Consider the following 111,695-nt stretch of genomic DNA (forward strand, 5'->3'; position numbering starts at 1 on the left):
TGTTTCCCGGGTGTCAGACACCCGCTGCACTTGCGCGCGCAGGCGCCCGCCGCGCGCCACCCATCACCGCCTTCCCCTCAAACGCGGGGCGGGCCATTAGTACTCTCCCCACGGCATTCGCGAAAGCGCAAACAGTTTCAACGCCCAAACCCGCGTATGCCATTTACGGCCGCCCGGGCGGCCGTAAATGGCGGGCCACGCAAGACCCGCCACTGATCACAGGCCTAGCAGCGCAACAAGCCAAGACACCGGCAGCCCGTCGGCGCGGGCGCCAGGGGGGCGAGCAACCTCGATGCGCCCGAGGGAATCCGAAGGGAAGGCCGCAGGCCTGGACGAGGATGACGAGGGGGGAGTCCGGCGCCCGCGCGCCGGACCGCAATCGTGGGCGCGAGCGGCCCTGGCGCCTGCGACGATGGGCGACCTACGGTGGCAGACAACGTGGCATCCACAACATTCAGCGACCTACGGTGGCAGACAACGTGGCACCCACAACGTTCAGCGACCTACGGTAGCAGACAACATGGCATCCACAACGTCGTTCAGCGACCGACAAAGCAGCAGACAGCATGGCCCCCATAACAACCGCTGCCCTGCAAACCACCCCGAACAACCAAGCCCGCAGAAGAAAACCGATTACCCTTCGCTTCCCGCCGCCGGACTGATCTCCCCCACATACCGGCAATCCAGCTCCAGGGACAACTCATCTATCCCCAGAATATCCAGTTCGACCGCGGTCCCGCGTTCCAGCTCCGGCATTCCGCCGACTCGCGTCACCAGCGGGGCGTTGGCGAACCGGACCAGGTCCTCGCGAAGTACGTGCGCGACCGTGCGGGTCATGTTGTGCTGCTTCAGCCAGCGCAGGCACCAGTAGCGCTCCATCGCGCTCTGGAATTCCGCCCAGGCGGCGTATTGCGCGTCGAAGGCGCCGATGATGGCGAACAGGTCGGCGTCGCGCGGCTTGAAGGGGGCCACCAGGCGCGCCGAGACGCCGTGCTCGACCGCGGCGATCAGTTGCCACTGGTTCACCAGGTCCACGTAGCGGCGCAGCGGCGAGGTGCTCCAAGCGTATTGCGGCACGCCGATGGCTTCGTGGGGCAGCGCCTGTGTGCTCATGCGCACCCGGCCTGCCTGTTGCGAGCGGTAGATGCCCGGCACGCCGTGCTGGTGCAGCAGGCCGCCCCACAGGTTGTTCGCCAGGATCATGTATTCGGCCACCATGCGATCCAGCGGCGCGTTGCGCTGGCGCGGCACCAGGCGCACCGGCGTATCGGGATCGTCGGGATTTCCGTCCAGGTAGAAGCTGTACTCCACGCGGGAATTGTTCTCGGGCTTGCCGCGTACGTTCTCGCGCTGGGCGGACAGGGCCTGCGCCAGCTTCCAGAGCGGGCGCAGCCAGTGGCCGTAGGGCAGCTCGGCCGAGGGATCGGAAAGGCTGGCTTCGGTGACCTGGGCGTCCAGCATGTTGTGGCGCAGGTTCTCGCGCACCACGATGCGCTCCAGGCGCGTCTCCGATTCGATGACCTCCCCGGTTTCCGGGTCTGCCACGACGTACAGCGACAGCACCGGCACCTCGCGGCCTGCGTCCAGCGAGAACGCCTGGATGACGTTGTCCGGCTGCATCGGGATCTTGTCGCCCGGCATGTAGACGGTGGACAGGCGCGCGCGCGCCAGCTTGTCGAATTCGCTGTCGCGCGTCACGGTCAGGCCAGGAGCCGCCACGTGCACGCCGACGCGCAAGCGGCCATCCGGCAGGGAAGTGACGGACAGCGCATCGTCGATTTCGGTGGTGGTGACGTCATCCACCGAATAGATTTCGGCGTCCGACAGGGGCAGCTCACGATCGATCGGAGGCAGTTCCAGGTCGGGGAAAGCCAGCCCGCGCGGGAAGTTCGTCGCCAGGAAACGGCGCTTGTGCAGCGCCAGTGCGTGCGGCCAGGCGCCCAGGTCCAGCAGCAGGCGGTCGGGGCTCTTGCCCAGCTTGGCGCAGGCGGCGTCCAGGGCTTTCCATTGCTGCGAATTCTTGTCGGGGCGGATCAGGAGTGACTCGGCGGCCTGGGCGATGGGCTCGGGCAAGCGGCCGGCGGCCATTTCGTCCACCCATTCCTGCTGCTGCTCGGCCTGGCGCTGCTTTTTCTCCAGCGCGGCCAGGGCGGCGGCCAGGATGTCGGGCGGCGCCGGGCGGTAGCGGCCCTTGCCGCGGCGGTGGAAGTACGCAGGCGCGCCGTGCAGGCGCATCAGCAGGGCGGCCTGTTCCACGGGGGTGGGGGCATGGCCGAAATAATCGGCGGCCAGGTCCGGGGCGTCGAATTCCTCCTGCGGCGCGCACTCCCACAGGAATTGCAGGTCCAGCGCCTCGGCCGCTTCGGCCGCCTGGCTCATGAGCGCGGCCGGCTCGGGCGCAGCGAAGGTGAACAGCGTGTTGGCTCGCTTGATCTTGCTGCGCTTGCCGGATTCCGACTCCACTTGCAGGCTGGCGTCGGTCTCCGACAGGATATTGCCGGCCTTGAAGCTGCCGTCGTCTTCGTAAAACACATACATGGTGGGAATCGTCCTGGGCGGCGCGCACGGGCCGCCTTGCGCAGCTATATAGATAGAGTGTTGATGTCTGAAACTGATTATTGGGGGCGAACCTGCTTGTCGCCAAGGGTGAATTCAAGCACTTCGGGCATCCACTGAGCGAAGTCGGACAGGCCGTGGTCGCTGCCTTGCACGATGCGTTGGCGGCACCCCGCGTACCGGTCGCGCATTTCACGCCAATCCAGCACCTCGTCGCCGGTTGCCGCCACCAGGAAGTACCGGTCGGGCAGGGTAACGCGGGGCACGTGGATGGCGGCCAGTTCGTCCACATATCCAGGAAGGAAGGCGAACGGCGCGTCGGAATGATACATGCGGTGCTCGCCGACCTGGGTGGCGAGGTCGCGGGCGGCCTCCACGGCGGGGTTCAGCAGTACGGCCTTGCAGCCCAGCTGTTCGGCAAGCCAGGTGGCATAGAAGCCGCCCAGGGAAGAACCGATCACCGTCAATTCCCTGGGGGAGGCCGCGCGGTCAAGCTGGCGCCGGGCGATGCCCATCGCCAGTTCGACCGCGGCCCGAGGGCTGGCGGGAAGTTGGGGGCAGGCCCAGTCCGCGGACAAGCCACGCGCGGCCATTGCGTCGGCCATCATCCGGGCCTTGAGCGAGGTCGGCGAGGAGCGGAAACCGTGCAGATAGAGGATCATGTCTCGCCTTTGCCTTGGTGTCCTGAAGATCAGGCGCGCGCCTGCAGGGCGTCCAGCAGCTTGCCGTGCACGCCGCCGAAGCCGCCGTTGCTCATCACCAGCACCTGGTCCCCCGGGCGGGCGGCGCGGGCCACCGCAGCCACGAGCGCCCCGAGGTCATCGTAGCTCGACGCCCGGTCTCCCAGGGGCGCCAGCACGTCCGCCGGATTCCAGCCCAGGGCGTGCTTGCCGGAATGGGCGCCAAAGCAGAACACCAGGTCGGCGTCGGCCAGGGCCTCGGGGAGGCGGGCCGCCATGGTGCCCAGCTTCATGGTGTTCGAGCGCGGCTCCAGCACGGCCAGGATGCGCGCAGAGCCGACCTGGCGGCGCAGCCCCTCCACGGTGGTGGCGATCGCGGTGGGATGGTGCGCGAAATCATCGTAGACCTTGATGCCGTTGACCGTGCCGCGCAGTTCCATGCGGCGCTTCACGCCCGCGAAGCGGCTCAGCGCCTCGATGCCCTGGGCCGCAGGCACGCCAGCGTGCTCGGCGGCGGCCAGCGCGGCCAGCGCGTTCATCCGGTTGTGCTCGCCGCCCAGGGGCCAGCGCACGGTGCCGACGGCGGAGCCGCCGCGCAGCACGCCGAAGGCGCCGTCCGCGTCGGGCGGCGTTGCCTGCCAGGCGCCATCGGCGCCGAACGTGACGGTTTCGGACCAGCAACCGCGCGCAATTACACGGTCCAGCGCGGCGCAGCGCGTGGGCCGCACAATGCGGCCGGAGCCGGGAATCGTGCGCACCAGGTGATGGAATTGGGTTTCGATCGACGCCAGATCCGGAAAGATATCGGCATGATCGTATTCAAGATTGTTCAGGATGGCCGTGCGCGGGCGGTAATGGACGAACTTGGACCGCTTGTCGAAGAAGGCTGTGTCGTACTCGTCCGCCTCGATCACGAAGGGGCGGCGGGCCGGGTCGTAGCGGGCCGAGACGTGCAGGTCCTGCGCCACGCCGCCGATCAGGAAGTTGGGCGCCAGGCCGGAGGCCTCCAGTACCCAGGCCAGCATGGAGCTGGTGGTGGTCTTGCCGTGAGTGCCTGCCACCGCCAGCACGTGCTGGCCCGGCAGGATGTTGTCGCCCAGCCATTGCGGGCCTGACACGTAGCGCGCGCCTGATTCCAGGATGGCTTCCATCAGCGGGTTGCCGCGGCTGACGACGTTGCCGATCACATAGAGATCCGGCTTCAGCGCCAATTGCTCCGCGCCGAAGCCTTCGATCAGTTCGATTCCCTGTTCGGACAGTTGCGTGCTCATGGGCGGGTACACGCCCGCATCGCAACCAGTGACCTTGTGGCCGGCCGCGCGCGCGATCAGCGCCAGGCCGCCCATGAACGTACCGCAGATGCCAAGAATGTGCAGGTGCATTGAAAACTCTCCTGTCCTGCATTGTATATATAGCGGCCGGACGGCTTTGCCGTTCATCAAGGGAGAGCGTTTTCGGCCTGAGGCCGCCAACGACAAAAAAATGCCCCCACGCCGCGCAGGCTTCGCCCGCTTGCTGCCCCCCAGGGGGGCGATTTTGTCTTGGGGCGGCCCAACGACAAAAAACAGCCGCAGCGGTTATGATCGCGCCATGAATCGACGCCTACTTCTCTCCGCCGGCGTGGCCATAGCCGCCACGGTTGCGGGCGGCTATACCCTGATGGGCCGCAAGTCTCCGGGGCCCCAGGCTCCTGCCGATGCCGGCGATCCGGTGGCGGCGCTGATGCAGTTGCAACTGCCCGACCTGAACGGGGCGTCCCATTCGCTGTCCGGCTGGAAAGGCCAGCCCATCGTGGTCAATTTCTGGGCAACCTGGTGCGCGCCCTGCGTCCGCGAGATGCCCGAACTCGATGCTTTGCAGAAAAAATACCCGAATGTCCGCTTTGTCGGCATCGGCGTCGATTCGGCGGCCAACATGCAAAAATTTGTCGAAAAAGTGCAGGTTTCCTACCCGCTCTGGGTGATCGGCGCTGGGGCGATCGATACGTTGCGCAAGCTGGGAAATCCCAGCGGAGGCCTGCCGTTTACTATTGTTTTCAATGCAGATGGCGGTATTAACCGGAAGATATTGGGTGAAATCCAGCCGGATGACCTAGAGCGCACCCTATCTGGTTTAAAGGCGTAAGTCTGTTGGACAAATAGTAGGAATTGGCGTAAAAAGCTGGTTTATCGGCTGTTTTGCCAACAATTGGCAAACCACTCATTGGCAAGCGCATGGCGCAAAACATACTGGTATTGCATGGCCCGAACCTAAACCTGCTCGGCACCCGGGAACCTCATATCTACGGCAGCCTCACGCTGCAACAGATCAATGAGCGTCTTGAGTTGCTCGCAGGCGAACTGGGCGCCACGCTGACAGCGTGGCAAGGCAATCACGAAGGCGCGCTGGTTGACCGCATTCAGGCGGCCCGGCAAGACGGCACAGACTTCATCATCATCAACGCGGCGGCATATACGCACACCAGCGTCGCGATTCGCGATGCGCTGGCCGGGGTCGCGATCCCATTTATTGAAGTACATTTGTCCAATCTGTATAAGCGAGAGCCCTTCAGGCATCACTCTTATCTGTCCGACTTGGCGGTAGGCCTTATCAGCGGCCTTGGCGCGGACGGCTACGAGGCGGCTCTGCGCTACGCAGTGCGGCACTGATCTCGCACCAACTCACAGCATCTACATCTTTACGGCGCGAACCCGACGCTGGGACGTCGCCGATACTATCTCGGGAAGCAGCTTCTATGGATCTTCGAAAACTCAAAACCCTGATCGACCTGGTGGCTGAATCGGGCATCGCCGAGCTGGAAATCACCGAAGGCGAAGGCAAGGTGAGGATCGTCAAGTTCTCGCAAACCTTGCAGCCGGTCGCCTACCATCAGCCGGAAGCCGGCGTGCCCGCCGCGCCCGTGGCCCAGCCCGCCGCGGCGCCCGCTGCGCCCGCCGCGGAAGCCGCGCCGGTGATCCAGGGCCACGTCGTCAAGGCCCCCATGGTCGGCACGTTCTACCGCTCGCCGAATCCGGGCGCGGCGCCGTTCGTCGACGTGGGCGCCACCGTCAAGGAAGGCGATCCGCTCTGCATCATTGAAGCCATGAAGCTGCTCAATGAAATCGAGGCCGACAAGTCCGGCGTCATCAAAGAAATCCTGGTCGAAAACGGCGAGCCCGTCGAGTACGGTCAACCCCTGTTCGTCATTGGCTGATAGCTGAAAATGTTCGAAAAAATCCTGATCGCCAATCGGGGCGAAATCGCCCTGCGCATTCAGCGCGCTTGCCGCGAGCTGGGCATCAAGACCGTGGTCGTGCACTCCGAGGCTGACCGCGAAGCCAAGTACGTGCGCCTTGCCGATGAATCCGTGTGCATCGGGCCCGCGCCGTCGCGTGAAAGCTACCTGAACATGCCGGCCATCATTTCGGCGGCCGAAGTCACGGATTCCGAGGCCATCCACCCGGGCTACGGGTTCCTGTCCGAGAATGCCGACTTCGCCGATCGCGTCGAGAAAAGCGGTTTCGTGTTCATCGGCCCGCGTCCCGACACCATCCGCCTGATGGGCGACAAGGTCAGCGCCAAGCGCGCCATGATCGAAGCCGGCGTGCCGGTGGTGCCAGGATCGGAAGGCGCCTTGCCCGACGATCCTCAGGAAATCATCCGTGTTGCGCGCGAGGTCGGCTACCCGGTCATCATCAAGGCCGCGGGCGGCGGCGGCGGCCGCGGCATGCGCGTGGTCTACACCGAGGCCGCGTTGCTGAACGCCGTCACCATGACGCGTTCGGAAGCGGGCGCCGCGTTCAACAACCCGGAAGTCTATATGGAGAAGTTCCTCGAGAACCCGCGCCATATCGAAATCCAGGTCCTGGCCGATGGCGGCCGCAACGCCGTCTGGCTGGGCGAACGCGACTGCTCCATGCAGCGCCGCCACCAGAAGGTCATCGAGGAAGCTCCCGCGCCCGGGATCGCGCGCCGCCTGATCGAGCGCATCGGCGACCGCTGCGCCGACGCGTGCCGCAAGATGGGCTACCGCGGCGCCGGCACGTTCGAATTCCTGTATGAGAACGGGGAGTTCTATTTCATTGAAATGAACACCCGCATCCAGGTCGAGCATCCGGTCACCGAGCTGATCACGGGCATCGACCTGGTCCAGCAGCAGATCCTGATCGCCGCCGGCGAGAAATTCGCGCTGCGCCAGCGCGACATCTCGTTCAAGGGCCACGCCATCGAATGCCGGATCAACGCCGAAGATCCGTTCCGCTTCGTGCCCAGCCCCGGCCGCATCACCAACTGGCATACGCCGGGAGGTCCGGGCGTGCGCATCGATTCGCACGCGTTCAACGGTTATTTCGTGCCGCCGAACTATGATTCGATGATCGCCAAGGTCATTACCTATGGCGATACGCGCGACCAGGCGCTGGCCCGCATGCGCATCGCGCTGTCGGAAATGGTGGTGGAAGGCATTTCCACCAACATCCCGCTGCATCGCGAGCTGCTGCAGGATTCCCGCTTCATCGAAGGCGGCACCAGCATTCACTATCTGGAAAACAAGTTGGCGCAGCGTCCCTGACCAACGAACTGGGGCCTCGCGGCCCCTTTTTGCTCCAAGGAAAAAGCCCCCTGGGGGCTTTTTTCAAAGCGATACGGCCGACGGGCCGCGGCACATGCCGCGGCCCGTCGGCCAGATGGAAGAAACAATCATGCGTGAACTCGTGCTCCATTGCCTGGAGGCCCAGGCCGAGGCCCTGTCGGATGCGCTGCTCGAAGCGGGCGTGCTGTCCGTGTCCGTCGAAGACGCCGATCTGGGCACCGATGACGAACGCCCCTTGTTCGGCGAACCGGGCACCGAGCCCGACGTGCAGGCCTGGGACCGCAATCGCGTGGTCGCCCTGCTGCCCGACGGCGCCGACCCGGCCCAGATCATGGAAGAGGCGGCCGAGGCAGGCGGGCTCGATCCCGCGCTGTTCGCGGACTGGAGCCTGCGCGACGTGCCCGACGCCGACTGGGTGCGCCTGACGCAATCGCAGTTCGGCCCCATCCATATCGCCGAGCGCCTCTGGATCGTGCCCAGCTGGCACCGCGACAACCCCGACGTGCCCGGCTTCGAGCCGGAGGCCGCCGTGCAGGAAGGGGCGATCCATATCGAACTCGACCCCGGCCTCGCGTTCGGCACGGGCAGCCACCCCACGACCCACCTGTGCCTGGCCTGGCTCGAAGCCGAGCTGCCGCAGGGCGCTACGCTGCTGGACTACGGCTGCGGTTCGGGCATACTCGCCATCGCCGCGCGCAAGCTGGGCGCGGGCCCGACCCTGGCGGTGGACATCGACGCCCAGGCCGTCCAGAGCACGGCCTTCAATGCCGAAGTCAACCGCGTCGAACTCCAGGCCATGCTGCCCGATGCGCTGCCGGAAGGCACGTTCGGCGTGGTGGTGGCCAATATCTTGTCCAATCCGCTGAAGGTGCTGGCTCCCATGCTGGCCGGGCGTGTCGCCGACGGCGGCCATCTGGTCTTGTCGGGCGTGCTGGAACGCCAGGCCGAGGAAGTGGCCGCCGCCTACGCGCCGTGGATATCCATGTCCGTCTGGCGCGCCCGCGACGGCTGGGTCTGCCTGCACGGGCAGAAAGCCTGAGCGCCCGCGCCTCACGATCGCGCCATGGCCCTGACCACCCGTTGTCCGCAGTGCGGCACGTCTTTCAAGGTAGTGCCTGACCAGCTCCGGGTTCGCAACGGCCTGGTGCGCTGCGGCGCCTGCTCGACCGTTTTCGATGGCCGGGCCTGCCTGTTGCCCGAACCCGGCGCGACCGCAGCCCGCCCGTCGGCGGCGCCCGCAGTGCCTGCCGCGCCGGCCGCAGCTGCGGCGCCCGCGCCGGCACCCGCCGCGCAATCGCTTCCCCCCTGGGAAGACGAACCGGAGGCGCCAGCCGCCATCCCCGCCGCGCACCCGTCCGCGTATTCGCCCGCCGTGCTGCGCGGGCGCGAGGACATCCGCCGGCGAGCCGAGCCTGACGCCGGCCAGCCGCAGGACGAGGACGACGACTACAGCCCCGATGAGGAAGAGGCCATCAGGGCGGAACCTCCCCGCTGGGCCGAACCTGCGGAGCCGTCGCTGGGCCCACAGGCCGATCGCCATGCCGGAGACTACCGGCACGTGGATGTGCGCGATGACGCCCGCGACGACGAGTACGACGACGAATACGCGCCGGAGCTCGAAGATCCGCGCGAGCCGGTGCTGGGCGATACGCGCACGCGCTATTCCAGCGCCACCGACGTGGGCCGCGCGCCGCCCGAATTCCTGGACCAGGACCGCCAGGAGCGGCGCAGCCTGATACGCAAGCTGTGGAGCGGCGCCTGCCTGCTTGGCCTGATCGCCCTGGGCCTGCAGCTGCTCTATGTGTACCGCACCGATATCGCCAATTCCGTGCCGGCCCTGCGGCCGGTGCTGGAGACGGTGTGCCGGCCCCTGGACTGCGCCGTAGGATATGCGCGCCGGCTGGAGCGCATCGCGATTTCCTCCTCGTCGTTGCAGCCGCCCGCCGGCGCGGCGGCGATAGACGACGGGCGCAGCCGGCTCGTGCTGAGCCTGGTGCTGCGCAACCGCTACGACAAGCCGCAGCACTGGCCGGCGCTGGTGCTGGACCTGACCGACCTTTCGGATACGGTGGTCGTGCGCCGGGTGCTGATGCCCGAAACCTACCTGACCCCCGAACAGTTGCGCGGCCCCTTCGCGCCAGCCGGAGAACTGAAAATATCCGTGCCCATTGAAGTGACCGGCGTACAGGTCAATGGCTACCAAATCGACAAATTCTTTCCTTAAAGGATGACAAGCATGGCGACCCCCGTCCTGGTTTGCGGTTCGATGGCGTTCGACACCATCGCGGTGTTCGAAGGCCGTTTCAAGGAGCACATCCTGGCCGACCGCATCCAATCCCTGAGCGTGTCGTTCCTGGTGCCCAGCATGCGCAAGGAATACGGCGGCTGCTCCGGCAACATCGCCTACAACATGAACCTGCTGGGCGGCAAACCCGTGCCGGTGGCCACCGTGGGCGAGGACGCGGGCGAATACCTGGCCCGCCTGTCGGGCATGGGGATCGACGTCAGCCGCGTGAAGGTCATCCCCGATACCTTCACCGCCCAGTGCTTCATCACGACAGACCTGGACGACAACCAGATCACGGCCTTCCACCCGGGAGCCATGTCGTTCTCCGCCGACAACGATCTGAGCGACGCCGAAGCCGCGTGGGCGATCATCGCGCCCGACGCGAAAGAAGGCATGTTTGCGCATGCCGAGCGCCTGCACAAGCGCGGCATTCCGTTCATTTTCGACCTGGGCCAGGCCATGCCGCTGTTCGACGGCGCCGACCTGGAACGCATGCTCAAGCTCGCCCAGGCGCTGACGGTGAATGACTACGAGGCCGGCGTGGTGGAACAGCGCACGGGCCGCAGCGTGGCCGATATCGCCAGCACGCTGCAAGCCGTCGTGGTGACGCGCGGCGCCGAAGGCGCCACGCTGCTGACCGGCGGCAAATCCATCCAGATCGAACCGGTGCGCGCAGCCCAGGTGGTGGATCCGACGGGCTGCGGCGATGCGCAGCGCGGCGGCCTGCTCTACGGCCTCACCAGCGGCTGGAGCTGGGAAGACAGTTGCCGGCTGGGCAACGTGATGGGCGCCATCAAGATCGCTTCGCGCGGGCCGCAGAACCACGCGCCGTCGCGCGCCGAAATCGACGCCGTGCTGCACGCCACGTACGGCATCCATCTTCCGGCCTGAGTGTCTCGCGCTCCGCCGGGAACCTGGCGGGGCCTGCTTGGTCGAATCAGCCGCCAGGGCGGCCGGCGGCGGCATCCCCGCCGCCGCGCCTGCTCCGCAGTTTGCAGCTTCTGGCCGTGAGTTTCAGTATGTTGCAGCCGCGCTGGCCGTCCCCGCCGGCCGGAGTATGATCAAGAAGTCGTCGGCATTGCCGATCGAGGAGTCCAAATGAACCAAAGCAAATCTCTTTCCCTGGTGACGCCGCGCGCCGGCCGGTGGTTGGCCATCGCAGCCGTCGTGACGTCGATGGCTGTGCTGGGAGGTTGCGCCAACCGCAGCGCCTCCAGCGGCGTGTATAGCTATGACCAGGCGCAGCGCGAGCAGATCGTGCGCACGGGAACGGTAACGGGCGTGCGCCCCATCGTGATCCAGAACGACAAATCCAGCGGCGTCGGCATGGTGGCCGGCGGCGCGCTGGGCGGCGTGGCGGGCAACGCCATCGGGGGCGGCACGGGCCGCACCATCGCCACGGTCGGCGGCGTCATCCTGGGCGCCCTGGCCGGCAACGCGGTCGAGAACCGGGTCGGCAAGAATTCCGGCTACGAAATCACCGTGCGCCTCGACAACGGCGAAACCCGCGTCATTGCGCAGGAAGCGGACGTGCCCATCAGCGTGGGCCAGCGTGTCCAGGTGATCAGCGGCTCGGGTCCTACCCGCGTCACGCCGATGTAAGCGCCGCCGTTCCCGGGAAAGCATGGTTTCCTGGAATGGCCGGTATCGAAATGCCCGCGCAAGCGGGCATTTTTTTGTCGCCGGAGCCTTCGCGTTGCGGAAGGCTGGGGCCCGAACCGCCGGCAGGCGCAAAATATGTCGCTCCGTCGCAACGCGGCACCCCGGGACTTACCCGCAGGCGTTACGTTTTCCAGCCTTTTCTCGCCATTTCCTCCAAAAGTTTCATGGCGATTCGACGGGCGAAGTGACATGATTGCGCCTGCGAGCGACGCCGCGCCGTGAATATCGTGTAACCAAGTGCATCCGGGCGTCGTTCTGGCTGGCTGTAATTTCAGTTCGGTTTCAGCATTTTCTCAGTATCCTCGACGTCCTGAATCCCGGGGCAGGGGAAGTTTTGCCGACAAGGCGACGTAACGCTGCACCAGGGCCTGTGCAAGGCTCGATTTAGTATGAACAGGCCCTAGCTATGCATTCCGAGCAAGAACTCCACACCAAGATCGGCGAGATCGTCGAGTCGATCGTCATGAAGAAAGTCACCCCCGATACGCAGTTGATCGCCACCGGCCTGGTCGATTCCCTGGCCGCCGTGGACATCACGCTCGCCGTCGAGTCGGAGTACGGTTGCAGCATCCCGGCTCCCGAGATCGCGGAGCATCTACAGTCGGTCCGCACGCTTGCCGGCTATGTCGCTGCCCATATTTCGTAATTCGCAGCTGTTGTCTCACGTCGCGGCCGCCGCGACGGCGGTGGCACTGGCGATCGGCGCCTATTGCGGCGCCGACGATCTGCTCAGCCGCATCGTGAATCCCATGCCGGCGACCCAGGCCGCCGCCGCGGCCGGCAAGAGCAACTACCTGCCCAATCTGGGGCCGGACTGGGGCACGCAGCACGTCAACCTGAACCGCCTGGGCAATGCCCTGAGCGATGGCACGCTGGTCGTGCTCGGCTCGTCCGAGCTTTCCAGCCACGACCTGCGGTTCGTCCCGTACCGCTTCTTCCCTGAAGAACTGAAGGTGCCGACGCTGGCCTATGGCCACGCGATGTTCCAGTCCTATGGCATCGTCAGCGTGCTGGAATCGGTGGCGGATTCGTTGACGCCCAACACCCGGCTGGTGATCATGGTGTCGCCTGCCTGGTTTGCCTCGGGCGGCCAATTGCCGCGCAGCGCGTTCGCCGAGCATGTCACCGGTCCGGTCTGGGATCGTCTGTGGGACCAGCCCAGCACGCGCGAGCAGATGCAGACCTGGATTACCGACAACGCCAATTGGGGCCTGCTGTGGCTCATCGCCAATGGCCAGGTCGCCGAGCTCAAGGACAAGCTGTCGCTCTGGTGGCAGGCGCGCAAGGAGCCGGCGCCCGACCGCCCGCGCAGCAAGCTGTCGGTGCCCGCGCACCGCTACGTATCCTGGCCGTCGGCGGCTCGCCTCGACCAGGGGCAGTGGGGCCGCTTGACGCATCAGGCGCGCGAGGTCGAACGCGACCTGGGCGGCCACAACCCTTACGACGTGCGCGACGATTACTACAAACAGTTCCTGGCGCCCCTGTATTCGCCGGCGCGCAACGAGTTTGCCGACGTCGATCCGATCACCCGCGCGGAGCTGGGCGACCTGTCGCGCGTGATGGCCCTGCTGCAGAAGCGCAAGGTTCGCGCCTACTTCGTCATCCAGCCGTTCAATCCCAAGCTGATCCTCGACGTCGAGCGTTTCGATCCGGTGGTGGCCGCGATTACGGGCATGTGCGAGCGCTACCGGATGGGCTGCCTGGACCTCTACAGCATCCCGTTCGAACCCGGCATGCTGCGCGACGACATGCACCTGGCCGAACTCGGCTGGGCGCTGGCCGACCAAGGCATTGCGGAGTACTTTTCCCGATGAGCAAATTCCTAGCCTGGGCCCGGCCGAAGGCCGGCGGCTCCGCCGACGAGCAGGAGCCCCGCAAGGGCTCCGCCTGGGGACGGCGCTTCTTCTGGCACCTGTGCCTGTACTTCGGGGTGATCCTGGTCTTCGTGCTGCAAGCGCAGCCGACCACGGGCAGCGGCGGACCGATCAAGGTCGAATTCCAATACCAACAGTTCTGACCCCAGCATGGAATTGTTCGCAAGCTTGAGCTTTTTCGGGGGCGCCCTGTTCGGCGGCCTGGGCCTGTTGGCGTACCGCTCTTTCGGCATGCCGCTGCACATCGGGTACCGGCACGTCATCGGCGTGATCTGCCTGGGCGTCTGGATGGCGGTCTTCTGGGCCCGTCCCTACCAGCCGATCGCGCTGATCGCCATATCGGGCAGCGCCCTGTGGGCCGTGCGGCGCAACTACATCCCCACCTGGCTGGCCGTGGTCATCACCATGACGCCGCTGCTGCTGGTGAAGACCGGCGTATCGCACCTGGGGGCGATGCTGGGCCTGTCGTTCGCCACTTTCCGCGCGATCGACGTGCTGCTGTTCGCGCAGCGCAACGAACGCGTCTCCCCGCTGGACTACTTCATCTATCTCTTCTTTCCGCTGACGCTGCTGGCGGGCCCCATGTACCGCTGGCGCAATTTCCAGGCGGACCTGAAGCGCGGCTACGAGGGCGTGAACCTGAACACCTGGCTCAGCGGCCTCGAGCTCATCATGCTGGGCGTCATCCAGAAGTTCGGCCTGGCCGAACTGATCTGGCGCTACGGCCTGGCGACGCTGGATGCGCACGACTATTCGTTCACCGGCGTGGCGCTCAACGCCTCGCTCTACAGCGCCTATCTGTTCTTCGATTTCGCCGGCTATTCCACGATGGCGATCGGCATCGGCATGCTGTTCGGCTTTAACCTGCCGATCAATTTCCGCAATCCGCTGGCGACGCTGAACCCGCAGGACTTCTGGCGCCGCTGGCACATCAGCCTGTCGGAATGGCTGCGCGACGTGGTCTTCATGCCCATCTACAAGGCGCTGAGCAAGACCGCGTACTTTTCACGCCATCGCCTGGCCGCGCAGAACATCGGTATCTTCGCGACGCTGCTGGCCATGGGCGTGTGGAACGGGCTCTCGACGCACTACATCGTCAGCGGCCTGATGTTCGGCGCCTACTCGGTGGGCCATAACCTGCTGATCAACGCCGCGCGCACACGCCCGGCCCTGCAGGTCGCGCTGGCGCGGCCCGCCATGCGCTTTCTCGGGCGCGTATTCACCCTGATCCTGGCCGCGCTGGCGCTCTACGTGTTCAGCGGCCGCAGCCCTATTTGACGCCGGGAGTTTCGGCATGCGTTTCGACCTGAAGTCTTTCCGGTTCACGGATTCCGAGCGTGCTCCCGACGCGCTTGCCATCGCCGCCGCCGATCGCAGCCTGACGTGGTCGCAATTGCGCGACGAGGCGCACGCCTGGGCCGAAGAGGCCCGCCGGCATGGCGTCGCGCCGGACGTACCCGTAGCCGTGTACGGCCACAAGGAGGCGTCGTTCTTCGTTGCCATGGTCGGGGCTTTGTTGATCGGCGCGCCGTTCGTTCCGGTCGACACCATCTATCCCGCGGAACGCCTGCGTCGCATTGTCGAGATCGTGCGGGCCGCCGCCGTCTACGACGCGGCGACGGGCACGTTCACGGCGGGCGAGGGCGCCAGGCTGGCAGAGCGCGGCCTGGCCTACGTCATGTTCACCTCGGGCAGCACCGGCGATCCGAAAGGCGTGCAAATCGGCCGCGAAAGCGTCGGCCTGCTCGGCGACTGGATGCTGGGCAGCTTCGGCCTGGGCGACGCGCCCGTGTTCATGAACCAAGCGCCGTTCAGTTTCGACCTCTCCATGTACGAAGTGTTCGCCACCCTGGCCTCGGGCGGAAGCTGCGTGCTGAACGCGCGCGAACAGATCGCGGCCGCGGGCGCCTGGATCCCCCGCCTGGCCCGGCATGGCGTGACCGTATGGGTGTCCACGCCGTCGTTCGCCCACCAGCAGCTGGCCAATCGCGATTTCTCGCCGGCCGCGCTGCCCACGCTGCGCACTTTCCTGTTCTGCGGGGAACCCCTGCCGGCCGCGCTGGCCAAGAAGCTGCGCCAGCGGTTTCCGGACGCGGTCATCCTGAACACCTATGGTCCGACGGAAGCCACGGTGGCCACCACATGGATCGAAGTGACCGACGCCGTGCTGGCCGCGCACGACCCGCTGCCGGTCGGCCACGCCAAGCCGGACAGCGTGCTGGTGGTGGACGAAGGCGGAGAGATCTGTATCGTGGGCGACCACGTCATGCGCGGCTATCTGAACCGGGCCGACCTGAACGAAGCCAAGCTCTACACCTATGTGGACGGGCGCCGGGCGTTCCGCACCGGCGACCTGGGGCAGATGGGAGAAGGGGGGCTGTTGTTCTGCCGCGGCCGGATGGACGACCAGATCAAACTGAACGGCTATCGCATCGAGCTGGCCGAGATCGACGAAGCGCTGCATGGCCTGCCGGGAGTGGAGGGCGGCGCCTGCGCCGTGCTGCGCCGGCCCGACGGCACGGCGGTGCGGCTGGTCGGTTTCGTGGCCGGCGTGGCTGCGCCGGACCAGCCGGCGAGCATATTGGCGCCGGAGGCGCTCGACGGCTGGAAGGAGACGCTGGCCCGGCGGCTGCCGCCTTACATGGTGCCGTCGGAACTGGTGGCCTGCCCGGCGCTGCCCATGTCGAACAACCACAAGATCGACCGCAAGAAGCTGATCGAAATCTACACCGCCATCCCGGTGTAGGGGTGCGAGGCGCGGACCCCGCGCCTCAGACGCCCATCATGCCGTAGCTCAGGCGGGCCAGGACCATCAGCACGATCTGCGCCACGATCAGCAGCACCAGCGGCGAGAAGTCGATCGAGGTGCGGGGCAGGATGCGGCGGATCGGGTTGAGCATCGGATCGGTCAGCGCCTGCAGCAGCGGCATCATTGGCGCCATCGGGTTGACCCAGGACAGCACGGCCTGGATCAGCGTCAGCCAGACCACCAGATTCAACGCCCATTTGGCGGCCATGATCAGGGCCGAGCCCATGGCCGCGGGCAGCAGTTCGGCGGGAATGAGCGCGCCGATCGCCACCAGCCAGATCAGCACCAGATAGATCAGCGCGGACAGCCAGGCGGCGACCAGGCTGGTCCAGTCGATCTTGTTGCCTGCGGGAATGATCTTGCGCAGAGGGTTCACCAGCCAGTTGGTGGCCTGGTAGACCGCGCGGGCGAGAGGATTGAAAGGGTGCAGCCGTATCGCGTGCATCCAGGCGCGGGCAATCAGCGCCGCTCCGAACAGCGTGAACACGATTTCGAGAAGGAAGCGGAAGATTTCACCGAGCATGGACACGATCACCCTGAAAAAGAGGAGTCAATTGTCGCACGCTCAAGCGTGAAAAACGCACCTTGGCAGGGCGGCCATCCGCCCTAGGTCGTAGTCCGGGACGAGAGCGCTTGGGGGCGGCGACCCGGCCGCGCGGCGGGCGCGCTTTCCGCGGGCGCAAAAAAGCCGCCTGGCCTGGGCCAGGCGGCTCTCGCGAAGCTAAGGCTTCGAACCGTCCTGATTAGGGACGGCCACCGGTCGGGAACGGCCACGACGCGGCGGGGTTCAGCGCGGTCTTCGCGCCCGGGGCGGCTGCCGTGGACGGCGGCGTTACGGGCTTCTTCGGAGCGGCTTTCTTCGCGGCAGGCTTCTTTGCAGCGGCCGGCTTCTTGGCAGCAGCAGGCTTGGCAGCGGGGGCCTTCTTGGCGGCGGGAGCCTTCTTGGCAACGGCCTTCTTGGCAGCAGGCGCCTTCTTGGCAACCGCCTTCTTGGCGACAGCCTTCTTGGCGACAGCCTTCTTGGCGACAGCCTTCTTGGCTACCGCTTTCTTGGCGACGGCTTTCTTGGCAACCGCTTTCTTGGCGACGGCCTTTTTGGCAACCGCCTTCTTGGCGACGGCCTTCTTGGCTACCGCTTTCTTGGCGACGGCCTTCTTGGCGACGGCTTTCTTGGCCACGGCCTTCTTGGCTACGACCTTCTTGGCCACGGCCTTTTTGGCGACTGCCTTCTTGGCGACTGCCTTCTTCGCTACCGCCTTCTTGGCGACGGCTTTCTTGACGGCCGGTTTCTTGGCGGCAACCTTCTTCACTGCCGGCTTCTTGGCGGCGACTTTCTTGACGGCTACCTTCTTGACTGCAGCTTTCTTGGCCGGTGCGGCCTTCTTCGCTACTGCCTTCTTGGCGGCGGGCTTTTTCACCGCTTTCTTTACGGCTTTCTTGGCTGTTGCCATGGTCATGCTCCTTAGGTTCAGGGGTCCCAGAACTTAAACCCGTGCCCCGATCCGCCAACAAGGCGCATCGTGCCCGGGCTATTCATCGGCGCATGCCGCTGTCCTGTGCGAGCAACAGCTACTACGGTTTGCGCTAATGAATTCGGCACAGCCATTTGATATGGCCCCCGCTCCTTTGGCGCGAGCCATTTCAAATGGCGCCGGTCGGCGCCTGATCACAGGCTGCCGACCGCTTGTTCTACGTGTCCGAATTTGCCTCCACGCCGCATCTTCGGCTAGCTGCCCCCGAGGGGGGGCGTTTTGCCTTGAGGCGGCCCGGCGGCAAGACACCCTGACCGAGGAGACCGCCATCAAGCCTGTCGCGAACGCGACGCCCCTTTCCGAAGGGCGTGCCCGCGCCGGGCTCGATGGCGAACTGCATTACTCCCAGCTCAGCGTGCCACCGGTTTGGTATTCGATCACGCGAGTTTCAAAAAAGTTGCGTTCCTTTTTAAGGTCGATCATTTCCGCCATCCACGGGAAGGGATTCTCTTCCTGCGGGAACAGCGGCTCGATACCGATTTGCTGGCAACGGCGGTTCGCGATGAAGCGCAGGTAGGACTTGAACATGGGAGCGTTCAGGCCCAACACGCCGCGCGGCATCGTGTCTTCGGCGTAAGCGTATTCGAGTTCGACCGCTTTGCGGAAGAGTTCTCGGATTTCTTCGCGGAATTCCGGCGTCCACAGATGCGGATTTTCCAGCTTGACGGTGTTGATCAGGTCGATGCCGAAGTTGCAGTGCATGGATTCATCGCGAAGGATGTACATGTACTGCTCGGCGGCGCCGGTCATCTTGTTCTGGCGGCCCAGCGCCAGGATCTGCGTGAAGCCAACGTAGAAGAACAGGCCTTCCATCAGGCAAGCAAAGACGATCAGCGACTTCAGCAGCGTCTGGTCGGCTTCGGGGGTGCCCGTCTTGAAGTTGGGGTCCGCGATCGCGTCGATGAACGGGATCAGGAACTCGTCCTTGGCGCGGATGGACGGGACTTCGTTATAGGCGTTGAAGATCTCCGCCTCGTCCAGGTCCAGGCTTTCGACGATGTACTGATAGGCGTGCGTATGGATCGCTTCCTCGAACGCCTGGCGCAGCAGGAACTGGCGGCACTCGGGCGCCGTGATGTGGCGGTAGGTGCCCAGCACGATGTTGTTCGCGGCCAGCGAGTCGGCCGTGACGAAGAAGCCCAGGTTGCGCTTGACGATGCGGCGCTCGTCCTCGGTGAGCCCGTTCGGGTTCTTCCAGAGGGCGATGTCGCGCGACATGTTGATCTCTTGCGGCATCCAGTGGTTGGCGCAAGTGGCGAGGTACTTCTCCCATGCCCACTTGTACTTGAAGGGCACGAGCTGATTGACGTCGGTCTCGCCGTTGATGATGCGCTTGTCGGCGACCTTCACGCGTTGCGAGGTGGCGGAACCGCTGACGGCCAGGCCGGCCGCGTGTTCAGGCGCGGCGGGCGTGGGCATGGCGGTGTCGCCGAACACGCCGGTGGCTGCCCGGACTGCGGGCGCAGCCTGCCCGCCCGCCGCGGAAGCGGGCGATTGTGCAGGTTGCGTTGCGGTGGTGTCGTCTTCCCAATTAATCATGATTCATTCTCCGGAGGCGGTTATTGGCAGGCTTCGCACTCTTCGAAGCCGGGATCGCCCGGCCGCATGGTGCAAACCGCCCCGAGAACTTCGGGTTCCGGCAAAACAGGTGCAGCGGCCACAGCCGGAGCCGTGGATTGGCCTCCCGCGCTGACGGCGTTCAGTTCGCCGCCGCGTCCCGTGGACTTCTCGGCGCTGGTGGCGCCAAGGGTGCGCAGGTAGTAGGTCGTCTTCAGGCCACGCTTCCAGGCAAGCTTGTAGGTGTCGTCCAGCTTCTTGCCCGAGGCGCCAGCCATGTAGATGTTCAGCGATTGGGCTTGATCGATCCACTTCTGGCGGCGCGACGCGCATTCAACCAGCCAGCTCGGTTCGACTTCGAACGCGGTGGCGTAGAGTTCGCGGAGTTCGGAAGGTACGCGATCGATGCGGGACAGGCTGCCGTCGAAGTACTTGAGGTCGGCGACCATGACTTCGTCCCAGAGACCGAGTTTCTTCAGGTCACGCACGAGGTAATCGTTAACGACCGTGAACTCGCCGGAGAGATTCGATTTGACGTACAAGTTCTGGAAAGTGGGTTCGATGCACGCAGATACACCAATGATATTGGAAATAGTCGCGGTTGGGGCGATTGCGATGCAATTGGAGTTGCGCATGCCGTGTTCTTTGATGCGCGCGCGCAACGTATCCCAATCGAGCGTGCTCGACTCATCGACCTCGACGTGGCCGCCGCGCTCGTCGCGCAGCATCTTCAGCGTGTCTTGCGGCAGGATGCCACGCGACCACAGCGAGCCTTCATACGATTGATAGCGGCCGCGCTCTTCGGCGAGCAGGCTCGAGGCCCAGTATGCGTGATAGCACACGGCTTCCATCGAACGATCGGCGAATTCAACGGCGGCTTGCGAAGCGTAAGGCACGCGCATCATCTGCAGGCAGTCCTGGAAGCCCATGATGCCCATGCCCACCGGACGATGGCGCGCGTTCGAATTGCGAGCCTTGTCGACGGCGTAGTAGTTGATGTCGATCACGTTGTCGAGCATGCGCATGGCGATGCGCACCGTGCGCTTGATCTTGTCGTGGTCGAGCTCGAAACCGCCGCCGGCGGCCGGCTTCATGTGCGCGACCAGGTTCACGGAACCCAGGTTGCACACCGCGATTTCCGACTCGTTCGTGTTCAGCGTGATCTCGGTGCACAGGTTCGAGCTGTGGACGACGCCAACGTGCTGCTGCGGCGAACGGATGTTGCACGGATCCTTGAAGGTGATCCACGGGTGGCCGGTTTCGAACAGCATCGACAGCATCTTGCGCCACAGCGAGAGGGCCGGCATCTTCTTGAAGAGCTTCAGTTCGCCGCTGGCGACGCGGGCTTCGTAGCCCACATAGGCCTTCTCGAATTCCTGGCCCACCTTGTCGTGCAGGTCGGGGCAGTCCGACGGCGAGAACAGGGTCCACTCGCCGTTTTCCATAACGCGCTTCATGAACAGGTCGGGAATCCAGTTCGCCGTGTTCATGTCGTGGGTGCGGCGGCGTTCGTCGCCGGTGTTCTTGCGCAGTTCCAGGAATTCTTCGATGTCCAGGTGCCACGTTTCCAGGTACGTGCAGACGGCGCCCTTGCGCTTGCCGCCCTGGTTCACCGCGACGGCGGTGTCGTTGACGACCTTCAGGAACGGCACGACGCCCTGGCTTTCGCCGTTGGTGCCCTTGATGTGGCTGCGCAGCGCGCGAACCGGGGTCCAGTCGTTGCCCAGGCCGCCGGCGTACTTGGCCAGCAGCGCGTTTTCCTTGATGGCGTCGTAGATGCCTTCCAGGTCGTCCGAGACGGTGGTCAGGTAGCACGACGACAACTGCGAGTGGAGGGTGCCGGAGTTGAACAGCGTCGGCGTCGAGCTCATGAAGTCGAACGAGGACAGGATCTCGTAGAACTCGATGGCGCGGGCTTCGCGGTCGGTTTCGCGCAGCGCCAGGCCCATGGCCACGCGCATGAAGAACACCTGGGGCAGCTCGATGCGGGTGCCGCGGATGTGCAGGAAGTAGCGGTCGTACAGGGTCTGCAGGCCGAGGTAGCCGAATTGCAGGTCGCGCTTGGCGTTCAGGGCGTGGCCCAGCTTGGTCAGGTCATAGTTGGCCAGTTCGGGCGACAGCAGGCCGCCTTCGATGCCGCGGGCGATGAACGTGGGGAAGTATTCGGCGTAGCGGGCGCTCATGCCGTCTTGCGAGACTTCCTCGCCCAGCACTTCCTTGCGGATCGTGTGCAGCAGCAGGCGCGCGGTGACCTGGCTGTAGGCCGGGTCCTTCTCGACCAGCGCGCGCGCCGACAGGATGGCCGACTTGAACACTTCGTCGACGGGGATGCCGTCGTACAGGTTCTTGACGGTTTCCTTCAGGATCGCTTCCGTGTCGATGAATTCGGCCAGGCCTTCGCCGGCGGCTTCGATGGTGGCGCGCAGTTCGGCCAGGTTCAGCGGACGGCGCACGCCGGCGTCGGTCACGTTCAGCACGTGTTCCTGCGGAGCTTCGGCGGCCTTTTCCTGGCCTTCGGCCGCGGCGGCCGCGGCGCGTTCCTGGGTGCGCTTTTCACGGTACAGGACGTAGGAGCGGGCGACGTCGTGCTGGCCCGAGCGCATCAGGGCCAGTTCGACCTGGTCCTGGACGTCTTCAATATGGAAGGTGCCGCCGCCGGGGCGGTTGCGCACCCGCGCATTGACGACCTGGGAGGTCAGCGTTTCCACCAGCTCACGCACGCGCGCGGACGCGGCGCCCTGGCCGCCGTTCACGGCCAGGAAGGCCTTGGTCATGGCGATGGCGATCTTGTTGGGTTCGAACCCGACCACCGAGCCATTGCGGCGAATGATGTTGTAGCTGGCCCATTGCCCGCTGTTGTCGGCGGGAGAATCGGTTTGCGAGGGCGGCACGGCCGAAGGCCGGGTCACAGAGGCGATCGTAGTCTGCATGGAAGCTCCTGTGCGAAAAGCGCGTAGATAACGACATGACGGGGGCATGTCCGGTACAAAATCGGGTCTTTTGAGGGGAATCGCGACGCCTGGGCGGGCTAGTCCAAAAGGCGTGGCCGACGAGAATCGGCGCTTAGCGACCACAACATATAGTGTAGCATCCCTCGATGGACACTAATTCTAGTGATCGGCTAAGACAGGGACAAGAAGAAGATGTGACGAAGCTCACAAAAGTTTGTTACTAAATGCACTAGGCGCGCCCAGCAAGGCGCGCCCAGTATGTTGCCGCTCGGAGCGAATGTTTATGCGGTTTTCCGCAGGGGCATGTCGCGCGGGGCAGGCGCCGTATAGCTTTGCATCAACCGGCCCAATTCCGTCCGGTACTTCTCGACGTTCGCCGCCTTCACGTGGCCGAAGCCGCGGATGGTTTCTGCAAGGGCCGCGATTGTAGCCGCTTGGGAAATATTGTCCCGGTTCAACCCTGCGAGCAACTGGTCTATGGTCTGGCGGTACTCGCGGACCAGCGCCCGTTCCATCTTGCGTTCGGCGGTGTGGCCGAAGGGATCGAACCACGTGCCCCGCAGGCCCTTCAGGCGAGCAAGCGCTTTCAGCGCCGTCATCGTGCGCGGGCCCAGCGTCATCTTGCGCGGCACGCCGGTGCGGGGATCCTTGCGGGCGAAGATCGGCGGGGCCATGTGGAAGCGCAGGCTGTACTCGCCTTCGAACTGGCCTTTCAACTGCGCCTGGAAGGACTCGCCGGTGTAGAGCCGGGCCACTTCGTACTCGTCCTTGTAGGCCATGAGCTTGAACAGGCCGCGCGCCACCGCCATCGCCAGGCGCGGTGTCCTGGCGTCCGGCGCCAGCTCGCGTTCGCGCGCCGCGACGGCCTCGACGGCGTCCTGGAACTGGCGGGCGTAGTTGGCGTCCTGGTAGGCCGTCAGATCCTCGATGCGCCTCGCCACGGCGCGCTCGAAGGTCTCGGGCACATGCAGTTGCACCACCTGGGCGGCGGGCCGTAGCGCGGCCCCTAGCGCGTCGGGCTGGTGGGCGGCCAGGCGGCCGCTGTCGAAGGCGGCGCGGTTGGCCGCCACCGCCACGCCGTTGAGCTCGATGGCGCGGTAGATGGCGGCCTGCGACAGCGGCACGCCGCCGCGCTGCCATGCGTGGCCCAGCATGAACATATTGGACAGGATGCTGTCGCCGAACAGCGCCAGCGCGGCGGCGTGCGCATCGAGCTCGGCCGTATTGGCCTCGCCCGCCGCGTGGCGGATCTTGGCCAGCAGCGCCTCGGGACGCATGGCGGCATCGGGGTTGCGGGTGAACTCGGACACGGGCGCCACATAGGTGTTCACGGTGACCCGGGTGTGGCCATGGCGCAGGGCGCCCAGGGAATCCGGCGCCACGGACGCCACGGGATCGCACAGGATCGCCGCATCGGCCTGCTGCCAGTCCAGGCGCACGGGGCCATCCGGCGCGCCGGGAGGCGCCAGCCGGATATGGCTGACCACGGTGCCGCCTTTCTGAGCCAGGCCGGTCAGGTCCAGCACGGCGGCGGACAGGCCTTCCAGGTGCGCCGCCATCGACACGATGGCGCCGATGGTGATGACGCCGGTGCCGCCCATGCCCGCGACCAGCAGGCGGTACGGCCGTTCCAGCGCGGGCACGGCCGGCTGGGGCAATTGCGCGATCAGCTGCTGCAGGCGTTCCTGGTCCGCCTTGGGCGCGGCGCTTTTCCTGGGCTTGCCGCCCATGACCGAGACGAAGCTGGGGCAGAAGCCCTCCACGCACGAATAGTCCTTGTTGCAACTGGACTGGTCGATGGCGCGCTTGCGGCCGTACGGGGTTTCCAGCGGCACCACCGACAGGCAGTTCGATTGCACGCCGCAATCGCCGCAGCCTTCGCACACCGCGCTATTGATCAGCATGCGGCGCGCCGGGTCGGGGAACTGGTTCTTCTTCCGGCGGCGGCGCTTTTCGGCGGCGCAGGTCTGGTCGTGGATAAGCACGGTCACGCCGGGGATTTCACGCAGTTCGCGCTGCAGGGCGTCCAGTTCGCGGCGGTGGTGCACCTGGATGCCCGGGCCCAGGTCCACGCCCTGGTATTTCTCGGGTTCGTCGCTGGTAACGACGATGCGGGCCACGTTTTCGCCGCGCAGTTGCTGGCATATCTGCGGCACGGAGATCGGGCCGTCGACGGGCTGGCCGCCGGTCATGGCCACGGCATCGTTGAAGAGGATCTTGTAGGTGATGTTGGCGCGCGCCGCCACGGCCTGGCGGATCGCCAGGTAGCCCGAATGGTAGTACGTGCCTTCTCCCATGTTCTGGAAGACGTGCGGCATCCTGGTGTAGCGCGACAGGCCGATCCAGTCCACGCCTTCGCCGCCCATCTGGGTCAGGCCGCCCGTGTCGCGGTCCATCCAGGCGGCCATGTAGTGGCAGCCCACGCCGGACAGCGCCTGGCTGCCTTCGGGCACCTTGGTGGAAGTGCTGTGGGGACAGCCCGAACAGAAATAGGGGCGGCGGCGCATGCCGTCGGCGTCGTTGGACAGCGGGGCCTGGCAGTCGAAGGCGGACAGGTCGGCGGCCAGCGGCAGCCCGGCGGCGCGGCGCAGCCAGCCGGCGAGCGGGGCGGCCAGCAGGGAGGGGCGCAACTGGCCCGCGGACGGCACCATCGGTTCGCCGTCAAAACCCTTCTTGCCGGTCACCGAGGGGCGTTCGGGCAGATTGAACAGCAGGTCCTTGATCTGGCTTTCGACCACCGCGCCCTTTTCCTCGATCACCAGGATGTGCGACAGGCCGCGCGCGAATTCCAGCAGGCGGCCGGCATCCAGCGGCCAGGTCAGGCCGGGCTTGTAAACACGGACGGGCGCGTTCGCGGTGACGGTGTCCACGCCCAGGCGCGACAGCGCTTCCATGGTGTCGAGGTGCGCCTTGCCCACCGTGACGATGCCGACGGCGGCCTTGGGCGCCGGACAGGCCAGGCGGTCGATGCTGTGGCGGCGCGCGAACGCGGCCACAGCCTTCATGCGCAGGTTCATGCGCGTTTCGACGGCCAGCGACAGGAAATCGCGCGCCGAATACTCCAGCGCCTCGGGAGGCATGTCCGGGTCGGCGGGCATGTCGTAGGAGGCGATCGGGGCGGGCGTGAAGGAGTGCCCGCTTTCGATGGTCTCGGACACGGCCTTGAAGGCGACCCAGGTGCCCGAATAGCGCGACAAGGCCCAACCCCACAGCGCGAAGGTCTCGTATTCGTCGATGGAGGCCGGATGCACGATGGGCATCTGCCAGCCGATCAGCGAGGCCTCGCTGGCATGCGGAATCGACGACGAGACGGCCGTGTGGTCGTCTCCCACCACCACCAGCACGCCGCCATGGCGCGACGCGCCCGCGGCGTTGCCGTGATGCAGCGCGTCGCCGGCGCGATCCACGCCCGGGCCCTTGCCGTACCACATTGCAAAGACGCCATCGACGTTGCGGTCGGACCGCAGGCCGGCCTGCTGCGTACCCATGACGGCGGTGGCCGCCATGTCTTCATTGATGCCGGGCAGGAAGCTGATCTGGTTGGCGTCCAGCGCCTTCTGCGCCTTCCACATGGCCATGTCCACCCCGCCCAGGGGCGAGCCGCGGTAGCCCGAGACGAAGCCGGCCGTATTCAGGCCGCGCTCGCGATCGCGCCGGCGCTGCGTGAGCATGATGCGCACCAGCGCCTGGGTGCCGGTCAGGAAGATGCGGCCCGAAGTGCGGGTGAGGTTGTCCGTCAGCTGGTAATCGAGGTCCAGCTGGGGTTCGGCGGCGGGGGTACCGTCCATGATGAATACTCCTGGTTTCGGCACCATGATAGGTTCGCGAAGGATCAGGTTTATTGCGTTTTTGGATCGTGCTATCCCTATAATTCGAAATAAACGTTTCGTGTTCGATAAAACCAGGAGATAAAGCGATGGATAAGACCGATATCGGCATCCTCAAGGCCTTGCAGGAGGATGGCCGGGCCTCGGCGCAGCAGCTGTCGGAGAAGGTCGGCCTGTCGGCCGCGCCGGTATGGCGGCGGGTGAAAGCGATGGAGGCCAGCGGGGTGATCCAGGGCTACAGCGCGCAGGTGGACCGCAGCAAGGTGGGGTTGGGCTGCATGTTCGCGCAGATCAGCCTGGAGCGGCATTCCGCGAACACGGTCGAAAACTTCGAGAGGTCGGTGCGCGACGCGCCCGAGATCCTGGAATGCTACGCCGTCACCGGGGATTCGGATTTCCTGCTGAAAATCCTGGTCGAGAGCCCGGAGGCCTATGACCGCTTCCTGCACCGCTTCCTCTTCAATATGCCGGGCATCCGCCAGACGCGCACCATCGTGGCGCTGCGCGAGATCAAGCACGAGCAGCGCCTGCCGCTGTAGGCGGCGGGCCCTCCATATAGATATAGATTTATAGAGAGGGCCCGCAATCCTTGACCTGGACCGGCCGCAGCCTGTCGCCGGCGGCCGCGCGCATGGAGGAAATGCTGCGCGCGAAGGCGCTGCGCAGCGCTCGCGGTGTCGTTTGAAACCAACGCATTTTTGCGGGTTCCGGCGCTAAAGCCTGTCCTTTGCGGCGCCGACTGTTGCGCAATTGCACTCCGCGCGGATCGCCGTTGATTCTTCCCTGGCGGCTCTTTAGAGTGCGGAATGTTTGCTGCGCGAGGAAGGCGCCGGTGTGATCGGCGCGGCGCGTCGACAGACGTGTTGAGGAAGTCATGAGCAGTGTGTATTTGCGTTCGGCCGGCATTGCCTGCGCCGTTCTGATCCTGGCAGGCTGCGCCGCCAGGAAGCCCGCCACCATCACCGAGGCCCAGCCTGCGGATCCTCCCAAGCCGGTGGCGTGCGCGCCCGCCAAGAGCGGCGACCCCATGATCGGCACGTGGCTCTCGAATTCGCGCCCGCGCGACGTCAGCGGCGAATTCCAGGCGCTGACGGTGTTGTCGGCCGATGGCACGATGGCCTACGAAACCCAGTTGAGGATCGGCCGCAAGACGCGTCCCGCCTTGCGCGAGACGGGTTGCTGGACGGCGGTGGAAGGCGTCTACACGATGCAGACCACCAAATCCAACGGCGAGGCCGTCGACACGAAGGATCCGATCTATCTCAACCGCTACCGCATCGAGCGCGTCGAGCATGCCAAGCTGACGTTGCGCGAAATGAAGACCGGCGGCCAGGTCGTGACGGCCCGCCGCATGCCGACGGGCTATCGCCTGCCGTACTGAGGCCGGGCGCCGGAGGGCGCGCCAGGCGGACAATCCGCCTGGTGGTTTCGCCAAGACGGCCGGGCTGCGGTAAGGTGCGGTCTTCGTCCATCGCCGCCGCCGGTAATCCATGCCCGCCCTGTCCTCCGAAGCGCGCGCCATCGCGCTGCTTGCCCTGGCTGCCTTCGTCAGCGCCAGCGCGTTCCGCATCTGTGATCCCATGTTGCCGCAGCTCGCGGCGGAATTCGGCACCACCACCGGCCAGGCTGCGCGCGCGGTGACCGCATTCGCCGTGGCCTATGGCGTGCTGCAGATGTTCTTCGGTCCCCTGGGCGACCGCTATGGCAAGTACCGGGTCGTCAGCGTAGCGACATTCGCCTGCGCGCTGGGCAGCGCGGGCGCCGTGATGGCCGGATCGCTGGACATGCTGGTGTTCTGCCGTGTGCTGTCGGGCGCGGCGGGGGCGGGCATCGTGCCGCTGTCGATGGCCTGGATCGGAGACAACGTGCCGTACGAACGTCGCCAGGCGACCCTGGCGCGCTTCCTGACCGGCACTATCCTGGGCATGTCGGCGGGCCAGCTTGCCGGCGGCCTGTTCGCCGACACGGTGGGCTGGCGCTGGGCCTTCGCGGCGCTGGTCTGCGGTTACCTGGCCGTTGGTTTTCTCCTGCTCCTGGAAGTGCGCCGCCAGCGCGCCACCGGCCTGGGCCATGTCGACCCGGGCGCGACGAGACAGGGTTTCGTCGCGCAGGCGCGGCTGGTGTTGGGCACGCCCTGGGCGCGCGTGGTGCTGGCGACCGTTTTCGTCGAGGGCCTGCTGGTTTTCGGCGCGCTGGCTTTCGCCCCGTCCTATCTGCATGAGCGTTTCGGCATTTCCCTGACCGCCGCCGGCGCGCTGGTGGCCGTCTACGCCGTGGGCGGCCTGGTCTATACGGTGGTCGCCGGCCCCATTCTCAAACGCCTCGGAGAGCGCGGCCTGGCCGTCGCCGGCGGCCTGGTCCTGGGTGTGGCGTTCCTGTCCTACCTGCTGGGGCCCGTCTGGATGTGGAGCATGCTGGCGAGCGTGCTGGCCGGCTTCGGCTACTACCTGCTGCACGCCACCCTGCAGACGAACGCCACGCAGATGGTGCCGTCGGCGCGCGGCACCGCAGTGGCCTGGTTTGCGTCCTGCCTGTTCATGGGCCAGGCGGCCGGCGTGGCCCTGGCGGGCGCGGTGGTCGATCAGGTCGGAGCGGCCGCGCTCTTCGGCGGCTCGGCCGTGATGCTGCCGCTCCTGGGCGCGTTTTTCGCCCGGGCGTTGAAGGCGCGGGCGAGGGCGGCGGGAGCGTGATGGGGTGAAGGTCTGCAGGTGTCTGATTTCTGGCGTCAGATACTTGGCAAGATTGTTGGTGTCTGACACCCGGCAAGACCGTTGCCACTCGGACCGCCATCTCGTAGGGGTGTCAGACACTTGACCGTTTGCGGGTGTCAGACACTTGACCGCTTGCGGGTGCCAGACACTTGACCGTTTACAAGTGTCAGACACCCCTACGAGACGCCTTCCATTTCGCTCCGGCGCCTCCCGGGTGTCTGACACCCCCTATCAGGCAGCCACTCCCGCCAGGCGCTTCAGCACGACATCCTTGCCCAGCAGGGCCAGCACGGCATCCACCGCGGGAGTCTGGGTCTGGCCCGTGACGGCCACGCGCAGCGGGATCGCCAACTGCGGCATCTTCATGCCGCGGTCCGCCAGGACCGCCTTGATCAGCGCCGACAGGGCCTCGCGGGTCCAGTCGGTGTCCTGGGCGCGCTGGGCGAAATCGGCCAGCGCTTCGCGCGCGGGGGCGGTCAGGTGCTGCTCCGCCAGTTCGGCGGGCGCGCCCTTGAATTCGGCGCAGAACAGCATGGCGCCATCGGCCAGCTGTTCCAGCGTTTCGGCGCGGTCCTTCAAGAGGCCCATGACGCCCGGCAGGTCGATCTTTTCCGGGTGGCCGCCACGGGTCGCCACGCGCGGAGCGACGCGCTCGGCCAACTCGGCGTTGTCCATCTGCTTGATGTAGTGGGCGTTGACCCAGTTCAGCTTCTTCGGATCCCACTGGGACGCCGACTTGGACAGGTGCTTGGTGTCGAACCAGGACACGAGCTGCTCGCGGCTGAAGAGTTCGTCGTCGCCGTGGCTCCAGCCCAGGCGGGCCAGGTAGTTGACCATCGCCTCGGGCAGGTAGCCCTCGTTGTCGTACTCCATCACGTTGACGGCGCCGTGGCGCTTGGACAGCTTTTCGCCGTCCGGGCCGAGGATCATCGGCACGTGGCCGTATTCGGGCAGCGTGGCGCCGAGCGCGCGCAGGATGTTGATCTGGCGGGGGGTGTTGTTGACGTGGTCGTCGCCGCGCAGCACGTGGGTGATGCCCATGTCCCAGTCGTCGACCACGACGCAGAAGTTGTAGGTGGGCGTGCCGTCGGGGCGCGCGATGATCAGGTCGTCCAGCTCGGTGTTGTCGAAGCTGATGGCGCCCTTGACCATGTCGTTCCAGGAGGTGGCGCCTTCCCGCGGGTTCTTGAAGCGCACCACGGGCTTGCGGCCTTCGGGAATGGCGGGCAGGGTCTTGCCGGGTTCGGGGCGCCAGGTGCCGTCATAGCGGGGCTTGTCGCCGCGCGCGCGCGCGGCCTCGCGCATCGCCTCCACTTCCTCGGGCGAGCTGTAGCAGTGGTAGGCGGTGCCGGCGGCCAGCATCTGCGCCACCACCTCGCGGTAGCGGTCCATGCGCTGCATCTGGTAGAAGGGGCCTTCGTCGGGCTGCATGCCCAGCCAGTCCATGCTGTCCAGGATCGCCTGGACCGCTTCGGGCGTGGAGCGCTCGACGTCCGTGTCTTCGATGCGCAGCACGAAGGTGCCCTTGTGATGGCGCGCGAAGGCCCAGGAGAACAGCGCCGTGCGGGCGCCGCCCAGGTGCAGGAAACCCGTGGGCGAGGGCGCGAAACGGGTGCGAATGGGGGAGGAGGCGTTGGAGGTCATAGATGGCAATGATAGCGGCTGGGGCGCCACAAAACGGCGCCAGGCTGGGCCCGGGTCAAGCGGATGGCGGGCTTGTCTTGTTACGATGAACCGTATTTTAGATTAGGCTGTGCGAGGCTTCTTTCCGTTGGCAGGCCCCAGCCCGCGATCCCTATGCTGCGACATGCTCTCGCCCCGATGTTCGAACCCAGTTCGCTGGTGATCGTTGCCGACCGGCCCCTGCCGGCGGCAGGCTCGCTGTCGCCCGCGCTCAAGGCGAAAACCACGGTCGTCGCCTGCGAAGCGGGCGCGGCGCCGGACCTGCCGCGGAGCCTGCAGGGCCTGGCGGCGGGGGAACGGCCCGATCTGGCCCTGGTTTGCGTGTCTCCGGCGGTCCTGCCGGAGACGCTGCGCCGCCTGTCGCCCGTGGCGCCCCGCTCGGTGATCCTGCTGCCGCACGAGCTGCCCGATCCCTATCCGCGGGGCACGCTGGCCCTGTGCCGGGCCTGGGCGGAGGAAAACCGCTGCGAGCTGCTGGGCCCGCGCTCCTTTGGCGCGCAGCGGCCTCATGCCGGGCTGAATTTAAGTCAGCACCCGGTGCTGGCGCGCGCCGGCCGCGTGGCGCTGCTGGCCCAGTCGCGCTCCATCATGGCCGCAGTCATGGACTGGGCCGAGGACGTGCACATCGGTTTTTCCACCGCCGTGTCGCTGGGCGACGAAGCGGTGGTGGGCCTGCCCAAGGTGCTGGACTACCTGGCCAGCGACCCGCGCACGGACAGCATCGTGCTCTATCTCGAAGACGTGGGCCCCGCCCGCGAATTCATGAGCACCCTGCGCGCGGCGGCCTCCGTCAAGCCGGTGATCGTGCTCAAGGCCGGCCGGTCCGACACCGACAGCGGCGACGCCATCTTCGACGCCGCCCTGCGCCGCGCAGGCGCGGTGCGGGTGCGCTATTTCGTGCAGCTGTTCTCGGCGGTGAAGGTGCTGGGCTACACGCGGCGGCCCAAGGGCCGGCGCGTCGCGCTCATTTCCAACGGCAGCGGGCCGCCCCAGCTGGCCATGGATCTGATCGGCCCCGATGCGGCCGTGCTGCGCGCGGAACTCGCGCCCGCGACCCAGCGCGCGCTGGCCGCCATGCTGGAGCCGGACGCGGCCAGCTCCAATCCCGTCATCACCTTCACCCCCCTGACTCCGGACCGCATCCGCGCCATCCTGGACGCGGTGCTGGACGACGCCGGCGTGGACGGCGTGCTGGTGCTGCTGGCGCCCGACGCGCTGGCGGACATGCCGGCCGTGGCTCGGGAACTGGCGCAGATCGCGCCCAAGGCGAAGAAGCCGGTAGTGACCTGTTTCATGGGCGACGCGGGCATGAGGCCCTTGCGGCGCATGCTGGACGATGCCGGCACCTCGGCGTTCCGCACGCCCGAATCGGCCGCCGACGCCTTCGGCGTGCTGGCGACCCATCACTACAACCAGCAGCTGTTGCTGCAGACCCAGCCGCCCGAGCCCGCCAGCCATGTGCCGGACCTGGCGGCCGCCCGCGAGGTGCTGGCGCGGGTGCGCGCCGATTGCCGCCGCGAACTCACCAGCTCTGAAATCCGGACCCTGCTGGCCCTGTTCTACGTACCGCTGCGCGATATGCCCACGGACGTCGCGGCCGCCGAGCCGGAGTCGCGTCCCATGGCGATCCGCGTCCGGCGCGATCCGCAGTTCGGGCCCGTCATCCGCTTTGGCGCGGGCGGGCCGGACGCCGTGCTGTCCCTGTCGGACCGTGGCGTGGACCTGCCGCCCCTGAATGGCTTCCTGGCCCGCCAACTGATCGAACGCAGCCGGCTCTGGCGCCGGGTACTCGCCCCGCGCATCGGCCACATGGCCGCCGAAGCGCTGCAGCAGGCGCTTGTGCTGGTGTCGGAACTGGTCTCGGAACTGCCCGACATCGAATCCCTGGACATCGACCCGCTATACGCGGGTGAAATGCATCTGCGCGCCGGCGGTCTGCGGATGACGCTGACCGAAAAGCCCGGCTGCGAATCGCCCCAGGCTGCGGGCTACCCGCATATGGCGATCCATCCCTATCCGGCGCGGCTGGTGCAGGTGCGCCGCTTCGAGGACGGCATCCCCTGGGTGCTCCGGCCCATCCGTCCCGAGGATGCCGAGCCGCTGCAGGAATTCATCCGCGGCCTGTCTGAGCGTTCGCGCTACATGCGCTTCGTGTCCATGATGCGCGAACTGACGCCGCGCATGGTGTCGCGCTATACCCAGGTCGACTACCACCGCGAACTCGCCCTGGTGGCCGCCACGCAGGTTCCGAACCCGGCCAACCGCGGGCATCCGCGCGAGGTGCTGGTGGGGTTCGCGCATTACCTGCGCAACCCGGACGGCCGCGGCGCGGAGTACGCGCTGGTGATCGGCGACGACTGGCAGCGGCGCGGCCTGGGCCGCCAGCTTATGACGGCCCTGATCGATGCGGCCCGGGAGCAGGGCCTGGAATACATCGACGGCCTGGTGCTGTCGTCCAACCGTCCCATGCTGGCGCTGATGACCAGCCTGGGGTTCACCAACGACGCGGATCCCGAGGATCCGACGATGCGGCGGGTCTGGCTGAGCCTGGCCTGAGGCGGCGTCCGCCGGGGCCCGTTCAGGCCGCTTTTTCGGCCGGTCTGGCTGGCCTGAGCCGCGCCGTCGCTTCGTCCACGCTCAGCACGTCGCCGAAGAACATGATCCAGCCATGCAGGGCGTTTTCGTGCTCTGCCGGCGTGACCGCCGCCAGCGCGTCGTCGACCATGATGCTGCGGAAGTCCCGCATCATCGCGTCGCGCGCGGTGGATTCGCAGCAAACGTTGGTGACGGTGCCGGCGATCAGCAGCGTGTCCACGCCGCGCCCGCGCAGCAGGGGTTCCAGCTCCGACGAGCCGGGCGCCATGGCGCTGTAGAAGCGCTTGACCACCCGCAGGTCCGATTCGTGCGCGCGCAGGTCCGGATGCAGCGCGAACCCGGGGGAGTCGCGGCGCAGCGTCTCCAGGCGCCTCGCGCTGCGTTCCGGCGTCAGCATCACCCGATGGTGGTGCGACCAGAACGAATCCGCGTTGTCGGAGGCGGTCTGCACCCAGACGATGGTGCCGCCAGCGGCCCGGACCGCGTCGCACAGGCGGTTGATGGGGGCGATGATCGCGCGCGCCGGCGCGCATTCGCCCTGATAGCCCGGCAGCGTGAAGTACTGCTGCATGTCCACCACCACCACGGCCAGGCGCGCGGCGGGCAATTCGTCGTAGGGGTGCAGGCAGCCCTGGCGGGCCACGACCCTGTCCTTCACCCATTGGGGGAATTCCATGGCGGTTCCTTATCCGTAGCGCCGCGCGACGGCGGCTTCGATGCGATACACGGCCAGGTACATCACGCTGGAGATCACGGCCAGCGCGGCGATGGCGGTCATGACGATATTCAGCTTGAAGATCTGGCTGCCATTCATGATGAGAAAGCCCAGGCCGGAATCGGCGGACTGGAATTCCCCGACGATGACGCCCACCAGCGCCAGGCCGATGTTCATCTTTACCGCCGCGATCAGCGTGGGCACGCTGCCCGGCAGCACGACCTTGGTCAGCACCTGCCAGCGGCTGGCGCCGAACGTGTGGGCCAGCTTCACCTTATTCAGGTCGATGCCGCGGAACCCCGCATAGATCACCATGATGGTCACGAAGACCGCGATCGCCACGGCCATGCCGTACACCGCGTAGTCGGAGCCCAGCCACAGGTAGAAGATCGGCACGAAGGCGATCTTGGGCATGGCGTTGGCCACCACCAGGAAGGGGTCCAGCACCTTGTACAGGAAGTCGGACCACCATAGCGCGGCGGCCACCACGATGCCGATCAGCATGCTCAGCGTGAAGCCCACCAGCGTCGCGGATAGGGTGGTCATGATGTGCTTGCCCAGGCTGCCGTGGTTCCACAGTTCGATGAACGTGGGCCACAGGGCGCTGGGATAGCTGGTCAGCAGCGGGTTGAGGATGTGCATGCGCGGCAGGATCTCCCAGGCGCACAGGAAGACCGCCAGCAGCAGGACCTGCGCCACGCGGATATGGCGGCGCCGGGCTCGGTCGCGGCGCAGGTAGTCCAGGTACTTTTCGCTGGGGGCGCGCACGGCGCGCAGGGGAACGGTGTTGGCGACGGGCGCGTTCATGGTCAGCCCTCCACGTGGACGTCGAGTTCGTCCCACAACTGTTTGAAGTAGGTGTTGAATTCCGGCCGCGACCGCGCCTGGAACGGAGTCGGCCGGGCCTGGCCGTCGCCGTAATGGATGCGGTACTGGCTCTTCAGTCGGCCGGGCCGGCGCGACAGCACGATCACGCGGTCGGTCATGGCGATGGCCTCGCCGATGTCGTGCGTGACCAGCACCACGGTCTTGCCTTCGCGCCGCAGGATGTCCACGACTTCGTCGGAGATCGCCAGTCGCGTCTGGGAATCCAGCGCGGAAAAGGGTTCGTCCAGCAGGATCACGTCCGGCTCGGTCACCAGCGTGCGGGCCAACGCGGCGCGCTGGCGCATGCCGCCCGACAGCTGGCGCGGCGTGTGCGACAGAAAGGCGCCCAGCCCGCATTTCTCCAGCAGATGCACGGCGCGCGCCTCGCTGCGCGCATCGCGCCGTCCCTGGATCTCGGCGCCCAGCATCACGTTGTCCAGGATGCTGCGCCATTCGAACAGGTAGTCCTGCTGGAGCATGTAGCCGATGCGCGGATTGGGCTTGGTCACGGCCTGGCCGTCTATGGCCACCGAACCCGAGGTGGGCGGAATCAGCCCGGCGATCAGCGACAGCAGCGTGCTCTTGCCGCAGCCGCTTTGCCCGATCAGGCTGACGAATTCGCCCGCGGCCAGCGTGAACGACACGTTCGACAGCGCCTCGGTTTCGCCCTCCTGCGTGAAGTACGAAAGACAGACGTCGCGCAGCTCGATTTTCGCCGTGGCCGCGTCCGGCTTGAGGTTGTGGACGACGGCGCCCATCATTGCGCCTTCCTGGCGAAATCCGCCACCACGACGTCCTCGTACTTCACGCGGGCGCCGTCCTTCATGACCGCGCTGGCGACCAGCATGTCCTGCAGCTGCTGCATCGCTTCCGCGGTCACCAGCGGAGAGCGCTTCCAGATCTGGTACTTCTTGTAGCGTTCGATGGCCTCGGTGACGGCGGCCTGGTCCATGCCCGGGAAGTACGCCATGATCTGCGGCGTCAAGGTGGCCGCGGGCGTGTCCTGGACGTACTTCTCGGCGCGCGCCACCACGTTCGTCCAGGCCTGGATGACCTTGGGATTGTCACGGATGTATTTGTCGGTGGCGGTAAAGACGGTGTAGTCCACCTGGCCCACTTCGTGGCCGATAGACGCCACGATATAACCCTTGCCGTTGCGCACCAGCTCGCCGGCCTCGGGCTCAAGAAAGATGCCGTACTCGCCCTGGCCCGCCATCCAGGCGCCGGCGCGCGCCGGAATGCCGATGTTGTTCAGCAATTTCACGTCCTTCTGGGGATCCACGCCGTGCTTGCGCAGCGCCGTTTCCAGGAACACGAGCGGATTGGAGCCCGGCCGGAAGCCGATCACTTCCTTGCCCTTGAGCATGGACCAGTCGAACTTCTCCACCGGCTTGCGCGCCAGCAGGAAGAAGCCGTCGGTGGCGGTCAGCCCGGCAAAAATCTTCGGTTTCACCGGAGATTCGCTGTTCTGCACGTAGATGGAGGCCTCGGGGCCGATCAGCACGATATCGGCGCTGCCCGAGAGCAGGGCGGTCATGCCTTTGTCGGTGCCCTGGGACGTTTTCATCGCCACGTCCAGGCCCGCTTCCTTGAAGTAGCCCTGCGTGAGGGCGACGTACTTGGGCACGTAGAGGATGGAACGCACCACCTCTTCGTAGCGGACCTTCACGGGGGGAGTCAGGGCTTCGGCCTGCGCGGCCAGGGGGGCGAATAGCGCGAGTAGCACGGCGCCCGCCAATCGGAGCGATGGCAAGGATTTCACGGGACTTTCTCCTGCGTCTTGATGCCACGCCGATACCCGGCGCAACACACGGCCAATGGGAATGGGTCGACTACAACAACAGGGAAGCCCGAACACCTTCTGCCCGGGCCGGTGAGGCTTGAATCGAATACTATATTCAATGCAAACAGGCGACAAGACCTTTTGCGTTTGCCATGTTTCTCTATGTACGAGGGGAGGCCAGCCCTGGTAACTTCAGAGCTTGAATCGCACTTGGTATACAGAAATGGGCTTACCCATTGCGGAGGAAGCGATGGGTTCGGCGCCTGGGGGCTGGGGCCGCGCGGATCGGCGCCCTTGCGCCGCGCCATCCGGCGGACGGGGCGCTCGGGCCGTGGGCGGCTGCGTCAGGCGGCCAGCACCTTGTTCAGGAACGCCGAAATATCCCGCACTTCCTCGGCGCAGACGGAGTGCGGCATCGGGTAGGTGTGCCAGCTTACGCCGTAGCCCAGGCGTTGCAGCTCGGCCAGCGAGGCCTGTGCCCGGGCCAGCGGCACCACGGGGTCGTATTGGCCGTGAGCCAGGAAAATCGGCGTGTCCTGGTTGGCTCCATCACGTTCGGCCTCGGCCGTATCCATGAGGGGCAGGTAGCCGGACAGGCACATCATGCCTGCCAGCTTCTCGGGCAGGCGGATGCCGGTATGCAGGGTCATGGCGCAGCCCTGGGAGAACCCGGCCAGCACGATCTTCGAGGTCGGGATGCCGCGGGCGTTCTCGCGCGCGATCAGCTTGCGGATCGCGGCTTCCGAGGCGCGGATGCCCTGGCCGTCCTCGACGCGCACCAGGTCCATCACCAGGATGTCGTACCAGGAACGCATCGCCATGCCGTTGTTGATCGTCACGCGCTGCACCGGCGCGTTGGGGAACACGAAGCGCACGGCCGCGCCTGCCGGCAAGTCCAGCTCCGGCACGATGGGCGCGAAGTCGTTGCCGTCGGCTCCCAGGCCGTGCAGCCAGATCACGGCATGGGTGGGGTTGGGAGCGGTTTCGATCTCGATGCAATCGAGCAGGTCGGTCGGAGCGTTCATGGACGGGCCGGTGAAAATCAGGGAGTGAGGGCCTTCAAGGCCTGGAACAGCGCGCGGTAATGCTTCTTCTGGGGTTCCTGGCCCTGCAGCAGCGAGGCGTTGGCCAGGCGCTCCTTGCGGGCGGCGCGGATGAGGGCGCGCAGTTGCTGGGCATCTGCCTGGGGGTTGTTGTTGAGCAGCCGGGTGAGGGCGTCGTCGTCGTCCAGGAGCCGGTCGCGCAGCGTTTCCAGCCGATGCATCGCGGCGGTTTCCTCTCGCGAGCCGTTTTCCCAGATGTCCAGCTGCGCGCGGATTTCATCCGCGGGCGCGTCACGCATCAGCTTGCCCACGAAGTGAACCTGGCGCCGCTTGCCCTCGCGTCCGGTGGTGCGCTGCGCAACGCGGATCGCCTCGTAGAGGCGCTCTTCCAGGGGCAGCTGCTTGAGGCGTTCGGGGGACAGTTCGATCAGCTGCTTGCCCAGGTCCAGCAGGGCGTGCATTTCGCGCTTGATCTGGGACTTGCTGGGGCGGTCGTAACCGTTCTCGTCGTAGCCGTCGTCGACGGATTCTTCTTCGGTATGGGAATTCATGGAAAACTGCGCAATGACAGACTTGGCTATGATAACCGTCTCTGCAAATTGGACAGCAATGGTTAAATCCTCCTCATCCTTGCCGCTGGCGGCGAATCACGCGCGTTTTTCCGAACTCGTCGAACAAACCCTTGCCTACGCGCGCCAGATCGGCGCCTCCGACGCCGCTGCGGAAGTGTCGGAAAGCCTGGGCCTGTCGGTCTCCGTCCGCAAGAACGACATCGAAACCGTCGAACAGACGCGCGACCGTTCGCTGGACCTGACGGTCTACGCGGGCCAGAGCCGCGGTTCCGCCTCTACGTCCGACTTCTCCGAAGCGGCGCTGCGCCAGACGGTGGAAGCCGCCTGGCATATTGCCCGCCACACCGCCGCCGACCCGGCCGCCGGCCTGCCGGACGCCGATCAGCTGGCAACCGAATTCCCCGACCTGGACCTGCATCGCGCCTGGAACGTGTCCACCGAAGAGGCGGCCGAGCTGGCGCTGCGCGCCGAGCGCGCCGCCCGCGAGGTCGATTCCCGCATCACCAATACCGACGGCGCCACCGTGGGCACCTACGAAGGCCAGTTCGTGATGGGCAATACGCGGGGCTTCCTGGGGGGGTATCCGTACTCCCGCCACAGCCTGTCGGTGGCGCCCATCGCCGGCCGCGGCAACGGCATGCAGCGCGACTACTGGTACACCTCCGAGCGCGATCCGGCCAAGCTGGCCTCGCCCGAGGCCATCGGCCGCTACGCCGCGGAACGCACGCTGTCGCGCCTGTCGGCGCGCCGCATCCGCACGGGCAAGTTCCCCGTCCTGTTCGAGGCCCCGCTGGCGCTGGGCCTGGTCGGCGCCCTGACGCAGGCCGCCAACGGCGGCGCGCTCTACCGCAAGGCCAGCTTCCTGGTCGACGCGCTGGGCAAGCCGATCTTCCCCGAGCACATCAACCTGACCGAAGACCCGCACATTCCCGGCGCCATGGGCAGCTCGCCCTTCGACGACGAGGGCGTGCGCACGCGCCGGCGCAACGTGGTTTCGGCCGGCGTCCTGGAGGGCTACTTCCTGTCGTCCTACACGGCCCGCAAGCTGGGCATGGCGACCACGGGCAACGCCGGCGGTTCGCACAACCTGGTGTTCAGCTCCACGCTGACCCGGCGTGGCGACGACTTCGAAGCCATGCTGAAGAAACTGGGCACGGGTTTCCTGGTAACCGAACTCATCGGCCAGGGCGTCAACTACGTGACGGGAGACTACTCGCGCGGCGCGTTCGGCTACTGGGTGGAAAACGGCAAGATCCAGCATGCGGTGCAGGAAGTCACCATCGCGGGCAACCTGGCCGATATGTTCAAGCAGATCGTCGCGATCGGCGCGGACACCATTTCGCGCGGAACCAAGACCACCGGCTCGATCCTCATCGAAGAAATGGCGATCGCCGGGATCTGATCCCGGTCTGCGGCGGTGGCTCGGCCGCCGCGGCGCATCCCCTGCCTCCTCCGGTCTTTGCAATCCCTTACCGGATCGGGGCTTCCGCTCCGGCCCCATCTCGGCGTGTAATATCCGGCGGGTATCGCTCGATGTCCAGGTGTCGCTGTAAAGGAGCAAAGAGATGCAACGACGTTCATTCTTGAAGCGCGCCGGGCTGGGCGCCGTCGCAACCGGAGCCGCCGTAAGTACGCCCGTGTTCGCCCAGGACATGCCGTCCGTGAGTTGGCGCTTGTCGTCCGGATTTCCCAGCGCGCTGGACTTGCGCATCGGCACCGGCGAAAGTTTCTGCAAGTTCGTCTCGGAAGCCACGGGCGGAAAATTCAATATCCGCCATTTTCCCGAAGGCGAGATCGTGTCCGCCGTAGACCTGATGGAAGCGGTGTCCACCAAGAAAGTCGAGTGCGGCCACGTTTCCTCCCGCGCTTACTATGCCAAGAACCCCATCTTCTGCTTCGACGCCGCCGTGCCCTTCGGGCTGAACGCGCGGCAGATGAACGCCTGGATGAGCGAAGGGGGCGGCCTGCGCCTGACCCGCGAGCTCTTCAAGCCCGAGAAGATCATCAACTTCCCGCTGGGCAACACCGGCGCCCAGATGGGCGGCTGGTACAACAAGGAAATCAAGCGGCCGGGCGACCTCAAAGACCTGAAAATGCGTGTTGGCGGCCTGGCCGGCGAGGTGCTGGCGCGCATGGGCGTGGTTCCGCAACAGGCGGACATGGCCAAGCTGGCCGAGGCCTTCGAGAAGGAAGGGCTGCAGGCGGTGGCGGGAGCGGGGGCCTACGACGACGAGAAACTCGGCCTGAATAAAGTAGCTAAGTATTACTACGCACCCGGCTGGTGGGCGGGCGGCGAGCAGCTGTCGCTTTATATCAACGACGAAGCCTGGAACGCCCTGCCCAAGAATTACCAGGCGGTAGTGGATGCCGCCGCCCAGGCCGCGCACGCCGCCTCGACCGCCCGCTACGACGCCCGCAACCCGGGCACGCTGGCCCAATTGGCGGCCAATGGCGCGCAAATCCGCGCGTTTCCCCGGTCCATCATGGACGTGGCGTTCGAGACCACGCAGCAGGTCTACCAGGATTTGGGCGCCAAAGACCCCAAATTCAAGGCGATGCATGATAGTTACATGGGGTTTCGCGACAGCGAGATGCCGTGGTTCCGCCTGACCGAAAGCGCTTACGGCCAGTACCTCGGCGTCGCGCTATCGGGCAGAATATAGGACGCCCGCCGAGGCTGAATGGCATTCGGCGAGCGTTAGGGTTTTTGCTAGTAACCCCGCATTTTTTACAAAAAAATGGGCGGTTTGTAGGCTTTTGTTGAACGGCATTCGAGTATCGGCCTGATACAAAGGAGTAATATCCCGGGTCTTGACGCGCAAACATGACGCCTTTAGGCGGCATCCGACGTCAATCCGGCAGGATTACATCAGCCCGGATTACCAATATTCCGAGACAGACTTTAAGGTGGTACCAACCATGCAATCCAAGACCAAGAAGCTGCTGGCCGCGCTGATCGCCGCCGGTGTCGTTCCGGCCGCCTACGCTGCCGACATCAAAGTGGGCGTGGCGGAAGCCCTGTCCGGCGGTGCCGCCCAATACGGCGTGTCGATCCGCAACGGTTTCCAGCTTGCCGCTGATGAAATCAACGCCGCGGGCGGCATCAACGGCAACAAGATCGTCCTCGTGATCGAAGACGAGCAAGGCAAGAAAGAAGAAGCGATCAACGTCTTCAAGAAACTGATCTTCAAGGACAACGTCCTGATGGTCTTCGGCCCCACGCTGTCGAACTCGGCCCAGGCCGCCGACCCGATCGCCCAGGCCGCCAAGACGGTCGCCTTCGGCACCTCCAACACCGCCGACGGCATCACCTCCATCGGCAACTACGTGTTCCGCAACTCGGTCACCGAAGCCGATGTGCTGCCGGCCACCATCTCCACCGTCAAGGCCAAGACCGGCCTGAAGAACGTCGCGGTCCTCTACGGCAACGACGACGTCTTCACCAAGAGCGGCTACGACAACTTCAAGAAGGCCCTGGAAGACCAGAAGATCCCGGTCACCACGACCGAAACGTTCGCCAAGGGCGACGTGGACTTCAAGGCCCAGCTGACCAAGATCAAGGGCACCAACCCTGACGCCATCGTGCTGTCCGCGCTGCTGGCCGAAGGCGCTCCGATCATGGTCCAGGCCCGCCAGCTCGGCCTGAACGTGCCCGTCATCGGCGGCAACGGCATGAACTCCGTCAAGATTTTCGACCTGGCCCCGGGCGGCGCGTCGAACAATCTGTGGATCGGCAGCCCGTGGTCCATCGAGAACAAGGCCCCCGAGAACGTCAAGTTCATCGATGCCTACAAGGCCAAGTTCAACGGCGCGCCCGACCAGTTCGCGGCCCAGTCGTACGACGCCATGTACATCGCCGCCCAGGCCCTGAAGAACGTCAAGCTCTCCGGCGAACTGGCCAAGGATCGCGCTGCCCTGCGCGATGCGCTGCCCGCCGTGACCTGGACCGGCGCCACCGGCGCGTTCAAGTTCCGCCAGGCCACCGACCGTGCCGGCAAGCCCGCCGGCTACGACGCCGACCAGGCGCCGATCGTCAGCGTGACCAAGGACGGCAAGTACGTCATCGAGAAGTAAGCAGGCACGCATCCCCGCGGGGGGATGCTCCTTGCGGAGGGCCTGGCCGCCGTCCGCAAGGCAGTTTTGATCTCAGGGCCATCCCAAGATGAAAAAGCCCCCTTGCGCGGGGCGGAGAATCCACGCGAGGGGAATGGCGTGGAGGCCCTGGTAGTTGCCGTAAGGCCACAAGATGGAAGCACGCCCCACGGGGCAGCCGGCTCGCGCGGAAGGACGTCGCGCGACGGCTCTTTTTATCGCTGCGCCGCGCTACCCGGCGCAATGTCCCCGGAAGGGGGCCGCAAGCCCACGCAGAAGGCGCCGCGTGGCCTTTTTTTGATTTGGAACGTCCCATCATGTTGGAACAACAATTCGTCAACGCCTTGTCGCTGGGCTGTGTGTATGCACTGTTCGCGCTGGGCTTCACGCTGGTCTTCGGCGTGCTCGGGGTGATCAACCTGGCGCATGGCGCCGTCTTCATGGTCGGCGCCTACGCGGCCCTGACCGTGGTGCAGCAGTTCAGCCTGCCCCTGTGGGCCGCGCTGATGGTCGCCTTCTTCGTCGCCGGCTTCACCGGGGTCATCATCGACTATCTGGTGCTCAAGCCGCTGCGCAAGCGCAACGCGCCCCACCTGATCCCCATGATCGCCACCATCGGCGTGGGCATCATCCTGAACAACGGGGCCCAGGGCATCTTCGGCGCCAGCAACCTGCGCTTCCCGCACGGCACCGTGCCGGAAGAGGTGATCGAGATCGCCGGCCTGCACCTGACCGTCATCGAGCTGGGCATCATCTTCCTGTCGTTCGCGCTGATGGCCGTGCTGATGTTCGTCATGCGTCGCACCCAGTTCGGCCGCGCGCTGCGCGCCATCGCCGAATCGCCCAAGGCCGCCTGGCTGCTGGGCATCAACGTCGAACGCCTGTTCGTCACCACCTCGTTCGCCGCCGCCGCGCTGGGCGGAGTGGCCGGCGTGCTGATCGGCCTGTACTCGAATGCGCTCTTCCCGCTGATGGGCCAGCCGATGCTGCACAAAGGCATCGCGGTCATCATCCTGGGCGGCATGGGCGACATACGCGGCGCCATGCTGGGCGGTCTCTTTCTGGGCTTCGCCGAAGTGCTGTCGGTGGCGTACATCGGCTCCACCATGCGCGACGCCGTGGCATTCGGCCTGCTGTTCCTGATCCTGCTGGTGCGCCCGCAAGGTCTGTTCGGCAAAGTGGTTCAACGCAAGGCTTGAGTATGAGCGGATTCGAAAACTTCTGGGCCATCTATGGCAACCTGGTGCTCACGCTGGGCACCAACGCACTGTTGGCCCTTTCCATCTGGCTGACGCTGGCTTGCGGCATGCTGGCCATGGCCAACGCCGCCTTCATGGGCATCGGAGCATACGCCGCCGCGCTGCTCACCATGAACTACGATGCTCCGTTCACGGTCGCGCTGGCGGGCGGCATGGCCGCGCCCGCGCTGGTGGCGGCACTGATCGGCCTGCCGACCCTGCGCCTTTCCGGGGTCTACCTCGCCATGGCCACCCTGGGCTTCGGCGAAGTGGTGCGCGTGACGGTGCTGAACACCGAATCGATCACCGGCGGCGCGCTGGGGCTCAACGGCATTCCGCAGCTGACGCAGTGGTGGCACGTGGTCCTGGCGGTGGTCATCGTGCTGTTCGTGCTGTGGCGCGTCCGCGCCTCCAAGGTCGGCCGCGCCTTCGACGCCATTCGCGGCGACGAGACCGCGGCGGGCCTGATGGGCATCGACGTGCGCGCCAACAAGATGCTGGCCTTCGTGGCGGGCGCCATGATCGCCGGCCTGGCCGGCGCGCTCAACGCCCACCTGACCTTCTTCATTGGTCCCAACGAATACGGCTTCGACCGTGGCGTGGAAATCCTGACCATGGCGATCCTGGGCGGCATCGGCGGCCTGACCGGCCCCGTGCTGGGCAGTTTCATCATTACGGTGCTGCCCGAACTGCTGCGCGGATTCGCGGATTTCCGCCTTGTCCTCAACGGAGTGATCCTGGTGGTGATTGTGTTGTTCCTGCCGCAAGGCATCTGGGATCCGGCGCGCTTCAAGCGCTGGATGCGTCAAGGAGGCAAGCGCCATGCTTGAGCTCTCCTCCGTCTCCAAGAGTTTCGGCGGCCTGCACGTGCTGCATGACGTCAGCCTGTCCGTGCCCGAGGGCGCCATCTTCGGCCTGATCGGGCCCAACGGCGCCGGCAAGACCACGGTGTTCAATCTGATCACCGGCCTGTTGCCGCCCAGCGGCGGCTCGATCACCTTCAAGGGCGAGAGCGTACTGCGCAAGAAGCCGCACAGCATCACCCGCATGGGGATCGCGCGCACGTTCCAGAACATCCGTCTCTTCAAGGAAATGACGCTGCTGGAAAACGTGGTCGTCGGCGCCTACCGCCACATGAACTACGGCTTTCCCAGCCTGCTCCTCGGCCTGCCCGGATTCCGCGAGCACGAGAAGCACGCCCGCGAGCGCGCCCACGAGCTGCTGACCTGGATGCGCCTGGACCACAAGGCCAACGACCTGGCGGACAACCTGTCCTACGGCGAGCAGCGCCGCCTGGAGCTGGCGCGCGCGCTGGCCACCGAGCCCAAGCTGCTGCTGCTGGACGAGCCCGTGGCCGGCATGAACACCGGCGAACGCGCCGAACTCATGCGCGAGATCCTGGCCATCCGCGACCGCGGCTACACCATCCTCATGATCGAGCACGACATGCGCTTCGTCATGGGCCTTTGCGAACGCATTGCGGTGCTGAACTTCGGCAAGATCATCGCTTGCGGCGGTCCTGAAGAGATCCGCAACAACGAGCAGGTCATCGAGGCCTACCTGGGCCGCGAAGACGACGAGGACACCGAACAAGCGGAGGGCGCGAAATGAGCGCAATGCTGGAAGTCCGCGGGCTCGAGGTCAATTACGGCCACATCGAGGCTGTCCGCGGCATAGACCTGGACCTGAACGCCAAGGAAATCACCGCGCTGGTGGGCGCCAACGGCGCCGGCAAATCGACCACGCTGCTCGCGCTGTCGGGGCTCTTGCCCAAGGCGCGCGGCCGCATCCTGTTCGAAGGCGAGGACATCACCAACCTGGCGCCCCACCAACTGGTGGCGCGAGGCATCGTGCAGGTGCCGGAAGGCCGGGCGATCCTCACCACCATGACGGTGCTGGAGAACCTGGAGCTGGGCGCATACCGCCGCGGGCTGAAGAACGTCGGCAACGACCTGGAATACGTGTTCAACCTGTTTCCGCGCCTGAAAGAGCGGATCACGGGCATCGCCGGCAACCTGTCCGGCGGCGAACAGCAGATGCTGGCCATCGGCCGGGCCCTGATGGCCAAGCCGCGCCTGCTCCTGCTGGACGAACCGTCGATGGGCCTGGCCCCCATCGTGGTGCAGGAGATCTTCCGGTCGCTGCGCGCCATCAACGCCGACGGCCTGACCCTGTTCCTGGTGGAGCAGAACGTGCGCCAGGCGCTCAAGATCGCCCAACAGGGCTACGTGCTGGAGAACGGCGCCATGGCGCTGACGGGCACGGGCCGCGAACTGCTGGGCCACCCTCGCGTATTGGAAGCCTACCTGGGCGCCTGACACAGGACGGGGGATGTGTCCCTCGTTCCAGGCATCGGCCGGCGCTCTTCGGACGCCGCCTGCCGGTTTCCCGCAGTCAACCCAGTTGCCCATTTTTTGAGCAGCTGTGTTAGAATTGCAGGCTTTCCCTCATTTTGGCCATTGCACGGGCGGGTAATAACGCTTAGGCGAGGCGCCGAGATCCTCCACGAACCGGGTGCTAGCAGTAGTAGATAGCAGCTAGGTAGCAGATTAGCCCGGGGGCTGGTGCGGTTTGGGGGAAGAAGCTGGCTGGATGGTCCGGCCAGAATTTTTTTACTAGGAACCATCATGAAGACCTTTGTGGCCAAGCCGCATGAAGTCCAACGTGACTGGTTTGTGATCGACGCCAAGGGCAAAGTCCTCGGTCGTGTGGCCAGCGAAGTCGCACGTCGTCTGCGTGGCAAGCACAAACCTGAATTCACGCCGCACGTTGATACCGGTGACTACATCGTCATCATCAACGCTGCCGATATCGTCGTTACGGGTAGCAAGGCGAAGGACAAGAAGTACTTCCGCCACACCACGTACCCGGGCGGTATCCGTGAAACGAACTTCGAGAAACTCCAAGAGCGTTTCCCCGGCCGCGCCATCCAGAAGGCTGTCAAGGGCATGCTGCCCAAGGGTCCTCTGGGCTACGCCATGATCAAGAAACTGAAGGTGTACGCCGGTGCCGAGCACCCGCACACCGCCCAGCAGCCCAAGACGCTGGATATCTAAGGAAACGCCATGATCGGTAACTGGAATTACGGAACCGGCCGTCGCAAAACCTCGGTGGCTCGCGTTTTCATCAAGAAGGGCACGGGTAAGATCGTCGTCAACGGCAAGCCCGTCGACGAGTTCTTCGCCCGCGAAACCGGCCGCATGATCGTGCGCCAACCGCTGGAACTGACCGGCCACCTGGAATCGTTCGACATCAAGGTCAACGTGCACGGCGGCGGTGAAACCGGCCAGGCCGGCGCAGTCCGTCACGGCATCACGCGCGCCCTGATCGACTACGACGCGACCCTGAAGTCCGCGCTGTCGCAAGCTGGCTTCGTGACCCGCGATGCCCGTGAAGTCGAACGTAAGAAGGTCGGCTTCCGCAAGGCACGTCGTCGCAAGCAGTTCAGCAAGCGTTAATGCCCTGCAAAAAAGCCCGCTTCGGCGGGCTTTTTTGTCGCTGGAATTCCGTCGCTGGAACCTCGCCGCGGAACTCCGCGGATCGCCTCCGGTCGGAACTAGGGGTTGCGGTGCCATTCCGGGCGCTCCGCCGCAATATCCGCTGTCCCGAGCGATACAATCTATCCTCGTTCTACGAAGAGCACACACCATGGCCCAAGCATCGAATACCCGCATCAAGGTCGGCATCGTCGGCGGCACCGGCTACACCGGCGTCGAGCTGCTGCGCTTGCTGTCGCAGCACCCCAACGTGGAACTGACCGCCATCACGTCCCGCAAGGAAGACGGATTGCCTGTCGCCGACATGTATCCGAACCTGCGAGGCCGCGTGAAGCTCGCTTTCTCCGCTCCGGAAAAGGCCACGCTGACGGATTGCGACGTGGTGTTCTTCGCTACGCCCCATGGGGTGGCCATGGCCCAGGCCCAGGAGCTGATCTCCGCCGGTACCCGGGTCATCGACCTGGCCGCGGACTTCCGCCTGCAGGACATCCCCACCTTCGAGCGCTGGTACAAGATTCCCCACACCTGCCCGGACATCCTGGCCGAATCCCAGTATGGCCTGGTGGAGTTGAACCGCGAAGCCATCTCCAAGGCCCGCGTGATCGGCAATCCCGGCTGCTATCCCACCACAGTCCTGCTCGGCCTGGCGCCGTTGCTGGAAGGCGGCAAGAAGCTGGTGGATGCGCAAACCCTGATCGCGGACTGCAAGTCCGGCGTGTCGGGCGCCGGCCGCAAGGCCGAAGTGGGCTCGCTGTTCTCGGAAGCCTCCGACAACTTCAAGGCCTACGGCGTGGCGGGCCATCGCCATCACCCCGAAATCGTCGCCCAGCTCGAGAAGATCGCCGGCGGCAAGGTCGGCCTGACCTTCGTGCCGCACCTGGTGCCGATGATCCGCGGCATGTTCTCCACGATCTACGCGCGCATCCTGCCCGAAGCCCGCGATACCGATTTCCAGGCGCTGTTCGAGCAACGTTACGCGGATGAGCCGTTCGTGGACGTAATGCCCGCCGGCAGCCTGCCCGAAACGCGTTCGGTGCGTGCCTCCAATAACCTGCGCATCGCGCTCAGCCGTCCCGGCAACGGCGACCAGCTGATCGTGATGGTGGTCCAGGACAACCTGGTCAAGGGCGCCGCCGGCCAGGCCGTCCAGAACATGAACCTGATGTTCGGCATCCCTGAATCCACCGGCCTGGACCAGGTCGCCATCTTGCCCTGATGTACCCGGGCTGGCGGCCCTCGGGCCGTCAGCCGATGCTCTTTATGCCAGCCGACTCCACCGCAATGCCCCAGGCTCGCCCCGCCGGCGGGCTGGCGCGCGTGTTCGCGGGTTTGCTCGCCGGCGTGCTGCTGGGCGGCTCCGCAGGCTATTTCTACGCCCGCCAGGTTTACCGTCCGCAGGACGCCATCGTCGTCAGCGCCCGCCAGGCCGAGGCTCAGGAAGAGGCCATGCGCCAGCAGGCTACGCAGCTGCGCTACACGCAGGGGCAGCTGGATACCGCCGATGGCGAACTGGTCATCGAACGTTCGGCCCGCCAGGAGCTCGAAACCCAGCTGCGGGCGGCCCAGGCGGAGGTTGGCCGCGTGCGCGACCAGCTGGCGTTCTATGAACAGCTCCTGCCTCCCGGGCCCGAGGGGTCGGTGGACATCCGCAGCGTGCAGGTCGACCGCAGTGGAGGCGGGCTGCGCTACAAGGTCTTGCTGATGCGCAGCGGCCGCAACGGCGGGGCCCAATTCGCCGGAGCCCTGCGGTTTCAGGCCACGGGAACCTTGAAGGGCGAAACGGTGACGGTGGATCTGGCCCCCATGCAGGTCAAGTCCGAGTCCGGCCCGGTGGCCGTTACCGGCGAGAACACGGCCGCGGCATCGCTGGCCCTGCAATTCGATCAGTACCAGCGCAGCCAGGGCCTGCTGGCGGTGCCCGAGGGATTTGTCCCCGAAAGCGTGACCGTCAGCGTCCTCGAGGGGGAAACCGTCCGCGCTTCCCGTAGCGTCAAGCTGGAGCTTTGAGTCTGCGCAAGCCCTGCGCTATAGTGACACCATACGAGCGGCGAGGCCGCTCATCGAAATATGGCCGAACCGGCCAGGAGTGAACCATGAATGCAGTGACCGAAACCGTCGACCTGCAGGCCGCACCGCCTGCTCCCCTGGTCTTTACCGACTCGGCTGCGGCCAAGGTGAAGGATCTGTTGGCCGAAGAAGGCAATCCCGAGCTCAAGCTGCGCGTTTTCGTGCAGGGCGGCGGCTGTTCGGGTTTCCAGTACGGCTTCACGTTCGACGAAGTCGTGAACGAAGACGACACCGTGCTGGACAAGGCCGGCGTGCAACTGCTCGTCGATCCGATGAGCTTCCAGTACCTGGTCGGCGCGGAAATCGACTACAAGGAAGACCTGGAAGGCGCGCAGTTCGTCATCCGCAATCCCAATGCCAGCACCACCTGCGGCTGCGGTTCCTCGTTCTCGGTGTAAACCACCGTCCGGGCAGTTTCCGCAAAGCCCTTCGGCGCATGCCGAAGGGCTTTTGCTTTTGGCGTCCTAAGCGGGGTAGAGCGCGCCCAGGATGCGGGGTCCGCTTGCCCCCGTGACGGCGGGCAGCCCCGCGGGGCTGCCCGCCATGAAGGCCTGCGCCAGCCAGGCGAAGGCCAGGGCCTCGACCTCCTGCGCCGGCACGCCCAGCGCATCGGTGGCGCGCACGGGGCGCTGCAGGCAGTAAGCGAGCTCGCGCATCAGGCCGGCATTGCGCGCGCCGCCTCCACAGACGAATACTTCCCGCGTGCCGGCCGCGGCGGCGTCGATGGCGTTCGCCACGGTCCGGGCGGTCAGGCGCTGCAGGGTGGCCTGTACGTCCTGAGGGGCCGGCCTGGAGCCGTCGTACGCGTCCAGGCGGGCGTCCAGCCACTGCATGTTGAACAGGTCGCGGCCCGTGGATTTGGGCGGGGGCAGCGCGAACCAGGGCTCGCTGGCGATCAGTTGTTCAAGCAGGGGCGCCACGACCTGCCCGGTGGCGGCCCAGCGGCCGTCGGCATCATAAGGCGTGCCCAGGTGGCGCTGGCACCATCCATCCAGGAAGACGTTGGCCGGGCCCGTGTCGAAGCCGCGCGGGGGCTGCCCCGGCTCCAGCAGCGTCACATTGGCGATGCCGCCCAGGTTGAGCACGGCGCGGCCCTGGGGCGCGCCGAACACGGCCGCATGGAAGGGAGGCACCAGGGGGGCCCCCTGGCCGCCCGCCGCCACGTCGCGGCTGCGGAAGTCGGCCACCACGTCGATGCCCGACAGTTCCGCCAGCAAGGCGGGGGCGTTGAGCTGGATGGTATAGCCGCTGTCGGGGCGGTGGCGGACCGTCTGGCCGTGAGCGCCGATGGCGGCGACGTCCCGCGCCTCGACGCCTGCGTCGCGCAGCAGCGCGGTTACGGCCTGGGCATACAGGCGGGCCAGCGAGTTGGCGGCCAGCGCGCCGCGGGCCAGTTCGTCTTCTCCGGCGACATTCAGCGCCAACAACTCCTGGCGCAGCTCCGACGGCATGGGCAGGCTGGAGCTGGCGAGCACCTGCGGAGGCTGGCCCGGGGCCAGGCGCGCCAGCACGCCATCCACGCCGTCGACGCTGGTGCCGGACATCAGTCCGATGTAGAGCTGGGAGTCCTTGCGTTGCGCGGGCAGGGTTGAAGTCACGGGCGTCTCGGAGGCAAAAAGAAGAAGGATAGCGCCCAACGCGCCGCGCCACGAGCCGGCCCAAGACAAAAAAACGGCCGCGCAAGGGAGATTGCGCGGCCGTCTTCAGGCGTATCGCGAGCCTGGGCTGCCTAGCGGCTGGCCACGTTGGTCAGGGAGTCGGGCAGGGTCTGCTGGAACTGGGTCAGCAACTGGATCTGCTGCTTGTACGGAGCCACGGCCTGGTTGAACGCGCGCACTTCTGCGGGTTCCAGGCTGCGGGCGACCGGCAGGTCCACCGACAGCGGGTCGATCGGCTGGTTGTCCACGCGGAATTCGTAGTGCAGGTGCGGGCCGGTCGCCCAGCCGGTGGAGCCGACATAGCCCAGCAACTGGCCTTGCGAGATCTTCGCGCCCTTGGTGATGCCAGCAGCGATGCGGCTCTGGTGGGCGTACAGCGTCGAGTACTTGCCGTGGTGCTTCACGATGACCACGTTGCCGTACCCGTTCTGCCAGCCCGCGAACTCGACGGTGCCGTCGGCGGTGGAGTGGATCGGCGTGCCGGAGGGCGCGGCGTAGTCCACGCCCTTGTGCCCCGTCCAGGTCTTGTGGATGGGGTGCATGCGCATGCCGAACGTGGAGCTGATGCGGCTGAACTTCAGGGCGGTGCGCAGGAACGCGCCGCGCAGGCTGGTGCCGTCGAAGTCGTAGTACGAACCGCTCTTTTCGTCGGGGCTGAACCAGACGGCGCTGTAGGTCTTGCCACCGTTGATGAACTCGAGGGCCAGCACGCGGCCGGCGCCGGCGTAGCGGCCGTCGTGCGAGCGCACTTCGTAGACCACGCGGAACTGGTCGCCCTGGCGCAGGTCGCGCAGGAAGTCGATCTTGGCGCTGAGGATGTCGGCCATCTGCATGGTGACCGAATCCGGGATGCCGGCGGCGTCGGTGGCGCCGAACAGCGACGACTTGATCGTGCCCACGGCGACGCGGGTCTGGCGGTCGGTGTTTTCGGTGATTTCCTCGGCCTTGTAGCTATCGCCGGAGGGGGCGACGTGCAGCATGCGCGTCACGACCTGGCCGTCGGCTTCGTTGCCGGGGGTGTGGATGTAGCGCAGCCAGATCAGGTTGCCCTGTTCGTCCGTGGCGGCCTGCACGGAGCGGCCCGGATACAGCTTGTAGATGCTGCGGGCGCTGGCGTCATGCGTCAGGAAGGCTTGCAGGTTGGGGGCGTCCAGCTCCAGGCGCTGCAGTACGGCGGACAGCGTGTCGCCGGAGCGGATGCGGGTCTCGCTGATGTATGGCGCGGCGCTGGGCGTGCTGACTTCGACTTGCTCGGCGGTCAGCGGCAGGATGCTCTGGATGACGCGGGACGGGGGGAGCTCGCTGCGGTCGGGTTGCTGCACCATGCCGAGGGCGGCGGCGCCGGCGAACAGACCAATGGCGGTGACGAGAAGAGTGCGACGGAAAAGTCCCGAGCGGTGGGGCTTGGGTTCTACGGGCGCAAACAGGGCAGCAACTTTGCGCTTGATGCTACTCGCCAGTTCGTGGAGGCCACGATTCATCGTGAAGATACCCTCTCAGGTGGCATGAGCTCGCAGGGTGCGCGATGCGAACAGGCCCTCGCGCGCCACGGTTTCCGGGGGCAAGGGCTGGCGCGAGGCGCATCTTGTGAACAACGGGTGGTAGAGCGACCGCAACTGCGTATAGATGGCAATTGCGTATGATTAGGGCGGTATCCTAGCCGATTCGGCTAGAATTTTCGATAGTTTTCGTCACTTTTTACACCTTTTTGTCGGCTGAAGCCGCGTTGGTCCCCCTGCCATGTCATCCTCAGAAGCCCCAATCACCCCCGAAGTCGAAGCCGATCTGCGTATAGCCAAGCGCGGCTGCGACGAGCTCCTGGTCGAATCCGAGTTCGCCCGCAAGCTGGCCCGGAGCCGCGCCACGGGCGTTCCCCTGCGCATCAAGCTGGGGCTGGACCCGACCGCGCCGGACATCCACCTGGGTCACACGGTGGTGCTGAACAAGATGCGCCAGCTGCAGGACATGGGGCACAACGTCATCTTCCTGATCGGGGATTTCACCTCGACCATCGGCGATCCCAGCGGCCGTAACAATACGCGCCCGCCGCTCACGCGTGAGCAGATCGAGGCCAACGCCAAGACCTATTACGCCCAGGCCAGCCTGGTGCTCGATCCGGCCCGCACCGAGATCCGCTACAACTCCGAGTGGTGCGACCCGCTGGGCGCGCGCGGCATGATCCAGCTGGCTTCGCGCTATACGGTGGCGCGCATGATGGAGCGTGAGGACTTCACCAAGCGGTTCAAGGGCGGCATCCCGATCTCGGTGCATGAATTCCTGTATCCGCTGATGCAGGGCTATGACTCCGTGGCGCTGAAGTCCGATCTGGAGCTGGGGGGCACCGATCAGAAGTTCAACCTGCTGGTCGGCCGCGAGCTGCAAAAGGAATATGGCCAGGAGCCCCAGTGCATCCTGACGATGCCGCTGCTGGTGGGCACGGACGGCGTAGAGAAGATGTCCAAGTCCAAGGGCAACTACATCGGCATTTCGGAGTCGCCCGATTCGATGTTCGGCAAGCTGATGTCGATTTCCGACACGCTGATGTGGCGCTACTTCGAACTGCTGTCGTTCCGTTCGCTGGAAGACATCGCCGCGCTCAAGCAGGAGATCGACGGCGGCCGCAATCCGCGCGATGCCAAGGTCATGCTGGCCCAGGAAATCATTGCGCGCTTTCATTCCCCCAAGGCGGCGGAAGAGGCGCTGGCCACGTTCGAGGCCCGCTTCCGCGACGGCGCCATTCCGGACGACATCCCCGAAGTGAACATCGGCGGCGCGCCCGTGGGCATCCTGAAGCTGCTGCGCGAAGCCGGCCTGGTCGCTTCCGGATCGGAAGCGCAGCGCAACGTGGAGCAGGGCGGCGTGCGGGTGAACGGCGATCGCGTGGAAGACAAATCGTTGCAATTGCCGGCGGGGACTTACGTCGTTCAGGTGGGCAAGCGCAAGTTCGCGCGTGTTAACTTGAATCCGTGATTGCGGAGCTTTTGCCGTAGGGCCGCCCCAAGGCAAAAGACGCCCCCTTGGGGACAGCGAGCGAAGCGTGCGCGGCGTGAGGGCATCCACAGCCTCCGCAAGAATGGCCGGCCCGCCGCCGGGCCGCCCCAAGGCGGGCCAGCCCCCTTGGGGGGCAGCGTGCTGCGTGGGGGCTTTTTTGATACGCTGAGGGTACGGACAGGGGCAGTGGGGCCTTTGCGGCATATCTAGGAGCACGACATGGAACTTTCGAGTTTGTCATTTTCCGATCACGAGTCGATTCCCGAGCGCTACGCGTTCGGCAAGATCGATGCGCAATCGCACGTCGCGCTGGCAGACAATTTCAACCCGCAGTTTTCCTGGGACGACGTCCCAGCGGGCACGCAGTCGTTTGCCTTGATCTGCCACGATCCCGACGTGCCTTCCAGTCCCGATGACGTCAACCAGGAAGGCCGCGAAGTGCCGGCCGATCTGCCGCGCGTGGACTTCTTCCACTGGGTGCTGGTGGACCTGGCCGCCGACCTGCGCGAAATCGAGGAAGGCACCTTCTCCAACGGCATCACGCCGCGGGGCAAGGGCGGTCCCCTGGCTCCCATGGATTCCCGCCAGGGCATCAACTCCTATTCCTCGTGGTTCGCGAACGACCACGACATGAGCGGGGACTACTTCGGCTACGACGGCCCGTGCCCGCCCTGGAACGACGCGCTGGTGCACCGCTACGTGTTCACGCTGTACGCGCTGGACGTGCACAGCCTGAACCTGCAGGGCTCGTTCACGGGCGAGGACGCGCTGCGGGCCATGCAGAACCACGTGCTGGCTAAGGCGTCGCTCACGGGTACCTATACGCTCAATCCGAGGCTCGCGCCCAAGCAGATCGGGGCCACCTCGGCCTGACCCGGCCGCGCAGCGAATCAGGGGCCGCCATGCGGCCCCTTTTCATTGCCCGGTTTCCGCCGTTTTGCATGAAAGTTCCTCAAGTCGGCTTGAGAGCGGTTTCCGGACGCGGAACGTTGGCGTGGTTTTCGCGCCCGTCCACGCAGTTTTGGCTGCATTGGGAGCATTTTGGCGGCAATTGATCGGGCCCGACGCGGTAAACTATCCGGCATTCTCCGGGTTTACCCACCCGACGCCGCTTTCTCCTTTCTTACCGTCTCAGGAACCCCCGTCATGTTTGACCGCAACCTCACCTTGTCCAAGGCTGACCCGGACGTTTGGGCCGCCATCCAGAAGGAAGACGTTCGCCAAGAGCAGCACATCGAGCTGATCGCTTCGGAGAACTACGCCAGCCCGGCCGTCATGGAAGCCCAGGGCACGCAGCTCACGAACAAGTACGCCGAAGGCTACCCGGGCAAGCGCTACTACGGTGGTTGCGAATACGTGGACGTGGTCGAGCAACTGGCCATCGACCGCCTGAAGCAGATCTTCGGCGCCGAAGCCGCCAATGTGCAGCCCAACTCGGGTTCGCAGGCCAACCAGGGCGTGTACATGGCCGTCCTGAAGCCGGGCGACACGGTGCTGGGCATGAGCCTAGCCGAAGGCGGCCACCTGACGCACGGCGCGTCGGTCAACGCGTCGGGCAAGCTGTACAACTTCATCTCGTACGGCTTGGACGAAAACGAGGTCCTGAACTACGCGCAGGTCGAGCAGCTGGCAAAGGAATACAAGCCCAAGCTGATCGTCGCGGGCGCCTCCGCCTACGCCCTGCACATCGATTTCGAGCGCATGGCCCGCATCGCCCGCGAAAACGGCGCGCTGTTCATGGTCGACATCGCCCACTATGCGGGCCTGGTCGCCGGCGGCGCCTACCCCAACCCGGTGCCCCACGCCGACTTCGTCACCTCGACCACGCACAAGTCGCTGCGCGGCCCGCGCGGCGGCGTCATCATGATGAAGGCCGAACACGAGAAGATCGTCAACTCGGCCATCTTCCCCGGCATCCAGGGCGGTCCGCTGATGCACGTCATCGCCGGCAAGGCCGTGGCCTTCAAGGAAGCGCTGGAGCCCGAGTTCAAGGAATACGCCCAGCAAGTGGTCAAGAACGCCAAGGTGCTGGCCGACACGCTGGTCAAGCGCGGCCTGCGCATCGTTTCCGGCCGCACCGAAAGCCACGTCATGCTGGTGGACCTGCGTTCCAAGGGCATCACGGGCAAGGAAGCGGAAGCCGTGCTGGGCCAGGCCCACATCACGGTCAACAAGAACGCCATCCCGAATGACCCGGAAAAGCCCTTCGTGACCAGCGGCATCCGTCTGGGCACGCCGGCCATGACCACGCGCGGTTTCACCGAAGCGGAAGCCGAACTGACCGCCAACCTGATCGCCGACGTGCTGGACAACCCGCGCGACGAAGCCAACATCGCCGCCGTGCGCGCCCGCGTCAACGAACTGACCTCGCGCCTGCCGGTCTACGGCAAGAAGTAAGCCCGCATCCCGCCTGCGGGCTCCGCGCCCGCAAGCTGGCCCAGTCGAAGGGACGGCCCCGCAAGGCGCCGTCCCTTTGCTTTCCGGGCCGGAAAGGTCCGGATTAGCCCGTATTGACGCTGGCGGCCGGGAGCGTCGTTACAATATGCTCAACTATTGCCACCAGTGCCTTTAGGGATCACACATGCGGTGTCCATTTTGCGGCAATGCCGAAACACAGGTCGTCGACAGCCGGGTCTCGGAAGAAGGCGACGCCATCCGCCGTCGCCGCCGCTGCTTGTCCTGTGACAAGCGATTCACCACCTACGAGCGGGTGGAGCTCGCCATGCCCTCCATCGTGAAACGCAATGGCAGCCGCAGCGACTACGATCCCGGCAAGCTGCGCGCCAGCCTGAGCCTGGCATTGCGCAAGCGGCCCGTCAGCACCGAGGACGTGGATGCGGCGGTTGCCCGCATCGAAGAACAGTTGCTGGCCAGCGGCCTGAGGGAAGTGCCTTCCGAGCACATAGGCGAGCTCGTCATGAACGAGCTGCGCAAGCTCGACAAGGTGGCATACGTGCGCTTCGCGTCGGTCTACAAGAGCTTCGAGGACATCGGCGAGTTCGTCGAGGCCATCCGCGAGATGCAGGGCCCCCTGCTGCCCGGGAAACTGCGCAAGGAGTAGCCCGGGCGGCGCGCGGGCCCCGTCATTGCATGGCGGTAGACCGGGCCAGGCTGGGCGTAAGCGGCTGGAACTTGCGCCAGACGCGCCGCATGTGCTGCGCCGACCCGAAGCCCGATCTCTCCGCCACGCGCTCCAGGTCCAGGCGGGTGTCGCGCAGCAAGTCGCGCGCCAGCGCGACGCGTATCTGATAGAGATAGTCCATCGGCGTGCATCCCGCGTGTTCGCGGAACAGCCGGGTCAGGTGGCGGGCGCTGGTATGCGCGTGGTCCGCCAACGATTGCGCCGACCAGGGCGCGGCGGGGTCGCGTATCACCGCATCCTGCACCCTGTGCACCCCCGGATGCAGATGGCTGCGGTGGTCCAGCCAGGGCGACAGCGTCGAGTCCGTGCCGGCGCGCCGCTGGTAGACCACCATGTCGCGCGCCACTTCGCTGGCCACGCGAGGCCCGCAATGACGCGACACCATGTGCAGCGCCAGGTCGATGCCTGCCGTGATCCCCGCGCTGCTGACCAGCCTGCCGTCCTCGACGAAGATCCGGTTGTCGTGCAGGCGCGCGCTGGGATCAAGGCTGGCCAGCTGTTCCAGGCAGGTGTGGTGCGTGGTGCATTCGCGCTGCCGGGTAAGCCCGGCGGCGGCCGCGAACAGCGCGCCCGCGCACACGGTCATTAGCGTGAAGCCGTCCGCGGGGTGGCGCAGGGCCAGCCATTCGATGATGGCCTGGGCGTGAGGATCGTCCAGGCGCGTCGGTTTGCCCACCACGCCCGAGATGATGACCAGCGCTTCTGGCGGCAAGGCCGCCGGAAGCGCCTTGATGTGCGCCAGGTGCAGGCCGGGAATGCCGCTTTCGACCTCCCGGGACGGGCCGCAGAAATGCTGCTCGAACGCGCCCGGACTGAGCTTGTTGGCCACCCGGAACGCTTCCGCCGGGCCGGCTACGTCCAGCAGGACGATGCCTTGCGTCAGCACGAAATACACCGGAACCATGGCGCCTCCCGTGGCTGACTAAGCGGCCAGCGCATCCGCGGCGCGCGCAATGCGGGCGAAACGCCCTTGCAGGACCAGCTCGGTGTGGTCGCGGATCTCGGCCGGCGTGTAATGCTTGCCGGACGGGCTCTGCATGGCGAAGGTCAGGGTGGCGTCGGTGGGGAACACCACCTTGAAGCCGGCGTCGCTGGCATGCCGCGACGTGGTTTCGCAGCACTGCTCGGTGCGGATGCCGCAGACGATGACGCCTTCGATCCCACGGGCGAGCAGCCAGTCGTGCAGGCTGGCGCCGCTGGCGTCTTTGGCGTAGAGCGACGAATGCACGGTCTTGTGGAACACGGCGGTGGGCGCGATCCGCAGTTCCTCCAGCGTCCGGACGTGGCCCGAGGCCAGCGAGAAGGGGCTGGCGGGGTCATTGGTGACGCTGGTGTGGAATACCTGGAGCACCGGAATATCCTTTGCGGCGGCGGCATCGATCAGGGACTGGATCTGCTCCAGGAAGGCCGGATATTCGGTTTCATCCCAAAACGGACGTTGCCGGAAAGATTCTTGTACGTCGATGACGATCAGTGCTTGTTTCATGGAACCGGGCTCCTGGCGGGGATTCAAAAGGGTGTAGGGTCATTTTTACTGCAATCCGGCGGTTTGGGGAGCGCGGCGAAAGACGCCTATCGGCCCGAAACGGACATTGGAGGGTAACCTTGCCGCAACGCTTCCCGGCCTCCGCCCGAGAGCCGGGGCGGCATACAATCCCGTGCATGATGATCCCGAGCGACACCGACGACCTTTTCTGGATGCGACGCGCCCTGGCGTTGGCGCAGACCGTCATGTACTCCACCGCGCCCAACCCCCGGGTCGGCTGCGTCATCGTGCGCGACGGACGCGTGCTGGGCGAAGGGGCGACCCAGCCGCCGGGCGGCCCGCACGCCGAAGTTTGCGCCCTGCGCGACGCCCAGGCGCGCGGCGAGTCGGTGGCGGGCGCCACGCTGTACGTGACCCTGGAGCCCTGCAGCCATTTCGGCCGCACGCCGCCTTGCGTGGACGCCGTGCTTGCGGCCCGTCCAGCGCGCGTAGTGGTGGCCCTGGGCGATCCGAATCCGCTGGTCAACGGGCAAGGCCTGGCGCGGCTGCGCGACGCCGGCATCGCGGTGACCACGGGCGTGTGCCGGGAAGAGGCGCTTGCGATCAATGCCGGCTTCATCTCCCGCATGAGCCGCGGCTTGCCCTGGGTGTGGATGAAGATGGCGGCGTCTCTGGACGGCCGCAGCGCGCTGCATAACGGCGTGTCGCAATGGATCACCGGGCCAGATGCCCGCGCCGACGGGCACCGTTGGCGGGCGCGCAGCTGCGTGGTGCTGACCGGCATGGGCACGGTCCTGAAAGACGACCCGCAGCTCAATGCAAGAGGCGTGGATACGCTCCGCCAGCCCCGCAAGGCGGTCGTGGACGGCCATTTCGAGATTCCGGAGCACGCCAGGCTGTTCGACGGCGCGGAAGTCATTCTGTTCACCGCCCGCGAAGACGCGGCCAAGGCCCAGCGCCTGCAGGCCAGGAATGCCCGTGTCGTCGTGCTGCCGGGCGAGGATCCGGGCCGGGTGGACCTGCCCGCGATGATGCGTTGGCTGGCCCAGGAACAGGTCAATGAGGTGCACGTGGAAGCCGGCGCCGGCTTGAGCGGCGCGCTGGTTTCGGCCGGTTGCGTGGACGAGTTGCTGCTGTATCTGGCGCCGGTGCTGCTGGGCGATGCGGCGGGCATGGTCCGGCTGCCGATGCTCGAGCACCTGGACGCCGCCCGGCGCTACGAATTCATCGATACCGAACGGCTGGGGGCCGACCTGCGCGTGCGCGCCAGGGTTGCCGACACCTGGCGCCAACTGATGTTGCGTGTAGAACTGCCCGAGCTGTCCTAGCCGGCCCTCGTCCGGCGCGCCGCGGCATTGCGCCACGCCAGTACGCCCGCGCCGCCGGCGATCAGGGCCAGCAGCCCCGCCGCCAGCAACAGGCCGGGATGCCCGCGGCGCAGGCGTTCCCAGGCCTTCTCAGCCTGGGTGTAGTGGAACCAGGCCGCCGCCTTGAAGTCGGGCGCGGCGCATTCGCGGCCGAAGGTGCTGCTGAATGGAACTCGCGCGCCCCTATCTATATAGCGTTGGTAGATCGCTGAAGCCCGCTCTGGCGAATCGTCGATGATGTAGCGGGCGCCTTCGCACAGCACGGCTGCAAAGGCCTGCGAACGGTCGGGCAGTTCGTCGGCCGCGCGCAGCGCATGGTTGGCTGCGATCTGGCGGTAATGGAAGCGGGCGTACGGCCGCGCCTCGCTGGCGGCGTAGCGCCGGCGCTCCTCGTCGGCGACGTACGGCCCTGGCAGGGCCGCGGCGGCCCGCTGTTCCGGCGTGTCCGTGGGGGCATTCTGGTCCTGCCAGCCAGGAGCCGCGTTACGCCCGGCCCCGTAGGTCGTGCTGCCGCCATACACGGCGAAATCCGGCTCCTGCTCATAGCCCATGATTTCCATGCCGTCGCGGCGGGCCAGGCGGGCGGCCTCGAACCAGGCTTCGGCCCGCGCCGTGCGGCCCCAGGCGTTGGCGGCTTTGCGCAGCGCCTCGCCATATCCCGCGGCGAGCAGGCCGGTTCGCTGCATGCGCACGGTCCATTTGCCGCCATCCTCTTCCAGCGCGGCGTAACGGGCGTCGGACGCGGCCGGGAAGTAGGGCAGCGCCTGTTCGATCGAGCCTTCGCGCACCAGCCGGCGCGCCAGCAGCACGCGCAGGCGATCCGAAGCGGTGACCGGATGCCGCCTGGACCATTCGTAGAAATTCGCGGGGTCTGGCGGAGGCGATGCGCTCCGCGGCGCTGGCGTGGCGGGCGCCTGCCGGTCCACATAGGCCTTGAGTTCGGCGATGGTCAGCACGCGCTCGGCCACGTAGGCCGCGTCGTTCCAATACGGATTCGGCTGCCAGAAGCCGTCCGCGGCGTACCCCGCCACGGTGGCGTTCAGCAACTGGTCCAGCGCCTCGATGTACTGGCCGCGCGATAGCGTCAGCACGCCTTGCTCGCCTTTCAGTCGCGCCCCGCCGGGCGCCTCCAGGCTGCCGTCGGCGCTGGGAAAGGCGCTTGCCGCCTTGGCATAGGCCCGGGCCGCTTGTTCCGTGTCGCCTTGCCGCAGCGCCAGCTTGGCGCGCACCCACCATGCCAGAGCGGTGTCCAGCCTCGCCGCCAGCGTTTGCGCCAGGTCATAGCGGCCGGTACGGTAGGCCAGCGCGGCCACTCGATCGGCGTCCGGCGCCCGGCTCAGGTCCTGGGTTTCCAGCGCGGCAACCAGCGATTGCAGCGCCGGATTCGGCGTGATGCCGTCCAGCCCCTGCGCGGCGTCCGCATAGCCGATCTGCCCGCTGACGTCGTAGGCGGCGTAGACATCGGACGCGCTGTCGGCTCTACCGCCCACGATGTCGCCCACCCTGGCCAGCGCATACGCAACCAGCAGGCGTTGCGCGACAGGATCGTCGATCAGCCGACGCGCTCGCGCCGGTTCGTCCAGTGCCCATTGGGCCAACATGCTCAGCGATGCGTTGCCGCTGGAGGACCCGCGCGCGGCCTGCTCGGCATAGAGGCTGATGGCGCGCTTCAGCGACGCCGCGGGAATGGCGTCCACGCAGGGATCGGCGTTGGCCAGCTCGGCATAGCCGCAGAGCCCTTGCGGTCCGGCCAGGAGCAGGCGCGCTTCCTGCCCATAACTGGCCACCGCCAGGCCCAGCGGGTCGGGCGCGCCGTCACGCGCCAGTTGCCGGACTCGGGCGTAGGCCTGCGCCGCCGCGGATCGCTGCGCGTCCGCGCCGCCGGCCGTCGTTTCCAGTTCGTCCCCGATTTCTGCCAGCATGTAGGCGGCCCAGACGCTGCGCGCCGCAGCCTGCCGCGGAGGCAGCCGGAGAATGGCTCGGTAGCGCGCGCGGGCCTGCTCCAGCGAGCGCCCGGCATCGGGCCTGTCGGCGGCATGGGTGTCGACGGCGGCCGCGGTGTAAAGCCGCGCGGCTTCCGGCAGGGCCGTGCCCAGCGCATAGGCCCGGTCGCCATCGGGCTGTGCGCGCATGGCGCGCGCCACGGCGCGCTGTGTCTCCGTGAGCGCGGGATCGTAGTCTTCCGGAATGGCGTTCCGCGGGTCGCTTCCATCCGGCAATTCATAGGCTTCATGGGCTGGCAGCGCGTCGCTGGCGCTTATCAGGCGGGCCGCTTCGTAGCCAAAGGAGTTTGCCGGCGTGGCGCGCAGCGTGCCCGCTCGGTTGTCGAGCAATTGGGCGGGAAAGTCCGGCCCGCAGGCCACGACGATGCCGGCGCCGGCCAGCAGCGCGAACGCCGCAAGCGATTTACGGTTGTACATGGAAGCTCGCAGGCCCGTTTTCACAGCGTATCCAGCCTATGTTGCGTTGACTGCCCGCGCGCAGCAGGCCGTCCTGGGAGCGGCGCAGGAAAGCGCCGCCGGCGTCATGTTCGAGGGAGTAGCCATTGATGCCGTCCGCAGCGCGGCAGGCGCCATCCCACCGGATCGCGAACGGCAGGGCGGCATCGGCGCTGCCGCTGTTGGCAAGGATCAGGTCTTGCGCGTTGTTGCCGCCCGCGGACCGCGCCGTCACGGACAGCGCCGGCAGCAAGGGCTGGCGCGTCAGCACCGCGCGCCACGTGGCCAGGCTCCAGGCGCGCTCATCGCTCGCGGTGGGCAGCCGGAACCAGGCGATGCCTGCCAGCCCGCGCGGCGGGGAACGCTGGATCTCGTCGACGAAGGCCGCCATGGCCGCGGGCGCGGCGACCAGTTCGCTCGAGCGGCCGCCAGGCAGCAGAGCGGGGCGTTCGCTTTCGATTGCGGCAATGCTGCCGTCATCGCTCCAGACCACGCGGCTGCCGTAGGTCGGCAGGGCCACGCGCCAGGGCCGTTGCGTACGCTCCGCGAATGCGGCCAGCCAGGCCTGTGCGCGCCTGGCCTGGAACAGGCCCTGTTCAGGGCTGAGCACGGCATGGACCTGCAAGACGGCTTCGTCGGGAATCCTGAGCAGCGCGTCCAGCGCCGGGCTATTCAACCATGTCGGCAGGGCGGTTATCGACAGGGGCAGGTCCGGGCCCGCTTCTTTCTTCAAGGCCGCGAGGAAAGCCGCGTAGAGAGGCAGTTTGGACGTGGGGCAGTCATAATCGATTTCGACGCCCGCCAAGGAGATGCCTGCGGAACTCCATGCGCTGCGCGCGGCAGAGATCCGCGCGAGCACGTCGACGGCCGGCAACGCGCCGGCTCGCCCATCCAGGCGCACGACCATGACGACGGGGCGTTTTGCCGCGGCGAGCGCGGCCAGGTCTGGCGAGGCCGTGAACCAGCGGCCGTCCGCATTCATCTCGGCCATCAGCACGCGCCATGCCCGCACCACATCGGCGTTGTCCGACATGGCCTGCGTCACCGGCGCGGTCCAGATGCGCTGCCAGACATACGCATCGCTCGGCAGATCGGCGTCAGGCTCGCCGCAAGCGCCCAGCGCCAGCAGCAGGGCGGCGCACAGCGCCGCGGAACAACGTTTGACGGTTGTCCGCGCCTGGTTCCTGAAGCTGCTGGCGGCAGGCCTCGAATGGGGCGGCATGTAGCGGAAAAGACCCGTGGATGGCATGGGGAAAGAAAACCGCGAAGCGCGCGGGTGCGCTTCGGATGCGTGATTCTATCGTTGCGCCGCCAAGCGGGCCGGGCCGTCGGCCGCTGCCGCGGATTGATATCCGTGTCGCGCCGAGGGGTACTAGCACTCGGCGCTTGCGGCTGCCAATCGCATGCGCGGCCGCGATGCCATCAAGTTTGGGAATGTTTGCACGCGTATCCGCAAGTGCGCGCGACGCGACTATTTTCGGCGATGCGCAAAATGAATTGCCACAAAACCGTCAATTGGCTATAGCATAGGCACATGACTTGGCGATACGCCCTGAAGGATTAACCCGCTCAGCGCCACGCGCCCTCGTCACCACGGATTCCCGTGCCGCGTCATCGGCGCTTTTTCACGACCGGACCGGCATGCTGCTGAACGAAGACGCAACGCGCCGTTCAGACCGTCCGCTGCCATCGCATAGCGGGCGCATCGGGTTTACACCCGCATCATAAGAATCCCCGGGATATCGCTCTTCCCTTCAAATCATTGCTGAGCATTTCATGTGCAGCCGGTTTATCCATGCGCGCATCCGGCGATATGCTGAAGTCGAACGAGCGAACTTATTCACGTAAGTTGCATTCCCTGACGGAACTTGTGTCCGAAGGGTGCAGCCTAAACGGAAAGGGCCCGATCGTGCTCTTGGTTGATGTGTGGCGAAAGCAACATACCACCCGGCCGACGATGCTTATCGCGAGATTGTCTAGTAATGCGTAGGCGCTGAGGCACAATGGGGACACGTAGGGACGTATTGGATTTTTCGCGTGTTGTAGGAGGTTTCCGTGCAAAACATCGTCGAAGGCTTCAAGTCGCAGTATGCAAGAGAGCAGGAATCAGAACTCTCCCTTGAGGAATATCTGAACCTCGCCAAAAGCGATCCCATGGCCTACGCCAGCCCGGCTGAGCGCATGCTGGCCGCGATAGGCGAACCTGAGATCGTGGATACGCGTAACGACCCACGTCTTTCCCGTTTGTTTTCCAACCGGACCATCCGGCGCTATCCGGCGTTTCAGGAGTTCTACGGCATGGAGGACGTGATCGGGCAGATCGTCGCGTTCTTCAAGCATGCCGCGCAAGGGCTGGAAGAGCGCAAGCAAATCCTCTATCTGCTGGGCCCCGTGGGCGGCGGCAAGTCGTCCATCGCGGAACGGCTCAAGGCCCTGATGGAGACCTATCCCATCTATGCCCTGAAGGGTTCGCCGGTCAATGAAACGCCCCTGGGACTGTTCCATCCGGAACGGTTCGGCGACACGCTCGAGAAGGAATACGGCATCCCGCGGCGCTACCTGACCGGCATCATGTCGCCGTGGGCGGTGAAGCGCCTGAAGGAATTCGACGGCGATATCTCGAAGTTCCGCGTGGTGCGCCTGAATCCCTCGGTGCTGCGCCAGACCGCCATCGCCAAGACCGAGCCGGGCGACGAAAACAACCAGGACATTTCCTCGCTGGTCGGCAAGGTGGACATCCGCAAGCTCGACCGCCATTCGCAGGACGATCCGGACGCCTACAGCTATTCCGGCGGGCTGTGCCTGGCGAACCAGGGCCTGCTCGAGTTCGTGGAAATGTTCAAGGCCCCGATCAAGATGCTGCACCCTTTGCTGACGGCTACCCAGGAAGGCAACTTCAAGGGCACCGAGGGATTTTCCGCGATCCCGTTCAACGGCATGATCCTTGCCCACTCGAACGAGTCGGAATGGCAGACCTTCCGCAACAACAAGCACAACGAGGCGTTCCTCGACCGTATCTATATCGTCAAGGTGCCTTACTGCCTGCAGGTGTCGGAAGAGGTCCGCATCTATGAGAAGCTGCTGCACCACAGTTCGCTGTCCGCGGCGCCCTGCGCGCCGGGAACGCTGGACATGATGGCGCAATTCTCGGTGCTGACGCGCCTGAAGGAACCCGAGAACTCCAGCATCTACTCGAAGCTGCGCGTCTACGACGGCGAAACGTTGAAGGACGTGGACCCGAAGGCCAAGGCCCTGCAGGAGTACAAGGACTACGCTGGCACGGACGAGGGCATGACGGGCGTCTCCACGCGTTTCGCGTACAAGATCCTGTCCAGCGTCTTCAACTACGACCAGACGGAAGTGGCGGCCAATCCGGTGCACCTGATGTATGTGCTCGAGCAGCGTATCGGCCGCGAGGACTACCCCGAGGAAATCCGCCGGCGCTATCTTGAATTCATCAAGGGCTATCTGGCGCCCCGCTATGCGGAGTTCATCGGCAAGGAGATCCAGACCGCTTACCTGGAGTCCTATTCCGAATACGGCCAGAATATTTTCGACCGCTACGTGACGTTTGCCGACTGCTGGATCCAGGACGAGGAATTCCGCGATCCGGAAACCGGCGAAAGCTTCGACCGCAGCGCGCTCAACGATGAACTGGAAAAGATCGAAAAGCCCGCGGGCATCGCGAACCCGAAGGACTTCCGCAACGAGATCGTGAACTTCGTGCTGCGGGCGCGCGCCAACAACAATGGCCGCAACCCCACCTGGACCAGCTATGAAAAGCTGCGCGAAGTGATCGAGAAGAAGATGTTCTCGAACACGGAAGACCTGCTCCCCGTGATTTCGTTCAACGCCAAGGCCTCGGCCGAGGACAAGTCGAAACACCAGAGCTTCGTGGATCGCATGGTCGAAAAGGGCTACACCGAAAAGCAGGTCAGGCTGCTTTGCGAGTGGTACCTCCGTGTGAGGAAGTCTTCCTGAGCGAGGTGAATCATGAATTCACTGATCGATCGCCGTCTCAACGGGCGCAATAAAAGCGCCGTCAACCGGGAGCGTTTTCTCCGGCGCTACAAGGACCAGATCCGCAAGGCGGTCCACGGGATGATCCGTGACCGCTCGATACAGGACATGGACCAGGGCGGCGAAATCAACCTGCCCGCCCGCGATATTTCCGAGCCGACCTTCCGGCACGGCACGGGCGGCGACCGCGAGATGGTGCACCCCGGCAACCGCGAGTTTGCCAAGGGCGACACCTTCGACCGGCCGCAGGGCGGGCAGGGCGAAGGCGGATCCGAGCCGGGCGAAGGCGAATCGGTGGACCAGTTCACCTTCAGCCTGTCCCGCGCCGAATTCCTCAATCTGTTCTTCGAGGACCTGGAGCTGCCGCACATGGCGCGCACCCAGCTGGGCGAGGTCAGCCAGAAGAAGTGGCAACGCGCGGGCTACACGACTTCGGGCTCGCCCAGCATGCTGAGCATCAGCCGCACGCTCAAGTCGTCGCTGGCGCGCCGCGTGGCGCTCAGCGTGAAGGCGCGCGCCGACCTCGAGGACGCCGAAGAACGCCTGGCGAAGGCGCGGGAGGCGGGCGCGCCCGCCGACGAGATCCAGGCGCTGGAGCAGGAAGTCGAGGACTGCCGCGAGCGCCTGGCCCGCGTGCCGTTCCTGGACGACCTGGACCTGCGCTACCGCAACCGCGTATCGGTTTCCATCCCTATGGCGCGCGCCGTCATGTTCTGCCTGATGGACGTTTCGGGCTCCATGGACGAAGGCAAGAAAGATCTGGCCAAGCGCTTCTTCTCGCTGCTCTACCTATTCCTGTCGCGCAAGTACGAGCACGTGGACCTGGTTTTCATCCGCCACACGGACAACGCCGAGGAAGTGGACGAGCAGACCTTCTTCTACGATCCCAAGAGCGGCGGCACCATCGTGCTGTCGGCGCTGGAGTTGATGCGCGACATCCTCGAAAAGCGCTACCCGCCGGGATCCTGGAACGTCTATGCGGCGCAGGCCAGCGACGGCGACTCTTTCGGCGCCGACGCGGGCAAGAGCGCGCGCTTCCTGGCGGAGCACCTGCTGCCCGCCACCCGCTACTTTGCCTATATCGAGGTGCCGGACTCACAGGAGGCGCGCAAGAGCAGCCTGTGGGCGGAATACGAACAGAAGCTGGAGCCGCATTTCGTCATGCGGCGCATCTGCGACAGCAGCGAGATCTTCCCTGTGTTCCATGATCTGTTCAAGAAGGAGACCGCATGAATACCATCGTCGGAGCTCTCGTGGAGCCGGAGACCGCCGGTCGCGCCCGGCCGATCTCCCAAGGTTCCGAATGGACGTTCGAATTGATCCAGTCCTATGACGAGGCGATCTCGAAGGTTGCCGCGGAGTACGGCCTGGACACCTACCCGAACCAGATCGAGGTGATCACCTCGGAACAGATGCTGGACGCCTATGCCTCGGCAGGGTTGCCCATCGGGTATCCCCACTGGTCGTACGGCAAGGAATTCATCCGCAACGAGCAGTTCTACCGCCGCGGCATGCAAGGCCTGGCGTACGAGATCGTGATCAACTCCAACCCCTGCATCTCGTATCTCATGGAAGAGAATTCCATGACGATGCAGGCGCTGGTGATCGCGCATGCCTGCTACGGGCATAACTCCTTCTTCAAGGGCAACTACCTGTTCCGCCAATGGACGGACGCGGATGGCGTGCTCGATTATCTGGTCTTCGCGCGCAAGTACGTCATGGCCTGCGAAGACCGCTATGGCATCGATGCCGTCGAGGCGGTGCTCGACTCCTGCCACGCGCTGTCGCATCACGGGGTCGACCGCTACAAGCGCCCGGCGCCGATTTCCTACAAGGAAGAGGCCGCGCGCCAGGCCGAGCGCGAGGAGCACGCCCGGCTGCAGTACAACGACCTGTGGCGGACCCTGCCGCGCCTCGACGACGAGAAGGACACGCGCGTCGAGGCTTCGGTGTTCCCGCCCGAGCCCGAGGAGAACCTGCTGTACTTCATCGAGAAGTACTCGCCCAAGCTTGCGCCGTGGCAGAAGGAACTGGTGCGTATCGTCCGCAAGATTGCGCAGTACTTCTATCCGCAGACGCAGACCAAGGTAATGAACGAGGGCTGGGCCACGTTCTGGCACTACACCATCCTCAACCGGCTGCACGAAAAAGGGCTGGTGAACGACGGTTTCATGATGGAATTCCTGCAGAGCCATACCAACGTGGTCAGCCAGCGGGGCTTCGATGAACGCGGCTATGGCGGCATCAACCCCTACGCGCTGGGCTTTGCCATGATGTCGGACATCCGCCGCATCTGCGAGGCGCCCACGCCCGAGGACCGCCGCTGGTTCCCGGACATCGCGGGCGGCGACTGGCTGAAGACGCTGGACTTCGCGATGCGCAACTTCAAGGACGAGTCCTTCATCTCGCAATACCTGTCGCCGCGCCTGATCCGGGAATTCCGCTTTTTCGCCATCTCGGACCACCAGGCCAACCCCAAGCTCGAGGTGGTCGCCATCCACGACGACGAGGGCTACCGCGACATCCGCCGCCTGTTGGCCGCGCAGCACAACCGCGACAACCAGGTGCCGGACATCCAGGTGGTCCGCTTCAACCGCGACTCGGACCGTTCGCTGGTGCTGCGCCACCTGAAGACCCGCGGCCGGCCGCTGGCCGGGGAAGATGCCGAGCAGGTGATGAAGCACCTGGCGCGGCTCTGGGGCTTCAGAGTGCGCCTGGAAGAGACCGAGCCGGACGGCACGGTCAGCTCCTACCGCGAACAGGACCCGCCCGCCGTCTCGGCCTGACCGGCGGGCAGGGCCGACGGGGGGCGCCAAGGCGTCCCCCATTTTCATGGGGCCTTGCTGCTGGCGCGCACAATCTGCTAGAATCGCGGATTCGCATTTTTCGCAGCGGTGAAATCCGCAGCAAAAATCGCAGATAGGACAGGTGGCCGAGTGGTTGAAGGCGCACGCCTGGAAAGCGTGTATACGTCAAAAGCGTATCGGGGGTTCGAATCCCCCTCTGTCCGCCAGGATTTCAAAAGCCCCTGATTTCGTTGAGAAATCAGGGGCTTTTTGTTTGCGCGTCGGGGGGATAGTGGGCCTGTGTCTGACACCCTGGGGAGACGGCGGTCGCGGTACGACGACGCTACAGAGGGTGTCTGACACCCGGGGAGGTCGGCTTTACCTCCCCGGGCATCTCGTACGGGTGTCAGACACCTGATGGGGAGACCCAAGTGTCAGACACTAGGCAAGGATCAGCACACCCTTCCCACGCTTACGCGCCTACGGGCTTTCCATCCGTGCGGCGCACGACCACCGTGGCGGAGCGGGCGTCGCCGCCGCCTGCGCGCAGCGTGTTCCAGGTCTGGTTGGGATGCTGGATGTTGATGAAGAACGTGGTCAGGTCGGGCGTGTAGGCGATGCCGGTGATTTCGCAGCCCAGGGGGCCCACCAGGAAGCGCTTGGATTCGCCGGTCTTCTGGTCGATGTAGTACATCGAGTTGTTGCCGAAGAAGTCCGTGGTGGACGTGCCGGTGCCGGCGTCGGTCTGCACCCACAGGCGGCCCTTGGGATCGACGCGGATGCCGTCGGGGCTGGAGAAGGTGTCGCCATTGACGTTGCCCGTCAGGTTGGGCGCCACGCCGTCGGCGGCGTCGCGGCCCGCCAGCAGCAGCAGGTCCCATTCGAAGGTCGTCGCGAGCGGCGAGTCGCCGCGCTCGTGCCAGCGGATGATGTGGCCGTGCGAGTTGTTCGGGCGCGGGTTGGCGGCGCTGGTGCGCTTGCGGCTGCCGTTGTTGGTCAGCGTGCAGTACACGGTCTTGTCCACGCCGACGGTGATCCACTCGGGGCGGTCCATCAGGGTGGCGCCCGCGACGCGTGCGGCGGCCTGGGTGTTCACCAGCACGTCGGCCTGCGTGTTGAAGTCGACGATGGTGCCGGTGATGACGGTGCCGGTGGCCACTTGCGTGAAGTTGCCCGGATCGGTGGCGCCGGTGGTGAGGTTGTTCTTGCCCACCGTCAGTTCGATCCAGTTGCCGCTGCCGTCGTCGTTGAAGCGGGCGGCATACAGCGTGCCTTCGTCCAGCAGGCCCATGTTGTTGGCGCGGTTGGCCGGATCGTAGGGCTTGGTCGGCACGAACTTGTAGATGCAGCCGGGCGTGGTGTCGTCGCCCATGTAGAACGCGACGCGATTGTTCTCGTCCAGCATGTAGGCCGTGTTTTCGTGGCTGAAGCGGCCCATCGCGGTGCGCTTGACGGCGGTCGAGTCCGGGGTCTGGGGATCGATTTCCACCACCCAGCCGTAGCCTTCGTCGGCGGGCTGGCCGGTATCGCCGGCCTGGTAGTGGTAGTTGTTCAGCGTCTCTTCGCAGGTCAGGTACGTGCCCCACGGCGTATTGCCGCTGGAGCAGTTGTTCAGGGTGCCTACGACGGTTGCGCCGACGACCGACTTGGCCGGGCCGCTGACGTTGTAGACGGTGTTGCCCGTGTAGCGCTTGTTGTAGCGCGAGTCGGTCTTGACCGCCCAGGCGCCGTCGCTGCCGCGCGCGATCTCGATGACCGAGACGCCGACGTTCGACAGGCGGGTCTTCAGGCCTTCGACGCTCTGGTCCAACGTGGCGTTGTCCAGCGCTTCGTGGTTCAGCACCAGCAGGCCGCCCTGGTTCGGGTCCACGCCCTCCAGCGCATAGAAGTGCATGCCGTCGTGCTGGCCGCCGGATTGGGTTTCCGTGGCGGGGTAGGATTGCGGAATGCCCGCATAGCCGGCCGAGCCGATCATGCATTTGTCGCCGGCCGAGTACAGCACTTCGGCCACGTAGCCTTCGGGGACCGTGACGGTGTCCGCGACGATCTTGTCGTCCAGCGGCTTGAACGTGACGGAGTAGTCCGGGCCCGGCGGCGGGGTGGTGGTGCCGCCGTCGCCCGGTTGGCCGCCGGGCGTGCCGTCGCCGTCGCCGTCGCCGCCGTTGGCGGGCGTATCGTCGTCATCGTCGTCGCCGCCACAGGCCGTCAGCAGCGTGGACGCGCCGAACACCGACAGCATCGACAGACCGAAGCTGTTCTTCAGCAAGGTGCGGCGTTCCGGGTTCGCCGCGACGATGTCATCCAGCATCTGGCCCGGAACCGTCACTTCTCCCTGGGCTTCGCGATAGGGGGCACGCAATTTGTCGGTCAAGTAGGACATTCCAACCTCATAGAAGGGCGAGCGAGTCGCTAAGTTTTTTGTAAGGAAGCGGCAGCGAGGTTAGAAGCTGCGCATGACACAGGGGTGACGATCGTGTGAATTCCGTTGTCTTGACCTGCATGGTAGCGGGCGGCTTGGCCGCCATGGCGGGGAACGCGGACGCGGTTCGCGTTACTAAGCTCGCACGATCGCGTTTTCCGAAGAGCCCGCCATGTTTCCCGCCCGAGCCCGTTTCCGTTTCGATTGCGCCATCCGCCGCCGGGGGGCGGGCCGATGAGCGCGCCGGCCGGCGAGACGCTGGGCCTGGAGATGGAGATGGCCGTGGCGCGCCGCGACAGCGGCGCCAGCCATCCCGTGGACGGCTATTTCGCAAGGCTGGCGCGGATCAAGGAGGAGCGGGACGAAGCTCCGGACATCGCGCGCATCGGCGGCCGCGACGTAGGCTTGTCCGTGGCGGCCGGCGAGAGCGGCCTGGACAACGGCTTCAATCTGCTGGAGACGGCGTTTGCGCCGGTCGCCGCGGCCGAAGGCGGCCTGGCCGAACTGGCCCGCCGCGCCAGGCGCGAACTGGAGGACGCGCAACTGGCATTGCAGGCCGAGGGAGCCACCGTGCTGAACGTTTCGGAACATCCGGCGTGCACGCTGGATCCGGGCTGGTATGCGCGGGTCCAGGTGCCTCGCCCCATCTACCGCGAACTGGTCGGGCACCGTGAATGGCTGCACCGCGTGGGCATCGACGCGAAGGCGCAGAACAGCCCGTGCACGTCGGTGGACGTGCGGCAGGCGGCGCGCGCGCTGAACGTGGTGCTGGGCCTGGCTCCGGCCAGCATCGCCGTGTTCGCGAACAGCCCACTGGAGAACGGCCGCGTCACGGGCCTCAAGGAAAACCGGCTGACTGTCTGGGACCGCATGTTCCGCCACTCGCGCTATGCGGGCGACCATCGCCTGCAGCGCCTGCCGGAGCGTCCTTTCGAGGACCTGGGGGATTATTTCCGCTGGATGTTCGGCCCGGGCACCGCCAGCCGCTGCCTGCCTTTGGCGGTGGAGGACGGCTACAAATCGGCGGTGGGGGTGTACCTGCAAGGCGGGCCGTCGCTGTCGCAGTTCCTGGCGTCCGATGGCTGGCCGGGCCTGCGCACGGACACGGGCGGGCCGGTAAGAATCCTGCCGCAGGGCGGGCATTTCGAGTATTCGCAGTTCGCGCATTTCCTGGATGCGCGCTGGCGCTACCGGCTGGCGGAACATCCGGCGCTGGACGAGTTGCGCGCGGCATGGCAGCGGCGGGGTGGCATCGAGGAGCTGTACCTGCGGCTAGGCGCCGTCGGCTATATCGAAGGGCGCGCGCCCGGCGCGGGCTTTGCCGACGCGCAGCTCGTCGAGGAAGCCGGCAGCGCCGTGGCGGCCACCGTCGTGATGGCGCCTTCGGCCTTGCAGCTCGGGCTGATGCGCAACCTGGGCGAGGCCGAGGCGCTGTTGCGCGAATGGGGCTGGCTGCGCCTGCGCGGCTTGCGTGCCGACGCGATGCGGCATGCGCTGAATCATGACCAGGTATGGGCGCTGGCGTGCGATACGCTGGCGGTCGCCGAAGGCGGGCTGACCGCTACCGAGCGCCATTGGCTGGACTACGCCAGGTACGCCGTCGAGACCCGCAGCACGGGCGCCGACAGGCTGCTGCGCCTGTGGTGCGAGCACGAGGGGGACGCCCGCCGGCTGGGCGCGATATGCCAGGCCCGCGCCGCGATTCCGCTTTGATCCCGCGCTGCTTCAGCGCTTGGGGGATGGGGGGAACGAAGGTAAGATGAGCGGCTCGTCCACCTCCTTGGCATCCAGGCCGCCGGCATCCCGCGGCGCCTGGCATGGCCCGCCGCCTACCGTGTCAGATCCCTCATTCGCCCGGATGCTTTCCGAACTCGGCCAGATGCTGGGCATTCCCGCGCTGGCGCCGTCCGATGGCGGTCTCTGCCAGCTGGCGTTCGACGGCCGGCATCTCGTGCAGATCGTGGAGCACGGCGCGCGCGGCCAGGTGCTGCTGTCGTGCGCGGTTGGCGGCAGGATGGACGGCGCCCAGGCGCTGCTGGCGGCGCAATCGAACTTCATGCAGGCAGGCGGCGGCATTGTCGCCTGCGCGGCCCCGGACGGACGCATGCACCTGCAGCTGGGCGTGGCGCGCGCGGAGTGCCGCGCGGACACCTTGATGGCCGCGATAGACGCGCTGCTGAACCAGGTCGAGGCTTGGGAGCAGCGCTGCGCGCGCACCGAACCCGACGTCGACGCGCTGCGGCGCAATCCCGCCTTCATGATGCAATCGGTTTAGGCGGGCCCGGGGCCCGCCGCGCGCGGACCGCCTAGCTCGACTTCTGGATCACGCCTTTGAGCGAATCCGCGATCTGCTTGGTGATGGTGCTCTGGATGTCGATCATCATCGTCCACTGCTGGACCTGCTGCTGCATCTTCAGCAGCTCGGCCTGCGAAACGCTGCCGTCCGCGTTGGTGCGCATGCTGGAAAGCGTGGCCTGCAGATTCGTTTCCTGCGTGCGGATGCTGTCGTAGATCGTGCTGTTGACGGAATTGAAGTTCAGGCCGGACGAGCCGGTGAGGCCGTTGAGTGCCATGGTGCGTCTCCTTAGCGGGGCAGGGAATTGAAGGGGAGCGGGGCCGCCGGCGCGCTGGCGGTGGACTGGGAGGGAAGATCGCTGGCCGCAAGTACTTCCCGCGCGGCGCGGGCGGCGTCGACCAGGGCCTGGGCATTCTGGAACGCGGCCGGCGCCAGGCCGCGTTCCAGCTGCGCGCGCGCCGCGGCTTCCAGCGCGTCCATGCGCAGGGAAAGCGATGCGCGCAGTTCGGCGCCGCCGGGGGCGGCCAGTCGTTCCTCGAGTTCGGTCAATGTGATCGGTGCGTTCATGGCGGCTCGGGTGTCGGATGCGGGCATGGCGCGCTCAGCGCGTCACGATGGCGTTGCGCGGTCCTTCGAAAATGATGCGGGTGTTCTCCACGGCGACGAGACGGTATTTGCGGTAGACACCGCCCACCAGCAGCTTGCTGCCGTCTTCCAGCACGATGAAGGGCTGGGCGCCGCCGACCACGCTGCGTATCGTGAACGGCACGCTGTCGGCCGGCGCCGCGGCGCTGGCCGACGCCACGCGCGCCACGTCCAGGTGATCCTTGTTGAAGTCCGCCACCAGCGCCTGCAGGCGCTGCATCTGGTCGTCGTCCAGCGCCCCGGGTGAAATGTCCAGGTAGTCGGCCTTCCAGGCCAGCGTGACGCCGGACAGGCCCTCGTCGACCAGCTGATTCGAGAAGGTATCGCTGACCTGCTGGGTCAGTTTGATGCCGTTGCCCAGCACCGTCATGCCGGGCAGCTGCGCGCGCAGCGCGTCCAGGGCCGAGGCGCGTTCGCGGGCGCTGCTGGCGATGCCGGTGATTTCGAGCCGGCCGTCGCCCTGGTAGCGCGGTTCGTACTTGACGTTGAACGCGCGCAGCGCGCCGCGCGCCGTGCGCACGGCTTCGTCCTCGTTGCTGATGCGCATGGCGGGCATGGGCCAGATCTGCGACAGGGCCGCCGCGACGGCGTCCTGTTCGACAGCATTGCGCACCCAGCCCGATACGGTTACCGTGCCGTCGCGCGACAAGGACACATGCAGCCGCGACGCCAGCCCCATGCGCTCGAATACGGCGGATATCTGGCCCACCGATTTCTCGGCGGCGGCCAGCCGCGGGTCGGGCGTCGGCGCGCGCTTGGCCGTGGACGGCGGGATCAGCGCCAGCGCGATGGCCACGATGATCGTCAGGGCAACGGCGCCTAGCCCCAGCGCCATCGGCCACGAGTCGCGCTTGCGGCGCCGGCCCGGTACGGGCGGCAGCGGCAGCCGGCGTTCCAGCTGGGTATCTTCCTCGGCCGAGGACACCGCCGGGGGTGCGGCGGGGTCGGGCGCTTGCGGCTCCGGAGCGGAGGCCGCCATTGCCGGCTCCTCGGCGCCGGATTCGGGCAATTGGGGCCAGGGGTCGTCGCGCCGCGCCACGGTGACCCAGACCGGGCCGAGCGCGACGGGATGGTTGAACGGGGTGACGGGCGCAGCGTCGCCGGCCGCCAGCGACCAGCCGCCCGCGCCGATGCGCACCTGCGCGGCCCGGGCGTCCATGCCTTCGTCGGCCAGCACGACGTCGCAGGCGGGATCGGCGCCCAGCACCGAGCCGTCTTCGACCAGGCAGCGCGCGTCGCGGTGCAGGCCGCTAAGGACGCGCAGTTCCAGCGCTACGCTCATGACGGAACTCCTATGCGCGGCGCGTTCATAGATCCACCCGCGCCAGCGGCTGCACGTTGATTTCCTGCGTCAGCTCCTGGTAGGAAAGCACGGGCAGTTCGTAGAGGTCCTGCTCGATCATCTTGCGCAGATAGCGGCGGATGTCCATGGAGGTCAGCAGCACCGGCTTCTGCGCCGTGGCGTTCAGGTCTCCCGTGGCGCGCTTGATGTTGTCCACCAGCTTCTTCGACGCGTTCGGATCCAGCGCCAGATAGCTGCCCGCCGAGGTCTGGCGGATGGCGCCGCGGACGGTCTCTTCCACGTTGGGCGCCAGCAGGTATGCAGGCAGGATGTTCTGGCCGCTGGAGTACTTGTAGCTGATGTGCCGCTTCAGCGAGACCCGCACGTATTCGGTCAGCAGCACCGAGTCCTTTTCCTTCTGCCCCCATTCGATCAGCGCTTCCAGCACCGCGCGCAGATTGCGCACGGAAATATCCTCGGACACCAGGCGCTGCATGATCTCGGCGATCTTCTGCACCGGCATCACGCGCAACGCCTCCTTCACCAGGTCGGGGAAGCGGTCTTCCATGGCGGTAAGCAGGAAGCGCGTCTCCTGGATGCCGATGAAGTCCGACGAGTATTTTTTCAGCACGAAGGCCAGATGCCAGGTCAGGACCTGGTGCGGGTCCAGGTAGGGGATGCCGGCCGCCGACAGGGTGGGCGCGAGCTCGGCCGCGACCCAGATGGTGGGGATGTTGGGCAGGAAGCGCTTGTCCGTTTCGTAAGGAACCTGTAGCGCCTGCAGGTTCTGTTCCGTGTCGCGCACCAGCACCGCGCCGGGCCGCAGCTTGCCCTGCGACATCGGCACCTCGGACAGCAGGATGTTGTAGGTGTCTTGCGGCAGCGCGTCGTTGAAGCGCAACTGGATGCCGGGGAAAGGCACGCCCAGGTCGAAATACAGCGCGCGGCGGATCTTGAGCAGCTCGTCGTTCAGTTCGTCGGCGTCGAAGCTGCGTTGCAGCTGCGCGGCGACATCGATCATCAGCGGCAGGGTGGGCGCGAACTCGGCGCTGCCGTCGGTGCGCGGCTTGGCCGCGGGTTTCTGGCCGTCGGCCGCCAGGGCGGGGATCTCGGTGATTTCGCCCGTCTTCTCGTCCACCACCTTGCGCGTGCCGCGCAGCAGCACGAAGCCTATGGTGCCGACGACCGCGGCCAGCGCAAGAAAGGTCAAGGTGGGCATGCCCGGGATCAGGCCCATGCCCACTGCGATCGCCGCAGCGATCAGCAGCGCGCGCGGCTGCGCCAGCACTTGCGCGCCGATGTCCTTGCCCACGTTGGAAGGACCGTCGCCGGTCTGCACCCGCGTCACGATGATGCCGGCGCAGATGGCGATGAAGAGCGCGGGGATCTGCGCGATGAGGCCGTCGCCGATGGTCAGGATGGAATAGACCTGCACGGCTTCGCCGGCGCTGAGATTACGCTGCATGGTGCCGATGAGGATGCCGCCCAGCAGGTTCACCGCCACGATGATCAGGCCCGCGATGGCGTCGCCCTTGACGAACTTCATGGCGCCGTCCATGGCGCCGTACAGCTGGCTTTCCTTTTCGACGACGGAGCGACGCTTGCGGGCCTCGTCCATGTCGATGGTGCCGGCGCGCAGGTCGGCGTCGATCGACATCTGCTTGCCGGGCATGGCGTCGAGCGAAAAGCGCGCGGCCACTTCGGCCACCCGCTCAGCGCCCTTGGTGATCACGACGAACTGCACGATGGTCAGGATCAGGAAGACGACCAGGCCGACGATGAGGTTGCCGCCCACGACGAAATTGCCGAAGGTTTCGATGATGTGCCCCGCGTCGCCCTGCAGCAGGATCAGGCGCGTGGTGGCGATGGAGATGCCCAGGCGGAACAGCGTGGTGACCAGCAGTACCGACGGGAACGAGGAGAACGCCAGCGGAGAAGGCAGGTACATGGCGACCATCAGCAGGATGGCCGAGAGGGTCATGTTGGCGCCGATGAGCACGTCCACGAGGGTCGTCGGCAGGGGGAGGATCATCATGAAGATGATCGAGACGATCAATATCGCCAGGACGATATCGTTGCGGCTGGTGGCGGCGGCGACGGCGCGGTTAAGGGCTTGCATGGAGCGGCTCAGATCGTTTCCGTTTCAGTGGCGGCGGCGGGCCGCGAGGCGACATAGGCGCGCATGGCGGCGGCGGCCTCTTCCCGGCGCTCCAGCGCCAGCAGGGTCTGCGCGCGGATCAGGTGGAAGGGCGCGCCCGCGCCGCCTTGCATGGCCAGGGCGTCCAGCGTGGACAGGGCGCTCTCGGGCTTGCCGGCGCGCAGCCGGGCCAGCGCCAGCGTGGCGAGCTCGCGCGGCCCTGCCATGTCCAGGGCGTGCAGGGCATTGAGCAGCACGGCCGCCTTCTCGGGCCGGTTGTTTTCGAGATAGACGTACGCCAGCAGGCTGAGCAGCTCGCGGGCCTCGTGTTTCAGCGGCATCGGGCGTTCATCCTTGGTACAGCGCGCTGCGGTACATCGCGACCAGTTCGCGCAGACCCGCTTCGTCCTTGAGCAGGCGCAACGCGCGGTTCAGGGCGCGCCCGTCCTCCTGGCTCTGCGTTTGCTCGGCGGCGGCGCCCAGCCCGTCCAGCGCGGATTGCAGAGCCTGCTGGAACTTGGCCGGCATCAGCAGGTCGCGGTTGGCCAGCGGCGGGCGCAGGCTTTCGTCCAGGTAGCGAGCGGCGGTGGGCTTGTCCAGCAGCTGGGCAAGCTGTGCGCGCACGCCGTCGGCGGGGGGCGCGAGTTCCTGGCGCTCGGGCAGGTGCTGGCCGCCGGCGTCCCTGCTTGCATAGGAAATGCCGTCGATGCCCCGATCGAAGGCAAGGCCGTTGATGCGCATGTCGGACATGATGGGTCTCCGTGTCCAGGGGTCAGTCGTCGCGCGCGGCGTCGAGCCAGCGCGACAGGTGCTCGACAGCCTGCTGCAGCCGATGCGCGCTGGCGTCGGCGGCGGCCAGCCGGGTTGCCGCGAGCAGCCGCGGCAGGCCGTCCTGCTCGCGTAGCGCGGCCTGCACCGGCAAGCCGTCGAGGCGGGAATGATGGGCGCGGCGCCAGGCCCGCAGCAGGCGCTCGGGCGCGTCGTAGGGCACGGGGTCCGAGACATACACCAGCACCTCGTTTTCGGCGGGTTCGATCGCGACGCGGCGGCCGGATTCCAGCTGCAACGCCACGTTGCCGCGAGCGCCCAGCGCCAGCCCGGGCATGCCGATGTCTTCACCGAAGGCGCTCAGCGCCTGGTCCAGGCTGTTCATTCGTATTCCTCGTCGATGGCGGCGTCCAGCGCCAGTTGGGCGGCGTTCAGTACGGACTGCCGGGTATCCGAGTCGGCATAGACCGATACGGGCAGGTCCTTGAGCACGGCGCGCACGCCGCCCAGGAACGCGATCCGGCCTTCCACGGCGGACACGCCATGCGTGCCGGCCAGGCTGGAAAAGCGCGATTCTGAAACCCATTTTTCATTGCTGACGTTGACCAGGTCCTGCATCAGGCGCTCGGATGCGACCGCGACGCCGTGATCCCGGCCCATTTTTTCCGCCAGTTCCGCGCAGCCCTCCAGGACGGTGACCGCGGTGCCCAGTTGATACAGGTCCTGCATCAGGGCTTGCAGCCGGTCGGGGCTGGAGGAAGGGCGCGCGGCGGCCAGGTCCTGGCCCAGCGCCAGGATCAGTTGCCGCAGCCCGCGGCCGACTTCCTGGCCGCCGAAGCGCTCCAGGGCCAGGGCCAGGGTCTTGGCGAGGCCGGATTCGCCCAGCACGACGTCCCGGTAGGTCCGCTGGAAATCCGCGACGCCGCGCACGTCCCCGGAGTAGGCCGACGCGGCGCCGATGGTGTTCATGCCGGCGCGGATCCGCGGGCCGCTTTCCAGTTCCAGGTCGGCCAGCGCTTCGCGCAGTCCGTCCAGCACCTCTTCGGAAACCCCCTCGCGCTCACCCTGGCGCAGCGCATATTGCAAGGCCAGATACTGCTGCGATACGTCGCCGAAGGCCTGGCTTGCCGCCTGGCGCGGATCGCCCTTGCCGCTGAGCAGGTGGCGCGCCAGTTCGGTCAGCTTCGCCTGCCCGTCGGCGTCGTGGGTCTCCGCCATGTAGGCGAGGATGGCTTCGGTGCTGATCGTCTGCAAGGGTGCGTCGCCGCGCACCTTGCGCTCCGCATGGTGCTTGTCTTCCGTTTTCTCGGCCATGTGCAGGCTGAGTTCCTCGGCCGAGTCGGCCAGGGAAAACTCGCCGTCGACCGTGACGGCGGCCTGGCCCAGCATCGTGCCGGCCTGCGGCTGTCCGTGCTGGACGTCGGCCTGCGAGGTCATCGAGGAGAAAGCGGAGGAGGGAAGGCCAGCTTCGATACGGTTCATAGGGCATGTCAGGCGGCCGGCACAGGCCGCGCGTAGTCAGTGGTAGTAACGCCCGGCCCGGGAAAGTTCCATGCAGGTTCGATGGAACCAAGCCGAGGCGGACGTTACGAACACGGCATGGCGACGGAGCTGGACCGGACGGTAACGGCATCCGTGAATATTCCAAGGGTTAACCCTTAATGAGCGAGGCGTTCTTCACCGGACGCACAGCAAGAGGAGAAGAAGATGTCCACAGTTTCCGGAGCAGGCGTCGGCGGCATAGCGGGCATGGACCTGGGGTCGATGGACCTGGAAACCGCGCTGATGGCGGTCCAGAGCGAGCGCACCCAGTTGCTGGAGGACGCCCTGCGCCTGCAGCTCGATTCGGTAAGCGCCCGCAATGCGGAGATGGCCGGCCTGAACGACTCCATCGCCGCCAAGTCGTCCGAGAACAACAAGCTGGAAGAGTCCAACCTGTCCATGCAGAAGCAGATCACCGAGCTGCGGGACCTGCAATCGCGGCTCAAGGCCAGCGAGTGCCCGAATCCTGAGGGCTGGTACGGCCTGTCATGGGGGCAGGGCGACGACAAGGCCCTGTCGCATGCCACGCTGGACCAGATCAAGGCGTCGGGCCTGAGCATTCCTGGCGGCGCGGATGCGCCGCGCGACGTGGACGGCAACGGCACCATGGACGCCAAGGGCAGGGTGGTGGCCGGCTGGCAAAAGGAGATCGACACCAAGGTGGCGGCGTTGGAGGAGAGCATCAAGAACAACGCGGCCACTGTCGAAGCCAACAAGACCGAAATGACGTCCATCAAGAGCCAGGTCGACGCGCTGGGCAATACCCAGCAGACGGAAATGCTGCGGCTGCAAGGCATGACCGGCAAGCGCAACGAGGCCTTCGACGTGATGACGAACTTCATCAAGAAGATGCAGGACAGCCGTTCCAGCATCATCGGCAACATGCGTTGATACGGAGGCCGGCAGAGTGGAACTTCCGGTCCGGCACGGTTACTCATGCAGCATGCGAGGCCGGAACGGCCCCGACCCAGGCGCGATGCTCCGGAAACGCGGCGCGCCATCCTTGGAGAGAGCAATGAGCATAACAGCCGCTGGCGCCAATGGCGCCAACAACATCGGCCAGATCGACCTGTCCAGCATGGACATCGAGACGGCCCTCATGATGGTGCAGGGCGAACGCGTCAAATTGCTGGACGCGCAGTTGCAGAACCAGATCAACGAGGTGCAGAAGCGCAACACCGAAATCGCCAAGCTGAACGAGGCCATGAACAGCCTCAACGCGCTGGCGGGCCTGTTCAAGTCCGGCAAGGACGGCGGCACCAAGATGAAGGACGGCGACATTCCCGACTGGAACAAGGCCGGCACGGAGAACGACAACCGCTACAACGCGATGCGCGACGCCATGTGGAGCGCGATGGGCGAAGCCGGCATGGACCTGAACACCGACAAGTACCAGCTGAAGGTGGACGGCGGCGTCAGCAATGTCACCAAGGGCAGCATCGAAACCGCCATCCAGGCCATCAAGAACAAGGTGGATGCGCTTTCGAACACCCAGCAGATGGACATGACGCGCCTGCAGGGCATGACCAACAAGCGCAACGAAGCCTTCGACGTGATGACGAACTTCGTCAAGAAGATGCAGGACAGCCGCTCGTCCATCATCGGCAACATGCGTTGATCGAACCTCTCAATCCTTCCCCAATCCGGAATACCCACATGAGCCAGAAAAAGACCCCCGAACAGATCCACGCCGATGCCGAGCGCGCGCTGGACAACGCGCGCCGCGCCCTGGCGCAGGCCGACGAGTTCTACCGGGACCAGGGCCTGGATCCGGAAAAGGTGCGCGCCGTAAGCGCGCAACGCCTGGGGGCCAAGGAGCGCGAAGAGGCCGAGTCTCTGTTCCGCCAGGACCTGGAAGCGGTGGAGAACGAGGTGGCGCAGGAATTGGCGCGGCAGAGTTTCGCCGCGCCGGCGGCGTCGGGCGGCATCAAGAAAATGCGCCCCATGGTGTAAGGCGGGCGCCGCCCAGGAAACAGGAGAACGACATGAGTCTGACCCCGGAAGAGAACGCCGCCCTGGCGCGCAACCTCGAGGCCGCCATGGAAGAGGCCACCGGCGGGCTGGCCAGCTATATACGCGGGGGCGGAAAGCTCGGCGACGTGCTGGGGCTGGCGCCGGCCGAGCTGGAGGCGATGTACTCGCTGGGCCATGCCTTGTACGAGCAGCAGCGCTACAGCGAGTCGTTCAAGGTTTTCTCCGCGCTGGTCACCTACGACCACACGCAACCCCGCTACGGGCTGGCGCTGGCGGCCGCCAGCCGCATGCTGGGCCGGCACGAGGACGCATTGCGCCAGTACCTGCCGGCCATCGCGGCAGACCCGCTGGATCCGGCGCCGCTCTACTACAGCGCGGAGTCGCTGGTTGAAATGGGGCGCCGCGACGAGGCCATCGAAGCGTTGGACGCCGTTGCCGCAATGTGTGACGGCGAGGAAAAGCACGCCACCGTGGCGGCGCGCGCGCGTGTCCTGCGCGACGCCCTGGCCGGACCGCAGGCCTGAACCCCGCCGGGCGCCCTGAGGCGCGCGGCCAAGATACTGGAGCCATTCCATGAGCATCAATTCCGTAGGCGGGGGCGGCGCGAATCTGCCGTCCAACATCGAAGACCTGTTCAAGAGCGCGCCCTCCGACGTTCTTCAGAAGCTCGTCGACAGCAAGCAGTCCATCGCTTCCGAGAACGAGGCCGTCAAGCAAAAACTGCTGGCCGAGATGGGGGCAATAAGGGAGTTGAATGGCGAGACGTTGGCGCAGATCTTGGCGGCCATGAGCGGGAAGCTGCCGGACGCGGGCGGCGGGGCCAATCCGTTGCAGGCGCCCGAAGGAAAGCTGGGCGTCGACGCCGGGTCGACGCTCAACGCGCTGTCGCAGCTGAGTGAACAGGAAGTGCAGACCGACATGTATGCCTTCATGATGCTGTTCCAACAGCTGGCGCAGACGATGCGCACGTCGGCGCGGGAAGTGCGCGCCAGCGAGCTGCAGGCCCAGGTCGACACCCTGAAGGGCGCCGCCGAAGAGATGCGCAACGCCGCGGAGGAGCGCATGATCGGCGCGATCACCCAGGGCGCGTTCCAGATCGCGGGGGGGCTGGTCCAAATGGGGGCGGGCTTCAAGCAGGGCAGCGTGCTGGCCGGCGGTGGGTCCGAGGCCCTGGCCAAGAGCTATTCGGACAAGGGGGCAGGCATCTCCGGCGTCGCCAGCGGCATCGGCACCATCGTGAACGCCGCGCAGGAGCGCAAGGCGGCAGAGCACGACGCCAAGCGTTCGGAACTCGAGGCCCAGTCCAAAGTGCATGAGTCCGGCGTGCAGCAGGCCAACGAAATGGCCCAGCAGATGATGGACGTCATCCGCGACCTGCGCGACAAGCTCTCCGCCATAGAACAGTCGCGCATGGAAACGAACCGCGGCATCGCCCGCAACATCTGAGCCGGCGTAGGCCAGGGGACCCCGACATGAATTCGATTTCTTCCAATATCGGCAGTTCCGCGCTGCCGCCGGGCGCCAGCCTGCCGGGCGACGCCGGCGCGTCGGCGGCCCAGGCCGCGCAGGCGACCGCCAAGGTCCGCGAACTGCTCGGCGCCTTCATGGATATGGCGGGCTCCCTGCCGGATGCCAAGGGCGCGGCGCCTGGCCGCTCCGACGCCATGTTCAACGGCAATGGCGCGCCCACGCTGGAGCCGCCGCCGCAATCGTTCTCCGCCAACGACATGATCGATCTGCTGCGCAGCATCCGCTCCAAGTCGGATGCCGCGCAGATCGCCAGCGCCAAGGAGAACCTGGCGTCCGCGCGGACCAAGATGGAGAAGAACAACGAGGCGCAGCTGCAGAAGATCCAGGACTACGTCAAGAAATGCGAGGAAGCCGCCAGCAAGGGGCTCCTGGGCAAGATCTTCGGCTGGATCGGCAAGATCGCCGCGGTGGTGTTCTCGGCCATCGCCGTGGTCGCGCTGTCGGCAGGATCGGTGGTCACGGGCGGCGCGGCGGCGCCGCTGCTCGCCCTGGCGGTAATGGGCCTGATCGGTTCGACGATCGCGCTGGCGGACCAGATATCCAAGGAGTGCGGCGGGCCCGAGATCAGCCTGAGCAACCTCATGACGACCGTCGCCAGCAAGTTCCTGCAGGCCTGCGGCGTCGACGAGGAAACGGCGCAGCGCATCGGCAAGGTGGTCGCCGGGGTGGTGGGGCTGGCGTCGCCCGCCCTGTTGATGATCGAGCCGGGCCTGCTGGGCGGCCTGGCCGGCGGCATCGCCGAGCTGGCCGGTGCTGACCAGAAGACCACGATGGCCCTGACCATGGCCTTCGCCATCGCGGCAGCCGTCACGGTGGGCGCCGTGACCATCGCCGCTTCCGGCGGGGCCAGCGCGGTGAGCACCACGTCGCGCGTGCTGGCCGCCGTCGGGCAGATCACGCAGGGCGCGACGCAGATCGCGCAGGGCGCAGTCAAGATTTCGGTTGCCCAGACCAAGCGCGAGGCCGAGGACATCCAGGCGGACAAGAAGGAGATGGACGCCATCACGCGCAAGCTCCAGGCCAGGATGGAAGAGGCGCAGGAAGAGATCACCAAGGTGATCAAACAGATGGAAGAAGGCCTGCGCATGGTGTCGCAGATGATCAACGGCGCCGCCGACAGCATGTCGCAGATCACTGCGAACATCGGCAAGCGGATGGCGGTCTGACGCCCGGCGCATGGCAACGCAACAAGGAAAGAAAATGGCCGACAGCGCAATTCAACGTGACGAGTTTGGCGAGGCGCTTTTCAAGGGGTTTGAAGGCTTGCCGTCCGCGGGCCGCCTGACCGCCGAGCAGCTCGAGGTGGTGTACGCGCTGGCGTACGCGCATGTCGCCCAGGAACAGTATGCCCAGGCGCTGCCGGTGTTCGCGTTCCTGGCGCAGTATGGCCCGACCCGCAAGCATTATCTGGTGGGGCTGGGCGTGTGCCTGCAGATGCTGGGCCGATCCGACGAGGCCGTCACGATCTATTCGCTGGTGCTTACCCTGTATCCGGATTCATGGCACGTCGCGCTGCGCGTCGCCGAATGCCAGATGGCCGGCCAGCAGCTGGATCAGGCGCGCCGAACGCTGGAACTGCTGTGCACCCCCGGCATCCCGGAGGACGTGCGCAAGCGCGCCGAAGCGCTGTTGCAACTGACCACGAGGGAGGCCGCGTCTTGAAGCATGGACGATAACGCGCTTTCACCACCCGGGCCCGCAGCGGCCCAGGCCGCCATGGCCCAAGCCCCCATGGCCCAAGCCGTCTCCCAGGAGACGGCTGTTGTGCTTCTGGCGGACGACGCCAGAATGCTGTCGGAAATCGGTTTCCTGGCCGCCGGCGCGGGCGATGCCGCTCGCGCCGAGACGATTTTCTCCGCGCTCAGGCGCTTGCGCCCCGGCCAGGCATACCCCTTGATCGGGCTTGCCGTCGCCTGGCTGAACGCCGGAAGGGCGCCGGACGCCGTGCGCCTGCTGGAGAACGCCGTGCTTGCCGACCCGGCCGAGCGGCCGCTGCTGGACGCGTGGCGCGGCTTCGCGCTGCAACTGGCCGGACGCAACCGGGAAAGCGCGCGCCTGTTGGAAACGGTCGCCCACGGCGACGGAGAGGGCGCGCGCCTGGCGCGTGCACTGCTGGGCCTGCCGCAGGAGGGCGCATGACGCGCGCCGCGACTGCTTGTGATCATCGACTTTGGAGCTAGCGTACATGGAAATCGCAGCGCTTTCGGCCGCCTTGCCGCCCATTCTGTCCACGCCGCCGACGCCGCCAGCGGCGCTGGCCACCGAACGCTTCAATGCGGTCATGAACGCGCCCGAGGCCGCGGCGCCGGCCCTGACGGGGCTGCAGTCCGCGCTGCAATCGGCCTTCGCGGCGCCGGTGGACGCCGCGCCGCCGACCCTGGGCAACCAGATCCTGGCCAGCCTGCGCAGCACCACCACCGAATACTCGGAGAAGTGGCAGGGCATATCCAGCCGCATGGACGCCATCTCCTCGCAGCCCTCCGTGGCCGAAATGATGCGCCTGCAGGCGGATCTGCTGCAGGTGTCCGTGCAGTATGAAATGGTGGGCAAGGCAGTGTCGCGCACTACGCAGAACATAGATTCGCTGGTCAGGATGTCGTGATGCGGGAAGTCTGCTGCCTGTCATTTTTCACTCAGGCCCCGAGACGGAGCGTGGCGGCCTTGCGGCTGCTCGCCATCGGCCTGACGCTCGTCCTGGCCGCCTGCGGTTCGCGGGTGGAGCTGTTCTCGGCCGCCAACGAAAGCGAGGCCAACGAGGTGCTGTCGGTGCTGCTCGATGCCGGCATTTCGGCGCAGAAGGCGGTCACCAAGACCGGCGTGGCCGTGTCGGTGGACGGCCAGCAGGTGGCGCGCGCGCTGGATATCCTGCGCGCTCGGGGGTTGCCGCGCGAACGTTTCGACGGCATGGGGCAGATATTCCGCAAGGAAGGCCTGGTGTCCTCGCCGCTGGAGGAGCGGGCCCGCTACATTTACGCCCTGTCGCAGGAACTGACCAACACACTGTCCCAGATGGACGGCGTGCTGGCGGCGCGCGTGCACGTGGTGCTGCCCGAGCGCGGCGGCGTGGGCGAGAACACCACGCCATCGACGGCGGCGGTGTTCATCAAGCATCAGGCGGGCTACAACCTGGACGCCCTGCAGCCGCAGATCCGCAAGCTGGTCACCCACGCCATTCCGGGCCTGACCGAAGACCGCGTGTCGATCGCGCTGGTGTCGGCGCAGCCGGCCGCCGCCGCTGCTGCTGCGGGCGGCGCCATGCGCCAGGTGCTGGGCATCGAGGTGGCGGACGGGTCGTCGGGCGTGTTGGTCGCCTGGCTGGTTGCGCTGGTCCTGCTGGTGCTGGCGCTGGCCGGAGCGGTCGGCTGGCTGCTCTGGCGCTACGGCGTGCCGGCGCGCGCCCGGGCCGAACGCCGCGAGCCCGTGGGCGAGGCGCGCTGATCATGGCGCCGGCGGCGAGCGCGCTGGACAGGCGGCTGGTTGAGTTCAACCAGCTGCCCAGCCGCACCTTGCACCCCAGCCGCCATGCGGCGTTTGCGTCGGCCGCCGCGCTGGAGGCGATGGCGCGCGCGCCCGCCCTGGATGCCGCCTGGCACCGCCACTGGTCGCGGGACATCCTGAGGGGGCTCGGCCTGCTCGACCGTCCGGTGACGGACGCCGGCCGGCCCGAGCTGGCGCTGGCGCTTCTGGCGCCGGATGCGCTGGCGTTGTGCGCGCGCCGCCTGGGCGCGGTGCTTTGCGGCCCTCGCCTGCGCCGCGCCATCGCCGGCGACGAGGTGCGGCTGCTGCTCGCAAGCCTGGGCGCCGATCTGGTGGATTTTGCGCGCCGAGCGGCTGCCGGCCTGCATGCCGGCATTGCCGAAAGCGCGGCATGGCCGATCGAGCAGACCGCCGCCGCGGTCGATGCGCTGGGCCACGGCGCCTTGCGGGCCGCGTTGAGCGGCGGCGGCCCCGAACTGCAGCTGCGCGCCGAACTGAAACTGCCGGAGCTGCCGGCCCACGATTCCCCCCTGGCCGCGGCCGACGCTTTGTCGCTCGGGCTGTCGATACTGAAGAACACGGATCCCACATGGCATTCCTCATTTCCCGCGATCCGCTGACGCCTCGCGTCTTAGCCGGCCGCGTCGACCCCGCCGCGCGGGTGCTGCGCGCCGACGACCATGCGGCCTGGGTCGGCGCGGAAGCGCTGCTGGCGCAGGCGAGCGCCCAGGCCGATGAGATCGTCGGCGGCGCCCGCACGGCATTCGAACAGGAAAGCAAGCGTGGCTACGAAGAGGGGCGCGAGTCCGCGCTGTTGGACCAGGCCGAGAAAATGATAGAGACCGTCGGCCGCACGGTGGAGTATTTCGCAGGCGTCGAAAACGAGATGGTGGAGCTGGTGATGGCCGCCGTGCGCAAGGTCGTGGACGGTTTCGACGACCGCGAGAAAGTGATGGTGGTCGTGCGCAACGCCTTGGCCGTCGTGCGCAACCAGAAGCAGATGACCCTGCGGCTGAATCCGGCGGAAGTGGACACGGTGCGCGGACAGATCAATGACCTGTTGGCCGCCTATCCGGGCGTGGGCTACCTGGACATTCTGGCCGATGGCCGGCTGGCGCGCGGCGCCTGCATCCTGGAAAGCGAGATCGGCATGGTCGAGGCCAGCCTGGAGGGCCAGATCCAGGCGCTGCGCCAGGCCTTCCAGCGCACGCTGGGCAGCCGGGTTTAGCATGGGCAGGCCCTGATCATGCGCCAGTTCGATTACATCGCCGAAATGATGGAGCTTGCGCTCCAGGACACGCCAACCTTGAGGATCAAGGGGCGGGTCACCCAGGTGATCGGCACCATCATCAAGGCCGTGGTGCCGACGGTGAAGGTGGGCGAGGTCTGCGTCCTGCGCAATCCCGGAGAGGATTTCGAGATGAAGGGCGAAGTCGTGGGCTTCGCGCGCGACGCGGCGCTGCTCACGCCGATCGGCGATATGTACGGTATCTCTACGGCAACCGAAGTCATCCCGACCGGCCGCGCGCACATGGTGCCGGTGGGCCCGGGGCTGCTGGGCCGGGTGCTGGACGGCCTGGGCCGCCCGCTGGACGAGGCGGAGCTCGGCCCGCTGGAGGCCAGCAAGTTCTACCCCGTGTTCGCGGAAGCGCCTGATCCGCTGAAGCGCCGCATCATCGCCCAACCGCTGGAGCTGGGCGTGCGGGCGCTGGACGGCGTACTCACTTGCGGGGAGGGCCAGCGCATGGGCATCTTCGCGGCGGCGGGCGGCGGCAAATCCACCCTCATGGGCATGCTGGTCAAGGGCGCAGACGTGGACGTCACCGTGGTGGCGCTGATCGGCGAACGCGGCCGCGAGGTGCGCGAGTTCCTGGAGCACGAGCTGGGCCGTGAGGGCCGGCGCAAGAGCGTCATCGTCTGCGCCACCAGCGACAAGTCCTCGATGGAGCGCGCCAAGGCGGCGTACGTGGCCACGGCCATCGCCGAGTATTTCCGCGACCAGGGCAAGCGCGTGCTGTTCCTGATGGATTCGGTGACCCGTTTCGCGCGCGCGCAACGCGAGATCGGCCTGGCCGCGGGCGAACCGCCGACCCGCCGCGGCTATCCGCCGTCGGTGTTCGCGACCTTGCCAAAGCTGATGGAACGCGCCGGCATGAACGAACACGGGTCGATCACCGCGCTCTACACCGTGCTGGTGGAGGGCGACGACATGACGGAGCCCATCGCCGACGAAACCCGTTCGATCCTTGACGGCCACATCGTGCTGTCGCGCAAGCTGGGCGCGGCCAACCATTATCCGGCCATCGACGTCCTGGCCTCGGCCAGCCGCGTGATGAACGCGGTCATCACGCCCGAGCACAAGCGGGCCGCGGGCCGGCTGCGCGAATTGATGGCCAAGTACCAGGAAGTGGAACTGCTGGTGAAGATCGGCGAATACAAGCGCGGCGGCGATGCCGTCACCGACGAGGCCATCGACAAGATAGGCGCGATCAATACCTTTCTGCGCCAGCGCACCGACGAGCGCGCGACCCTGCCGGAAGCCCTGGCGCGCATGACGGAAATCATGGGGGCGCAATGAGCGTGTTCGACGAACTGCTTGCGATCAAGCGTTTCCGCGAAGGCCAGGCCGAGATCGCCGTATCGCGGCAGCGCCTGCGACACGCCGAGGCGGACGCCGCCCGGCGCGACTCCGAAGCGGCGCTGGCGTCCTATCGGGACGAGGCGGTCAGGCATGAACGGGCCCTGTACAGCGACCTGTGCAGCCGGGTCGTCCGCGTGCGCGAGATCGAGACCGTCCTGCAGGACGTGGCCGGGCTGCGCGAAGGCGAGCGCCGGCACGAGCAGGCGGTCGAGGCAGCCGAGCGCCGGCTGGACGAGGAGGTCCAGGCGCTGGAGGCCAGCCGCCAGCAGCACCGGCAGGCCGTGCGCCTGACGGGCAAGTTCGTGGAGCTGGCGCGCATCCACCTGGACGAGCACATGAAGGCGCTGGAGCAGAAGGAAGACCTGGAAATGGAAGAGGCCGCCTCGGTTTCGCGCGACCGCGAAGACTGGGAGCAGCACGAGGAGTTTGAACCCGCATGAGCATGGACCGACGCATCGGGCTGGAAACGGCCATTCCCCAGGGCATGGGAACGCTGTCGAATTCCGACGGCCACGCCTCGGGACGCCAGGCAAGCGACACCGATCGCCAGGCCTTCGACAGGGCCATGTCGCAGAGCGAGACCGAGGCGGTCCCCGCGCCGCCCGCTGCGCTTTCGCCGTTCTCGCTCTTTGGCGCAGCCGCGCCCGCCGCCGCGCAGGCCGGCGGCCAGGCACAGGCCCTTGCCCGGGCCTTGAGCGACAGCGCAGAGCAGTTGCTGGTGGCCGACGGCAGCAACGGCCGGCGGCAGGTCCGCGTGGAATTGAAGGACGACGTGCTGCCGGGCGTCAGCGTGTCGGTCTACGAAGAGGAAGGCCGCTGCGTGGCCGAATTCATTTGCGCCAACGAGAGCTCGCGCGAACGTCTCTGCGCCATGGCGCCCGAGCTGGCCGTCCAGCTGGCGGAAAGCCTGGGCAGGCCGACGCGAGTGCGGGTGAGCGCGGACGACCCGGAAGACCCCTGCCTGGCGGAGACCGACGCCGCGGCGCCGGGCCGCTGACTACCCCTGTATCCCCATGACTGCCAGCACGCAACACTCTCTTTCTTCCTATCCATTGCCGCGCTTGAGCGGCAATGAAGCGCGGGCCCGCACGCTGATCGCGCACCATGGCGCGGACCTGCGGATCACGCTGGCGCCGCTTTCCAACGCGCAAGCCGAAGCCGCTGTCTGGCGGCTCGGCTTCACCTCGGGCGTGCCGGATGCGGTGCGCCAGTCGGCAAGCCTGTCCGCCGATCTGGAATGGGCCGGCGCCCGCCTGCGGCTGGGATTGCCGCCCTCGGCGATCGATGCCTGGCTGGCGGCCCGCTTGCCAGGCATCGACCCGGGCCCCATGCCCGAACCCCTGGTCGCCACGGCCATCGAAACGCTGCTGGCCGAGGCTATGGCGGCCTTGAGCGCGGTGTCGCCGGGCGGCCCGGCGCGGGTCGTGGGCCTCGGCGGCGCATCCACGGGCCTGCCGCAATCCTGGACGATCGCCGCCCTCAATCCGGCCAACGGCGACACGGTCTATGCCTCCCTGGACACGGACGGCCTGGGCCTGATGCTGCTGGCGAGCCTGGTCGGCCGGGCCGAACCGGCCGCCAATGGCGCCGACCTGGACGCGGTGCCGGTGCGCATCGGCGCGCGCCTGGGCTGGACGGACCTGCCGGCCGCCGAACTGCGAGGCCTGCAGGCGCGCGACACCATCTTCCTGGACCACTACCTGGTGTCGCCGGAAGGTGAACTATGGCTGGCGGCGGGCGGGCAGGGCCTGCGCGTGCGCCGCGAACAATCCTCATACCTCGTTACGCAAGGCTGGACTTCCCTTATGACCGAGACGCCTCAACTGCCGGCGGATGCCGAGCCTGGCGCCGCCACCGCCCCATTCGATATGGACGCGATACCCGTGCGGCTGACGTTCGAGCTGGGCGAACGCCATCTGACCCTGGGCGAACTGCGCATGCTGCAGCCGGGCGAAACCTTCGACCTGGAGCGTCCGCTTGCGGACGGCCCCGTCATCGTGCGCGCCAACGGAGCGCTGCTGGGCACGGGCGAGCTGGTGGAGATAGACGGCAGGATCGGCGTGACGCTGCGCAGCCTGGGCAAGGCCGGCGCATGAGCGGGGGAGCGGATCCCATCAGCCTGGCCGTGGTCCTGGCGCTATTGGCGCTGGTGCCTCTGGCCGCCGTCATGACGACCTCATTCCTGAAGATCGCCGTGGTGCTGACCCTGGTGCGCAACGCCCTGGGCGTGCAGCAGGTGCCGCCCAACATGGCGCTCTACGGCCTGGCGCTTATCCTGTCGGCCTATGTGATGGGGCCGGTGGTGATGCAGATCGGCGACGAATTGCGGGCGCCGCCAGCGGCCGTGGCCCCGGGCGCGCCGGCGCCGGACCGGCTGGAGGGCATCATGGACGCGGTGGCGCGGGGCGCGGAGCCCATGCGCGGCTTCATGCTGAAGAACAGCAAGCCCGAGCAGCGGGATTTCTTCGTGCGCACGGCGCGCGGCCTGTGGGGCGAACAGGCTTCCCGCAACCTGAAGGAAGACGATCTGCTGGTGCTGATTCCGTCGTTTCTCGTGTCCGAGCTTACGGCCGCCTTCCAGATCGGCTTCCTGCTGTACCTGCCCTTCGTCATCATCGATCTCATCGTGTCCAACATCCTGCTGGCGATGGGCATGATGATGGTGTCGCCGGTAACCATCTCCATGCCCTTGAAGCTGTTCCTGTTCGTCATGGTCGACGGCTGGACCCGGCTGATCCAGGGCCTGGTCCTCTCCTACGGCTGAGCGCGCCATGGCAACGGTCGATCTCGTTTCATACATGACCCAGGCGCTGTACCTGGTGCTGTGGCTGTCGCTGCCGCCGATCGCGGTGGCGGCGATCGTGGGCACCTTGTTTTCGCTGTTCCAGGCGCTGACCCAGATCCAGGAGCAGACGCTGTCGTTCGCGGTGAAGCTGATCGCCGTGTTCGCCACCATCCTGCTCACGGCGCGCTGGCTCAGCGCCGAGCTCTACAACTTCACGGTCTCCGTGTTCGACCTCTTCTACAAGATCCACTAGGGGCGGCGCGCACAGATGATCTCGGGCATCACCTACGCAGAGGCAAAAGTCTTCCTGGGCACGCTGGCACTGACGCAGCCCCGGATACTGGCGCTGTGCGCGATGCTGCCGCTGTTCAACCGGCAGCTGCTGCCGGGCATGCTGCGCTACGCGCTGTGCGCCGCCATCGGCATCGTGCTGGTGCCGGCGCTGGCGCCGCGCTATGCGGTCATGGAACTGGGCACGCTGGACATCGCGCTGCTGGTGGTGAAGGAAGTGTTCGTCGGCATGGTCATGGGCTTTCTGGTGGCCATTCCGTTCTGGATCTTCGAGGCGGTGGGCTTCGTCGTCGACAACCAGCGCGGCGCCAGCCTGGGCGCGACGATCAACCCGGCCACGGGCAACGACTCCTCGCCCATGGGCATTCTTTTCAACCAGGCCTTCATGGTGTTCTTCCTGGTGGGCGGGGGCTTCACGCTGATGCTGACCATGCTGTACGACAGCTTCCGGCTGTGGGACCTGTGGGATTGGGCGCCCACGCTGCGCAAGGAGAGCGTTCCGCTGATGCTGGACCAGCTGGGCCGTTTCCTGCGGCTGACGCTGCTGTTCGCCGCGCCGGCGATCGTGGCGATGTTCCTGGCCGAAGTGGGCCTGGCCCTGGTCAGCCGCTTCGCTCCGCAGCTGCAGGTGTTCTTCCTGGCGATGCCGATCAAGAGCGCGCTGGCGCTGCTGGTGATGGTGCTCTACATGAGCACGCTGTTCGAGTACGCCGCCGAGGCCACAGGCCAGATCGGTTCCGCGCTGCCCTTTCTCGACAATCAATGGCGGGCGCCATGAGCGGCGAAAAAACAGAACAGCCGACCGGGAAGAAACTGCGCGAGGCCCGGGAGAAGGGCGACGTCGCGCACAGCAAGGACTTCACCCAGACCTTGCTGGTGCTTGCGCTGTTCGGCTACATGCTGGGCAACGCGCACGGCATCGTGGAATCGCTGGGGCGGCTGATACTTGTTCCGTCGACGCTCGTCGGCATGCCGTTCGAGCGGGCGCTGCCCGTAGCGCTGGACGCGGCGCTGCGCGAGGCGGTGACGCTGGTGCTGCCCTTCGTGCTGATCGTGCTGATCGTCGGCATGTTCTCCGAGTTCCTGCAGGTGGGCGTGCTGCTGGCCTTCGAGAAGCTCAAGCCTTCGGCCAAGAAGCTGAACGTGATGGCCAATCTGAAGAACATATTCTCGAAGAAGAACCTGGTCGAACTGCTGAAGTCCATCATCAAGATCGCGTTTCTTTCCGTATTGGTGACCCTGGTTGTGCGCGATGCTCTACCGGAGCTGATGGCGGTGCCGCACAGCGGCCTGGCCGGCCTGGAAGCGGGCGTGGGAGGCATGATGCGCACGCTGGTGGTGAACATCGCGTTCGCCTACGTGGTGATCTCGCTGGCCGACTTCGTCTGGCAGCGCATGCAGTACCGCAAGGGGCTGATGATGAGCAAGGAAGAGATCAAGCAGGAATTCAAGGAGATGGAGGGGGATCCCCACATCAAGCACAAGCGCAAGCACCTGCACCAGGAAATGGTGATGCAAGGCGCCGTTTCCAGCGCGCGCAAAGCCTCGGTGCTGGTGACCAACCCCACGCACCTGGCGATCGCGATCTACTACGAGCCCGACGAAACGCCGCTGCCGGTGGTGCTGGCCAAGGGCGAGGGCGCGCTGGCCGAGCAGATGATGCGGGCCGCGCGCGAGGCGGGCGTGCCCGTGATGCAGAACATTCCGCTGGCGCGCGCGTTGATGGCCGACGCGCAAGCCGACCAATACATCCCGAGCGAGCTCATCGAACCCGTTGCCGAAGTGCTGCGGCTGGTGCGCAAGATGGCCGCCGATCCGGAACAGCAACCATGACATCCATCCCACACCCCCTGATTTCCGCCTATGCGAGCCGCCATGGCCTGCCGGCGCCCGCCCGCGCCGACGGCAGGCTCACCGTCGTGATCGACGATGCCTACCGGGTCCATCTGCAGGCGGCGCCCGATGGCTGGCTGGCGCTGACCTGCCGCCTCTGCGCGCTTCCCGAGGAGGGCGCCGCGCGCGACGCGTTCGCGCGCGCGGCCGGCGAGCTGGCGGCGGGCATGTTGAGCCGCCACGCGGCGGGCTGCGTCGTGGACCCGCAGGGCAGGGCATTGTGGCTGCAGCAGACATTGAGGCCCGACAGCAGCGCCCTGGCGCTGGACGAGGCTTTCGGCGCTTTCGCCAACGCTCTGTCGTTCTGGACGGGCGCGCTGCGGCGGCTGGCATGAACAAGATATCCGGGACCGTTGCCCGAGGAGATAGAGTGTTGAAGCGGATGATTCTGGCGACCGCGCTGTCGCTGGGCCTGGCTGGCGGCGCGCAGGCGGCGCCAAACTGGCCCAATGTGCCTTATAGCTATTACGCGCGCGAAGAAAACCTGCAGACGCTGTTGCGCGAGTTCGCGGGCGGATTCAGCCTTTCGCTGCAGATGGGGCCCAACGTGACGGGCACGGTCAACGGCAAGTTCAACGCCAACTCGCCGACCGAATTCCTGGACAGGCTGGGCGGCGTCTACGGCTTCAATTGGTTCGTCTATGCCGGCACGCTCTTCGTCAGCCGCACGAACGACATGAAGACGCGCTCGGTCAGCGCCATGGGCAGCTCCATCAGCGCCCTGCGGCAGGCGCTGGTGCAACTGGGCATCCTGGACCCGCGCTTCGGTTGGGGCGAACTGCCCGACCAGGGTATCGCGCTGGTGTCCGGCCCGCCCGGCTACGTGGATCTGGTCGAACGCACCGTCGCCGCGCTGCCGATGGGCGCCGGCGGCCAGCAGGTCGCGGTGTTCCGCCTGAAGCATGCCTCGGTCAACGACCGCACCATCAGCTACCGCGACCAGAAGGTCGTGACGCCGGGCCTGTCCACCGTGCTGCGCAACCTGATCACTGGGGGCGGGGGCGGGAATAACAATGAAACGCTGGCCGCCATCGCCGCGCCGCTGCGCGACAACCCGCCGGCCTTCCCGCAGGTCAATGGCGGCCCCGCCGCCGACAGCGCGCCGACCCTGGCGGCGGCGGGCATGCAGGCGCCGGCCCCGGTGGGCAAGCCGGGCCTGCGCCTGCGCGAACCGACGGTGCAGGCCGATGCGCGGTTGAACGCCATCATCGTGCAGGACATCCCGGACCGCATCCCCATCTACCGCAGCCTGATCGAACAACTGGACCTGCCCAGCACGCTGGTCGAGATCGAGGCGATGATCGTGGACGTCAACTCGGACCTGGTGAACGAGCTGGGCGTCAACTGGGGAGCCCGCGCGGGCTCGGCCAGCTTCGGCTACGGCAACCTGGCGCTGGCGCCCAGCGGCGGCCTGCCGGTGGACGGCGCCGCCGGGCTGTCGCCCGGCACCATCGGTGTCAGCGTGGGCACTAACCTGGTGGCGCGGCTGCGGGCCCTGCAGACCAAGGGCCAGGCCAACATCCTGTCGCAGCCTTCGATCCTGACGGCGGACAACCTGGGCGCCATGATCGATCTGTCGGATACCTTCTACATCCAGACGCGTGGAGAGCGCGTGGCCACGGTGACGCCCGTCACGGTGGGCACCTCGCTGCGCGTCACGCCGCGTCACATCGAATCGCGGGACGGCGCGCGCGTCGAGCTGACCGTGGATATCGAGGACGGACGCATCCAGGAAGAGCGCCAGATCGACAACCTGCCCACGGTGCGCAAGAGCAACATCAGCACGCTGGCCGTCGTGGGCAATGACCAGACGCTGCTGATCGGCGGCTACAACAGCAGCCAGAACAGCGAACAGGTCGACAAGGTGCCGTTCCTGGGAGACATCCCGGGCCTGGGCATCTTTTTCTCCAACAAATCCAAGACGGTGCAGCGCCGCGAGCGCCTGTTCCTGATCCGGCCCAGGGTGGTCGCGGTCAACGGCGAGGTGGTGCGCACGCCCGGCGCGGCGTCGAACACCGCGCCCATGCTGAACGCGACCTGGGGCGGAGTGGACAAACCCATGACGGCGGGCCAGTACCTGGACCTGGCGCAGAGCCAGCGCACGCGGGTACTGTTCGAGCCGAACGTGGAAGTGCGCGCCAGCGGCGGACCGGTGCGCGCGTCGGAGTGGCTGCAGGTGTCGCCCGTGGCGGAACCCATCCTGGAAGGCAAGTCGAATGCCACCCAGGGGCCGGTCATACAGGTACAGCCGGTGGCCGCGCCGGGCACGGGCCGGGCGCCGTAGGGGAAGGGCGGCTCAGCCGTCCAGCCGCAGGCCCTTCTGGGCCAGCTTTTCGCGCAGCGCCGATCGGGCGCGCGAGAGGCGGCTGCGCACGGTGCCGATGGGCACCGTCAGCAGCGCGGCGGCTTCTTCGTAGGAAATGTCGTCCAGCCCGACCATGAGCAGGATGTCGCGCATGTTTTCGGGCAGCTCGTCCAGGGACTCCTGCAGCAGGGCCATGGTCTGGTTCTGCTCCAGGACGCGGTCGGGGGACAGCTCGGACGAAGCCTGTTCTTCCAGCACGCTATCGCTGACGAAGGCGTGGCGCCGTTCGGGAGCGCGCGACAGGTGGTTGCGGACCAGGTTCAGCGCGATGCCGTAGAGCCAGGAAGACAGCTGCGACTCGCCCCGGAAATTGCGGTAGGAGCGGGCCGCTTCGACGAACGCCTGCTGGGCCAGGTCCTCGGCCTCAGTGGTGTTGCCGATGTGCTTGATGATGAAGCGCTGCAGCCGGCTGGAATGGTCGCGCACCAGGTCCCGCAGCAGGTATTCGTCGCCCGGGTCCCAGCCCGGCCCTTCTTCGTCGGAGCGAATGGGCGGCATGTCCGCTTCGGGGGAAGCGGGTGTGCTGTCGCTGGGGTAGGTCATGGGGCGGCGAAAAGAAACGTGTCTTAAGCTACTAGTTACTACCGAAATGACGAATTATGGCAGCTTAACTCCGTCACAATATTTCGAAAATGGAAATATTGGGCCAAAAGTCGGCTTTATACGGCGAGATATGTAAAAACAAGTAAGTGGATTCCGTCAGGTTCCGCCTGGCGGAAGCTAGAGGGCCTTGAGCAGGTCCCGTAGCCAGCCGGCGGCGGTCGCCAGCGGAACCGGGCTCTGCCCCGAGCGAGCCGCCTGGTCGAAGCGGGCCTCCATGGCCCGGTCCAGCGCGGCCCGTCGCTCGGCGTCCAGTGCCGTGGGCTGAACGCCCGCGTCTTGGCAGGCCTGCTGGAATGCCGGGGTGTTGCCCGCGGCGGATGTGGCCAGGCGCGTCATGAAATCCACGCCCGACATGGCGTGGCTGGAGGTTTCGGCCATATCGATGGCGGCGGCGACGGTGCGCGCCGACAGGGGCTTGCCGGGACTGGGCTCCAAACCGAGTTCGCGCGATACGGCGCTGGCGATGCCCTGGCCGTAGCTCTGCGCCAGCGTCTGGGCAAACATCGCGGTCGTGTCGACGTCCGGAGCCACCCAGGCCACGCTGCGGCCGCCCGGCGTGGCGCCCGTGCCCAGCACTTGCAGTTTGCCGCCCGCGATATCGACGTAAACGTCCTGGCCGCCTTCCGCTGCTTTGGCGAAGGCATCCAGGGAAATGAATGGCGACGAAGGGGTAACCGATGAAATTGTCATGCAGCCAAGAAATCCGGCGTGTCCGATACGTGGCCGTGGCGGTCCTACGACCCTGTGCGTGAGTAACCCAGGGCCTACTTTAGTTCCACAGCCGAGCACGCGCCTTATTCTATGTCATTGCGCATGCAGGCACGAAACACGGCGTTACTGCGCTTCGTAGACTTCGTCCGCCGCCAGCAGGATATCCACGGGCGGGTCGAAGCCGATCACGCGCGCGGTTTCGAGGTTCAGGGCGATCTTGGCCGGATCGATCCACACCTGGGACAGGTCGCGCGGCTTGGCGCCGTTGAAGATACGCGCCATCGTTTCCGCATAGAACAGCCCGACGTATGAATAGTCGGCCTGCGCCAGGCTCAGCATCAGGCCGTGCTTGACCTCTTCGGAACCCAGCATCGAAAAGCTGGGCACCCGCGCCTGGCGGAGGATCTCGGCCACGGTGTCGATGGACGCCGGCGTCACGCCCCGGTGCACGGTCACGTAGGCGGCGTCCACCTGCGGCGCGAGCTTGGCATAGCATTCCACCGCGTTGCGCGTGGCGACCTCGGGCGGAATGCCGTTGGACGGCGCGTTGCAGGACAGCACCTCGAAATGCTGTTCGCGGGCCACCTGTTCCACGGCCTCGACGGCGCTGTAGGTGCGGCCTTCCGGGCTGTCTTCGTAGACGAGTCCCAAGCGCTTGAAGGGCACGATTTCGTGGAACAGGCGCACCTGCCGCTGATAGCGTTCGGGCTGGACGCGGGCGTGCAGGTTGTCCTGCCCGCTGTCCTGGGCCGAGCGCGTGATGCGCGCGCCGATGGCGTCGCTGGTCGAGGCCACGATGGTCGGCACGGGCGTGCCCATGGCGGCCATGTCCTGGCCGGCCCAGGTGCCCATGGCGATGATGAGGTCTATGTCGCGCTGGGCCGTGAGGCGCTGCTTGATGGCCTCGCGCACAGCGGGCCGCCGCGCCGCGTCGAAGTTGCCCGGCTGCCACCAGGCGTCGCGCACGAATTCCAGCGTGTCGCTGCGGACGTTGTCGGCCAGGAAGTCCCACATCTGCCGGCCGTTCAGGCCGTCGGGCATGGCGGGCATGCTGAGCCAGCCGAGTTTCTGCAGGCCTTCGACGGTGACCCGCAGGGTGCGGGGGTACTCGCTGTAGTCGCCGCTTTCGAAGTAGCCGATCCGCCACTTCTTGCCGTCGGCCTTGGCGGCGGGCTTGGTCGGGAACACTTGGGCGGCGGGCGTCGCGGCCGTCTGCGCCATGCCTGCCGAGGGCGCCAGCAGGGCCAGGCAGAACATAAGAGTGGGCAGCGATTTCTTCATGGGCGGCGGATCACGATCAATGTGATGTCATCGGATTGTTCCGCGCCGTCGGCGAAAGCCTGCACGTCCTCGAGCAGGCGCTTGGAGAGCTTGGCCGAAGGCACGGGGGGATTGGACAGGACGGCCAGCAGGCGCGGATCGCCGTACTGGGCGTTGTTCGGATCGACGGCTTCGGTAATGCCGTCGGTGTAGCCCACCAGCATTTCGCCGGGCGCCAGCACGGCGGAAAGGCCGCGGTACTCCAGGTCTTCCTGCACGCCGCAGGCGGGGCCGCTGCGCCCTTCAAGCAGGCGCACGGCGCCGTCCGCGCCGACTACCGCCGGCGGCAGATGGCCCGCATTGGCCCACTGCAGTTCGCCGGTAGCCAGGTCCAGAACACCCAACAGGAGCGTGACGAACATCATGTTGGGATTGTTCTCGGACAGCCGGTTGTTGATCTTCTGCATCATCAACGCCGGGTCCGTTTCATCTTCGGCCGTGGCGCGGATGAGCGTGCGGGTCACCGCCATGAACAGCGCGGCGGGCACGCCCTTGTCGGATACGTCGCCGATGGCCAGGCACAGGCGGCCGTCGGGCAGCGTGAAGTAGTCGTAGAGATCGCCGCCCACCTCCTTGGCGGGCAGCATCACCGCGTTCAGGTCGATCTGGTCGCGCGTGGTGCTGGACAAGGGCACGGGCAGCAGGCCCAGCTGGATCGCGCGGGCGATGTTCAGCTCGCTTTCGAAGCGTTCGCGCGCGGTGGTCTCGCGCATCAGGCGGGCGACGTTTTCGCGCAGCTTGTCGTTCATGAACAGGAAGGAGGCGGCCAGCCGGCCGACCTCGTCCTTGTGCTTGTCGGGCAGCGCTGCGATCTCCGCCGGCACGCTGGCCGCGGCCGTCAGGTCCTGTTCGGGCAGCTGGCGGGCATAGCGGGTCAGCGTTTCGAGCGGGCGCACGATGCGCGCCGCCACCAGCCAGGCGCATACCAGGGCCACCAGCATCATGCCCGCGAAGATCAGGGCCTGGCGGTTCAGCAGTTCGCGCGCGGGCGCGGTCAGGTCGCTTTCCGGCACGGCGGTCACCAAGGTCCAGCCTAGCGGCGCGAAGCGCGCGCTGTCGATCTGCCAGGGGCCGCCGCCGCCGTCGAACCGCAGGCTCTGCGGCTTGCCGCCCGCGTCCTGGCGGGCCAGCAGGCTGCGCAGCGTTTCGCCCTTGCCGTCGCGGGCATCGAGCAGGCCGGCCTGCCGTTCGGGCAGGGGCACCACCATCCGGCCGTCGTCGGCGGCGATGAAGATGAAGCCGGACTGCGCCAGCGTGAGCTTGGACAGCATGCCCCGCACCGAGTTTTCCATTTGTTCGCGGCGCGTCTGGATCTGATCGATGACGTCCTGCGCGCTGTCGGTGATGACGAAGACCCAGTTCCACGGGCGGAAGTAGCCGAAGTAGGCGTAGCGCGTTTCACTGCCGCCGCGCTGCGCGGACGGCGGCCAGCGGTAGATGGCGAAGCCGTATCCCGAGCTGCGGCTTTCCTCGTACAGCGCCTGCGCGAGCGGGCGGTTCTTGAAGTCGGACAGCTGAGATAGGTCGCGGTCGATCATGTCGGGATTGCCGCTGGCCACCACCTGGAAATCGGCGTCGTAGATGAAGGCATAGCGCCGGTCGTCGAGCTTCAGGCGATTGATCCAGGCGCGCGCCATGCCACGCGCCGCGCCGGGCGTCATGAGCCCGCGATCGGCCATGTCGGCGTAGGAATTCAGCGCGGCCGCAACCACCGTGCCCGTCTGCATCAGCTGGCGGCGGCCGCTGCGCACCGTCGTGATCTTGTCGGCCAGCAACGCGCCCCAGCGGGCCTCGGCATCGCGCAGCACCAGCTCCATCACGTTGTTGACGGCATGGTGCTCGCTGTTCATCACCGTGCGCGTGACATTGCGCTGCGTCGTCAGCATCACGAACGCGGCCACCGCAAGGAGAAGCGCTACGACCAGAAGAAAAATCTTGCTACGCAGCGACCTGGCGGGCATGGACTTGGAGGCGGTGGAAGAACGTGAGGGTGTAAAAAAAGATGCAAATTGCATTAATTGTAAATACCATTGTCGCCCGTGTGTAAATACTTTGCGGTGTTTCAGCCTCATGCGTAGCGAGCCTATTCAAATCGTGCTGGAAGGACTGAGACGCCGCCCGGTACTCGAAGTCACGCTGGCCTGTCTGGCCGTCCTGCTGCTGGCGCAGGCGCTCATCGGCGCGTTGAGTCTGTCCGCGTTGAACCGGCTGGTGGTGGACACCACCGCCGACCGCGTGGAAGTCATCGCCCGCCGCGCGGCGGGCAATATCGAAAACGGATTGCGGCTGGGCAAGCCGCTGGAGCAATACTTCGGCCTGCGCGATGGCCTTCAGGACAGCGTGTCGGGATCGCGCGACCTGCTTGGCGCCGCGGTGTTGCGGGCAGACGGCCAGACGCTGGCCGTGCAGGGCGAGTTGCCCGAAGGCGCGGTCGCGCTCGCGCAGGCGCTGGATCCCGCGGCGGGCCGCGACAAGCACGCGGCGCGGCGCGCGTCCGGCGCGCTCATGTCGGTGTCCGACGGCACGGTGACGCTGGCCGTGCCCCTGGCGGGCGCGGGCGGCAATGTCGCCGGCGCCGTGGTCCTGTCGGCGTCCAAGGACGGCGAGGCCAGCCGCAGGCTGATCGTGGACAACCTGCAGGTGCTGCTGGCCGTCACCGCGCTGGTGGGCCTTGGGCTGGCGGCCGTATTCAAGTACCTGGTGCCGTTGACCTCTCTTGCCGCCGGCGGCCGCGCGCGTTTCGTCGTGCCGCTGCTGGCGCTGATGCTGGCCCAGGGCGTCTATGCTGCCTACACGATCTCCACGTTCCGCTCGGGCTGGCTGGAAGTCACGCGCAATAATGTCGGCCTGCTGGCCGAAGGCCTGCAGCGCGATCTGAACCGGGTGCTGGGCTACGGCCTGACGCTGGATCGGCTGCGTGGCGTGGACGCGCCGTTCTCGCGCCTGGCGGCGACCTTTCCCGCCGTGTCGCAGATCGAATTGGTGGATGGCGAGGGCCGCGTGCTGAGCCGCGCCGACGCAAAGGGCGCGCTGGACGTGGCGGGCCTGCCGGCGGCGCGTCCGCGTTCCGACGACCTCACCCTGGTGCTGCCGCTCGGCGCATCCAATCCCAATCCCCGGGCGCGGGGCGACCTGGTGCTGCGCTTGTCCGACGAGGTGATCGCGGCGGGGGTGCGCAGCCGGGCGCTGGACGCCGTGACCGTGGTGGCCGTGGCGCTGGTGGCCGCCATCGAGATGCTGTTGCTGCTGTCGCTGCTGATGAACCGCGCTTTCGCGGCGCGGGCGACCCTGCCCGACGGCAGCCGCGTGGGGCCCGATGACGAGTCCGAGATCGGGCGCATCGCCCGGCCCGTGATGTTCGGCTTCCTGTTCGCCTGGGCACTGCCGCTGGGCTTCCTGCCGCTGTACGCGCGCAGCCTGCCGTCCGGCGGATTGGACCTGCCGGCGAATCTTCTGCTGGCGCTGCCGATATCGGTAGAGATGGGCTGCGGCCTGCTGACCTCGCTGCTCGCGGGCAGCCTGACCGACCGCAGGGGCTGGCAGGTGCCCGTGCTGGCCGGGCTGGCGGTATCGTGCGCGGGCATGCTGGCCTGCGCGGCGGCGGGCAACCTGCTGATGTTCAGCGCGGCGCGCGGGCTGGTGGGCCTGGGTTACGGCCTGACCTGGATGGGGCTGCAGGGCTTCATCGTCACGCGCAGCCCCGCGCAATATCGCGGCCGCAACATGACGGGCGTGATCGCCGGGTTGTTCGCGGGGCATCTTTCCGGAGCCGCGGTGGGCGCGATGCTGATGGAGCAGACGGGGTTCCGCGCCGTGTTCGGCGTGGGCGCGGCGATGCTGGCGCTGCCGCTGGCCGGCGTGCTGGTGCTGATGCGTCCGTACATGGACCGCGGCCGCAGGCAGGCGGCGCAGGCGGCCGCCCGCACGCGCGCGCGCCTGTCCGATACCTTGCGGCTGCTGTGCACCCGCGACTTCGGCCTGCTGCTGCTGGGCAGCGTCATTCCCTTTTCGATCGCGCAGGTGGGCCTGCTGTCGTTCGCGCTGCCGCTGTATCTCGAAGCCGAAGGAGTGGCGGCCTCCAGCATCGGACGTGTGTTGATGATCTACGGGCTTTGCGTGATCTACGTGGGGCCGCTGATGGGGCGTGTGGTGGATCGCAGCCGTATCAAGAAAAGCTGGATCGTGCTGGGCGGCCTGGTCGGCAGCGTGGGCATGTTGGGCCTGTACTTCAACAGCGGCCTGCTGGCCGCGGCGGCTGCCGTGCTGCTGTTGGCGCTGGCCAGCTGCTTCGCGGGCGCATCGCAAGCGCCCTACATGCTGGCGCTGCCGGACGTGCAGCGCTATGGCGCCGCCGGGGCCACGAGCGTCATGCGCGCCGCCGATAAGCTGGGCCAGATGGCGGGGCCGCTGGTGGTGGGCGCCATGTTCGGAGCGGCGGGCATGGGAGCGGGCTTGGCGGCCACCGGCATCATCTACCTGTGCGCCACGCTGCTGTTCCTGCTGCTGGCGCCCGCACGGCCGAAGGACGGCGCGTCCTGACGCAGCGCCGCCAGGGCGAGGGCGCCGTCCCGTCGGGGAGGGTGCGCCTGCGCCGCGCAAGGCGCGCGCGCAGCCGGTCAAGGCCCGGCGTCCCGGCCGGCCAGCTGCACCGGCACGCGCGCGCTCAGGCCCGTGAGCAGTTCGGCGGCGATGGTGCCGGCCGAGGCCGCAACTTCTTCCACCGCCAGCCCCGATGCGCCCCATAGCGTGACGGGAGCGCCGATGCAGGCTTGCGGAACCGGCTCGAGATCCACGGCCATCATGTCCATCGATACGCGTCCCAGCAACCGCGTGCGCACGCCATCGACGACCACCGGCGTGCCGGTGGGCGCGTGGCGCGGATAGCCATCCGCGTAGCCGCAGGTAACGATGCCTACCGTGGTGGCGGCGGTCGCGAGGAATGCGCCGCTGTAGCCCACCCCGGCGCCAGCCTGCACGCGTTGTATGCCGACGATCTGCGAGTGCAGCGACATTGCGGGCCTCAGGTCCAGCTGCGCCGCGCTGCGGTCGGCGAACGGGCTGGCGCCATAGAGCGCCAGTCCCGGGCGCACCCATTGCGTGCCGGCCGCAAGCGCGCCATGGAGCAGCAGGGCGGCTGAGTTGCTGGTGGACACCGGGCCCGGAAGCCCCGCGATCACCTGGCGGAAGGCGGTATCCGCCGCGTCCACGCCATCGGATTCGTCGGCGCGGGCGTAATGGTTCAGGTGTCCGATGTCGCCGACGAGGCCGCGCCGGGCAAGCGCGTAGGCCGCTTCGAAGGCGGGGCGGTAATCCCCGGCTGAAAAGCCTGTGTGATGGATGTCGCCGGCGTAGCGCAGCCAGATCGCGGGACGCTCCGCCAGCGGCGCCCGCGCCAGCCATTCGAGCTGGGCGGCATGCGTGATCACGAGGTGCAGGCCCGGCGTGTCGAGCAGCAGGGCATCCGCGGGGGAATAGAGGCCGCCGTAGACGAGGATGGGGCCGTCCCAGCCCATCGAGCGACAGGCGCGCGCCTCGTTCAGGTGCAGCACCGCCAATCCGTCCGCCGCGCACAGCGCGGGCAGGATGCGCGCCAGGCCGTGCCCGTAGGCATCCGCCTTCACTGTCGCCCAGAGCCTGGGGCCGCCGGCGCCCGCCGGCAACGCGGCGCGCAGGCGCGCCAGGTTGTGCTTCACCGCGCCCGCATCGATGCGGGCGTGCAGGGGGCGGGCGGTCAATCCTTCCGGTCGGTAGGGAGCATTCACGGGCGGCATCAGTGCAAGGGCGTCGCGCAACCGGCGCGCAGTCCATGCATGAGTGGCAGTTGGGCCCGTTTTGTTCGGTATTTTCTGTCTATGAAGAAAGGAAACCGATAGTGTGATTCGATCGCTTGCGAGGCGGACCTAGGCGGCGCGGGCCACCAGCGTCAGGCGGTTGCGGCCGCCGCTGCGCGCATAACGCATGTCGTGCAGGTAATGCCGCATGAGCCGCAAGCCGTGGCCGCCGATCTCGGCGTCGTCCAGCGTAGCCGCCAAGGGGGGCGGGGGTGTTTTGGTGGGATCGTGGGGACGGCCGTTGTCCACGATTTCCAGCGCGACTTCTGCGTCGTCCTGGCGGCAATGCAGCGTCACTGCGGGAGGGGCGCCCGCGGCCGCGGGATCGTCGAAGGCGTAGTCCACGATGTTGGTCAATGCCTCGTCCAGGCTCAGCGACAGTCCGAAACCCAGCTTGGGCGGCCACGCGTCGCGTTCGGCAATTCCTTCGAGCCATTGCAGCGCGGCGGCAACGGCGTTCTGGTCGGGAACGAGGTCCAACGTATCGGGCTGAGGGGGCATGAGTCGCCTTGCGTTCAGTGGAGCACGTGCAGGCGCAAGTATGCACGATAGCCATGCGTGGCGAACAGAGCGTGAGAGACTGCGCCGGCTCGCGTATCATCTCGCCATCGCGCCGCCGTCCTCCTGCGCAGGTGCCGGGCGCCGGCCACTTTTCGGGAACCGCTATGAATCTCGCAATAGAAAAAATCGGAGAAGTCCTGGTTGTCTCGCCCGAAGGCCAGATCAACAGCGCCAACGCGGCGGGCGTCGAGTCCGATTTGCTGTCCCACGTGGAAAAAGGCGAAAGCCGTTTCGTGCTGGACCTGTCCAACCTGAACTACATCTCCAGCGCCGGCCTGCGCGTCGTGCTGGTGCTGGCCAAGCGGTTGAAGCAGGGCGCCGGCGCGCTGGTTCTGTGCGCCCTGCAGCCGCATGTGCGCGAAGTGTTCGATATCAGCGGCTTTCTCTCCATACTGACGGTCGTCGACACGCGCGAGGACGCGGTCGCGAAGGTCGCTTGACGCGCGGGTTCAACCCTTGCGGTGTTCGTAGGACGTGTCCAGCACGTCGTCTTCAGGAGTGATGACGCCGGGCTCGCCGGGTTCTGCAACGGCGCGTCCGCGCCGCGGCATGCCCGCCACGAGCTTGCTGCTCTGGTCGGGCATCGGCATGACCTCGGTGCCTTTGCGCGGATCGGTGGCGGCAGGCTTCTCGGTTTCGGCGGCCTTGGCGGCATTGGGATCTGGGGCAGTTTTCAACATGATGATTGCTCCGCTTGCGGGCGTCCCAGGATGGCGACGCGCCTGATTCCAGCTTCATCTTAGGACGGCGCGGCGCCGCGGTGGCGCACCTGGCCTGTCACGTTTGCAAGGGGCTGTTGCAGAGCCCGAACCTTATAATTTCCGGCGCCTCGCGGCTTTGCGGCATGGCGCCAGGTTTTCACATTTTCCATACGCCTACCTTGACTGAATCCGTCGAACGCTCCCTCCATGCAGAACTCGTCGCCGTGCTCGTCGCCGTTACCAACGGCGAGCCGCGGGTGCTGACGACCGAGGACGCGCGCGCCTTGCCGGCGGGGCCCTTCGAGCTGTCGCACCGTTCGCTGCAGGCGGGCCTGCGCGCCTGGGTGGAAGCGCAGACCCACCACCCGCTGGGCTATGTGGAACAGCTCTACACCTTCGCCGACGGCGACCGCTCCGACGAATCCGGCGCGCGCGTGATGTCGGTGAGCTACCTGGGGCTGACGCGCGAAGCCGGCGAAACCGGCGTGGCGCAGGTCGGCTGGCAGGACTGGTACCGCTACTTTCCCTGGGAAGACCGGCGCGCCGGAACGCCTGCGCTGGTCGACGAGCAGATCGTGCCGCGGCTGGCGGCCTGGTGCGAAGACAGCGCCGATGCGGCCGTGCGCAATCGCCGCCGGCAGCGCGCCGCCATCACTTTCGGGCTGGAAGGCGCCTCCTGGAACGAGGATATGGTGCTGCAGCGCTACGAACTGCTGTTCGAGGCCGGAATGGTGCCGGAAGCGGCGCGGCGCGGCCGCGGCAGCGGCGCCGCAGTGCCGGGCGAGCCCATGCGGCACGACCATCGTCGTATCCTGGCCACCGGGATTGCGCGCCTGCGCGCCAAGATCAAGTACCGGCCCGTGGTGTTCGAATTGATGCCCGCGCAGTTCACCCTGCTGCAGCTGCAGATGGCGGTCGAGGCCTTGGCCGGGCGCGCTTTGCACAAGCAGAATTTCCGCCGCCTCATCGAGCAGCAGGCGCTGGTGGAAGAAACCGGCGAAATGGCGACCGGCACGGCCGGCCGGCCCGCCAAGCTGTTCCGCTTCCGCCGCGACGTGCTGCTCGAGCGCGCCATCGCCGGCAGCAAATTGCCTCTGTCCCGCGCGCTTTGATGCTTGACAAGCTTTATGCTCGCTCTTAGCATAAATGGTGCGCAATCCTTGCGCGCCTTTTTTTACTCTCAAAATACTCAAAATGAGCATTAAATCCGCAGCGCCTTCGACCGCCTCCCGCCTGGCCGTCCCCCCCTTGCCGGAAGTCATGCTGGAGCCGCTGGTGCGCGCGGCCCTGCTTGAAGACCTGGGCCGCGCAGGCGACCTGACCACCGACGCCATCGTGCCGGCCGACGCCGTGGCGGAAACCCGGCTGGTGGCCCGCCAGGACGGCGTGCTGGCCGGCCTGGACCTGGCGCGCCTGGCATTCCGCGCGATGGACCCGGGCATTGAGTTCTCGGTTTCGCGGCGTGACGGGGCCGACCTGCGGCCCGGCACGGAAATCGCCCGCATACGCGGCAATGCCCGCGCCATGCTGACCGCCGAGCGCGTGGCCTTGAACTTCCTGTGCCACCTGAGCGGCGTGGCCAGCGCCACGGCCTCCATCGCGCGCGCCATCGCGGGCCATGGCGCCCGGGTGACCTGCACGCGCAAGACCATGCCGGGCCTGCGCGCGGTGCAGAAGTACGCGGTGCGTGTCGGCGGGGGTAGCAATCACCGCCACGGGCTCGACGACGCGGTGCTGATCAAGGACAACCACATCGCGCTGGCGGGCGGGGTGGCCACTGCGGTCGAGCGGGCCCGGGCCGGCGTCGGCCACATGGTCAAGATCGAACTGGAAGTGGACACGCTGGAACAGCTGGAAGTGGCGCTGTCCCTGGGCGTGGACGTGGTGCTGCTCGACAACATGAGCCTGGAAGACCTGCGCCGGGCCGTTGCCATGGCGCGTGGCCGCGCCATCACGGAAGCTTCGGGCCGCATCACGCCCGAAACCGCCGAGGCGGTGGCCGCCACCGGCGTGGACCAGATCGCCGTCGGCTGGATCACGCATAGCGCCAAGGTGCTGGACATCGGCCTGGACGCCTGAGTCTTTCCGCCACGCAGATCCGCAAATGAAACGCCTGTTTCGATCCGTTCTCCCGATAGCCGTGCTATCGCTGGCCGCCTGCGGCAATCCGCCGTCGGGCGAGGCGCCCAAGGACGCCGCCTATCCGTCCCACCCGATCACGATCGTCGTGACGTTCCCGCCCGGCGGCGGCACCGACCTGCTGGCGCGCCGCATCGGGGCCAGCCTGCAGGAACAGCTGGGCCAGCCCGTGGTGGTGGAAAACCGCCCCGGCGCCAGCGGCAATATCGGCGCGCGCGTCGTGGCCGAGTCGCCGCCCGACGGCTACACGCTGCTGATGGTGAACAGCTCGTTCGCCATCAATCCGGGCGTCTACCGCAATCTGGGTTTTTCGCCCGCCAAGGATTTCGCGGCGGTCATCAACGTGGCTTTCGTGCCGTCGGTTTTCGTGGTGCCGGCCGCCTCGGACCTGCATGGCCTGGACGACGCGCTGGAAGCGGCGAGGTCGGGCAAGCCTCTGCCGTTCGCCTCCTGCGGCAATGGCACCCCGCAGCATCTGGCCGGCGAGATGCTGGCGCGCGCGGCCGGCGCGCCCTTGCAGCACGTGCCTTACAAAGGCTGCGGGCCGGCGCTGACCGACGTGGTTGCGGGTCAGGTGGGCATGGGCGTGGTCACCGCATCGAGCGCGGCGCCGCTGATCGCGGCCGGCAAGCTGCGCGCCCTGGCGGTCACCTCGGCGGCGCGCTCGCCGCTGATGCCGAGCGTGCCCACGGTCGCCGAGCAAGGCGTGCCCGGGTACGCCCTGGACCAGTGGCATGGCCTGCTGGCGCCCGCGGCCACGCCGCCGGCGGTGGTGGCCAAGCTGAACGCGGAGGTGGCGAAGATCGTCCTCCGCCCCGACGTGCAGGCCTCGTTGCGCGAGCAGGGCTTTACGCCGGCAAGCAGCACGCCGGACGGTTTCCAGGACATGATCGCCGCCGACATGGGCAGCTATGGCGCGCTGACCGCGTCGATCGGCTTGAGAGCGGACTAATCAGGCCGCTGCCTGCTAGGCGGCCGCCGCGCGGGCGTGGTGCTCCAGCTGCTCCTTCAGGCCGGGCTGCAGCTTGAGCTGGCGCGCCAGTTCGTCCAGGTAGGCGCGCTCCATGTAGCTTTCCTCGTCCACGACCAGCAGGCTGGCCAGATACATCTCGGCGGCCATTTCAGGCGTGCGCGCGGATTGGGCCACGGCGGCCGGGTCCAGCGGGCGCGACAGCTCGGTTTCGAGCCAGCTGCGGTCCTGGGCATCCGAGGACAGCTTGGCGAGCTCGGTTTCGAGCAGCGCGCGCTCTTCCGGGCCGATGTGGCCGTCGGCCTTGGCCGCGCCGATCATGGCGGTCAGCACGGCCGTGCTGTGCTGTTCGGCTTCCGGCGCGGGCAGGCGGTCCAGTGTCTGGGGCGGCGCGGCGGGGGCGCCGGCCTGGCTGCGCTGCCAGTCGCCGTAGGCACGGTATGCGAGCGCGCCCAGCGCGGCCATGCCGCCGTACATGGCGACCTTGCCGCCGATCTTGCGGGCCTTCTTGCTGCCCAGGAGCAGCCCCAGGGCGCCCGCGCCCAGCGCGCCGCCTCCCAGGCCGGCCAGGAAGGACGATGAGCCCTTGCCGCCCGTGGCGTTCTGCACGCGGTTGGTGGTGTCGGACAGCAGGCTTTGCCCGGACTGCAGCAATTGATCGAGGAGTTGTCTGGCGCTCATGCGGCCCCCTATAGGCGTTTCAGGTATTGCGGATAGGAATATCCGACCGCCTCCGGGCCAGGAAGTTCAGCTATCCGTCAGCCGCCGGGGGCCGGGGTGGGAGGCTTGCGCCGGCAGGTGCTACAACGTGGGCTGTGGCCGCGCTTGCGGCCGCCCCTCTGAGCCCGATCCAAGGAGATCCGATCCATGAGCATCCGCGTGCGCCAGAATGCGCCCAACATCCTGCAGTTCACCGCCACGGCCGAAGGCCATGAGCTTCCCCTGGCGATGCCGCAGCCGCAGGGCGAAGGCCCCGATCCGCATGATTACTTCGATACCGCGCTGGGCGGGTGCAAGGCGTTGACCCTGATGGTCTATGCGCAGCGCAAGAGCCTGCCGCTGGAGTCGGTGGGGGTTGAGGTGGTGCGCGATGCGAGCGAAGAGCGCAAGGGCGTCTACCGGCTGACGGCCAAGCTGACGCTGCATGGCGAACTGTCCGATGCGCAGATCGACGAACTGCTGGCGGTGGCGGAGAAATGCCCGGTCCACAAACTGATGACCGCGGTGGACGTGCAGGTGTCCACCCTGGTGGTGCGTCCGGCCTGAGCGGGCGGACGCGGCGGGCGGGCGCTGCGCGCCGCCCGCCGGGGAATCAGTCTTCCATGCCGGGGACGACGGTGGAGAAACCGGCGTCCACGTGGGTGATTTCGCCGGTTACGCCGGCGGCCAGGTCCGACAGCATGAAGGCGGCGACGTTGCCGACGTCTTCGATGGTGACATTGCGGCGCAGGGGAGCCTGGGCTTCGACGAACTTCAGAATGGCCGAGAAATCCTTGATGCCGCTGGCGGCCAGCGTCTTGATGGGGCCGGCCGAAATGCCATTGGCGCGGATGCCGCGCGGGCCCAGCGCGGTGGCCAGATAACGCACGCTGGCTTCCAGGGAGGCCTTGGCCAGGCCCATCGTGTTGTAGTTCGGAACCACGCGTTCGGCGCCCAGATAGGTCAGCGTCAGGACGGAGCCGTTGCGGCCCTCCATCAGCGGCAGCGCGGCCTTGGCCATGGCGGGGAAGCTGTAGGCCGAGATGTCGTGCGCGATGC

107 protein-coding genes and 1 tRNA gene (1 of these 108 only partly in view) are annotated in these 111,695 nt (G+C 66.7%); 68 read left to right on the plus strand and 40 right to left on the minus strand.

Translation table 11 applies throughout. The features are described 5' to 3' along the window. Positions 1-633: 633 nt before the first annotated feature. From JL37_RS14160 to mpl, 3 genes are all read right to left on the minus strand, one after another. The gene (locus JL37_RS14160; RefSeq protein ID WP_043544773.1) at positions 634-2,538 is read right to left on the minus strand and encodes a ribonuclease catalytic domain-containing protein; all 1,905 of its coding nucleotides are present in this window, start codon (positions 2,536-2,538) and stop codon (positions 634-636) included. A 77-nt stretch (positions 2,539-2,615) separates the two neighbouring features. Beyond that, a complete protein-coding gene (locus JL37_RS14165; RefSeq protein ID WP_043544774.1) occupies positions 2,616-3,218 on the minus strand; it encodes a YqiA/YcfP family alpha/beta fold hydrolase in 603 nt (200 codons plus the stop codon). 29 nt (positions 3,219-3,247) lie between these two features. Beyond that, the gene (gene mpl / locus JL37_RS14170) at positions 3,248-4,618 is read right to left on the minus strand and encodes a UDP-N-acetylmuramate:L-alanyl-gamma-D-glutamyl-meso-diaminopimelate ligase (RefSeq protein WP_043544776.1); all 1,371 of its coding nucleotides are present in this window, start codon (positions 4,616-4,618) and stop codon (positions 3,248-3,250) included. A gap of 208 nt (positions 4,619-4,826) precedes the next feature. Here mpl and JL37_RS14175 point away from each other — a divergent pair, with 208 nt between their 5' ends. The 13 genes from JL37_RS14175 (at position 4,827) to JL37_RS14235 (ending at position 16,375) form a co-directional block, all read left to right on the plus strand. After that, positions 4,827-5,360 (plus strand): TlpA disulfide reductase family protein, encoded by a 534-nt coding sequence (locus JL37_RS14175; protein WP_043544777.1) that lies wholly within the window; start codon positions 4,827-4,829, stop codon positions 5,358-5,360. Positions 5,361-5,449: 89 nt separating this feature from the next. Beyond that, positions 5,450-5,884, plus strand: a complete 435-nt coding sequence (gene aroQ, locus JL37_RS14180; protein WP_043544779.1) for a type II 3-dehydroquinate dehydratase — start codon at positions 5,450-5,452, stop codon at positions 5,882-5,884. 86 nt (positions 5,885-5,970) lie between these two features. Further along, positions 5,971-6,429 carry an acetyl-CoA carboxylase biotin carboxyl carrier protein gene (gene accB / locus JL37_RS14185; RefSeq protein ID WP_043544781.1) on the plus strand — a complete coding sequence of 153 codons (459 nt, stop codon included), beginning with the start codon at positions 5,971-5,973 and terminating at the stop codon, positions 6,427-6,429. A 9-nt stretch (positions 6,430-6,438) separates the two neighbouring features. Further along, positions 6,439-7,785, plus strand: coding sequence for an acetyl-CoA carboxylase biotin carboxylase subunit (accC, locus tag JL37_RS14190; protein ID WP_043544783.1), 1,347 nt, complete (start codon positions 6,439-6,441; stop codon positions 7,783-7,785). A gap of 130 nt (positions 7,786-7,915) precedes the next feature. Further along, positions 7,916-8,845, plus strand: a complete 930-nt coding sequence (gene prmA / locus JL37_RS14195; protein ID WP_043544984.1) for a 50S ribosomal protein L11 methyltransferase — start codon at positions 7,916-7,918, stop codon at positions 8,843-8,845. A gap of 24 nt (positions 8,846-8,869) precedes the next feature. Further along, positions 8,870-10,030, plus strand: coding sequence for a DUF3426 domain-containing protein (locus JL37_RS14200; RefSeq protein WP_043544784.1), 1,161 nt, complete (start codon positions 8,870-8,872; stop codon positions 10,028-10,030). Between the two features lie 12 nt (positions 10,031-10,042). After that, on the plus strand, positions 10,043-10,984 hold the full coding sequence (locus tag JL37_RS14205; RefSeq protein WP_043544785.1) for a carbohydrate kinase family protein: 942 nt from the start codon (positions 10,043-10,045) through the stop codon (positions 10,982-10,984). A 207-nt stretch (positions 10,985-11,191) separates the two neighbouring features. Beyond that, the gene (locus JL37_RS14210; protein WP_043544786.1) at positions 11,192-11,695 is read left to right on the plus strand and encodes a glycine zipper 2TM domain-containing protein; all 504 of its coding nucleotides are present in this window, start codon (positions 11,192-11,194) and stop codon (positions 11,693-11,695) included. Between the two features lie 466 nt (positions 11,696-12,161). Further along, positions 12,162-12,401, plus strand: a complete 240-nt coding sequence (locus tag JL37_RS14215; protein WP_043544787.1) for an acyl carrier protein — start codon at positions 12,162-12,164, stop codon at positions 12,399-12,401. Further along, positions 12,379-13,569 carry a D-alanyl-lipoteichoic acid biosynthesis protein DltD gene (locus tag JL37_RS14220; RefSeq protein ID WP_043544788.1) on the plus strand — a complete coding sequence of 397 codons (1,191 nt, stop codon included), beginning with the start codon at positions 12,379-12,381 and terminating at the stop codon, positions 13,567-13,569. The genes JL37_RS14215 and JL37_RS14220 overlap by 23 nt, the downstream gene beginning before the upstream one ends. Next, positions 13,566-13,772, plus strand: coding sequence for a hypothetical protein (locus JL37_RS30690; protein ID WP_043544789.1), 207 nt, complete (start codon positions 13,566-13,568; stop codon positions 13,770-13,772). The genes JL37_RS14220 and JL37_RS30690 overlap by 4 nt, the downstream gene beginning before the upstream one ends. Before the next feature lie 7 nt (positions 13,773-13,779). Then, entirely contained in the window at positions 13,780-14,907 is a 1,128-nt protein-coding gene (locus tag JL37_RS14230; RefSeq protein ID WP_043544790.1) for an MBOAT family O-acyltransferase, read from the plus strand. 16 nt (positions 14,908-14,923) lie between these two features. After that, positions 14,924-16,375: a D-alanine--poly(phosphoribitol) ligase gene (locus JL37_RS14235; RefSeq protein WP_043544791.1), complete on the plus strand. Its 1,452-nt coding sequence runs from the start codon at positions 14,924-14,926 to the stop codon at positions 16,373-16,375. Between the two features lie 25 nt (positions 16,376-16,400). Here the strand turns inward: JL37_RS14235 and JL37_RS14240 are convergent, their stop codons facing one another. The 5 genes from JL37_RS14240 to JL37_RS14265 form a co-directional block, all read right to left on the minus strand. Next, positions 16,401-16,961 carry a YggT family protein gene (locus JL37_RS14240; RefSeq protein WP_043544985.1) on the minus strand — a complete coding sequence of 187 codons (561 nt, stop codon included), beginning with the start codon at positions 16,959-16,961 and terminating at the stop codon, positions 16,401-16,403. Positions 16,962-17,181: 220 nt separating this feature from the next. Further along, positions 17,182-17,889 carry a histone H1-like DNA-binding protein gene (locus JL37_RS14245; protein ID WP_043544792.1) on the minus strand — a complete coding sequence of 236 codons (708 nt, stop codon included), beginning with the start codon at positions 17,887-17,889 and terminating at the stop codon, positions 17,182-17,184. Between the two features lie 420 nt (positions 17,890-18,309). Continuing rightward, positions 18,310-19,509, minus strand: a complete 1,200-nt coding sequence (locus JL37_RS14255; protein WP_043544795.1) for a ribonucleotide-diphosphate reductase subunit beta — start codon at positions 19,507-19,509, stop codon at positions 18,310-18,312. A gap of 20 nt (positions 19,510-19,529) precedes the next feature. Further along, positions 19,530-22,457: a ribonucleoside-diphosphate reductase subunit alpha gene (locus JL37_RS14260; RefSeq protein WP_043544797.1), complete on the minus strand. Its 2,928-nt coding sequence runs from the start codon at positions 22,455-22,457 to the stop codon at positions 19,530-19,532. A gap of 302 nt (positions 22,458-22,759) precedes the next feature. Further along, entirely contained in the window at positions 22,760-26,266 is a 3,507-nt protein-coding gene (locus JL37_RS14265) for an indolepyruvate ferredoxin oxidoreductase family protein (RefSeq protein WP_043544799.1), read from the minus strand. Positions 26,267-26,394: 128 nt separating this feature from the next. Here JL37_RS14265 and JL37_RS14270 point away from each other — a divergent pair, with 128 nt between their 5' ends. Then, the gene (locus JL37_RS14270) at positions 26,395-26,844 is read left to right on the plus strand and encodes an Lrp/AsnC family transcriptional regulator (protein WP_008159001.1); all 450 of its coding nucleotides are present in this window, start codon (positions 26,395-26,397) and stop codon (positions 26,842-26,844) included. Positions 26,845-26,872: 28 nt separating this feature from the next. Here the strand turns inward: JL37_RS14270 and JL37_RS30695 are convergent, their stop codons facing one another. Further along, the gene (locus JL37_RS30695) at positions 26,873-27,181 is read right to left on the minus strand and encodes a hypothetical protein (RefSeq protein WP_197064609.1); all 309 of its coding nucleotides are present in this window, start codon (positions 27,179-27,181) and stop codon (positions 26,873-26,875) included. On the opposite strand from JL37_RS30695, the gene JL37_RS14275 reads away from it, so the two are divergent. Further along, complete coding sequence (locus tag JL37_RS14275) at positions 27,180-27,686, plus strand: hypothetical protein (RefSeq protein ID WP_043544800.1); 507 nt, start codon at positions 27,180-27,182, stop codon at positions 27,684-27,686. The two genes, JL37_RS30695 and JL37_RS14275, sit on opposite strands and share 2 nt — an antisense overlap. A 109-nt stretch (positions 27,687-27,795) precedes the next feature. After that, the gene (locus JL37_RS14280; RefSeq protein WP_043544801.1) at positions 27,796-28,995 is read left to right on the plus strand and encodes an MFS transporter; all 1,200 of its coding nucleotides are present in this window, start codon (positions 27,796-27,798) and stop codon (positions 28,993-28,995) included. 252 nt (positions 28,996-29,247) lie between these two features. On the opposite strand, the gene gltX is transcribed toward JL37_RS14280, so the two are convergent. Beyond that, positions 29,248-30,660 (minus strand): glutamate--tRNA ligase, encoded by a 1,413-nt coding sequence (gltX, locus tag JL37_RS14285; RefSeq protein ID WP_043544802.1) that lies wholly within the window; start codon positions 30,658-30,660, stop codon positions 29,248-29,250. Positions 30,661-30,813: 153 nt separating this feature from the next. Here gltX and JL37_RS14290 point away from each other — a divergent pair, with 153 nt between their 5' ends. Next, positions 30,814-33,255: a GNAT family N-acetyltransferase gene (locus tag JL37_RS14290; RefSeq protein ID WP_043544803.1), complete on the plus strand. Its 2,442-nt coding sequence runs from the start codon at positions 30,814-30,816 to the stop codon at positions 33,253-33,255. Between the two features lie 22 nt (positions 33,256-33,277). Here the strand turns inward: JL37_RS14290 and JL37_RS14295 are convergent, their stop codons facing one another. The 6 genes from JL37_RS14295 to yjgA all read right to left on the minus strand — a co-directional run bounded on the left by JL37_RS14295 (position 33,278) and on the right by yjgA (position 38,253). Then, the gene (locus JL37_RS14295; protein WP_043544804.1) at positions 33,278-33,970 is read right to left on the minus strand and encodes a cysteine hydrolase family protein; all 693 of its coding nucleotides are present in this window, start codon (positions 33,968-33,970) and stop codon (positions 33,278-33,280) included. Between the two features lie 9 nt (positions 33,971-33,979). After that, the gene (locus JL37_RS14300) at positions 33,980-34,816 is read right to left on the minus strand and encodes an ABC transporter permease (RefSeq protein ID WP_043544805.1); all 837 of its coding nucleotides are present in this window, start codon (positions 34,814-34,816) and stop codon (positions 33,980-33,982) included. A gap of 2 nt (positions 34,817-34,818) precedes the next feature. Continuing rightward, complete coding sequence (locus tag JL37_RS14305; RefSeq protein WP_043544986.1) at positions 34,819-35,634, minus strand: ABC transporter ATP-binding protein; 816 nt, start codon at positions 35,632-35,634, stop codon at positions 34,819-34,821. Beyond that, on the minus strand, positions 35,634-36,638 hold the full coding sequence (locus JL37_RS14310) for an ABC transporter substrate-binding protein (RefSeq protein ID WP_052097200.1): 1,005 nt from the start codon (positions 36,636-36,638) through the stop codon (positions 35,634-35,636). The genes JL37_RS14305 and JL37_RS14310 overlap by 1 nt, the downstream gene beginning before the upstream one ends. Before the next feature lie 365 nt (positions 36,639-37,003). Then, positions 37,004-37,684, minus strand: a complete 681-nt coding sequence (locus tag JL37_RS14315; RefSeq protein WP_043544807.1) for an alpha/beta hydrolase — start codon at positions 37,682-37,684, stop codon at positions 37,004-37,006. Between the two features lie 17 nt (positions 37,685-37,701). Beyond that, entirely contained in the window at positions 37,702-38,253 is a 552-nt protein-coding gene (gene yjgA / locus JL37_RS14320; RefSeq protein ID WP_043544808.1) for a ribosome biogenesis factor YjgA, read from the minus strand. A 58-nt stretch (positions 38,254-38,311) separates the two neighbouring features. On the opposite strand from yjgA, the gene pmbA reads away from it, so the two are divergent. The 12 genes from pmbA (at position 38,312) to erpA (ending at position 49,566) form a co-directional block, all read left to right on the plus strand. Next, positions 38,312-39,676, plus strand: coding sequence for a metalloprotease PmbA (pmbA, locus tag JL37_RS14325; protein ID WP_043544809.1), 1,365 nt, complete (start codon positions 38,312-38,314; stop codon positions 39,674-39,676). A 163-nt stretch (positions 39,677-39,839) separates the two neighbouring features. Beyond that, a complete protein-coding gene (locus tag JL37_RS14330) occupies positions 39,840-40,937 on the plus strand; it encodes a TRAP transporter substrate-binding protein (protein ID WP_043544810.1) in 1,098 nt (365 codons plus the stop codon). A 256-nt stretch (positions 40,938-41,193) separates the two neighbouring features. Beyond that, positions 41,194-42,348 (plus strand): ABC transporter substrate-binding protein, encoded by a 1,155-nt coding sequence (locus tag JL37_RS14335; RefSeq protein ID WP_043544811.1) that lies wholly within the window; start codon positions 41,194-41,196, stop codon positions 42,346-42,348. 335 nt (positions 42,349-42,683) lie between these two features. Further along, the gene (locus tag JL37_RS14340; protein WP_043544812.1) at positions 42,684-43,565 is read left to right on the plus strand and encodes a branched-chain amino acid ABC transporter permease; all 882 of its coding nucleotides are present in this window, start codon (positions 42,684-42,686) and stop codon (positions 43,563-43,565) included. A gap of 2 nt (positions 43,566-43,567) precedes the next feature. Continuing rightward, positions 43,568-44,434 carry a branched-chain amino acid ABC transporter permease gene (locus tag JL37_RS14345; RefSeq protein ID WP_043544813.1) on the plus strand — a complete coding sequence of 289 codons (867 nt, stop codon included), beginning with the start codon at positions 43,568-43,570 and terminating at the stop codon, positions 44,432-44,434. Continuing rightward, a complete protein-coding gene (locus tag JL37_RS14350) occupies positions 44,427-45,215 on the plus strand; it encodes an ABC transporter ATP-binding protein (RefSeq protein WP_043544815.1) in 789 nt (262 codons plus the stop codon). The genes JL37_RS14345 and JL37_RS14350 overlap by 8 nt, the downstream gene beginning before the upstream one ends. Then, on the plus strand, positions 45,212-45,922 hold the full coding sequence (locus JL37_RS14355; RefSeq protein ID WP_043544816.1) for an ABC transporter ATP-binding protein: 711 nt from the start codon (positions 45,212-45,214) through the stop codon (positions 45,920-45,922). Before JL37_RS14350 ends, JL37_RS14355 begins: the two co-directional genes overlap by 4 nt. A gap of 309 nt (positions 45,923-46,231) precedes the next feature. Next, positions 46,232-46,660 (plus strand): 50S ribosomal protein L13, encoded by a 429-nt coding sequence (gene rplM, locus JL37_RS14360; protein WP_043544818.1) that lies wholly within the window; start codon positions 46,232-46,234, stop codon positions 46,658-46,660. 9 nt (positions 46,661-46,669) lie between these two features. Beyond that, complete coding sequence (rpsI, locus tag JL37_RS14365) at positions 46,670-47,062, plus strand: 30S ribosomal protein S9 (protein WP_042796334.1); 393 nt, start codon at positions 46,670-46,672, stop codon at positions 47,060-47,062. A 190-nt stretch (positions 47,063-47,252) separates the two neighbouring features. Then, positions 47,253-48,317 (plus strand): N-acetyl-gamma-glutamyl-phosphate reductase, encoded by a 1,065-nt coding sequence (gene argC / locus JL37_RS14370; protein WP_043544820.1) that lies wholly within the window; start codon positions 47,253-47,255, stop codon positions 48,315-48,317. A 44-nt stretch (positions 48,318-48,361) separates the two neighbouring features. Next, on the plus strand, positions 48,362-49,108 hold the full coding sequence (locus JL37_RS14375) for a DUF6776 family protein (RefSeq protein ID WP_043544988.1): 747 nt from the start codon (positions 48,362-48,364) through the stop codon (positions 49,106-49,108). A gap of 86 nt (positions 49,109-49,194) precedes the next feature. Beyond that, positions 49,195-49,566 carry an iron-sulfur cluster insertion protein ErpA gene (erpA, locus tag JL37_RS14380; protein ID WP_006388644.1) on the plus strand — a complete coding sequence of 124 codons (372 nt, stop codon included), beginning with the start codon at positions 49,195-49,197 and terminating at the stop codon, positions 49,564-49,566. 66 nt (positions 49,567-49,632) lie between these two features. Here erpA and JL37_RS14385 read toward each other — a convergent pair whose 3' ends face one another. Together JL37_RS14385 and JL37_RS14390 are read right to left on the minus strand one after the other, a co-directional pair. Then, positions 49,633-50,766 (minus strand): anhydro-N-acetylmuramic acid kinase, encoded by a 1,134-nt coding sequence (locus JL37_RS14385; RefSeq protein ID WP_255352915.1) that lies wholly within the window; start codon positions 50,764-50,766, stop codon positions 49,633-49,635. A 131-nt stretch (positions 50,767-50,897) separates the two neighbouring features. Beyond that, the gene (locus JL37_RS14390) at positions 50,898-52,307 is read right to left on the minus strand and encodes a M23 family metallopeptidase (RefSeq protein WP_043544821.1); all 1,410 of its coding nucleotides are present in this window, start codon (positions 52,305-52,307) and stop codon (positions 50,898-50,900) included. Between the two features lie 259 nt (positions 52,308-52,566). Between JL37_RS14390 and tyrS the strand changes: the two genes are divergently transcribed. The 4 genes from tyrS to nrdR all read left to right on the plus strand — a co-directional run bounded on the left by tyrS (position 52,567) and on the right by nrdR (position 56,878). Then, positions 52,567-53,796 carry a tyrosine--tRNA ligase gene (gene tyrS, locus JL37_RS14395; protein ID WP_043544823.1) on the plus strand — a complete coding sequence of 410 codons (1,230 nt, stop codon included), beginning with the start codon at positions 52,567-52,569 and terminating at the stop codon, positions 53,794-53,796. A 240-nt stretch (positions 53,797-54,036) separates the two neighbouring features. Then, positions 54,037-54,690, plus strand: coding sequence for a YbhB/YbcL family Raf kinase inhibitor-like protein (locus JL37_RS14400; RefSeq protein ID WP_043544825.1), 654 nt, complete (start codon positions 54,037-54,039; stop codon positions 54,688-54,690). A 273-nt stretch (positions 54,691-54,963) separates the two neighbouring features. Further along, entirely contained in the window at positions 54,964-56,214 is a 1,251-nt protein-coding gene (gene glyA, locus JL37_RS14405; RefSeq protein WP_043544827.1) for a serine hydroxymethyltransferase, read from the plus strand. 184 nt (positions 56,215-56,398) lie between these two features. After that, the gene (gene nrdR, locus JL37_RS14410; RefSeq protein WP_043544829.1) at positions 56,399-56,878 is read left to right on the plus strand and encodes a transcriptional regulator NrdR; all 480 of its coding nucleotides are present in this window, start codon (positions 56,399-56,401) and stop codon (positions 56,876-56,878) included. Positions 56,879-56,900: 22 nt separating this feature from the next. Here the strand turns inward: nrdR and JL37_RS14415 are convergent, their stop codons facing one another. Continuing rightward, complete coding sequence (locus tag JL37_RS14415) at positions 56,901-57,863, minus strand: GlxA family transcriptional regulator (protein WP_043544831.1); 963 nt, start codon at positions 57,861-57,863, stop codon at positions 56,901-56,903. An 18-nt stretch (positions 57,864-57,881) separates the two neighbouring features. Continuing rightward, entirely contained in the window at positions 57,882-58,445 is a 564-nt protein-coding gene (locus JL37_RS14420) for a cysteine hydrolase family protein (RefSeq protein ID WP_043544832.1), read from the minus strand. 176 nt (positions 58,446-58,621) lie between these two features. Between JL37_RS14420 and ribD the strand changes: the two genes are divergently transcribed. Continuing rightward, positions 58,622-59,773 carry a bifunctional diaminohydroxyphosphoribosylaminopyrimidine deaminase/5-amino-6-(5-phosphoribosylamino)uracil reductase RibD gene (gene ribD / locus JL37_RS14425; RefSeq protein ID WP_043544834.1) on the plus strand — a complete coding sequence of 384 codons (1,152 nt, stop codon included), beginning with the start codon at positions 58,622-58,624 and terminating at the stop codon, positions 59,771-59,773. On the opposite strand, the gene JL37_RS14430 is transcribed toward ribD, so the two are convergent. Both JL37_RS14430 and JL37_RS14435 read right to left on the minus strand, forming a co-directional pair. Continuing rightward, positions 59,770-62,232, minus strand: coding sequence for a hypothetical protein (locus JL37_RS14430; protein ID WP_043544835.1), 2,463 nt, complete (start codon positions 62,230-62,232; stop codon positions 59,770-59,772). The two genes, ribD and JL37_RS14430, sit on opposite strands and share 4 nt — an antisense overlap. Beyond that, positions 62,219-63,472 (minus strand): DUF3142 domain-containing protein, encoded by a 1,254-nt coding sequence (locus tag JL37_RS14435; protein WP_081955072.1) that lies wholly within the window; start codon positions 63,470-63,472, stop codon positions 62,219-62,221. The genes JL37_RS14430 and JL37_RS14435 overlap by 14 nt, the downstream gene beginning before the upstream one ends. A gap of 842 nt (positions 63,473-64,314) precedes the next feature. Here JL37_RS14435 and JL37_RS14440 point away from each other — a divergent pair. The 4 genes from JL37_RS14440 to JL37_RS14455 all read left to right on the plus strand — a co-directional run bounded on the left by JL37_RS14440 (position 64,315) and on the right by JL37_RS14455 (position 69,283). Continuing rightward, on the plus strand, positions 64,315-66,231 hold the full coding sequence (locus JL37_RS14440) for a PrkA family serine protein kinase (RefSeq protein ID WP_369798552.1): 1,917 nt from the start codon (positions 64,315-64,317) through the stop codon (positions 66,229-66,231). Positions 66,232-66,243: 12 nt separating this feature from the next. Beyond that, entirely contained in the window at positions 66,244-67,503 is a 1,260-nt protein-coding gene (locus JL37_RS14445; protein ID WP_043544837.1) for a YeaH/YhbH family protein, read from the plus strand. Next, positions 67,500-69,056, plus strand: a complete 1,557-nt coding sequence (locus JL37_RS14450; RefSeq protein ID WP_052097202.1) for a SpoVR family protein — start codon at positions 67,500-67,502, stop codon at positions 69,054-69,056. Before JL37_RS14445 ends, JL37_RS14450 begins: the two co-directional genes overlap by 4 nt. A gap of 136 nt (positions 69,057-69,192) precedes the next feature. Beyond that, positions 69,193-69,283 (plus strand) — tRNA-Ser (locus JL37_RS14455). 245 nt (positions 69,284-69,528) lie between these two features. On the opposite strand, the gene JL37_RS14460 is transcribed toward JL37_RS14455, so the two are convergent. Continuing rightward, the gene (locus JL37_RS14460; RefSeq protein WP_043544838.1) at positions 69,529-71,436 is read right to left on the minus strand and encodes a PhoX family phosphatase; all 1,908 of its coding nucleotides are present in this window, start codon (positions 71,434-71,436) and stop codon (positions 69,529-69,531) included. 273 nt (positions 71,437-71,709) lie between these two features. On the opposite strand from JL37_RS14460, the gene JL37_RS14465 reads away from it, so the two are divergent. Together JL37_RS14465 and JL37_RS14470 are read left to right on the plus strand one after the other, a co-directional pair. Next, positions 71,710-73,188 (plus strand): glutamate-cysteine ligase family protein, encoded by a 1,479-nt coding sequence (locus JL37_RS14465; protein ID WP_043544840.1) that lies wholly within the window; start codon positions 71,710-71,712, stop codon positions 73,186-73,188. A 121-nt stretch (positions 73,189-73,309) separates the two neighbouring features. Further along, complete coding sequence (locus JL37_RS14470; RefSeq protein ID WP_231570345.1) at positions 73,310-73,750, plus strand: type III secretion system chaperone; 441 nt, start codon at positions 73,310-73,312, stop codon at positions 73,748-73,750. A 31-nt stretch (positions 73,751-73,781) separates the two neighbouring features. On the opposite strand, the gene JL37_RS14475 is transcribed toward JL37_RS14470, so the two are convergent. From JL37_RS14475 to sctW, 8 genes are read right to left on the minus strand one after another with little or no spacing between them, the layout of a single operon-like run. After that, entirely contained in the window at positions 73,782-74,048 is a 267-nt protein-coding gene (locus tag JL37_RS14475) for an EscF/YscF/HrpA family type III secretion system needle major subunit (RefSeq protein WP_043544842.1), read from the minus strand. 11 nt (positions 74,049-74,059) lie between these two features. Further along, positions 74,060-74,338, minus strand: a complete 279-nt coding sequence (locus tag JL37_RS14480; protein ID WP_043544993.1) for an EscE/YscE/SsaE family type III secretion system needle protein co-chaperone — start codon at positions 74,336-74,338, stop codon at positions 74,060-74,062. Positions 74,339-74,372: 34 nt separating this feature from the next. Further along, the gene (sctD, locus tag JL37_RS14485; protein WP_043544843.1) at positions 74,373-75,698 is read right to left on the minus strand and encodes a type III secretion system inner membrane ring subunit SctD; all 1,326 of its coding nucleotides are present in this window, start codon (positions 75,696-75,698) and stop codon (positions 74,373-74,375) included. A 25-nt stretch (positions 75,699-75,723) separates the two neighbouring features. Beyond that, positions 75,724-77,817, minus strand: coding sequence for a type III secretion system export apparatus subunit SctV (gene sctV / locus JL37_RS14490; protein WP_043544844.1), 2,094 nt, complete (start codon positions 77,815-77,817; stop codon positions 75,724-75,726). An 8-nt stretch (positions 77,818-77,825) separates the two neighbouring features. Then, a complete protein-coding gene (locus tag JL37_RS14495) occupies positions 77,826-78,176 on the minus strand; it encodes a hypothetical protein (protein ID WP_043544845.1) in 351 nt (116 codons plus the stop codon). Between the two features lie 7 nt (positions 78,177-78,183). Beyond that, positions 78,184-78,585: a hypothetical protein gene (locus JL37_RS14500; RefSeq protein ID WP_043544847.1), complete on the minus strand. Its 402-nt coding sequence runs from the start codon at positions 78,583-78,585 to the stop codon at positions 78,184-78,186. Positions 78,586-78,607: 22 nt separating this feature from the next. Continuing rightward, complete coding sequence (locus tag JL37_RS14505; protein WP_043544848.1) at positions 78,608-78,988, minus strand: hypothetical protein; 381 nt, start codon at positions 78,986-78,988, stop codon at positions 78,608-78,610. Then, the gene (gene sctW, locus JL37_RS14510) at positions 78,985-80,085 is read right to left on the minus strand and encodes a type III secretion system gatekeeper subunit SctW (protein ID WP_043544850.1); all 1,101 of its coding nucleotides are present in this window, start codon (positions 80,083-80,085) and stop codon (positions 78,985-78,987) included. The genes JL37_RS14505 and sctW overlap by 4 nt, the downstream gene beginning before the upstream one ends. 225 nt (positions 80,086-80,310) lie before the next feature. Here sctW and JL37_RS14515 point away from each other — a divergent pair, with 225 nt between their 5' ends. From JL37_RS14515 to sctC, 22 genes are all read left to right on the plus strand, one after another. Beyond that, positions 80,311-81,036: a hypothetical protein gene (locus JL37_RS14515; protein ID WP_043544851.1), complete on the plus strand. Its 726-nt coding sequence runs from the start codon at positions 80,311-80,313 to the stop codon at positions 81,034-81,036. Between the two features lie 124 nt (positions 81,037-81,160). Further along, entirely contained in the window at positions 81,161-81,763 is a 603-nt protein-coding gene (locus JL37_RS14520; RefSeq protein WP_052097204.1) for a hypothetical protein, read from the plus strand. A 38-nt stretch (positions 81,764-81,801) separates the two neighbouring features. Next, complete coding sequence (locus tag JL37_RS14525; protein WP_043544852.1) at positions 81,802-82,098, plus strand: hypothetical protein; 297 nt, start codon at positions 81,802-81,804, stop codon at positions 82,096-82,098. A gap of 32 nt (positions 82,099-82,130) precedes the next feature. Beyond that, on the plus strand, positions 82,131-82,643 hold the full coding sequence (locus tag JL37_RS14530; protein WP_043544854.1) for a SycD/LcrH family type III secretion system chaperone: 513 nt from the start codon (positions 82,131-82,133) through the stop codon (positions 82,641-82,643). Positions 82,644-82,692: 49 nt separating this feature from the next. After that, the gene (sctB, locus tag JL37_RS29740) at positions 82,693-83,565 is read left to right on the plus strand and encodes a type III secretion system translocon subunit SctB (protein ID WP_052097207.1); all 873 of its coding nucleotides are present in this window, start codon (positions 82,693-82,695) and stop codon (positions 83,563-83,565) included. 26 nt (positions 83,566-83,591) lie between these two features. Further along, positions 83,592-84,815, plus strand: coding sequence for a type III secretion system translocon subunit SctE (gene sctE / locus JL37_RS14540; protein ID WP_043544857.1), 1,224 nt, complete (start codon positions 83,592-83,594; stop codon positions 84,813-84,815). A gap of 34 nt (positions 84,816-84,849) precedes the next feature. Then, a complete protein-coding gene (locus tag JL37_RS14545) occupies positions 84,850-85,311 on the plus strand; it encodes a tetratricopeptide repeat protein (protein WP_043544858.1) in 462 nt (153 codons plus the stop codon). 54 nt (positions 85,312-85,365) lie between these two features. Then, the gene (locus JL37_RS14550) at positions 85,366-85,788 is read left to right on the plus strand and encodes a tetratricopeptide repeat protein (protein WP_156124310.1); all 423 of its coding nucleotides are present in this window, start codon (positions 85,366-85,368) and stop codon (positions 85,786-85,788) included. Positions 85,789-85,834: 46 nt separating this feature from the next. Beyond that, a complete protein-coding gene (gene sctI / locus JL37_RS14555; RefSeq protein ID WP_043544860.1) occupies positions 85,835-86,251 on the plus strand; it encodes a type III secretion system inner rod subunit SctI in 417 nt (138 codons plus the stop codon). After that, positions 86,251-87,087, plus strand: coding sequence for a type III secretion system inner membrane ring lipoprotein SctJ (gene sctJ, locus JL37_RS14560; RefSeq protein WP_052097209.1), 837 nt, complete (start codon positions 86,251-86,253; stop codon positions 87,085-87,087). The genes sctI and sctJ overlap by 1 nt, the downstream gene beginning before the upstream one ends. Positions 87,088-87,089: 2 nt before the next feature. After that, a complete protein-coding gene (locus JL37_RS14565; RefSeq protein ID WP_043544863.1) occupies positions 87,090-87,746 on the plus strand; it encodes a SctK family type III secretion system sorting platform protein in 657 nt (218 codons plus the stop codon). Beyond that, entirely contained in the window at positions 87,716-88,354 is a 639-nt protein-coding gene (locus JL37_RS14570; RefSeq protein WP_052097212.1) for an HrpE/YscL family type III secretion apparatus protein, read from the plus strand. Before JL37_RS14565 ends, JL37_RS14570 begins: the two co-directional genes overlap by 31 nt. Before the next feature lie 18 nt (positions 88,355-88,372). Further along, positions 88,373-89,704 (plus strand): type III secretion system ATPase SctN, encoded by a 1,332-nt coding sequence (gene sctN, locus JL37_RS14575; protein ID WP_043544865.1) that lies wholly within the window; start codon positions 88,373-88,375, stop codon positions 89,702-89,704. Continuing rightward, a complete protein-coding gene (locus JL37_RS14580) occupies positions 89,701-90,207 on the plus strand; it encodes a type III secretion protein (protein WP_043544866.1) in 507 nt (168 codons plus the stop codon). Before sctN ends, JL37_RS14580 begins: the two co-directional genes overlap by 4 nt. Further along, a complete protein-coding gene (locus tag JL37_RS14585; protein WP_043544867.1) occupies positions 90,204-90,764 on the plus strand; it encodes a hypothetical protein in 561 nt (186 codons plus the stop codon). Before JL37_RS14580 ends, JL37_RS14585 begins: the two co-directional genes overlap by 4 nt. 64 nt (positions 90,765-90,828) lie before the next feature. Further along, positions 90,829-91,863 (plus strand): type III secretion system cytoplasmic ring protein SctQ, encoded by a 1,035-nt coding sequence (sctQ, locus tag JL37_RS14590; RefSeq protein ID WP_231570346.1) that lies wholly within the window; start codon positions 90,829-90,831, stop codon positions 91,861-91,863. Then, entirely contained in the window at positions 91,860-92,531 is a 672-nt protein-coding gene (gene sctR / locus JL37_RS14595) for a type III secretion system export apparatus subunit SctR (protein ID WP_043544871.1), read from the plus strand. The genes sctQ and sctR overlap by 4 nt, the downstream gene beginning before the upstream one ends. 7 nt (positions 92,532-92,538) lie before the next feature. Further along, positions 92,539-92,805, plus strand: coding sequence for a type III secretion system export apparatus subunit SctS (gene sctS, locus JL37_RS14600; protein WP_043544872.1), 267 nt, complete (start codon positions 92,539-92,541; stop codon positions 92,803-92,805). Positions 92,806-92,820: 15 nt separating this feature from the next. Next, on the plus strand, positions 92,821-93,621 hold the full coding sequence (gene sctT, locus JL37_RS14605; protein ID WP_043544873.1) for a type III secretion system export apparatus subunit SctT: 801 nt from the start codon (positions 92,821-92,823) through the stop codon (positions 93,619-93,621). After that, positions 93,618-94,676, plus strand: coding sequence for a type III secretion system export apparatus subunit SctU (gene sctU / locus JL37_RS14610; protein WP_043544999.1), 1,059 nt, complete (start codon positions 93,618-93,620; stop codon positions 94,674-94,676). Before sctT ends, sctU begins: the two co-directional genes overlap by 4 nt. After that, positions 94,673-95,071 carry a CesT family type III secretion system chaperone gene (locus JL37_RS14615; protein WP_043544874.1) on the plus strand — a complete coding sequence of 133 codons (399 nt, stop codon included), beginning with the start codon at positions 94,673-94,675 and terminating at the stop codon, positions 95,069-95,071. The genes sctU and JL37_RS14615 overlap by 4 nt, the downstream gene beginning before the upstream one ends. A 47-nt stretch (positions 95,072-95,118) precedes the next feature. Beyond that, positions 95,119-97,020 (plus strand): type III secretion system outer membrane ring subunit SctC, encoded by a 1,902-nt coding sequence (gene sctC / locus JL37_RS14620; RefSeq protein ID WP_043544875.1) that lies wholly within the window; start codon positions 95,119-95,121, stop codon positions 97,018-97,020. 12 nt (positions 97,021-97,032) lie between these two features. On the opposite strand, the gene JL37_RS14625 is transcribed toward sctC, so the two are convergent. The 4 genes from JL37_RS14625 to JL37_RS14640 form a co-directional block, all read right to left on the minus strand. Beyond that, positions 97,033-97,599: an RNA polymerase sigma factor gene (locus JL37_RS14625; RefSeq protein WP_197064610.1), complete on the minus strand. Its 567-nt coding sequence runs from the start codon at positions 97,597-97,599 to the stop codon at positions 97,033-97,035. Between the two features lie 222 nt (positions 97,600-97,821). Next, positions 97,822-98,394, minus strand: coding sequence for a hypothetical protein (locus JL37_RS14630; protein ID WP_043544879.1), 573 nt, complete (start codon positions 98,392-98,394; stop codon positions 97,822-97,824). 144 nt (positions 98,395-98,538) lie between these two features. Then, positions 98,539-99,636: an ABC transporter substrate-binding protein gene (locus JL37_RS14635; protein WP_369798553.1), complete on the minus strand. Its 1,098-nt coding sequence runs from the start codon at positions 99,634-99,636 to the stop codon at positions 98,539-98,541. A gap of 56 nt (positions 99,637-99,692) precedes the next feature. Next, positions 99,693-101,696 (minus strand): SpoIIE family protein phosphatase, encoded by a 2,004-nt coding sequence (locus tag JL37_RS14640; RefSeq protein WP_043544883.1) that lies wholly within the window; start codon positions 101,694-101,696, stop codon positions 99,693-99,695. A gap of 109 nt (positions 101,697-101,805) precedes the next feature. Between JL37_RS14640 and JL37_RS14645 the strand changes: the two genes are divergently transcribed. Then, positions 101,806-104,274 carry an MFS transporter gene (locus tag JL37_RS14645; RefSeq protein ID WP_043544884.1) on the plus strand — a complete coding sequence of 823 codons (2,469 nt, stop codon included), beginning with the start codon at positions 101,806-101,808 and terminating at the stop codon, positions 104,272-104,274. A 77-nt stretch (positions 104,275-104,351) separates the two neighbouring features. Here JL37_RS14645 and alr read toward each other — a convergent pair whose 3' ends face one another. Further along, positions 104,352-105,506 carry an alanine racemase gene (gene alr, locus JL37_RS14650; RefSeq protein ID WP_052097235.1) on the minus strand — a complete coding sequence of 385 codons (1,155 nt, stop codon included), beginning with the start codon at positions 105,504-105,506 and terminating at the stop codon, positions 104,352-104,354. A 129-nt stretch (positions 105,507-105,635) separates the two neighbouring features. Further along, positions 105,636-106,067, minus strand: coding sequence for an ATP-binding protein (locus tag JL37_RS14655; RefSeq protein WP_043544889.1), 432 nt, complete (start codon positions 106,065-106,067; stop codon positions 105,636-105,638). Between the two features lie 164 nt (positions 106,068-106,231). Between JL37_RS14655 and JL37_RS14660 the strand changes: the two genes are divergently transcribed. After that, positions 106,232-106,567 (plus strand): STAS domain-containing protein, encoded by a 336-nt coding sequence (locus tag JL37_RS14660; RefSeq protein WP_043544891.1) that lies wholly within the window; start codon positions 106,232-106,234, stop codon positions 106,565-106,567. 9 nt (positions 106,568-106,576) lie between these two features. Here JL37_RS14660 and JL37_RS14665 read toward each other — a convergent pair whose 3' ends face one another. Beyond that, positions 106,577-106,807 carry a hypothetical protein gene (locus JL37_RS14665; protein WP_043544892.1) on the minus strand — a complete coding sequence of 77 codons (231 nt, stop codon included), beginning with the start codon at positions 106,805-106,807 and terminating at the stop codon, positions 106,577-106,579. Positions 106,808-106,971: 164 nt separating this feature from the next. Here JL37_RS14665 and JL37_RS14670 point away from each other — a divergent pair, with 164 nt between their 5' ends. From JL37_RS14670 to JL37_RS14680, 3 genes are all read left to right on the plus strand, one after another. Continuing rightward, positions 106,972-107,940 (plus strand): membrane protein, encoded by a 969-nt coding sequence (locus JL37_RS14670; protein ID WP_043544893.1) that lies wholly within the window; start codon positions 106,972-106,974, stop codon positions 107,938-107,940. Positions 107,941-108,022: 82 nt separating this feature from the next. Continuing rightward, entirely contained in the window at positions 108,023-108,907 is an 885-nt protein-coding gene (gene nadC / locus JL37_RS14675; RefSeq protein ID WP_043544895.1) for a carboxylating nicotinate-nucleotide diphosphorylase, read from the plus strand. A gap of 25 nt (positions 108,908-108,932) precedes the next feature. Further along, positions 108,933-109,919 carry a tripartite tricarboxylate transporter substrate binding protein gene (locus JL37_RS14680; RefSeq protein ID WP_043544897.1) on the plus strand — a complete coding sequence of 329 codons (987 nt, stop codon included), beginning with the start codon at positions 108,933-108,935 and terminating at the stop codon, positions 109,917-109,919. Between the two features lie 15 nt (positions 109,920-109,934). On the opposite strand, the gene JL37_RS14685 is transcribed toward JL37_RS14680, so the two are convergent. Next, positions 109,935-110,618, minus strand: a complete 684-nt coding sequence (locus tag JL37_RS14685) for a tellurite resistance TerB family protein (RefSeq protein WP_043544898.1) — start codon at positions 110,616-110,618, stop codon at positions 109,935-109,937. 186 nt (positions 110,619-110,804) lie between these two features. On the opposite strand from JL37_RS14685, the gene JL37_RS14690 reads away from it, so the two are divergent. Further along, positions 110,805-111,203, plus strand: a complete 399-nt coding sequence (locus tag JL37_RS14690) for an OsmC family protein (RefSeq protein WP_043544900.1) — start codon at positions 110,805-110,807, stop codon at positions 111,201-111,203. 46 nt (positions 111,204-111,249) lie between these two features. On the opposite strand, the gene fabI is transcribed toward JL37_RS14690, so the two are convergent. Continuing rightward, positions 111,250-111,695, minus strand: partial view of an enoyl-ACP reductase FabI gene (fabI, locus tag JL37_RS14695; protein ID WP_043544901.1) — the 3' portion only. The gene runs 340 nt beyond the window's last position; only the last 446 of its 786 coding nucleotides appear in the window; the start codon falls outside the window, past its right edge; the stop codon is at positions 111,250-111,252.

The sequence above is a fragment of the Achromobacter sp. RTa genome (genome assembly GCF_000757485.1).
In the GTDB taxonomy this organism is placed as follows: Bacteria; Pseudomonadota; Gammaproteobacteria; order Burkholderiales; family Burkholderiaceae_B; genus Achromobacter.

Coding starts and splice junctions, on each gene's coding strand:
- JL37_RS14160 (WP_043544773.1), bottom strand. CDS start 2,538: ATGTATGTGTTTTACGAAGACGACGGCAGCTTCAAGGCCGGCAATATC.
- JL37_RS14165 (WP_043544774.1), bottom strand. CDS start 3,218: ATGATCCTCTATCTGCACGGTTTCCGCTCCTCGCCGACCTCGCTCAAG.
- mpl (WP_043544776.1), bottom strand. CDS start 4,618: ATGCACCTGCACATTCTTGGCATCTGCGGTACGTTCATGGGCGGCCTG.
- JL37_RS14175 (WP_043544777.1), top strand. CDS start 4,827: ATGAATCGACGCCTACTTCTCTCCGCCGGCGTGGCCATAGCCGCCACG.
- aroQ (WP_043544779.1), top strand. CDS start 5,450: ATGGCGCAAAACATACTGGTATTGCATGGCCCGAACCTAAACCTGCTC.
- accB (WP_043544781.1), top strand. CDS start 5,971: ATGGATCTTCGAAAACTCAAAACCCTGATCGACCTGGTGGCTGAATCG.
- accC (WP_043544783.1), top strand. CDS start 6,439: ATGTTCGAAAAAATCCTGATCGCCAATCGGGGCGAAATCGCCCTGCGC.
- prmA (WP_043544984.1), top strand. CDS start 7,916: ATGCGTGAACTCGTGCTCCATTGCCTGGAGGCCCAGGCCGAGGCCCTG.
- JL37_RS14200 (WP_043544784.1), top strand. CDS start 8,870: ATGGCCCTGACCACCCGTTGTCCGCAGTGCGGCACGTCTTTCAAGGTA.
- JL37_RS14205 (WP_043544785.1), top strand. CDS start 10,043: ATGGCGACCCCCGTCCTGGTTTGCGGTTCGATGGCGTTCGACACCATC.
- JL37_RS14210 (WP_043544786.1), top strand. CDS start 11,192: ATGAACCAAAGCAAATCTCTTTCCCTGGTGACGCCGCGCGCCGGCCGG.
- JL37_RS14215 (WP_043544787.1), top strand. CDS start 12,162: ATGCATTCCGAGCAAGAACTCCACACCAAGATCGGCGAGATCGTCGAG.
- JL37_RS14220 (WP_043544788.1), top strand. CDS start 12,379: ATGTCGCTGCCCATATTTCGTAATTCGCAGCTGTTGTCTCACGTCGCG.
- JL37_RS30690 (WP_043544789.1), top strand. CDS start 13,566: ATGAGCAAATTCCTAGCCTGGGCCCGGCCGAAGGCCGGCGGCTCCGCC.
- JL37_RS14230 (WP_043544790.1), top strand. CDS start 13,780: ATGGAATTGTTCGCAAGCTTGAGCTTTTTCGGGGGCGCCCTGTTCGGC.
- JL37_RS14235 (WP_043544791.1), top strand. CDS start 14,924: ATGCGTTTCGACCTGAAGTCTTTCCGGTTCACGGATTCCGAGCGTGCT.
- JL37_RS14240 (WP_043544985.1), bottom strand. CDS start 16,961: ATGCTCGGTGAAATCTTCCGCTTCCTTCTCGAAATCGTGTTCACGCTG.
- JL37_RS14245 (WP_043544792.1), bottom strand. CDS start 17,889: ATGGCAACAGCCAAGAAAGCCGTAAAGAAAGCGGTGAAAAAGCCCGCC.
- JL37_RS14255 (WP_043544795.1), bottom strand. CDS start 19,509: ATGATTAATTGGGAAGACGACACCACCGCAACGCAACCTGCACAATCG.
- JL37_RS14260 (WP_043544797.1), bottom strand. CDS start 22,457: ATGCAGACTACGATCGCCTCTGTGACCCGGCCTTCGGCCGTGCCGCCC.
- JL37_RS14265 (WP_043544799.1), bottom strand. CDS start 26,266: ATGGACGGTACCCCCGCCGCCGAACCCCAGCTGGACCTCGATTACCAG.
- JL37_RS14270 (WP_008159001.1), top strand. CDS start 26,395: ATGGATAAGACCGATATCGGCATCCTCAAGGCCTTGCAGGAGGATGGC.
- JL37_RS14275 (WP_043544800.1), top strand. CDS start 27,180: ATGAGCAGTGTGTATTTGCGTTCGGCCGGCATTGCCTGCGCCGTTCTG.
- JL37_RS30695 (WP_197064609.1), bottom strand. CDS start 27,181: ATGACTTCCTCAACACGTCTGTCGACGCGCCGCGCCGATCACACCGGC.
- JL37_RS14280 (WP_043544801.1), top strand. CDS start 27,796: ATGCCCGCCCTGTCCTCCGAAGCGCGCGCCATCGCGCTGCTTGCCCTG.
- gltX (WP_043544802.1), bottom strand. CDS start 30,660: ATGACCTCCAACGCCTCCTCCCCCATTCGCACCCGTTTCGCGCCCTCG.
- JL37_RS14290 (WP_043544803.1), top strand. CDS start 30,814: ATGCTGCGACATGCTCTCGCCCCGATGTTCGAACCCAGTTCGCTGGTG.
- JL37_RS14295 (WP_043544804.1), bottom strand. CDS start 33,970: ATGGAATTCCCCCAATGGGTGAAGGACAGGGTCGTGGCCCGCCAGGGC.
- JL37_RS14300 (WP_043544805.1), bottom strand. CDS start 34,816: ATGAACGCGCCCGTCGCCAACACCGTTCCCCTGCGCGCCGTGCGCGCC.
- JL37_RS14305 (WP_043544986.1), bottom strand. CDS start 35,634: ATGGGCGCCGTCGTCCACAACCTCAAGCCGGACGCGGCCACGGCGAAA.
- JL37_RS14315 (WP_043544807.1), bottom strand. CDS start 37,684: ATGAACGCTCCGACCGACCTGCTCGATTGCATCGAGATCGAAACCGCT.
- yjgA (WP_043544808.1), bottom strand. CDS start 38,253: ATGAATTCCCATACCGAAGAAGAATCCGTCGACGACGGCTACGACGAG.
- pmbA (WP_043544809.1), top strand. CDS start 38,312: ATGGTTAAATCCTCCTCATCCTTGCCGCTGGCGGCGAATCACGCGCGT.
- JL37_RS14330 (WP_043544810.1), top strand. CDS start 39,840: ATGCAACGACGTTCATTCTTGAAGCGCGCCGGGCTGGGCGCCGTCGCA.
- JL37_RS14335 (WP_043544811.1), top strand. CDS start 41,194: ATGCAATCCAAGACCAAGAAGCTGCTGGCCGCGCTGATCGCCGCCGGT.
- JL37_RS14340 (WP_043544812.1), top strand. CDS start 42,684: ATGTTGGAACAACAATTCGTCAACGCCTTGTCGCTGGGCTGTGTGTAT.
- JL37_RS14345 (WP_043544813.1), top strand. CDS start 43,568: ATGAGCGGATTCGAAAACTTCTGGGCCATCTATGGCAACCTGGTGCTC.
- JL37_RS14350 (WP_043544815.1), top strand. CDS start 44,427: ATGCTTGAGCTCTCCTCCGTCTCCAAGAGTTTCGGCGGCCTGCACGTG.
- JL37_RS14355 (WP_043544816.1), top strand. CDS start 45,212: ATGAGCGCAATGCTGGAAGTCCGCGGGCTCGAGGTCAATTACGGCCAC.
- rplM (WP_043544818.1), top strand. CDS start 46,232: ATGAAGACCTTTGTGGCCAAGCCGCATGAAGTCCAACGTGACTGGTTT.
- rpsI (WP_042796334.1), top strand. CDS start 46,670: ATGATCGGTAACTGGAATTACGGAACCGGCCGTCGCAAAACCTCGGTG.
- argC (WP_043544820.1), top strand. CDS start 47,253: ATGGCCCAAGCATCGAATACCCGCATCAAGGTCGGCATCGTCGGCGGC.
- JL37_RS14375 (WP_043544988.1), top strand. CDS start 48,362: ATGCCAGCCGACTCCACCGCAATGCCCCAGGCTCGCCCCGCCGGCGGG.
- erpA (WP_006388644.1), top strand. CDS start 49,195: ATGAATGCAGTGACCGAAACCGTCGACCTGCAGGCCGCACCGCCTGCT.
- JL37_RS14390 (WP_043544821.1), bottom strand. CDS start 52,307: ATGAATCGTGGCCTCCACGAACTGGCGAGTAGCATCAAGCGCAAAGTT.
- tyrS (WP_043544823.1), top strand. CDS start 52,567: ATGTCATCCTCAGAAGCCCCAATCACCCCCGAAGTCGAAGCCGATCTG.
- JL37_RS14400 (WP_043544825.1), top strand. CDS start 54,037: ATGGAACTTTCGAGTTTGTCATTTTCCGATCACGAGTCGATTCCCGAG.
- glyA (WP_043544827.1), top strand. CDS start 54,964: ATGTTTGACCGCAACCTCACCTTGTCCAAGGCTGACCCGGACGTTTGG.
- nrdR (WP_043544829.1), top strand. CDS start 56,399: ATGCGGTGTCCATTTTGCGGCAATGCCGAAACACAGGTCGTCGACAGC.
- JL37_RS14415 (WP_043544831.1), bottom strand. CDS start 57,863: ATGGTTCCGGTGTATTTCGTGCTGACGCAAGGCATCGTCCTGCTGGAC.
- JL37_RS14420 (WP_043544832.1), bottom strand. CDS start 58,445: ATGAAACAAGCACTGATCGTCATCGACGTACAAGAATCTTTCCGGCAA.
- ribD (WP_043544834.1), top strand. CDS start 58,622: ATGATGATCCCGAGCGACACCGACGACCTTTTCTGGATGCGACGCGCC.
- JL37_RS14430 (WP_043544835.1), bottom strand. CDS start 62,232: ATGTACAACCGTAAATCGCTTGCGGCGTTCGCGCTGCTGGCCGGCGCC.
- JL37_RS14435 (WP_081955072.1), bottom strand. CDS start 63,472: ATGCCGCCCCATTCGAGGCCTGCCGCCAGCAGCTTCAGGAACCAGGCG.
- JL37_RS14445 (WP_043544837.1), top strand. CDS start 66,244: ATGAATTCACTGATCGATCGCCGTCTCAACGGGCGCAATAAAAGCGCC.
- JL37_RS14450 (WP_052097202.1), top strand. CDS start 67,500: ATGAATACCATCGTCGGAGCTCTCGTGGAGCCGGAGACCGCCGGTCGC.
- JL37_RS14460 (WP_043544838.1), bottom strand. CDS start 71,436: ATGTCCTACTTGACCGACAAATTGCGTGCCCCCTATCGCGAAGCCCAG.
- JL37_RS14465 (WP_043544840.1), top strand. CDS start 71,710: ATGAGCGCGCCGGCCGGCGAGACGCTGGGCCTGGAGATGGAGATGGCC.
- JL37_RS14475 (WP_043544842.1), bottom strand. CDS start 74,048: ATGGCACTCAACGGCCTCACCGGCTCGTCCGGCCTGAACTTCAATTCC.
- JL37_RS14480 (WP_043544993.1), bottom strand. CDS start 74,338: ATGAACGCACCGATCACATTGACCGAACTCGAGGAACGACTGGCCGCC.
- sctD (WP_043544843.1), bottom strand. CDS start 75,698: ATGAGCGTAGCGCTGGAACTGCGCGTCCTTAGCGGCCTGCACCGCGAC.
- sctV (WP_043544844.1), bottom strand. CDS start 77,817: ATGCAAGCCCTTAACCGCGCCGTCGCCGCCGCCACCAGCCGCAACGAT.
- JL37_RS14495 (WP_043544845.1), bottom strand. CDS start 78,176: ATGCCGCTGAAACACGAGGCCCGCGAGCTGCTCAGCCTGCTGGCGTAC.
- JL37_RS14500 (WP_043544847.1), bottom strand. CDS start 78,585: ATGTCCGACATGCGCATCAACGGCCTTGCCTTCGATCGGGGCATCGAC.
- JL37_RS14505 (WP_043544848.1), bottom strand. CDS start 78,988: ATGAACAGCCTGGACCAGGCGCTGAGCGCCTTCGGTGAAGACATCGGC.
- sctW (WP_043544850.1), bottom strand. CDS start 80,085: ATGAACCGTATCGAAGCTGGCCTTCCCTCCTCCGCTTTCTCCTCGATG.
- JL37_RS14515 (WP_043544851.1), top strand. CDS start 80,311: ATGTCCACAGTTTCCGGAGCAGGCGTCGGCGGCATAGCGGGCATGGAC.
- JL37_RS14520 (WP_052097204.1), top strand. CDS start 81,161: ATGAGCATAACAGCCGCTGGCGCCAATGGCGCCAACAACATCGGCCAG.
- JL37_RS14525 (WP_043544852.1), top strand. CDS start 81,802: ATGAGCCAGAAAAAGACCCCCGAACAGATCCACGCCGATGCCGAGCGC.
- JL37_RS14530 (WP_043544854.1), top strand. CDS start 82,131: ATGAGTCTGACCCCGGAAGAGAACGCCGCCCTGGCGCGCAACCTCGAG.
- sctB (WP_052097207.1), top strand. CDS start 82,693: ATGAGCATCAATTCCGTAGGCGGGGGCGGCGCGAATCTGCCGTCCAAC.
- sctE (WP_043544857.1), top strand. CDS start 83,592: ATGAATTCGATTTCTTCCAATATCGGCAGTTCCGCGCTGCCGCCGGGC.
- JL37_RS14545 (WP_043544858.1), top strand. CDS start 84,850: ATGGCCGACAGCGCAATTCAACGTGACGAGTTTGGCGAGGCGCTTTTC.
- JL37_RS14550 (WP_156124310.1), top strand. CDS start 85,366: ATGGCCCAAGCCCCCATGGCCCAAGCCGTCTCCCAGGAGACGGCTGTT.
- sctI (WP_043544860.1), top strand. CDS start 85,835: ATGGAAATCGCAGCGCTTTCGGCCGCCTTGCCGCCCATTCTGTCCACG.
- sctJ (WP_052097209.1), top strand. CDS start 86,251: ATGCGGGAAGTCTGCTGCCTGTCATTTTTCACTCAGGCCCCGAGACGG.
- JL37_RS14565 (WP_043544863.1), top strand. CDS start 87,090: ATGGCGCCGGCGGCGAGCGCGCTGGACAGGCGGCTGGTTGAGTTCAAC.
- JL37_RS14570 (WP_052097212.1), top strand. CDS start 87,716: ATGGCATTCCTCATTTCCCGCGATCCGCTGACGCCTCGCGTCTTAGCC.
- sctN (WP_043544865.1), top strand. CDS start 88,373: ATGCGCCAGTTCGATTACATCGCCGAAATGATGGAGCTTGCGCTCCAG.
- JL37_RS14580 (WP_043544866.1), top strand. CDS start 89,701: ATGAGCGTGTTCGACGAACTGCTTGCGATCAAGCGTTTCCGCGAAGGC.
- JL37_RS14585 (WP_043544867.1), top strand. CDS start 90,204: ATGAGCATGGACCGACGCATCGGGCTGGAAACGGCCATTCCCCAGGGC.
- sctR (WP_043544871.1), top strand. CDS start 91,860: ATGAGCGGGGGAGCGGATCCCATCAGCCTGGCCGTGGTCCTGGCGCTA.
- sctS (WP_043544872.1), top strand. CDS start 92,539: ATGGCAACGGTCGATCTCGTTTCATACATGACCCAGGCGCTGTACCTG.
- sctT (WP_043544873.1), top strand. CDS start 92,821: ATGATCTCGGGCATCACCTACGCAGAGGCAAAAGTCTTCCTGGGCACG.
- sctU (WP_043544999.1), top strand. CDS start 93,618: ATGAGCGGCGAAAAAACAGAACAGCCGACCGGGAAGAAACTGCGCGAG.
- JL37_RS14615 (WP_043544874.1), top strand. CDS start 94,673: ATGACATCCATCCCACACCCCCTGATTTCCGCCTATGCGAGCCGCCAT.
- sctC (WP_043544875.1), top strand. CDS start 95,119: ATGATTCTGGCGACCGCGCTGTCGCTGGGCCTGGCTGGCGGCGCGCAG.
- JL37_RS14625 (WP_197064610.1), bottom strand. CDS start 97,599: ATGCCGCCCATTCGCTCCGACGAAGAAGGGCCGGGCTGGGACCCGGGC.
- JL37_RS14630 (WP_043544879.1), bottom strand. CDS start 98,394: ATGACAATTTCATCGGTTACCCCTTCGTCGCCATTCATTTCCCTGGAT.
- JL37_RS14635 (WP_369798553.1), bottom strand. CDS start 99,636: ATGGCGCAGACGGCCGCGACGCCCGCCGCCCAAGTGTTCCCGACCAAG.
- JL37_RS14640 (WP_043544883.1), bottom strand. CDS start 101,696: ATGCCCGCCAGGTCGCTGCGTAGCAAGATTTTTCTTCTGGTCGTAGCG.
- JL37_RS14645 (WP_043544884.1), top strand. CDS start 101,806: ATGCGTAGCGAGCCTATTCAAATCGTGCTGGAAGGACTGAGACGCCGC.
- alr (WP_052097235.1), bottom strand. CDS start 105,506: ATGCCGCCCGTGAATGCTCCCTACCGACCGGAAGGATTGACCGCCCGC.
- JL37_RS14655 (WP_043544889.1), bottom strand. CDS start 106,067: ATGCCCCCTCAGCCCGATACGTTGGACCTCGTTCCCGACCAGAACGCC.
- JL37_RS14660 (WP_043544891.1), top strand. CDS start 106,232: ATGAATCTCGCAATAGAAAAAATCGGAGAAGTCCTGGTTGTCTCGCCC.
- JL37_RS14665 (WP_043544892.1), bottom strand. CDS start 106,807: ATGTTGAAAACTGCCCCAGATCCCAATGCCGCCAAGGCCGCCGAAACC.
- JL37_RS14670 (WP_043544893.1), top strand. CDS start 106,972: ATGGCGCCAGGTTTTCACATTTTCCATACGCCTACCTTGACTGAATCC.
- nadC (WP_043544895.1), top strand. CDS start 108,023: ATGAGCATTAAATCCGCAGCGCCTTCGACCGCCTCCCGCCTGGCCGTC.
- JL37_RS14680 (WP_043544897.1), top strand. CDS start 108,933: ATGAAACGCCTGTTTCGATCCGTTCTCCCGATAGCCGTGCTATCGCTG.
- JL37_RS14685 (WP_043544898.1), bottom strand. CDS start 110,618: ATGAGCGCCAGACAACTCCTCGATCAATTGCTGCAGTCCGGGCAAAGC.
- JL37_RS14690 (WP_043544900.1), top strand. CDS start 110,805: ATGAGCATCCGCGTGCGCCAGAATGCGCCCAACATCCTGCAGTTCACC.